This window comes from Ruegeria sp. AM7, from assembly GCF_056535965.1.
The window spans coordinates 3,424,243-3,539,585 of the sequence record NZ_JBQFJE010000003.1 but is presented as its reverse complement, the minus strand read 5'-3'; the positions used below and the strand labels follow the sequence as shown (position 1 = coordinate 3,539,585).

Sequence of the window (115,343 nt, the reverse complement as noted above, 5' to 3'; positions counted from 1 at the left end):
TACTCCGCTGTCCTCGGCTACGGTGATCCTGCAGGCGACGCCCTTGGTCGTCGTCGCCGGGGCCGCACTGGTTTTTGGCGAAACCGTCGGCTGGCGCCGGTGGAGCGCCATTCTGATCGGCCTTGTAGGCGTCGTGATCATCATCCAACCGACCGGGGACAGCTTTTCGGCCCTGTCCATCCTTGCGGTGCTGGGGATGCTGGGCTTTGCCGGGCGCGATCTGGCCAGCCGCGCCGCGCCCGCGTCACTGGGGACCGAGGTGCTGGGGTTCTACGGTTTCCTTTGCATCATAATCGCCGGTCTGGCCTATCGGTTCTGGGAAGGCACACCGATGCAGCCCCTAAGCCCGCAAGTCAGCCTGCATATGACCGGCGCAATCGTGATGGGCGTCATGGCCTATGCCGCGCTGATGAAGGCGATGCGTACGGGCGAGGTGTCGTCCGTCACCCCTTTCCGTTATTCGCGGCTGCTGTTCGGCATCGGGTTGGGTGTGGTCATGTTTGGTGAGCGGCTGGACCAGACCATGTGGATCGGGTCGGCGCTGATCGTGGCCTCGGGGCTGTACATCCTGTGGCGCGGGCGGCGGGCCTAGCCCTTGTCGTGGAAGAAATCATAGACCTTCTGCGCCAACCCGGCTGAGATTCCGTCCACCGCCTTGAGATCCGCCAGATTAGCCCTGCTAACCGCTTTGGCGCTGCCGAAATGGGTCAACAGGGCGCGTTTGCGCGCCGCGCCCACGCCGGGGATTTCATCCAGAGGCGTCGCCCCCACCGCCTTGGCCCGTTTGGCGCGATGGGTGCCGATGGCGAAGCGGTGCGCCTCATCCCGCAGGCGTTGAATGAAATACAGCACCGGATCGTTACGTTTCAGCGCAAAGGCGCGTTGGCCGATGCGGTGGAATTCCTCTTTGCCGTGGTCGCGATCCACGCCCTTGGCGACACCGACCATCGGGATGTCTTCGACGCCATGTTCGACCATGATCTCATGCACCGCGCTCACCTGCCCAGCGCCGCCGTCGATCAAAAGCAGGTCGGGCCAATGGCCCTTGTCCCGGTCTGGGTCTTCTTTCAACAGGCGAGTGAAACGGCGGGTCAGGACCTCTTTCATCATGCCAAAGTCGTCACCGGGGGTCAGATCATCGCCCCGGATGTTGAACTTGCGATAGGCGTTTTTCATGAACCCCTCGGGGCCCGCCACGATCATGCCGCCCACCGCGTTGGTGCCTTGGATATGGCTGTTGTCGTAGACCTCAATCCGCTCGGGTGGCGTGTCCAGATCAAACGCCTCGGCCACGCCACGCAACAACTTGGCCTGCGTGGCGCTTTCCGACATGCGCCGTGCCAGTGACTCGCGCGCGTTGCGCAGAGCCCCAGCGACCAGTTCCTGTTTCTCACCGCGCTGCGGCACAAGGATTTCGACCTTGCGACCGGCTTTTTCCGACAGCGCGTCCTGCATCAGATCAGCGTTCTCGACCCCGTCCGACAGGATCAACTGACGCGGCGGTTCCTTGTTGTCGTAGAACTGACCAAGGAAGGCTTCCATCACCTCGGCCGGCGACACATCCGCCCCGACCCGAGGGTAAAAGTCCTTGTTGCCCCAGTTCTGGTTGGCCCGGATAAAGAACACCTGCACACAGGCTTGCCCACTTTCCATATAGAGGCCGATCACATCCGCCTCGGCCACGCCGCGCGGGTTGATGCCTTGGGACGTCTGCACCTGCGTCAGCGCCCGGATACGGTCGCGCAGGCTGGCGGCGCGTTCGAACTCCATCGCTTCGGACGCGGCCATCATCTGTTCGGCCAGATCCTCCTGCACCTTGGTCGAGCGGCCCGACAGGAACCGTTCCGCATCCTTGACGCTTTCGCCGTAGTCGGCCTCGGAAATCAACCCCACACACGGCCCCGAACAGCGCTTGATCTGATACAGCAGACAGGGCCGCGTGCGGCTGTCGAACATGGAATCCGAGCAGTTGCGCAGCAGAAACGCCTTTTGCAGCTGGTTCAGCGTCCGGTTCACCGCGCCCGCATTGGCGAAGGGGCCGAAATAGGCGCCCTTTTCCTTCTTCGCCCCACGATGTTTCTTGATCTGCGGAAAGCCGTGATCCTTGGCGACCAGAATGTTCGGAAAACTTTTGTCGTCGCGCAGCAGCACATTGTATTTCGGCTTGAGCTGCTTGATCAGGTTCTGCTCCAGCAGCAGCGCCTCGGTCTCGGTCCGCGTGGTCAGGAACATCATCGAGGCGGTCTGCGCGATCATCTTCTCGATCCGCCCCGAATGGCCGGGCCGCGTATAATTCGATACCCGCGCCTTCAGGTTTCGCGCCTTGCCGACATAAAGAACCCGACTGTCCGCATCCAACATCCGGTACACACCGGGCGAGCTGTCCAGCGTTTTCACATATCGCTGTATACATTCGTATCCAACGCTTTGGGTTTCGGAGTTCGATTCGTTCTGGACGGTCATGTGTCTGAAATATGATTCCCTGACCATGGCTGCAATCTTGAGCGCCTCAGATCAAGAGAAAACAAATCCACGGTTTCTGTGGATAAGTATGAAGATAAGTTTCCGGGTATCGCGATTTTCCCTTAATTCATTAAGGATTCCTTGATTTGCACAAAAATTAGGCAATAACTTAACTATTTGTTTTTGTTAATTATTTTTTCCCACACAGGACAAGTGCATGAAAAACAATACATTTTTGTAACGTCTTGGTAACGGAAATGAGAGCGGTGCAAAACTTATCTGAGAATTACCTATTCAACGCCCAAAACATCCGGAGTTTGCCAGCCAAGATGCTGCCCGCCATCCACACATAAAAGCTGCCCAGTGACCGCCTGTGCATCCAGAAAATACCCCAGTGCGGCAGTGATGTCTGAAGGGTTCGCGCCGCGCTCCAATACCGTGCTCCGCCGTTGCGCATTGAAGTGATCGACGCTTTGGCGGTGCCCCTGCATCGTGGGACCGGGACCGATTGCGTTGACGCGGATCGCCGGGGTCAACGCTTGCGCAGCAGTGCGGGTCAGCGCCCACAGGCCCATCTTGGCGATTGTGTAGGACATGAACTCGGGGGTCAGCTTGCGTACCCGCATGTCGACCATATTGACGATAAGACCGGTTGCGACCGGTTCGCCTGCCGCATCGGTGTCGGGCTGCAACCCTTGTTCAGCCATCGCCTGGGTCAGCACAAAAGGCGCGCGCAGGTTGCTTTCGAGGTGCCGGTCCCAGCTTTGCCGCGTGGCCGTTTGGATATTGTCGTATTCAAAGATCGAGGCGTTGTTGACCAGACAGGTGATCGACCCACCCAATGCCTCGGCTGCGCGGGGCAACAGGGCGTTCACCTGCGCCTCGTCCAGCAGGTCGGCTTGCAGGGCAACAGCATTGCGACCCATTGATCGTATCTCGGCCACGACATCCGACGCCGGTTGTTCGGACGAAGCATAGTGGACAGCGACATCATATCCACGCTGCGCCAGATACAGGGCCATGGCCCGGCCAAGGCGAATACCTGCTCCGGTTACAAGGGCTCGGGTCATCGGGGACTCTCCGTCACATTACGCCAGCAATGTGACGATGTAGACCGCATAGAGCAGGGTCAACAGCAAGCCCCACACGCGCGTGATATCTTTCTTGAAAAACACGAACGGGATCAGCAGCAATGATGCGCCCAGCATGACCCACAGATCGAATTGCAGGAACTCGGGATCAACCGGAATTCGCCCGACCAATGTCGCGATACCGACAATGGCCAACAGGTTGAACATGTTTGACCCGATCACGTTACCAAGCGCAACATCCGCCTGACGCCGCAACGCCGCCATAACAGTCGTGGCCAATTCGGGCAGAGACGTACCGACCGCCACCAAAGTCAGACCGATAATCGTTTCACTGATCCCATAGGTGCGCGCGATTACGGTTGCGTTTTCGACCAGCAGATGCGCGCCCATCGGCAATCCGATCAGACCCAGCAGCAGATAGATCGCGATCTTCCAGTACGGCATATCCGGGTCGGCCTCTTCGAGACCATCCAGTTCTTCGTCATCGTTACAAGCCTCACCACAGGCTTTCCGATGGGCATGGGCCTCGCGGAAGGCATTCCACAGGATCAGAGCCAGTGCAGCCAGCAGGATACCTCCGCTGACCAGATTGAATTCGCCCAAGAAAGCCAACCCAATAAACAACACTGTGGCCATGATCATGAAGACATAGTTCTTGCGGCTGTCGCATTCGCTTGTGTGCAAAGTGGCAAGCAACGCTGGAAGGCCCAGTACCAGCAGGATGTTGGCCGTGTTCGACCCGACCACGTTCCCTAACGCAATTCCCGGCGCGTTTTCCTTGATCGCGCTGATGGCGATCAGCAATTCAGGCGCCGAAGTGCCAAAGGCCACAATCGTCAGACTGACGATCAACGCAGGTACGCCCAGACGCAGGCTCAGGTTTACCGCACCACGCACTAGCGCATCCCCTGCCAGCAACAGGATCAGCAATCCGAGGCCGGATAACAGCCATGCCGTCATGTACGGCCTCCTTTTTTGCAGGCGCAGGGGCCTTTACCGATCCTGAACCGCCCGCAGCGCGGACACCGTGCCGATTGCAACCTTTTCTGTCCGGGAAAACGCAGCTTTCCAAACATGGCCAACACGCCCATGGCGATCAGGAAGAGGGTGACAATCTTGATAATCACGTCACAACCCAAAACGCGCATAGGCCGCGCGTTCCTCAAGCCCTGCAATCGCATCCTGTGCCAAGGAAGCACCGAACCGGGACCACAAAGGTTTTCGCAACCCATAGCGCCGGAATTTCACCTTGTCGCCGAACCGCTCTTGCATCTTGGGTTTCAGATGAGCAATCCCGTCGATCAACCCCAGTTCCTGCGCGCGACGCGCCAACCAAATTTCGCCGGTGAACAGATCCTGACTCTCATCCAGTTTTCCATCACGCCGGGTTTTGACATGGGCGATGAAATTTTCGTGAATATCACCCAAAAGGCGCTCTAACCGGGCAACGTCCTCTTTCTTTTCGGGCGAGAACGGGTCGAGCATGGATTTCGACTCTCCGGCCGTATGCACGCGCCGCTCGATCCCCTGACGTTTCAAAAGTACATGCGCACCAAAGCCGGATGAGATCACTCCGATGGACCCCAGAACCGAACTGTCGTCGGCATAAATCTCATCAGCTGCAGCTGCCAGCCAATACCCGCCCGAGGCGGCGACATCTTCGACAAATGCTGTGACAGGAACGTTTAATTCCTCAGATAACCGCCGAATACGCGCACCGATCAAAGAACTTTGCACCGGTGAGCCACCGGGCGAGTTGACCTCGAGCGCGACGGCGGCGGGTTTGCCTTTGCGAAAGGCTTTCTCAAGAACCGGGGCCAGCGACGTGTCGGACATCGACCCTCGGCCGGCCATTCCGATGGCTCCGGACAGACGCACAATGGCCACGCATGGCTGCTTTTTGACAAATGGCAGGCTGAGTTTCATGGGAGCCGATGTAGAGTGCGCCATTGTGCTAAACAAGGGACCGTTTGAACGTTAGATGCAGCCGGATCACATTTCCCGGAGTTGATGGGCAAAAATGCAACGCCAAACGCACCCTAGCTGCGAATGCGCCAGCCGGTTTTGAAAACCCACCAGATGATGCCAAGACAAATGCCTGTAAAGGCCACGATTGCCAGCAGGCTGAAGCCTATCGGCACATCCGCCAGCCCATAAAACGACCATCTGAAACCTGAAATCAGATAGACTACCGGATTGAACAATGTGATCGTTTGCCAAACCGGCGGCAGCATCGAGATCGAATAGAATGTGCCGCCTAAAAAGATCAACGGCGTTACCACCAGTTGCGGCACCAGCGACATCTGCTCGAAGTTGCCTGCCCAGATGCCAATTATGAATCCAAGCAACGAGAAACTGAGGCAAGTCAGCACCAGAAACGCGACCATTGCCAACGGATGTTCGATCCGTAAATCCACAAAAAACGTCGCCGTGATCAGGATCACCACCCCAACGAACAGCGCCTTGGTCGCCGCCGCCCCCACATAGCCGATCACGATCTCGATAAAGTTCACAGGGGCCGAGAGCAGCTCGTAGATCGTGCCAAGGAATTTGGGGAAATAAATCCCGAATGACGCGTTCGATATCGACAACGTCACCACCGACAGCATGATCAAACCCGGCACGATGAACGCGCCATAGGATACGCCCTCAACTTCTTGGATACGACTGCCGATCGCGGTACCAAAGACGACGAAATACAAAGAGGTCGACAGAACCGGAGACAAAAAGCTCTGTGCCAGCGTCCGGAAGAACCGGGCCATTTCGAACCGGTAAATAGCGGCGATTGCGGACCAGTTCATGCGGGCTCTCCCGACACCAGATTGACAAATATTTCTTCCAGGCTCGACTGGCGGGTCTGCACGTCTCGCAGAATGAGCCCGGCTTGCGCCACATCGTTCAGCAACGTGGTGATGCCGGTGCGGTCGGCATGGGTATCGTAGGTATAGATCAGGGCATCGCCATTGCCATTCAACGTCAGGTTATGCGCTGCAAGACTGTCGGGGATCGACGTGATGGGATCGGTCAGCATGACTTCGATCTGCTTCTTGCCCATTTGCGCCATCAGCGTGTTCTTGTCCTGCACCAGCAGCAATTCGCCTTTGTCGATGACACCAACTCGGTCGGCAATTGCTTCGGCCTCTTCGATGTAATGAGTGGTCAGAATGATCGTGACGCCCGCCTGTTTCAGTTCGGCCACGATCTCCCACATGTCCTTGCGCAATTCGACATCAACACCGGCGGTGGGTTCATCCAGAAACAGCACGCGCGGCTCATGCGCCAACGCTTTTGCGATCAGCACCCTGCGCTTCATCCCGCCCGACAGCTCTTTGATGGCGTTGCGGCGCTTGTCCCACAGGGACAGCTTGCGCAGGATCTCTTCGATCCGCGCGTCATCTCGACCCAAGCCAAACAGCCCACGCGACAAACGTACCGTGTTCCAGACTTTTTCGAATGGCTCCAGCGCGATCTCCTGCGGGACAAGGCCGATCATCCGGCGCGCAGCGCGAAAGTCGGACTGGATGTCATGCCCTCCGACCGTAACTGTACCCGAGCTCGGCGTGGTAATTCCGCAGATGGTTGAAATCAGGGTTGTTTTGCCCGCGCCATTCGGACCCAGCAAGGCCAGAATCTCACCCTGCCGAATGTCCAAAGTCACGCCCTTAAGCGCCTCAAACCCGTCAGCATAGGATTTTCGCAAATCCCTGATCGAAAGAATGGTGGTCATGCTGTTTCCCTGTCCTGACGGAGACCCTACCCCGGTGGGCGAGCGCAGAACAGACCCATTCCGCACCGGCCGTTACGCGGATTTTGCCGAAGCCTGCTCGGGCTTGCAATTTGCCGGCATTCCCGAAACCCTGCGGCGATACTTACAGGAGCGGCAAAATGCTGAACGGTTTTCGGATCATCGAATTCGAAGGGCTGGGCCCCGCCCCCTTCGCCGCCATGTTGCTGGCAGATATGGGCGCAGATGTGATCACCATCCACCGCAAGGGAGGGGCAGGAACGCCCGGAATGCCCGAGCAATCGGTGCTGGATCGTGGCAAACGGTCGATTGCGTTGGATCTGAAAGACTCAGACGATCTGGACATCACCCGACGCCTGATCGCTTCTGGAGATGCACTTATCGAAGGATTCCGCCCCGGTGTCATGGAAAAGCTGGGCCTCGGCCCGGCTCCTTGCCACGCCCTGAACCCCAAACTGGTCTATGGCCGCATGACTGGTTGGGGCCAGAACAGCCCGCTGGCCAACACCGCGGGGCATGACCTGAACTACATCGCGCTGTCCGGCGCGCTCTGGTACGCGTCGCAAGCAGGTCAGCCGCCACAAACTCCCGCCACCTTGGTGGGCGACATCGGCGGTGGCGCCATGTATCTGGTGGCGGGCCTATTGGCCGGCCTGCTACATGCTCAAAAGACAGGAGAAGGCACCGTCGTCGATGCCGCCATCTACGACGGCTCGGCCCATATGATGAACCTGCTGATGAGCCTGCGGCAAACCGAAAATCTTGATGAAATCAGAGGTCAAAGCCTTCTCGACGGCCCCCATTGGAGCCGCACCTACAGCTCCGCCGACGGCGGCTTCATCACGGTGCAATGCCTGGAACCCAAATTCTACGCCAAATTCCTGCGCAAACTGAACCTGTCTGACGATCCGGATTTCCAACAGCAATACAACCGCGAACTCTGGCCAATGCTCACCAATCGCCTGACCGAGATCTTCGCCCAACACCCACGCGATCACTGGGCACACCTGTTCCATGGCACCGACGCCTGCGTCGCGCCGGTCCTCAGCCCCGAACAAGCGCTTGACCACCCCATGAACCAAAGCCGCCAAACATGGACGGCGCAAGACGGCACGCTGCAAGCCACCGCCGCCCCGCGCTTCTCAACCCATGACTGGCGCCTCAGACCCAGCCCCAAACGCGGCGAACACAGTGACGAAATCCGCGCCGAGATCGAAACACTCTCTGAATCCGCCCCTTCATCTGGCCAAAAATATCTCGGGGGATGAATTGGCCGCAGGCCAAGAAGGGGGCTGGCCCCCTTCCACCCAGCTTACCGCGCGCGCACCGTATCAATCATCAGCTGCACATTCTCAGGATCCGCATCCGGTGTGATTCCATGCCCCAGATTGAAAATATGCGGCCCCTTGGAAAACGCCTCAACAATCTGCCGTGTCTCATCCACCAAAGCCTGCCCGCCCGTCACCATATGGGACGAGGCCAAATTGCCCTGCACACAGCCATCCACCTGCACATTGGCCGCCGCCCAATCCAGCGCGACCGAATTGTCCAGCGCCACACAATCCACACCAGTCGCCTTGGCAAACCCAACATAGCCCTCACCAGCCTCGCGCGGGAATCCAATGACAGGAATTCCGGGATGACGTTCTTTGATGGCCTGAGTGATCACACGGCACGGCTCAACCGCATATTTCTGGAACGCCTCGCCCTTCAGAGACCCGGCCCAGCTGTCAAAAATCTTGACCACCTCGGCCCCGGCCTCGATCTGCGCCGAGAGGTATTCGATCGTCGCCAGCGTAATCCGATCCAGCAGGGCCTCGAACAAGGCCACATTCCCCTCGCGCAGCGCATGGGCCGGGCCTTGATCCGGCGTACCGCGTCCGGCAATCATATAAGTCGCCACCGTCCACGGTGCGCCTGCGAAACCAATCAGAGTCGTCTCGGACGGTAATTCCCGCGACAGGATGCGCACGGTTTCATAGACCGGCGACAAAGTCTCGTGAATCGCATCCACGGGTTTCAGCGCATCGAACTCGGCCTGCTGGGTGATGGTCGACAGGCGCGGGCCTTCACCGGTGACAAACCACAAATCCGCGCCCAGCGCCTGCGGCACCAACAAGATATCGGCAAACAGGATCGCCGCGTCGAACCCATAGCGACGGATCGGCTGCAACGTGACCTCAGCCGCCAGTTCGGGGTTATAACACAGCGACAAGAAATCCCCTGCCTGAGCCCGCGTCGCGCGGTATTCGGGCAGATACCGCCCGGCCTGACGCATCATCCAGATCGGCGGCACATCCTGCACTTCGCCTGCCAATGCGCGCAGTATCTTCTTTGTCTCGGCCATCTTTGCCCCCAATCATCTGGTTTGCGCCACGGGTCGGCCCTCAGTGGCAATTTGTCAAGCTCTGCCCCCATTGTCAGGGCAATGTGACGCGATTAAAGCTGTGGCCATGACATTGACCCTGCCCTCCCCCGCCCAACCTCTCAAGATCGGCACCCGAGGATCGCCTCTGGCGCTGGCACAAGCCTATGAAACCCGGCAGCGGCTGGCAGCGGCGTTCGATCTGCCCGAAGAGGCGTTCGAGATCGTGGTCATCAAGACCACCGGCGACAACCGCGCCATGATCGACGCAGACCGCCCGTTGAAAGAGATCGGCAACAAGGGTCTGTTCACCAAAGAGATCGAAGAGGCGATGCTGCGCGGCGATATCGACATCGCGGTGCATTCCACCAAGGATATGCCGGTGGAACAGCCCGCAGGCCTGGTGCTGGACACCTTCCTGCCGCGTGAAGATGTGCGCGACGCGTTCATCTCGCCCAGCCTGAAATCAATCCACGACCTTCCGCAGGGTGCCACCGTCGGCACCTCATCCCTGCGCCGCCGGGCGCAGCTGTTGAATCGTCGGCCCGACCTGAACGTAGTGGAATTCCGAGGCAACGTGCAGACGCGGCTGAAGAAACTGGCGGACGGCGTGGCCGATTGTACCTTTCTGGCCATGGCCGGTATCCGCCGCCTGAACATGGAAGACGTCCCCGCCACCGCCATTGCACCCGAGGACATGCTGCCCGCCATCGCACAAGGCACCATTGGCATCGAACGCCGCAGCGGCGATTCTCGTGCTGCGGGTATGCTGGAAGCGATTCACCACATTGAAACAGGGCAGCGTTTGGCCGCCGAACGCGCATTGCTGGCCGCGCTGGACGGTTCCTGCGAAACGCCAATAGCGGGTCTGGCTGAGATCAATGCGGATCAACTTCACCTGAGGGGCGAGGTTTTGCGCCCGGATGGGTCTGAGGCGATCACCGAAAACGTTGTAGGATCGATTGAAGACGGCGTCGAAATGGGACGCACTGTTGCTAAAACCCTGCTTGCACAGGCGGGTGCCGGATTCTTTGATTGGCGAAAATAAAAAAAATTCACGCAATGTGAACTACTTCACTGCCGTCGCCTGATGGATCAGGCATAACGCTTGCATACCGGTTGTGAAGTCGGCTCGGTCTCAAATAAGTCGAAAGTTTTGTAAGTCTGTACCGTTTTAAGTGGTGTTCGAGGGGGTGAGACCCGATCCTGAGATCCGACCAGTTAGGGCCGTTGTCATTGAATTGGCAGCGGCCCGTCCTTTTTTTGCGCAGCATGCGGTCATCTATTGGCAATCAACTCGACCGCCGTATTGACCGCTTCCCTTGTCATTTCAATATCCGTGTCAGTTACCGCCAGGGAAGGGTAGAGCTTTCCGGGCGATTTAAAGATGCCACTCGCCCGTAAGCTGTTGTTGTAATCCACGTTGCGTCGGGGGTCATCGTGCCGAGAGCTGCGATAATCGCGACACGGGGCATTGGTGAAATAGATATCAAACAGAGTTTCATCGCCACAAACCTGATGCGGGATACCGGCCGCTGTCAGCGCATCAACCTGCATCTGTTGCAACGCGGCCCCTATGGTCCTCAGACGCTCATAGGTACCTTCACGGCGTAGTATTTCCATCGTTTTCAAACCTGCGGCAGAGGCAACCGGATTGCCCGACAATGTGCCCAGTTGCATCAGCCAGCCGTCTTCGCCGACCTGTGCCTTGTCGAAATGCTTCATGATCTCGGTGCTTGCGCCCAGCGCGGCCAGAGGGAAGCCACCACCGGTAATCTTGCCCAGCGTGCAGATATCGGGCGTCACGCCGTATTTCTCTTGCGCGCCGCCATAAGCGAGGCGGAAACCGGTCACGATCTCGTCAAAGATCAGCAGGACATTGTGTTTGTCGCACAATGCGCGCAGACCTTGCAGATATCCGGGCATTGGCGGAATGATCCGTTGCAGCGGCTCGACCATAATCGCGGCGATATCGTCATGTTCATCCAGCAGAGCTGCGACGGCCTCAAGGTCATTGAACGGTGCGATCAGCATCTGCTCGGCCACGCCCGCCGGGATGCCGGCGCTGTCGGGCACCGCTTGCGGGAAGTTCACGTTGCGACTCGGGGCGAGGCTCATTTGCGCCTCGGCACTCATGCCGTGATAGCCGCCCTCGAACTTCAGGATCTTGTCGCGCCAGGTATAGGCGCGGGCCAGACGGATGGCGTACATGTCGGCCTCACCGCCCGAAGCGACAAAGCGCACCTGTTCGCAACACGGCACGGCGTCGATGATCGCCTCGGCCAGTTCGATACCTTTGGCGTTGTTGGCGAAAAAGGTCATGCCCTTGGGCAGTTGTTCCAGCACCGCCTCCATCACCTCGGGGTGGCCGTGGCCCAACAACATCGGTCCGGAGCCGATCAGATAGTCTATATATTCCGTCCCGTCCTCATCCCAGACGCGACTGCCTTCGCCACGGGCGATGATGATGCCCGGGTCGAAATTGCCAAATCCCCCGGCGGGCAATGCGGCGTTGGCGCGGGCGATCCATTCGGATTGAGTGTTGATCTTGAGCATCTCAGGCAATCTCCAATATCGGGGAACCAAGGGTTTCCAGGTCGGGCGTCACGCCCAGACCCGGGCCTTCGGGCGGGGCGATGCGACCGTCTTTGCGGCTGGGTGCATCCGGGCAGAGGCGCGGGCCCACGTATGAGGACAGATCGCAGGTGTTCATCAACGAGCCATGCGGAGTCGAAGCCGCGAAATGCAACGCGGCGGCGGTGACGATATCGGATCCCCATGTGCATTCGGCGCAGATTTCGGCCCCCAGATGCACTGTCAGATCGCGCGCGCGGCGCATGGCCGACAGACCGCCGAACTTGGACAATTTCAACGCCACCGCATCCATGCAGCCCAATTCATGTGCACGCAACAACGAGGCCAAATCATGGGCGTTTTCGTCGATCTTCATCGGCAGGCCGGTGGCTTGCCGGACGGCGGCGCAATCCTCCAGCGTTTTGCAGGGCTGTTCCAGCATCACATCCAGATGTGCCACGGCGCGGCCCGTGCGTGTGGCCTGCAGGCGCGATGCGCCGCAGTTCCAGTCCCCGTAGACGATGGGGCCCGGCCCCACTGCCTCACGCACTTTGGCCAGACGTTCGGCGTCGGCCTGCCAGTCGGCCTCAACCCCCAGCTTGACCTGAAACTGGCGAATACCGGTCTGATAGGCGGTCTGCGCGATACGGGCCATCTCATCAGGGTCTATGCAGGTGATCGAGTGATAGAGCGGCATGTCCTTACGCGTGCGCCCACCCAGCAATACATAGACCGGCTGGCCCGTGGCTTGGCCGAATAAATCCCACAGGGCAAGATCGACGGCGGATTTTGCGTAGCGATGGCCTTGTAGAAACCCGTCGAGTTTCCGCATGGGGGCATCGGCCCCGAAGGGCGACATACCCAGGATTTCCGGGGCCATTTCGGTGATCGCCGCCGGGACGCCATCGGCATAGGCGGGCAGATAGTTCGGTATCGGGCAAACCTCGCCCCAGCCTTTCAGCCCAGTATCAGTTTCAAAGCACAGGACATGGGTTTTGACAGTGGCGCAGGTTTTGCCCTCGGCCATGCGGTAGGTTTCATGGCTGGTGAGGTCGACGGACCAGAGAGTGATGGCGGTGATTTTCATTCAGGCCGTCCTTGGGGTGTTGATGTTGTGCAGTCAGAGGGGCCAGCCCCCATCTTGGCCTTCGGCCAATTCACACCCCGAGATATTTCTAGCCAGATGAAGGGGCGGATCATCACGGGGCCTCGTAGGTTGCGATTGGGAGGCCGAGGGTGTCTTCGTCGGGGTGGACGCCAAGGCCCGGGGTTTCGGGCAGGTGGAGGTGTCCGTTATTGTTGCGGGGACCGCGACCGTTGGCGATGTCGATGGTGATCATATCCTGGCAGGCCCAGACGGCATGGCAGTTCTGATCGGGGATGGTGGCGGCCAGATGCAAGGCCTCGGTATCGGCAAGAACGGTGCCTCCGGTGGCCATGACACACATGTCGATCCCGTGGGCCAGCGCAATATCGCGCATTCGGGCTGCCTTGGTCAGGCCGCCGACGCGGTTTAGCTTGATGCCAAAGACCTCGGCAAGACCGTCGCGCGCGATGCGGGTGGCGTCTTGCAGGGTGACGAGGCTTTCGTCCACTGAGACGGGTGAGGCGTGGCGACCCGAGATGGCGGCGATGTCGTCGAGGGATTCGCAGGGTTGTTCGAAGATCACCTGCAAAGGCTCGCAGGCCTTAATCACGCGCAGCGCCTGTTGGCGAGTCCAGCCCCGGTTCACGTCATAAAGAACAATCTCGCCGGGGCGGCGGAAGCTTTCAACATCTTGAACGCGGGCTATGTCGCGTTCGACGTCTCCGCCGATTTTGACCGAATGGGCGATGTAACCACGGTCGCGGTAGCGGGTCATCACCTCGCGCGTTTCTTCAGCGGTTTTGGCACCGACGGACGAGGCAATCGGGCGTGGTGTGCGGGAACCGCCACCCATCAGGTCGGCGATCGGCAGGCCCGCTGCTTGCCCGGCGATGTCCCAACAGGCCATGTCGATCGGACTTTTGGCATAGAGGTGGCCGGGCAGCGCCGTATCCATGGCGCGTTCCACATCAAGCACGCGGCGCGGATCCAGGCCCAGAATAAACGGGGCCATGGTCTCGATTCCCGCACGGATTCCAGGGCCATGGGCTGGCACATAGGTATGGCCCCAGGGCGTGCCCTCACCCCAGCCGATCAAGCCAGTATCGGTTTCAAGCTTCACCAGCGTAGCGTCCAACGTTTCGAATTTCAAACGCCCGCCAGACAGCCAATAGGGATGCTCGAGCGGCAGGTCGATTTGGTAGACGGTGATGGTTTTGATCTTCATAGCGCGTACTCTGCCACGGGCGCACCGAGGCTTTTGAAATCCGGGGTAACACCCAACCCTGGCGCATCTGGCGCGTAGAGCTTGCCGTTTCGCGACACAGCCCCGCCGCATCCGGTCGAGCGGGTGTTGTAGTTCATCAGGTCTGTGGTGTTTTGCAGGTATTCCTCGGGCGTCGAGGCGGCAAAATGGGCGACGGTGGCAGTGGTGATTTCGCCGCCCCATGTATCCTCGGACACCACGGGAATACGATTTTCAATCAGATAGTCACGCACCCGTCGTGCCTTGCTGAGCCCGCCGAGATTGGAAAGCTTCAGGCAGCAGATCTCGGCCCCCTGATCCGCGACGATCCGCTGCGCCATGTGCATTCCGGTCAGGCATTCGTCCAGCTTCATCGGCTGTTCGGCCACGCGGCGGACCTGTTGGCATTCCTCATACGTTCTGCAGGGTTGTTCGAGGATAAAGTCCAGGTCGCGCGTCGCCCGAGCCACCCGGATCGCGTCATCCACGCGCCAGCCCTGATTGGCGTCGGCCATGGCGGTCTCACCCGGTTGCAGCAAAGGGACCGTGGCCCTGATGCGGTCGATATCCGTGGCCCAATCTGCGCCTACCTTGATCTGGAACTGGCGGTAGCCCTGATCACGATAGGTGTTCATCTCGGCCACGGTCTCATCCACCGCCTTCTGCGGCGCGACCCGATACATCGGAGCACCATCGGTCAGTTTACCACCCAGCAACATCCAGACGGGCTGCGTGCAGGCTTGACCCAGAATATCCCAGCACGCCGCATCGAACGGCGCTTTGGCGTATCCGTGGCCCTGCACCAGATGATCCATCAGCTGTTCGATCCGCCCAACCTGCCGCGGGTCCTCACCCAGTAACTTGGGGGCGACGAGAGCGGCCAAGGCAGGAACGCCCTGAGAATGCGCAACCATGTAATTCTCGCCACAGGGCGTGAATTCTCCACAGCCCTGTAGCCCGGCATCGGTGTCGATCACCACAACCGAGGCGATGGCCGTCTCAATCGCGTTGCCCGCACCCCAAACATAGGCCCCGCCGACATAGGGCAGCCCGGTCTGATAGATACGGATTCGAGTGATTTTCACGGGATCACCACGATATTGCCAGTGTGTTGTTTCGCGATGAAAGCGGCCTGCGCCTCGCGCAGTTCCTCAAGCGGATAGGTCGCGGCGAGGGCGGGTTTGATCTCACCCGCCTCGATATATTTGACGAGGTTCTGCATCACCTGCGGGTCGATGACGGTCGAGCCGGTGAAGGTCAGGTCACGCAGATAGAAGGTGCGCAGGTCGAAATTCACCATGGGGCCCGCTATGGCTCCGGAACAGGTATAGCGTCCGCCGCGTTCGAGGATGTCGATCAGGGTCGGCCAATAGGGACCGCCGACCACATCTGCGACCACTGTGATCTTTTCGTTGCCCAACGCGGCGCGCAGATTGTCGGGCCCACGCGGCAGGATCATGTCAGGACCAAGCTCAGCAACATCGTCATGTTTCGCCTCGGACGCCATCGCGACTACCCGCGCGCCACGCCGTTTGGCCAGTTGCACCAAGGCGCCGCCGACACCGCCCGAGGCTCCGGGCACCAGAACCGTGTCTTTCTCGGTGACATTGGCGCGGGTCAGCATCCCTTCGGCGGTTGAGTAGGAACAGGAAAACGTCGCCAATTCCGCATCCGACAGATCGGAGATAATCGGCACCGCATTCACGGCCAGAGTGGTGGCGTATTCGGCAAACCCTCCGTCCCGTTCCGAGCCGTAGTATCCGGTTTTATCCTTGTTGCCGGGATCATCCGGGTCCCGCAACCAGCCGTCGGTGATTACGCGCTGACCGATGCGGGCGGGATCGACGCCCGCGCCCACGGCAACGATATGGCCACAGATATCCGCCCCCTGGATGCGCGGAAAGGTGATCGGGTTGCCGCCCCAGGTGGGGTCTTCCTCACCCACCTCATCAAACGCGCCGCCGGTTGTCGCGTCTGTGACTGTCTTAGAATACCAGCCCGACCGCGTGTTGACGTCCGTGTTGTTCAGACCGCAGGCGGCGACCTTGATCAACACTTCCTGAGCCGCAGGTTCGGGGCGAGGCCAGTCCGGGTGAAGCACCATCTGCTCCAACCCGCCATGGCCCATCGTGACCATGGCTCTCATTGTATCAGGCAGGGTCATTGCGCGGCTTCCAGCACAGCATCCGTGCGCGGCAGCAGGCTTTGCGGGTCATAGGCCGGCTCACCCAAAACGCGGGCCGTGCGGGGTTGACCGTGGATCACGACTTGCAGGGCCGTGCCGGGCGTGGCGGCCTCGGGCTTGATATAGGCAAAGGCGAGGATCTTGCCGACGGTATGCCCGTAGACCACCGAGGCGGTCGAGCCGACCACGCGACCATTCAGCATCACTGCCTCACCGCCATGGCCGTCAATCTCGCCATCCTGTTCGATTTCCAGATAAGCGCAAATCCACGGAAGGTCGGTGTTCAGGGTCTTGTCCTTGCCCAGATAGTCCTTATCGGTGCGGGCAAAACGCAGCACGTCCGCCTCGGCCAACGTGACCTCATTGGTCAACTCGCCCGCGCCTTTGAAGCCTTTCTCCATCCGCATCACGTTCATGGCGAAGCTGCCGTAGTCGGTGATGCCATGCGGCTCTCCGGCCGCCCAAAGCGCGGTGTAGACATCCAGACAGGCGGCATTGGGCATATGTAATTCCCAGCCCAGTTCACCGGCATAAGACATGCGAAAGGCCCAGATTTTATGGCCTGCGATTGTGATTTCCTGCGCGGACAACCAGCGGAACCCGGCATTGGTCAAATCGGCATCGGTGCAGCGCGCCAGTACGTCCCGCGACCGGGGTCCGTTCAGTGACAAGGCCGACCAGTCGGACGAGAGGGCGGCAATCTGAACATCCTCCTCTGCCCGCTGTTGCGTCAGGTGATCCAGCAGGCGTTGCTCGAAGAACGCCGCACAGACCAGATAGAACCGGTCTTCGGCCATACGAACGATGGTTGTCTCCAACTCGATCCGGCCCCGGCGGTTCAGCATATGGGTCAGGGTGATCGAGCCGACCTTTTGTGGCATCCGATTGGCGGTTAGCCGATCCAGCAGGGTGTAGGCATCCGGTCCCGAAACCTCGACCTTGGTAAAGGCCGTCACATCCATGATGCCCACGCGTTCGCGCACCGCCTTGACCTCGGCGGCCACCATGTCGTCGGCTGGGGTGCGGCGGAAGGAATAGTGGTCACGCTGTTCCACCCCATCGCGGGCGAACCAACGGGGGCGCTCGAACCCATAAACCTCCTCATGCACCGCGCCCTTGGATTTCAACAACTCATACAGGGGCGATGGCTTGATCGGGCGCCCCGCCAACCGGTTGAAATGCGGAAAGGGGATTTCGTGGCGCAGGCAGTAGTCTTCCTCGGCCTTGATCACCTGCCAGTCCTTGGTGGCATAGCTGCCGAACCGGCGCGGATCGAATTCGCGCATCGAGATATCGGCGGCCCCATGCACCATCCAGCGCGCCAGCTCACGCGTCAGGCCCGGCCCCCAGCCAATGCCGATCTGCGTGCCGCAGCAGCACCAATAATTCCGCACACCCGGCGCGGGTCCGATCAGGGGGTTGCCATCGGGCGGATGCGAGATCGCGCCATGCACGTCGCGTTGAATGCCCAGTTCGGCAAAGATCGGCATCCGGTTCAGGCTTTCCTCCAGCCACGGCATTACCCGGTCGTAATCCGCATCGAACAGCCAGTTTTCATATTCCCACGGGCAATGGTCATGCCAGACCGAGTTCGGGTTTTCCTTCTCGTAAATCCCGATCAGCCCGCGCTGTTGCTCCATCCGGATATAACCCGAGACCTTGCGGTCATCGCGGATCACCGGCAGTTCTTTGTCCAGATTCTGGAACTCAGGCACCGGCTCGGTCACGAAGTAATGGTGCGTCATCGAGGTCATGGGCAATTGCAGCCCCGACCATTCGCCCATCTGGCGCGCATAGGTGCCACCTGCGTTCACCACATGCTCGCAGGTTATAGTGCCCATCTCGGTTTCGACCACCCACTCGCCATTTTCGGCCTGCGTGATGTTCGTCGCGCGGCAGTTGCGGAAGATTTGCACCCCCTTCTGACGCGCGCCCGTTGCCATCGCCATGGTCACGTTGGTCGGGTCCACATGGCCGTCGTCGGGTGTATGCAGCGCGCCCAACACGCCTTCAAGATTATAGAACGGGTGCAGCGCGGCTACTTTTTCGGGGCCAACAAGCTCGATATTGAACCCCAGCGACCGCCCCACCGACAGGGTATGGCGCAGCCAGTCCATCTCATCCTCGGTATAGGCCAGACGGAACGAGCCGCAGCCATGCCATGTCACCGGCTGGCCGGTTTCGGCCTCCAACTGGCCGGAATAGAGACCAATATTGTAGTCCACGCATTTGCCCAGCCCAAAGCTTGAGGTCGAATGCGTGATCTGACCCGCCGCGTGCCACGTGCTGCCGCTGGTCAGTTCCGCCTTTTCCAGTAGGACGGTATCCTCGCCCCACCCTTCATGCGCCAGATGATAGGCCAGACCGACCCCCATGACGCCGCCTCCGACAATGACCACGCGGGCGTGGGTGGGCAATTTCTTCTCGGACATGACATTTCCTCTTCCCGAGTCGCTTTTCTGCTCGACAGGCTAATTCCACATTTGTACCATCGTCAATCATGAATGACACAAATGTATCATCAATCGTTCTCGACCGCCTTACGGAGGAATGGGAGGCCCTGACGCCCGAGGCGCAAAAGGCCGCACGCTATGTGCTGGAAAACCCCACGGATGTTGGGGTCTCGACCGTGCGCGAAATCGCCGAAGCCGCCAAGGTCAAGCCCAACACGTTTGTCCGCATGGCGCGGCAGGTGGGGTTCGAAGGGTACGAGGATTTCCGCGCCCCGTTCCGCGATGCGATTCGGCGCGGGAATGTCTCGTTTCCTGATCGGGCCAAGTGGCTGCAAGAAATCGGCAAGTCCGGAGAGCTGGGCGGCCTGTACGCGGATATGATCGGTGCAACAATACGCAATATCGAAGAGACCTTTGCCGGAATCGACGCGACACGCCTGAAAGCGGCGGCCGATGATATCTGGAATTGCCGTCAGATTTTCACGCTTGGCGTCGGCGTAAATAACGCCAATGCAAGGAATTTCACCTATCTCGCCTCGACGGGGATGAAGCAATTCCACGCCATACCGCGCCCGGGATCGACGCCAGTGGATGATCTGGCCTGGGCTGACGACCAAGACGTCCTGATCGCGATGACCTGCCACCCCTATCGCACTGAAGTCATCGAGGCCGTCAAACTAGCCCGCGAACAAGGGGTGACCGTGGTCAGTATATCCGACAGCCCCGCCAGCCCGGTGATCCTTAATGCGCATCATGGCTTTGTCATTGCTGCCGACACACCGCAATTTTTCCCGTCCTCTGTCTCGACCATCGCGCTGCTGGAGACGTTGCTGTCCTTCGTGATCGCCGTCTCCAGCGACGAAATCGTCGAGCGGGTGGAGCGGTTTCATCAACGCAGACACCAACTTGGCCTCTACGCGGAGGAGCCCGAATGAACGCACCCCTGACCCATTCACTGGACGCGCGATACTATACTGACCCCGCGATTTTCGCGCAGGAGATGCAGGGCCTTCTGGCCCGAACCTGGCAATTTGCCGGCCACGTGGCGCAGGTGCGCGAACCGGGTGACTACTTCGCGTTCGAAATCGCGGGCCAGAACCTCTTCTGCATTCGCGGTCGCGACGGGGAAATCCGCACATTCTACAATGTCTGCCAGCACCGCGCGCATGAAATGGTCAGTGGCGCGGGCAACACCCGCGTGGTCGTCTGCCCCTATCACTCCTGGACCTATGAATTGACGGGCCATTTGCGGGCCGGACCGAATATCAAATCCGTGCCAGGTTTCGACCGCAGCGCGATCTGCCTGACCTCGGTCCGGACAGAAGTGTTCAACGGCTTCATCTTCGTCAATCTCGACGATGATGCAGCCCCAATGGACGACTGGTATCCCGGCGTGCGCGAGGAAATCCGTGCGTTTGTGCCGCATATCGACGACCTGGAACCGCTGGAATGGGTGGAAATCCCAGAAAACTGCAACTGGAAGGTCAGTATCGAGAATTACTCGGAATGCTATCACTGCCCGACCAACCACCCGACTTTTGCCGAAGGCGTCGTCAAGCCCGAGACCTATGACATTCAGCCCGACGCCAGCGGCGGCTATGTCCTGCGCCATACGACGGAATGCCAGAGCCTCGACAAGATGACCTATCCGATCGACATGTCCGTGCCTCACGCGGGCGACTACCAGTCGTGGTTCCTGTGGCCGATGTTCTCGTTCCAGTGCTATCCGGGTAACGTACTGAACACTTATCACTGGCGCGCGAATGACGCCGATCACTGCACCGTCTGGCGCGGCTGGTACACCGAGGACGGATCGGAAAGCGCCGTCATCCGCCAACTGGCCGTGCAAGACCGCGAGACAACGGTCGAAGAGGATATCCGTCTGGTCGAATCCGTCCACCGCGGCCTGAAATCCCGCGGCTATCGCCCCGGACCGCTGGTGCTGGATCCCGGCTGTGGGGTTATGTCCGAACATTCAATCGCACGGTTGCAACAATGGATGCGCGACGCCATTGATGGCTGACCTGCCTAAAGGCTAGGAAAATACGTCGAATTTTCTTAGCCCGGCGCTTAGCGTACAAACAAAACTTCAGAGGTGAAAATGTCAGACCTATTCAACGAAGACCTGTTCCTGAAAGGCCTGGAACAACGCAAAAACGCTCTTGGCGCGGAATATGTCGAAAAGAACCTCGCGGCGGCTGACGACTTCACCCGCCCATTCCAAGAAGCAATGACAGCATGGTGCTGGGGCTTTGGGTGGGGTGATGATGTCATCGACGCCAAGACACGGTCGATGATGAACCTGTCGATGATCGGCGCCCTGGGTAAAATGCATGAGTGGGAAATTCACTGCAAAGGCGCGATCAACAACGGTGTTTCACCAGAAGAGATCCGCGCCATCATCCATGTCATCGGTATCTATTGCGGCGTTCCACAGGCTCTGGAATGTTTCCGCGTCGCCCGTAAAGTTTTGGGCTATTCCTGAACGACCCCATCCAGCGCCTCACGCTTCGAAATTCAGCACCGTACGCACGTACTGGATGTGCCGAATTCTGGTTTGCCTTGCGCCAGCTTTAAGCGCGCAGTGATTTGGGACTGCGACAAAGCCCCAACCGCCATACTGCTGGGCTAAAGCAAAAAAAATCGCCCGGCCCTTTCGGAACCGAGCGGTAGAGGGAAAACGAAAAGGAGCACATCACGTGTGCTCCTTTTGCATGGTTACTGGATCAGCCGCAGCTTCTGGATGGAACCGGCAATCGACACAAACGAGTCGATGATCTCTTCGCCGGTAACCTCGTAGTAGTGCGAAGGCGACGAGGCGCATGCCTTGACCTCGGCCGCCGCCTGATCTGAAGTTTCAAACGCAACCGCATAGATGATCACGTTGTTCGCCTTGGCCAGCTCACACTGCTGTTTGAACAGCTGCAAGTTGGTCACCTGTGACGATGTAATGGTCGTGTCTTCGGACGGGCGCGAGACCAGCTCGGTCAGACCGTTTTCTTCTTCCATTTCATCAGCGGGGCGAACCTGCGGGCTGGTCCGGCCATCGGTCATGATGACGATGTATTTCGACGTGTCCTCATGATCCCAGTTTAGGGGACGATTCGCGAATTCAGCCGGAACCTCACCCATGGTGCTGAGATAGGCAAAGGCATCGCGCGAGGACGGATCAAGCAGAGCCAGCGCATATTTCAGGCTGTAATTGGTGCCAGTGCCGTCGAACAGACGCAGGTTGTCAATAAAGCTGTGCAGAGTGACCTCGTCGTTCTGAGCGTATTTGATGCTCATCTCGTCATCCGGGCACCAACCCCAGTTCTGCGTGGTCTCGTCATAGTCCCAATTCACGAAATACGGCACCTGCTCGGTCGAGCCGGATGGCAGTTGTGATGTCATGAAATCGGAGTAAGACAATTCCAGGCAAGAGGATTCGTTGTTCGGAATGGTTCCTACATAGTTGTGGAAGTCCGAGTACTGAAGTTCGATATCCACCTGATTGAATTTTGTCGAACTGGTTTCTTCAGCGCCTGTGATGCTGAAATACGTAGTTTGCTGCCGCCCACCCTTGATCGAAGCGCCAACCAGTTCGGCAGTATCGGGCAACTCGTTCGAGTTCTTTACGATGAAGTCACGAACGTAGTGGTAATAGGTATCTACATCGTCCTTGTTGAACAGATCGGTTTCGTTGTCAGGAAAGCTGTCAATCTTGACCGAGAAATCCGGGTTATTGTTACCATCGGTATCGAACCAGAACACAACGTTGGAAATGTCCTGCTTCCATTCCGGGAAATAGTTTTCTTCGGTTGTCGTCCCAAAGCGTTCACCGCCAAGATATTCAAACATCGTTTCGCCAGGATTCGTTTGACCCGCGAAAGGAATGACGCTGATCGAAGTCTGTTTGTCCGCCTTGGTCCCCGTTGTGGGGTCTTCATTTCGGCTAAGACTTTTGGTGATGAACGCCTTGGCGGCAGCTTGCATCAAGTCGACACGGTTGTTGCTGCCCATACTGCCCGAAATATCCAGCACCAATGAGATCTCGGTATGGGGCGCAGCTTCATTGGCCGCGGCTCCGATACCCAAAGGAATAGAGTCGATACCACTCAGGCGCATGAATTTTGTATCGTATTCTGCCCCGATCGCTGCGGCGACCGTCCGGTCCTGAAACGCCTCTTGAACAGCTACTGAGCTTTGGTACTCCGACAGCCCCTGCGCCGCCAGATGCGCATTAACCACTTCCTCTGGTGGCAGTGTCTGCTCGAGGTTGGCGGCGGCAAGCACCGCATTGTCAAGAACCCACTGTAGCTTAACGCGGTCGCGCTCATAGTTGGCGACATCAACTGCGATTCCCGTAGCGGCCAGCAACATGAGAAAGACGAAAAGCGCAAAAATCGTCAAAGCGCCATCTTCGCCAGTGGCGAAACGTCCCTTTTTAGAAGGACCACTTAAAATTGAGTTCAGTTGTCTTCGAGTCCGAATTCTGGGCATTTGAATCTCCGGGGCAACGTAAATTTTTTTCACCATTGCCTGAGATTTTGTCCCCAATTTGCCACAAATCGGGTGTTTAGATTACAATAAATGAATGTGAAATGAACTGAAAATTAACGAAGATTTCCTGCAGAAAAAGGTTCTAAATAGTCGTTCAATAACAAGAATTTAAATGAATTCACACTGCATTGAGAATCCCCCTGATCGGTTCATTTTCAATTCACACTCTGGAAAAAAAGCTCGAAGATTGCGAACTTTGGGGCGGGCTGGAACAATTGGACTATTCCCGGGAGCCAAAGCCTATTTGCCAATGCTGGGAACGGCTGCGTCGATTCGGCGAATTATAGTGGAGTTGTTCTCATTTCAGCGACAACTTTAACAGAAGTTGAATAATGTATTCGCACTTCATTCAATCAGATTTTGGCACAATTCATATTAATTGAATCTGCACACCTTGATCACCCCGATATTCTGCAAAGGGAATAACATGACAAAGTCTGCCATATTGATTGCAACACCATGGTCTTCGGTCGAGCGATACACATTTAAGTCGGTCAGGTGCAACAGCAGCCCTGCGGTGGGAATGCGAGGTCGTGAACGTTTTCCTCCGATCAACATTACGCTTGCGGGCATCGTCAGAGAAATGCGGTTTCAGGAAGAAAATAAACCCGCCGCGCCCAAGTGATTTCGAACCAACATTCTGGCGCTGCTCGCCCCCAAAAAAGGGAAAAGCCCGCTCATAATAAGAGCGGGCTCTAATTCGCGCCTAGAGTGAGTACGGGTGCGCGATCCTTTTCGTCTTCAGTTCAAATCCATTAGTCGATTACCGGGCCAGCCAATGTTTTGTAGGTGGATGATAAAGGCTGGCCCGGCTCTCGTTGCCTCCGTGAGATTCAGGGCAATGAGATCATGTCTTATTCGAGCCCGAGCATGGCTCGCACCGTCGCCTCCACTTCGTCGGTTACAGGTTTGTTCGCTGCATCTTCAAGCGCCTCACGCTCCAGGTCTGGCTGCTGTTCAACCTGCTCAGTTAGATCTTCAACTTCTGCAACCGCATCGTTGTAGTCGACAGCATCCTGCAACTCATCCGCAATTTCCTGCTCCTCGTTTATGGCTTCCGCAAGCTCTGCTTCTGCAATGCCCAACGCCTCTTCGATTGCTTCATCCTCACCACCGGCATCCGCCAGGTCTTGTTCCAGACCGTCGACAACCTCTTGTTTCTCGTCGACATTTTGCTGCGCTTCATCAAGCGCATCTTCGATCTCATCGGTTGTACGATCGGGCTGTTCCAGGCCCGCAAGCGTTTCGATCGCTTCTTCCAGATCCTCTTCGAGGGCAAAACCGGCCAGCACGGTATCACGATAGATTGCGATCCGGCCGACACGGGAATTCGGAGAGGCATTCAACAACGCTGTCGGGCTGGCATTGGCCGCATTCAAGGCACCAAGTTCAGAAGGATGGGCCTGAAGAAGCTCGGACGCTTTGACCTTTTTGCTGCGGCCCTGTGGCCGAACAGATGTTGTCACTTCGGTCACCGCATCTTTCTGCCGAGAGCCAGAGGATACGGAACGGCTGGACTTGGACGATTTCTTGGACGACTTATTGCCTTGGAAAAAATCCTTCAAAGAGAAGCCTTTTCCCCCAAGCGACTTACTTCCCGACCCTGCGGTTTTCTTACCGCTACGGTTGAGTCCCCCTTTACCCTTTGCGCCATCATTTTTGCCTGCGCCTTGGCCGCCATTCCCTTTGCCGCTGTTACCTTTTTCTCCACCGTTACCGCCGCCATTGCCTTTACCGCCACCGTTGCCCCCGCCATTGCCTTGCCCCCCTTTGGCAAAGGCGGGTTCAGGCACCGCGACCGTCATAACAACAGCAGCAGAGCCAACTAAGGCCACGGCAACAGCAGAAGCTTTCAGGAGGTTTGTCGTCTTGATCTTCATGTTCATTTACTTTGGCCCTCGCGGATCGAAATATTCCGAACGACAGCCCCCACTTAGTCGCCAGAGGCAGAATCACCCCTTTGATTGCATTTGACATGATGCACACTGAACACACGAAAAACTGTTTGTTCATCACTAGTTCACATAGAATTAATTAATCTTTAGGGTGATCTACGCAAAGACAGTGACCGTGATGTTAAAGCTTGTAGCAGTAACGCTTTTTGCAACCCTTCTCATGACTGGTGAGGGGTTTGCTGACGCGCGCGAACTTAAGCAATCCGAGTTACGCCAGGCGACAAAGACTGGCAGTGCAATTCGGTTGAAAAGAGTAATTCGCGGTGTTGAAAAAGTGTTTGGCGGCACTCCTGTGGACGCACGCGCGTTTCAGACGGACAGGGTCTACTACCGGATTCTGGTCAAAAAACCTAACGGCAGCATTATAAGTGTTATTGTTGATGCCCAGACCGGCGTTGTCGTGTCGAATCGATCTAGTGTTGGTCGGCAAATACGCGAAGCGGCTCAGGCGAATACCGGCAAATCGGCCAATTCTAAAAGCCAAGCTGGAATCCGGGCCAACAGCGGGAACAACAATGCCGGTGGAAACGGCAAAGGCAACTCCGGTGGTAATGGTAATTCCGGTGGTAACGGCAACTCCGGCGGTGGCAACTCCGGTGGTAATGGTAATGGCAATTCCGGCGGCGGTAACTCCGGTGGTGGCAACAGCGGCGGTGGTAACTCCGGCGGCGGCAACAGCGGCGGTGGTAACTCCGGCGGCGGCAACAGCGGCGGTGGTAACTCCGGCGGCGGCAACAGCGGCGGTGGTAACTCCGGCGGCGGCAACAGCGGCGGTGGTAACTCCGGCGGCGGCAACAGCGGCGGTGGTAACTCCGGCGGCGGCAACAGCGGCGGTGGTAACTCCGGCGGCGGCAACAGCGGCGGTGGTAACTCCGGCGGCGGCAACAGCGGCGGTGGTAACTCCGGCGGCAACGGCAACGGAAATGGCGGACGCGAAAGATAACCGATGAACATTTCGCCGAAGCATTGTAGTTTTCACCTATGAGAGTATTGCTTGCAGAGGATGAGCCGCATCTTTGCGCTCAGGTCAAAAAACTTCTGAACGCCGAAGGCCGGGTTGTGGACGTAGCGCACAATGGGCTTGAGGCGCTTCATCTTGGATCAACTGAACCGTACGACGTGATCGTTTTGGACGTCGGTCTGCCGGAACGGGACGGTATCTCGGTTTTGCGGGAATGGCGCGCGAACGGCGTCAAGACCCCGGTGCTGATCCTTACTGCACGGGATGGCTGGAGCGAACGGGTCGACGGTCTGGATGCTGGCGCCGACGACTACATGACCAAACCCTTCCATATGCCCGAGCTGGCAGCCAGGGTGCGTGCGATCCTGCGGCGACAAAGCGGGCAGCTTAATCCCCTGATCGAGATGGGGGGTGTGTCACTGGATACCAAAAACGGACGAGTAACCGCGAAAGATGTTCCGGTTGATCTGACTGCACAGGAAATTGCTGTGCTGACCTATCTGGCGCATAACCGGGGCCGTCTGATCTCGCGCACCGAACTTTCCGAGCATATTTACGAATATGATGGTGATCGGGATTCGAATACGATCGCTGTCTTCATCACACGTCTTCGAAAAAAGCTGGGTCCCGAACTGATCAAAACCGTACGCGGGCGCGGCTATATGATCGACAGCGCCTGATGCTGTCACTACGGGAACGAGCCCTGCTGGGCGGCGTTGCCACGGGTGCCATCTCGGTTGCGGTGGGCACTTTGGCAGTTTTATCCTACATCAACTCAAGGGTCTCGGATCAATTTGACTCCAATCTGCGTGACCGCCACACGCAGCTCGTTGTCGGGCTAAGTGTAACGACAGACAACCCGGATGCATTGCAGGATCTGATGTTCGATCCGGCCTATGGCACACCTTATTCAGGACGGTATTGGCAGGTGACCAACAGAAGGGATGAGGTTTTCACCTCGGCTTCTCTGTTCGATGAAACCATCGCGGAACCTGTCGTTGCCACGGCGTCTGCAACCTTCTGGAACACAACCGGCCCTGAAGGTGAGGCTCTGCGCAGTATCTATCAGGAGATCTCGTACGAGGACGGAACCGTATGGGGCGTCAGTGTAGCCGAGAGTCGCGACGAGCTCATTGCCGAACGTCGGGCCGCACAGCGCAGCCTGCTGCCGGTGTTTACTCTGGTGGGCCTGATTGGGGTCGCCGGATCTTTGCTTTTGATGTCTGCGATCATGGGTCCTCTTCGCAAACTTCGCACAGATGTTGCACATCGCTGGGACACGGATGAGGGGCTCAAGCCTGACGACTATCCTGATGAGGTGTCGCCATTGGTCGACGACCTCAACAAACTTTCAAGGCGTAATCGGGATATTGTATCAGGGTCGCGTCGACAAACTGCCGACCTCGCGCATGCGCTCAAGACGCCGACAGCGATCCTTCGCAATGAATTGAGCAGCCTTGCTGAACATGGCGCCACGATCGACACCGCGCAGGAAGCACTGGACAGGATAGACGCTCAACTCAGTCGTTCATTGGCACGAATGAGGGCTATGAACACAGCCGAACTTAGCCATTCGCGCGCAGATCTGTCCAATTCAGTGGACCGGCTGTCACGCCTGTTTTCTCGCATGGCCGAACGTGACGGCAAAGAGCTCGAAGTCATCCGACAAAAAAACCTTTGGGTACGGATGGATCCCCAGGACATCGAGGAAGTCTTGGGTAATTTGATGGACAACGCTGTCAAATGGTGTCGTCAAACTGTGCGTGTTTCGGCGATGGCCAAAAGGAACAGTATTGAAATTCATATCGAAGACGACGGACCGGGTATCCCCGAGGATGACCGACGCGAAGCTCTTCGATCAGGCGGGCGACTAGACACCTCTGTCGCTGGAACGGGACTGGGGTTGGCGATTGCGGTCGATTTGCTCAATGCATACGGAGCCAAGCTGGATCTGGGCAGATCAAAGGTGCTGGGCGGGTTGGAATGTCGCGTTGTGATCAACTCGATCCACAAGAAACCATAAAAATAGGCAGAAGAGCACACACATTCTGTGTTGATGGCGGAGGCGAAGACAGCCATTTTGTCGACGCATCGGATGTCAATTAATGCCACAACCTATTGATAATAAATATATTTCATGAATTTTCCGCTACAACCCATTGCACCTTGTCGCAACTGCTATCAGTACGTTTGGCAGGTAAGTTGAGGGGTATGTATGCCAAAAGTAGCGAAAGAACTGTCTGCGCTTGATGTGAAGAGATTGAAGCATCTGGGCAGCGCCGGAAACTCCACTGTCGCAGTGGGAGGAGTGTCAGGCCTCTTGATGCAAATCACCCCCAATGGCGGACGTACATGGCTTCTACGTGTATCTGTAGCAGGTAAAAGACGAGAAATTGGCTTAGGCGGCCAGCTCAATCTTGTTCAGTCGACCTAGGGTCATGCACCTTGATACGCTGGCTAATCTGTAGAGGCGCAGAAGGAAGAAACTACCTGAGTGTCTTCAACCGGCCCAGAGCCGACATGTCACCGCCCCCACTCATGCAGCAGCGCAGCCAGTCAGACCGGACTTTCGCGGCAGCTCCGAAATCTGGGGTTCGTTAAAGTGGATGTCTGCAAAAAAATGAGATTTCGCGCGCCGTCGCGCCATGAACCGTAACGCGCCCGCATCCCGGGTCTCGACGAAGTCTCTCAGCCAGATGGCGTTATGCTTCAATCTCGAGACCAGCCTTGCGAAGGCTGTTCAGCAGCTTCTTCTGAAACGGTTGCTCCAATTGCCAGATTGACAAAATACTGGGCGCCTCAGACGCAAAATTTGGCTGCAGCGCGTACAGTGTTCTCAAAGAGACCTCGGCCGCTTCTTTGCGCCCCAACTCTCCATTCAGGGCGGCACTCCAGAGATGGGTCCAAAAGAAGTTCGGCATGTCAATCTGATCCAGAATGGTCAGGGCCTGCTGATAGTTTCCCTGATCAAACTCGTAAAAGACCCGCGGGAGGTAGTACCAGTGCGGATGTACGGGGTTTAACGCAATGGCGCGATCGACGATGGCCAGCCCTTCGTCCCATGCCCCGCTAAAGGCCAGTCTCATGCCGTAATGTGCCAGCACGGCAGCGTCATTTGGACTCAGTTCAACTGCGGCCTCGCCAGCTTGACGGAACCCTTGGATGTCGCCGAGCACAAAGCGCATATTAGCCAGCATCAAATGTCCCGCAGCCAGGTTCGGATCAATCTCCACCGCCCGGCGCGCGGCCGCATCTGCGGCTGCGATTACCTCCTCGCGCTGCCCCCCAAGGCCAAAGCGGATCTGCTGAAGATACAGGTTGGACAACACCGCCCAGGCTTCGGCGTAGTCAGGGCTTTGCTCTAGCGCACTTAAGATGCAGGCCTGAGTTGCGTTGTGACGTTCCAGGTCGATTGTGATTTGGTAATTGTAGTAGTTCAGCACACAGTCATAGGCATCACGGTTGCTGGGTGGGGTGCGCGCGGCGGTCTTCATCGCATCTAGGGTCAGCACCCCGTATTTGCCCGCGATTTTTCCGATCACATCCTGTATGACCATGTCTTGCGCGGCGTAGATTTCGCTGGGGGCGCTGCCAACAGTGTAATCATGGACCCAGATGTAGCGCTGGTTCTTGAGGTCGATGAGACGGGCAGACAACATCACTGTGTCGCCCTTGTCTACGACACTTCCTTCCAGCGCGAAATCCGCGTTGAACTCCTCGCGCAAAGCCTGTGAATCTGTATCGCCTTGCAAAAAGCGCTGGACGCTGTTCAGGGGGAGCACCCAGATGTCACGGAACCGGACAAGCTCGCTTGTCAGTTGATGTGTAATGCCGTCCGCGAAAAAGTCCGGGCCTTCGCCTAAAGTTTCAAATGGCAGCACGGCGATCACCGGCCCCTGCGGCAACGACTGGAGTGCGGGTTGAGGTGCTCTTGTGGGCAATCCGAACACAAAAGCCCAGACCAAGGCGCACATTGCCAAAGCCCCGGAAAACCCCAATCCAAGCTTGAGAAAGCGCTGAGGGCTGCGGGTGGGTACAACAGGCGTGACAGGGGCGGCTGAGGGCGCTTCTTGCGTCGGTGCGGCGCTCTCAAACCGTGGGGCATAGCCACCCTTGGGAATGGTCAGCCGAATGGGATCATCTCGGCCGGGCCCGGCATAGTAACCGGCAATATCCTGACGCAAACGCCGGGCTTCAGTGCGGACAACCGGATCGACCTGCTGATCGAAGGTTTCATCCCGGCCAAAAACAGACATGGCGATCGACACGCCTTTGATCTGGTCGGCGCGACCGGCCAGATACTCATCCACAATATAGGAAAGAAACGCGCGGCGCAGTGGCGTGGCGGTGAAATCCTGATGTGTCAGAAGCCGGCTCAGCTGCGCTCGGATATCATTTTCCGAAAAGTCCACCCAAAGAACCTCACCCTGCGAAAGTCTCTACAAACCAGACACCCAGACCACTTAGGCGGCGGTCATACATGGGATCAGCAACAGGTTGCAACATGTTCGCACTTCTCAACTCGGGTTTTACAGGTCACACGGGCGGGCAGTTTGCCAGAAAGGCAACTGACAAAGCGCCAAGAAAGCAGCTTTTTGAATGTTTAACACTGTGCCGTTCCAAACGAACAACCAGATTCTGCCTCGTGATCTGGTTTATTGGTGCTGCTCTCTTGGTGCTTTCGTCTTCTTATTTCATTTCGACAGGAGCCAGAAGAACATGCCACGACGACATAGTTTCGTACTCAGTGCCGCATTTGCAATATCGACAGTAGGTGCCGCTGCCGCACAGGAGCATTTTGACCCCAAGGGCAAGATGCCTTCTGATTTTACAGTTGAATTTCAGGAGCGGATGCGCGGCTCTCTTCCGTTTGAGGACAAGCGCGACTTTGAAGAAAGCCGCAAAGGACTGATCGCAACCCCGGACTTTACGCAGATTCTGACCGAGGACGGTACAGTTGCCTGGGATATCGGCAGCTATGGTTTCTTGCTGGAAGAAGGGCAAGAGTTTGACTCCATCCACCCGTCGCTTCAGCGTCAGGCGATTTTGAACATGAACTACGGCCTGTTTGAAATTCTCGAAGGCCAGATCTATCAAGTCCGCGGTTTTGACTTGGCCAACATCTCGTTCATCCGAGGCGAGACCGGCTGGATCGTCTTTGATCCGCTGGCGTCCAAGGAAACCGCAGCGGCTGCCTTGAAACTGGTCAATGACACAGTGGGCGAGCTGCCTGTCAAAGCGGTGATCTACTCGCATTCCCACGCAGATCACTACGGCGGTGTCCGTGGCGTCATCACCGATGAGGACGTCGCAAACGGGGTCGAGGTTATCGCGCCGGAAGGTTTCATGGAGCATGCGGTTTCCGAGAACGTTTATGCGGGCAACGTCATGAACCGTCGCCTGTTCTTCCAATACGGTGTCCTGCTGCCGCGCGATCCGCACGGGCATGTGGATCAGTCGATCGGCAAAAACATCTCGGCTGGCACCACCGGCCTGATCGAGCCGACACGCTATGTCTCGGACGATTACGAAGAGATCACCATCGACGGTGTCCGCATGGTCTTCCAGAACACGCCTGGCACCGAAGCACCTGCCGAGATGAACACCTATTTCCCCGACCTCAAGGCGTTTTGGGCGGCCGAGAATATCACCGGCACTATCCACAACATCTATACCCTGCGCGGCGCGCTGGTGCGGGATGCGCTGAGCTGGTCCAAGCACATCAACGATGCGCTCTATGAGTTTGGGCAAGATGCCGAACTGATGTTCTCCTCCCACTCCTGGCCGCGTTTTGGCAACGACCGCATTCAGGAAGTGATGCGGGCGCAACGCGACACCTATGCCAACCTCAACAACGGTGTCTTGAACTTGGCCAATAAAGGCGTGACCATCAACGAGGTCCACAACGTCTATGAAGTGCCGCAAAGCCTGCAAAACCAGTGGTCGGCGCGCAGCTATCACGGCTCGGTCGAGCACAACAGCCGCGCGGTGATCAACCGCTATCTGGGCTATTGGGATGCCAACCCGACCACGCTGATCCCGCTCTCACCAAAAGACAGCGCCCCGCTGTATGTCGAGATGATGGGCGGCGCCAGGCCGATCCTGACCAAGGGCCAAGAGCTGTTCGACGCAGGGAAATACCATCACGCGACTGAGATCCTGAACAAGCTGGTCTATGCAGAGCCCGACAACACCGCGGCCAAAGATCTGCTGGCGGATGCGTTCGAACAGATCGGGTATCAAAAGGAAAGCCCGTCGGTTCGCAACTCGTTCCTGGCTGCGGCCTATGAGCTGCGCAATGGTATTCCTCAAGGTGCAACCACCGAGACCACCGGCCCGGACACGATCCGCGCGATGCAAACCACAATGTGGCTGGATTTCCTGGGCATTCGCGTCAACAGCGCCAAGGCCGTCGATCTGAACTTTACCATCAATCTGGCGATCCCGGACCGCGACGAGAATATCGTCATCGAGATGAGCAACGCCACTCTGACCCATATTGTGGACCAAAAGGCGGAGAATGCGGATCTGTCCATCAGCCTGAACCGCGCGGATCTCGAAAAAGTGATGACGGGCGAGGCCCGACTGGTGGATCTGCTGGCCGATGGCACAGCCGCATCTGAGGGTGATATTGAGATCGTAGCCCAGCTGGCCGCGACACTCGACCAGTTTGATCTTGGGTTCGAATTGATGCCGGGCACTGGCGCAGTAGACTTGACGCCACCCGCCAACGATTTCGCCCAGCCTGCGCTGGCCAACTCGAACGGGGGCTAAGCTCTCCATCACTTGACGCTAAAACGACCCAGGTCGGCGACGGTTCCGTGTGATAGACTTGCTATGGCGCAGAGCTACTGTCGACCTGGGTCGCGTTTCTCAGAGCGATGTCAGCTGTATGGGAGATTCAGGCGTTTGTTCTCGGTGCGTTGCGTGCGGCTGTGGACACGGAAGTTATATAGAGACCTAAGTCCAACGGCCCCAGTGAGCTTTGAGGACGTCCCAAAACCGACCTCGGGTATGGCCTTAGGGTCAGGGTGCATTGAGTTTCGTTGCGCTGCGTGATTCACAGCTCCGAAAACGGGGCGTTGAAATGAGCGACCTTTATTGGCTTACAGATGAGCAGATGGCCAAGCTTTCCCCTTTCTTCCCGAAGTCGCATGGCAAGCCACGGGTCGATGATAAACGGGTGTTGAGCAGGGTTATCTTCATCAATCGCAATGGGTTGCGCTGGCGGGACGCCCCAAAGGAATACGGACCTCACAAAACGCTCTACAGCCGGTGGAAGCGTTGGAGCGAGAAAGACATCTTTGCGCGGATGATGGCCGGTCTGGCTGCTGAGCACGGTGAAAAGAAAACGGCTATGATCGACGCCACATATCTAAAGGCCCATCGTACAGCGTCCAGTTTGGGCGTCAAAAAGGGGGGGCGTGGCCGCCTGATTGGCAGAACCAAAGGCGGCATGAATACAAAATTGCACGCCATATGTGACAGCAAAGGGCGGCCATTGAACCTCTTTGTCGCCGCTGGCCAGGTTAGTGATTACATCGGTGCTCGGGCACTGCCCAGCAGCATACCAAATGTGGACTGGCTGCTCGGGGATCGCGGCTATGATGCCAACTGGTTCCGAGACGCGTTGAAAGACAAGGGAATACGCGCTTGCATCTCCGGTCGAAAGCAACGCAAGACGCCGGTCAAATACGACAAACGCCGATACAAACGGCGTAACCGGATTGAGATCATGTTCGGCAGGCTCAAGGATTGGAGGCGCGTGGCGACACGCTACGACCGTTGCCCAAAGGTCTTCCTATCAGCCATCACACTCGCGGAAACCGTCATATACTGGTTATGAATCCTTACCCTAGAGCGGTTCGGACATCTGCCGGTCTTTCTCAGGAAGAACTCGCGCATCGCGCAGGGGTTAGCATTCGATACATCTCGCTGTTGGAAAGTCGAAAGCATCAACCAAGTTTGGCCACGCTCAAGAGTCTAAGCGATGGTCTGCAAATTACTTTGGTTGCGTTTGTTACGGACGTTCAGGATCGGTATTCGTTGGCCACGTCCAGTGATCAAAAATGACCAATAATTTAACATAATTTAGCTTACCTCTGATTTCCGCCATGAGGCTCGTCCTCAACATATCTGCGAAGCGCGTCGATGTCCGAAATTTCAGCGTGGTTTCGATCGATCTGCACACCAACAGATTTCAACCTTGAAAACGCGCGGCTGAGGCTCTCGGGCTTCATTCCCAAACGACCGGCGATCAGCATCTTGTCATATGGCAGTGACACCTCGCAACCACCCTCATCGCTGTCGCAAAGATTCAACAAGAACTCAGCAACCCGCTGTGCGCCAGTTTGAGCCTTGAGCTGTTCGAGCTGAGCGACCAACGAATGCAGGTGCGTAAATGTGGACGCCAGGATGGAAATTCCGATTTCAGGGTCCTCTTTCATCAACGAGATCAGGACCGGGCTGGGAATATGCATCACTTCACAGTTTGACACGGCTTCGGCTGAAACAGGGTATGGTACGTTTCGCAAGGCCACCGCCTCGCCGAAACTGTCACCGCGTTTGAAAACGCTGACGACGGCCTCGGCACCGTTAGGCGTCATGCGGAAAAGCTTGACCCAACCGGCTATGACGACATGAACGGCTTTTGCGGTTTCTTCCTGCAAAAAGATTGTCTCGCCCCGATCGTACTGCCGCCATATCGCGTGGCTCAGCAGCGTTTCGACGTGCTGATCCGGAAAACTGCGCAGCAAAAGCGACTGACGCGCGATTGCCTTTTGTGCTTGATGTGGCACGAAAACTCCCCCGATATCATTTTCTGCAGCCTAAAACCCAAGACCTGCCGATACTGTTCTTAAGCTATGTCAATCTGAAGCGGCCGCGTCAAACCTATGATACCGGGTTAACTTGACAATAGTCATGTCGTGACACATGCGCCTGACCTATCTTCGGTCCAAAGCCAGTAATATCGGGAGCCCGTCAAATGGATTACGAGCGATTTTTCACTCAGAGCCTTGATGATCTTCGGAGCGAGGGAAACTACCGCGTTTTCATAGATTTGCAACGCCGCTGTGGGTCATTCCCGAACGCGCGCCAGACGGACGGGTCAACCCAGCGCAACGTGCGGATCTGGTGCTCGAACGATTATCTAGGCATGGGTCAGCACCCTGCGGTTATCAGCGCCATGCATGATGCGCTGGATCGCTGCGGCGCGGGCGCAGGTGGTACGCGCAATATCTCGGGTACCACCCATGACCACGTATTACTTGAGGCGGAACTAGCCGATCTGCATGGCAAAGAGGCGGCGCTTTTGTTCACCTCGGGTTATGTTTCGAACTGGGCGGCGTTGGGGACGCTGGCTGCGAAAATCCCTGGTCTGATTGTTTTCTCTGATGCGTTGAACCATGCCTCGATGATCGAAGGCATCCGCCACTCACGGGCGCAGAAGGTGATCTGGAAACATAACGACCTTGAAGATCTTGAGGCCAAGCTGGCCGCAGCCGATCCCCACGCCCCCAAGCTGATCGCCTTTGAATCGGTCTATTCGATGGATGGCGATATCGCTCCTATCAAGGAAGTCTGTGATCTGGCCGATAAATTCGGTGCGATGACTTATCTGGATGAGGTCCACGCCGTTGGCCTGTACGGCCCCCGCGGCGGCGGCATTGCCGAGCGCGAAGGGCTGATGGATCGCCTGACCGTGATCGAGGGCACCCTAGGCAAGGCGTTTGGCGTAGTGGGCGGCTATGTCGCGGCCTCGGCCAGCTTGTGCGATTTCGTACGCAGCTTTGCCAGCGGGTTCATCTTTACCACCGCCCTGCCCCCGTCGATTGCGGCAGGGGCTGCGGCCTCAATCCGGCATCTGAAACAGTCGAGTTTGGAACGCAACCTGCAAAAAGCCCGCGTCTCGCAGGTCCGAGCGCGGCTAGACGCCGAAGGTATCCCGCATCTGCCCAACCCCAGCCATATCATTCCGGTGTTGGTGGGTGACCCGGTGAAATGCAAGTTCATCTCGGACACGCTGTTGGAGGAGTTCGGCATCTATATCCAGCCGATCAACTATCCCACCGTCCCCAAAGGCACCGAACGTTTGCGGATCACGCCCTCGCCCGTGCATACGGATGAAGATATCGACCATCTGGTCGGCGCGCTGTCCGCCCTTTGGCAGCGTTGCCAAATCGCGCGGATGCCGATGGCGGCACAGTAATCCAAAGCGCCCCTCGCTTGGAAAGGGCCGTCCTGCGGGGCGGCTTTTTCTTGTGTCAGATCAGGGAAAGCGCAAAGATCAGAACCGAAAACGCGGTAAACACAGCGGTAAAGCCACGCAACCACGCTGGGCTATGCGTCAGGTCCAGATAGTGCGCCAGGATCACGCGGGCCTTGATCAGCGCCAGCAGCAGGATACCCGCGCCCAAAACCGCCGCAGGCAGATGCAGCACTGTCAGTGCTGCAGACCCAAGGCTGAGCGCCAGCAGGGCAAGCCATGCGCGCGTCAGGTGATATCCGTGCGCCCCCTTCATCCCAGCAGGTAGATGACCGGAAACAGCATGATCCAGACAAGATCGACCATATGCCAGAATTGCGCGCCCGCTTCGATGTTACGCGGGTCATCGCGCCATGCCACCAGCACCAGGATCAGCACGCCAGCCAGTACATGCGCCGCGTGAAAGCCGGTCAGCAGGTAGTAGAACAGGAAAAACGGATGGGTCTCGAAACTGATCCCCTGCGCGGCCTTGTCGGCATATTCGGCCCCTTTGATGATCAGGAACACAACGCCCAACATCGCCGCCGCGATCAGCGCCAATCGCGCAGCACCCTGGCGCGTTGTCTGTCGCCAATGCAACGCCATCGCCGCCAGATAGCCCGATGTTACCAGAACCCCCGTATTTAGCGCGGCACCCGTGCGGTGCAGATGCGACTGCGCCTCGGCAAAGCCCGCGGGATCGGTCAGGCGCACGCCCATGAAGGCGATCAGCCCCGCACCGAAGACCAGCAGTTCCGAGACGATCAGCACCCACATCAGCAATTCGCCCGGAAGGTCGTCGATCAACGCGCTGTCGCTCATGCTCCGACCAGTTGGCGGTAGATCTGCGGCAGCGCCATGGTCAGGCGATGCGGGTCGGGGATGACGGCAAAGCCCCCCTGCCCGAACATGCGCGGGAACCAGCCTTTGCCGGTTTTGTCGATGGTGACGCCAAAGACCGATTGCCCGGCACGGCGCGCCTCGTGCACGGCCTGGCGGGTGTCTTCGATCCCGTGGCGGCCTTCATAGTGGTCCAGATCGTTGGGCTTGCCATCGGTGATCACCAGCAGCAACCGCCGTTTGCGCGATTGCGCCGCCAGATCGGCCGAGCAATGGCGGACCGCTGCCCCCAACCGCGTATAGTGGCCGGGGCGCAGCGAGGCGACACGTTGTTCAACCAGCGTGCCCATCGGTTCATCAAACCGTTTGCACCTCTGTACATAAACGCGCTGGCGTTTTAGCGAACTGAAGGCGTGGATGGCGAAATCGTCACCGCAAGCGTTCAGCCCCCACGCCAGGGCGGTCAGCGCCTCGCGTTCGATGTCGATCACTGCGCGGCCCGTGACGGCGCTTTCGGTAGAGCGGCTGACATCCAGCAGGATCGAGACCGCCAGATCGCGTGCCTCGGGACGGGACTGCATCCAGATACGTTCATTGCCCTCGCCGTTGGCCATCCGGTCGACCTCAGCGCGCACGGCAGCTTCGATATCCAGTTGATCGCCATCCAGATGGCCGCGCGTCATAACGCGGCCCGGGCGCAGGGCCTCGAACTGGCGTTTGACAGCACGGATGCGGCGGGCGGTGGCGGGGTCTTTGCCAAATTCGGCGGCATCTTCGCGGATCTCGGCATCGGAGAGTAATACGTTCACGTGATCGGGCAGGTACTGACCGGTGCGCACATCCCATTCGGGATAGAGGATGCGGCCAGACAGACGCTCGCGGTTCACGTCTTCAGGTGCGAGGTCGAGATGCAGTTTCAGCTTGGTGGGTGGGGCTTTGGATATCTGGCCCAACCCGATCTCTTCCTGATCGTCGGCGGCTTTCTTGGCGTTGTCGGGGTCGTCATCGTCGATGCGGCGGTTGATATTCAGGAACTCGGCCCAGCTCAGGATCGCTTCGAACTTGTGCAGGATGAAACTGTCGCTGCGCTCGGCCTGATCCGATTTGCGACGGCGAGCGCGGTGGGTTTTTTCGCCGGATTCCTCGGGTTCACCTTCAGTATCGGGGTTTTCGACCTCGTTATGTTCGGAAAATCCAACCGCGCGCAGATCCGGCCACAGGGGAACGGGGCGGAAGGGTTGATAGCCGCGCGGGGCCTCAGCCTGAAGGACCAGATACGCGCGGGCCCGGTCGGACAGCGGATGGGGATCACCCAGCATGTTGCGGATGATGCTTTCAACCGCCGCCTCGGCGGGGGGCAGATCGGGGACGTTGCGTTGATGCAGCAGGCCCTTGCACAGTTCGGCATATAGCGGGCGCAGGCCGGGGGCGTCTTCAAGGGTGTTCCTGACCATCTGCCGGGCCGCAGCCAACGCGCGCAAATCAGCCCGTAGCGGGTCGGTTTCGTCCGTGCGGGTTCCGGCATGGGCCGCTGCGGCGGCCAGCCAGACATAAAGCGCGCCATTGGCCTCGCGCAGCGGATAGACCGCCAACCGGTCGGGCAGGCGCAGAACTTCACCGTCGAACGAGGCGCGCGGCATCAGCTCGGCCTCGGTCGCCAGTTTGCGACGCCAGCTTAGGCGGTGGCGTGAAATCTCGGGTGAGACCGGACGCAATTCAACGCCCGGGCTACCCCCAAGTCCTCGGAAGAGGACGGCCAGCCGCCCCGCGACCTCAGAAAGGTCGACCGCGGCTCCATCATGCACCAAAGGTGCATCGAGACGGCTGGCAAGGGTGTGCCACAGTTTCCCGATCGTTTCTTCGGGTTCCCATGGCTCAAAATCGATCTTGACCATCGGCCGGCCTCACCCAAAGACAGCCGTGACAAGATCGAGGAGCCCGCGTTTGATGTCCTCATCATCCGTCAGAGGTTCAACCATAGCGGCAAGGATGGCGCGGTCGGTGGGCATGCCCTGTGCGATCAGCGTCGCGGCATAGACAACCAGACGGGTGGAGACGCCTTCCTCAAGGTCCTGACCCTTGAGCCCGCGCAACTTGTTCGCCAGCCGGATCAGCGGCTTGCAGCGTTCCAGCGGCAGGCCACTTTCCCTTGCGACAACTTCGGCCTCCATTTCAGGCGACGGGAAGTCGAACTCCAGCGAAATAAACCGCTGCCGGGTCGAGGGTTTCAGGGTTTTCAGGATATTCTGGTATCCGGGGTTATAGGATGCGACCAACATGAAACCGGGTGCGGCCTCAAGCTCTTCGCCAGTGCGGTCGATCGGCAGGATGCGCCGGTCGTCGGTCAGCGGGTGCAGCACGACGGTCACGTCTTTGCGGGCTTCGACCACCTCATCAAGGTAGCAGATCGCCCCTTCGCGCACCGCGCGGGTCAGAGGGCCATCAACCCAGACGGTTTCGCCGCCCTTCAGCAGGTAGCGGCCGATCAGGTCGGCAGCCGCCAGATCGTCATGGCAGGCCACAGTATAAAGCGGGCGGCCAAGCTTGGCGGCCATATGAGCCACAAAGCGGGTTTTGCCGCAGCCTGTCGGGCCTTTCAGAAGAACCGGCAGGTCGTTGTTGTACGCAGCGCAGAAGACGTCGCATTCATCGCCTTGGGGCAGGTAGAAGGGGGCGTTTGCCGCCCCCTCGTTCAGTTTCATGGAGCCATCCATATCCATCACTCCGCAGGGGTTTCGGCTGCGCCGGGTTCAATGATCTCTTTCCGGGGAACCCAGACAGAGTAGATGAACAGCAGTGCTCCAAGCACAACCACCACACCAGAGCCCAGACGCATCCAGTAGAAGATTGCAATCTGGTCCTGTACGTCCATGAAGTAGTCGCCAATCACCCGCTGCATGTGTGTTTGCACGGTACCACCGAAGGTCAGGACGAAGGTCATGAAGACCATGCCTGAGGACATCAGCCAGAAAGAGGCCATGTTCATCACCTGATTATAAGGATCACGGTTTTTCAGGATCGGCATCGCATAGCTGAAGATCGCCAGATTGAGGCAGACATAGGCACCGTAGAAGGCCAGATGACCATGGGCCGCGGTGATTTGCGTGCCGTGGGTATAGTAGTTCACCCCGTGCAGCGTGTGCAGGAAGCCCCAGACACCGGCACCGAAAAAGGCCAATGTGGCACAGCCCAGCGACCACAGCAGCGCGGCCTTGTTGGGATGGTCCCGGCGGCCTTTCCAGACCATGACGAAGGCAAAGGCCATCATCGCGAAGAACGGGATTACTTCGAGGCTCGAGAAGATCGACCCTATCCACTGCCAGTAACCGGGTGTACCGATCCAGTAGTAGTGGTGCCCTGTTCCAAGGATGCCCGAGAACAGCGCGGCGGCGACGATGACATAGAGCCATTTCTCGACGATCTCACGGTCCACGCCTGTCAACTTGAGCATCAGATAGGCCAGGATCGAGGCCATGATCAGCTCCCACACGCCTTCAACCCACAGGTGGACGACGTACCACCAGTATTGCTTGTCCAGGGACAGGTTGCCGGGGTTGTAGAAGGCAAACAGGAACAGCAGCGCCAGACCCCACAGACCCAACAGAAGGATGTTGGTGATGGCGGTCTTCTTGCCCTTCAGTACGGTCATCGACACGTTGTAAAGGAAGATCAGCGCGGCCACGACGATGCCGGCCTTGACCCATTTGGGTTGCTCAAGGAACTCCCGCCCCTCTTTACCCAGTAGCCAGTTTCCTTCGAACAGGTTGAACGTATAGGTCAGCACTACGCCCAGCGTGCCGAGGATCAGTATCGCCAGTTGCGCGTAGGCCAGCGTGGGTGAATGAATTTCGCGCTCGGCCTCTTCGGGGATCAGAAAGTACGCCGCACCAAAAAAGCCGGTGATCAACCAGACGATCAGGGCGTTTGTGTGCAGCATCCGCACGATGTTGAACGGCAGCAGGTCGGATAGAAAGTTCGGGAACACATAGATCAGACCGGCCAGAAGGCCGCCGATCACCTGGATCGCGAACAGGCCCATCGCAAATGCGAAATACGCGTAGGCTACTTTTTGGGATTCATATTTCATTGTTCCGGTTCCCTTCTCAGCCCGCCTCGTTGGGCGGCCAGTCCTGAGCGTCGATATTATCCGTCCAGATCAGGAAGTTGGTCAGGTCGCGGATTTCTTCGTCGCTGAGGTTGAAATTGGGCATCTGTCGACGACCGGGAATGCCGGTCGGCTGCGCCTCCATCCAGCCCTTGAGGGACTCAAAGGCCGATTCCGGGTCGTCCAGCACGCCCCAACGGGTCATTACATTGCCCACTTCGGGGGCATAGTACGCGCCCTCGCCCAAGATCGTATGACAGTTGATACAGGCGTGTTTTTCCCAGACATGTTTGCCCCGGACCACGCTTTCATCCAGCTTGGCGGTGTTTTCCGACCGTAGGATATACAGGTGGGAATGGGCCGACAAAGCCAGAAAGATGAGGATAAAGAACAGGGACCCGCCATAGAATATATTGCGAGCCATGCTCTTGGTCATGACTTCTCGCATTGCGCTCTCCTTTGCGCAGATTAGCTAGTATGGGCAGAATGACGATTGGGCAGGCCCGGCTCCTTAACGAAAGTCAAGCCTGCGAGATTTTACGCGGATCGGGGCGCGCGGGGGCCTGTCAACGCGGGCCACATCGCCAACAAATACAGGGCAAAAGCCGCAACCCACAACCCGTCCGACAGCAGCATCGCCACCAGATAGCCCGCGTTCAGATCGGTGCCGACCCAGCGGGTCAGCGCGGCTACGGCCATCAGCCCATAAGCCACCACCATCGGCCCCGGCGCGACCAGCTCGCGCCCGCTGTGACCCAGTGCGGCGCGACTCATGACGGCCAAGGTCATACCCCCGACACAGCCGATCCCCAGCACGTGCAGCGCGGCGACCTCATTGCCCAGACCAAGCCCGGCCAGACCCCACAGAATCAGACCCAGCGCCAACATGCCCAGCCCCAGATGCAGCGCCAGAAGAATCGGTTGGCGCAGCGTCCAGCGGGTGCGCCACCGCGTCATGCGCAGCACCTGAACAGCGCCCAGCAACATGGCCACCACAGCCGGAACCGGACCGATACCAAAGACCAGCGCGCTGAGCGGCAGGGCCAGTGCCAACCCCATCCCCGCCTTGTCCAGCGCAGGGACCGAGACCGGCCAGTCGCTTTCGGGCTGGCCTGCACGTTTCATGGCATTGCGGGTAAAGGCCGGGGTGATCCGACCGCCCAGAATGGCAATCATGGCGCATAGGGTCAGCAGTCCGGCGCGCAGCCCAAGCCCAAGCGTGTCACCGGTCAGCCCGATCCATTCCAGATGGGTCAACAGGTCGGATACCCAGATCAGCACCAGAAGCAACAGAAAGATCATGTTCTGCGGTTTGGGCCGCCGCACCAGCTGAGTCGCAATCTTGGCGGCCAGAATCGGCACAAAAGCCAGATCCACCACTGCTACCAGAACCGGAGAGAGCAGCCCCGAAAACCACATCGCCATACGTCCGGCCAGCCACAGCCCAGCGGCCAGGGCAATAAACCGCGCGCGCGCATCAGGCGCGCCGGTCCAATTCGGCACGGCGGTCAGGAAGAACCCGCCAAGGGCTGCGGTGGCATAGCCGAAAATCATCTCATGCGCGTGCCACATGGGCGGCGTCATAGCGTAGTCAGGGGACAGGTACGGCACGCTGAGCCACAGCCCCCAGACAAGGCCCACAAACAGGCCGTAAATCCCGGCGGACAGAAAGAAAACACGAAACCCCTCACCAAAAACACGGGTGATGATTGCGGGCATGGCTGCTCTCCTTGGCAGTTTTCGCAATCCTACCAAGGGGCATTCCTGGGCGGCTTAACCAAAGTCAAAACACCGAAAACATGCACGTAAGGGTCAGATTTTATTGCAGGTTTTCTTGTGCTTCTTGGATGCTTCTGACAAATCGCCGCTCCCTGTTGACTTTCGTCAAGGATCGACAGGCGGCAATGTTTCACCCTCGGTCCTGCCTCACCAGCAAACGGAGAGTGATCATGTCACTTGGAATCAGCTACACTAAAACCGGTCGCGCCCTTGGAGTCGGTTTGGCAATGCTGCTGGGCAGCGTCGCTGCACCTGCCTTTGCAGAAGAGCCAACCCTAAGCAAAGAAGCCTTCGAATCTTCGAAACAACTCTACTTTGAACGCTGCGCCGGTTGCCACGGCGTGCTGCGCAAAGGGGCGACGGGCAAAAGCCTTGAGCCGTTGGTCGAAACGAAGAATGCCGATGGCACGGTAACCGAATCCGGCACCTTGAAACTGGGTCAGGACCGACTTGAAAAAATCATCGCCTGGGGGACCGAAGGTGGGATGAATAACTTCTCGGACGTGATGACCGAGGACGAGATCCGCGATATGGCGACCTATATCCAGATGGAGCCGCCCAAGCCCCCCGAGATGTCGCTTGAGCAGATGATGGCGACCCGCAAGGTCTATGTCGAACCTGAAGATTACCCGTCTGAGCCGCTGCATGGCCGCAACTGGGAAAACTTCTTCGTCGTCATCGAACGTGACGTGGGCAAAGTGGCTGTGATTGACGGCGACACCAAAGAGGTGCTGACCCATATCCCCACAGGTTATGCGGTACACGTTCTCAAAGCGTCCGAACATCACAAACTGGAAGAGCCGGAAAACCCGGGTCGCTTCTGGTACACTATGGGCCGCGACGGCAAGATGACCAAGATCGACCTGTGGCAAAAGCCTGAAAACATGTTGGTTGCCGAGGTGACCATTGGGTATGACGCCCGCGACGTGGCCGTGTCGGGTGACGGTAAATACGTCATCGGTGGGGCCTATTGGCCGCCGCATTTCGCCATCGTCGACGCCGAAACCATGGAGCCGAAAAAGGTCGTCTCGACCCGCGGTGTAAACGTGGACGGGGACTATGTGGAAGAAAGCCGCGTGGCCGCCATCTACACCACCCCGAACGAGCCGACATGGATCGTCGCCGTCAAGGAACTGGGTCAGTTGTGGCAGGTGGATTATACCGACCTGGACAATTTGCGGATCGACAAGATCGACAGCGCCAAGTTCCTGCATGACGGGTTCTTCGACCCCTCGGGCCGCTACTTCCAGATCGCCGCAAACGCGTCGAACAAAATGGTTGTGGTCGACACCGAGACCCACAAGCTGGAAGCCATGATCGACACCGCTCCGCTGCCGCACCCCGGCCCCGGCGCCAACTGGGATGACCCGAATTGCGGCCCGGTTGCAGGTACGACCCACTTGGGCGAAGGCACCGTAACCGTTTGGGGCAACGACCCCGAAGGTCACCCGGATCAGGCATGGCAGACCTGCTATGAGGTCGAAACCGACGGCCCCGGTCTGTTCATCCGGACCCACCCGGAATCGGATTACATCTGGGCTGACCAGACCAAGCACCCCGAGCCTGAAATTCAGCAATCGGTGCAGGTCATCGACAAGGCCACCGGTGAAATCGTGAAAACGATCCAGATCACCGAAGAGGAAGGCAACGTCGCCGTCCACTTCGAGTTCAACCAGGACGGCTCGGAGGTTTGGGTTTCCAAGTGGAACCGCTCGACCTCGAAAGAGCCCAACGGTGAGATCGTGATCTTTGACGCCAAGACGCTGGAAGAGATCGGCCGCGTGAAAGGTCTGTTCGCGCCGACCGGCAAGTTCAACGTCTACAACCGGTCGAACCACGTCACCTGACGCGGTTGCCACCAACACCGGAAAGGGCGGGCCCCTCGCCCGCCCTTTTCCTGTTTCCCCCCCTTAGCCAACGCTCGGGCCTGACACGCCGGGCCAGTCAAGCAAACGGAGCCCGATATGACCTCGGAACCGGATAAGAAACCACCAATCTGGCGCCGGTATTTCCTATGGGGAATGCCCGTGGCCGGCATCGCCGCGGCCTTTGCCGGCGGCATCATCTTCTGGGGCGGGTTCAACACCGCCATGGAAGCCACCAACACCAAGGAATTTTGCGTTTCGTGCCACGAAATGCGCGATTTCGTCTATGAGGAATACACCGGCACGATCCACGACGTGAACCGCTCGGGCGTGGGTGCCGTCTGTTCCGATTGCCACGTCCCTAAAGACTGGACGCATAAGATAATCCGCAAGATCAAGGCGTCCAAAGAGCTGTATGGCAAGATGGTCGGCACCATCAACACGCGCGAGAAATTCGAAGCCAAGCGCGTGCATCTGGCAATGAACGAGTGGGAGCGGATGAAGGCCACCGACTCGCGCGAGTGTCGCAACTGCCATGATTTCGAATCCATGATGCCCGAGTTCCAGAAACCCCGCGCACGGCAGCAGCACCTGAATGCGATGACTGTTGGTCAGACCTGTATCGACTGCCACAAGGGGATTGCGCACTCGGATGCCCGTGAGCGGGCGGATGAGGAGTATCTTGAAGAACTCGAAGCGCCGAACCTGGCCTTTATCCGCGAAATTCCGGCCGAATATCTGGCCAGCCTAGAACGGATCGAGGCCAAAGAGGCCGCAGAGGCTGAGGCTGAAAAAGCTGCACGTGTTGCGCAGCAAGAGGCAGTGCAGGCCCAGATCGCAGCAGCTGTAGATGCGGCTGTGGCCGAGGAACGGGCCAAAGCCGCTGGTGAAGAGGCCGCAGCGCCCGCCGGTGGTGGCAGCGATGTCGGCACGAATATCGACTGGAACGCCGTCGCCAGCGCCGACATGAAGCTGTTCTACCCCGGTCAGGCTTCGTTCGAATGGGTTCAGAATGGTCGGTCACATGGCGGTGCGCGGCCCTTGACCAAGGGTGGCGACAAATGCACCACCTGTCACGCAGCCGAGCTGGATGCGATCGGCAACAAGATTGTCGCAGGCGGTGAGCTTGAGCCAACCCCGATCCCCGGCAAACGCGGTGTGATCGACGCGACCGTACAGGCGGCCCATGATGACGAGAACCTCTTTATCCGTCTGCAATGGCCGGATGCGGGCCACAACCCTGCGCCTTTTGTGGATGGCGGCAAGATGGACCCGGACAACCAGATCAAGGTGGCGATGATGATCACCGGCACGGGTATCGAAATGGGCGATCAGGTGGGATGCTGGGCCTCGTGCCACGCCGACAACACATACATGCCCTTTGATCCGGGTGCAGATGCGATTGCGGCCAATGGTGACTTCTCCAATCGCATGACCGCGCAGGATACGGTGACCAAGTACCTCAGTGAAAGCCGCACCGAGGTCGACACCAAAGGCCGCCGGGGCAAGCCTCTGGGTGGTTGGGACAAGTTGCACGCTGCCGAACAGATTGAACAGTATCTGGCCGATGGCACCTATCTGGACCTGATGCGCGTCTATGCCGACGGCAGCGCCACCAACGGCTACCTGTTGGAACAGCGCGTGGTGAATGATGGCGAGATTGCCGCCTCGGCCAGCCTGGACGGCGGAATGTGGACGGTGGTCTTTACCCGCCCGCTGAACTCGGGTGCGGCTGGCGACGTGCCGCTGGAAGCAGGCAAAACCTATACGGTCGGCTTTGCCATCCACGATGACTTTGCCGCCGCCCGGTTCCACCACGTGACGCTGGATACCAGCCTGGCGCTGGACGACGACAGCGCGTTCATCAACGTGGTCAAACAGTAAACGGCAGGGGCCGGGCGATCCGGCCCCTTTCCCCAAGAAGAGGAGATTTGGACGATGAAACCCCAACACCTTCTTCCCGCGCTGCTGGTTCTGGCAGGGCCTGCATGGGCCGACGACACCGCAGACCTGTGCGCCGAGGCCGAGGACCGCTATGTCGAGCTGTTCGGCCAGCCCTCATCCACGGTCGAGGATGCCGAGGTGGTGTTGATGTATAAATACACCTTCTGCCCGGTCGAACTGAGCGTCAAACCCGGTACCACGGTGCGCTGGGTGAACGTGGACAAACGCACCAGCCATTCGGTCTTGCTGAAGGATGGCAGCGAACCGGAAAGCGACCGGCTTTTCCCCGGGGAATCGGTTGATCTGACCTTCCTTGCCCCCGGCCCGCAGGACTACCTGTGCGGACCGCATTGGGAGACACAGAACATGATCGGAATGATCACCGTCGAACCCTGAGCCGAGGCAAACACACAGGCAAGATGAAGGAGCGCGGGCGCGAATCCCGCGCTCCTTAACTTTAGTCAAGGCAAGGCGGATCAGAATGCGGGAAGTTTGGCGCATGACACGCCCGGCCTGCCCAGCAACGTCCCAGACACGCAGTGCAAATCCGGGTTCCGACCACATTCAGACCAAGCGAGTTTGCACATGAGCGGTAAGGTTTTTCTGATAGGTGCTGGCCCCGGTGACCCCGAACTGATGACGCTGCGCGCACTGCGGATGCTGCAAGAGGCGGATGTGGTTGTGTACGACCGTCTTGTCTCGGCCGATATTCTGAACCTGCACGCGGATGGCGCGCGGCTGATCCCCGTGGGCAAGGCCCCCAAATGCCATACGGTGCCACAAGATCGGATCAATGAAATCCTTGTCAACGAAGCCCGCGCCGGTCACACGGTTGCGCGCCTAAAGGGCGGCGATCCGATGATCTTTGGGCGAGGCTCGGAAGAGGCCGCCTACCTTATCGCCCATGGCATCTCGGTCGAATACGCGCCGGGAATCACAGCGGCACAGGGCGCGTCCAGTTCCACCGGCGTGCCGCTGACCCATCGCGGGCTGGCGACCTCGGTGCAATATGTCACCGGGCACCGGCAGGCCGACATGGTGCTGGATCTGGACTGGAAACGTCTTGCCGACCCGGACTCGACGCTTGTGGTCTATATGGGCGTTGCCAATATCGGCCAGATTGCCATGGGGCTGATGACCGAGAACCTGCTCGGGTCAACGCCAGTTCTGGCCGTGGGCAAAGCCACTACGCCGGATGAACGCCGATTGGTTTCGCGGTTGGACCGGTTGGCCGCCGACGTGCGTGACGCTGATCTGAAAGCGCCAACGCTGTTCATCATTGGCAAGGTGGTGTCGCTCTATGCGGAACGGCCTGTGGCTGAACTGTTGGAGCAAGTACATGGCTAGCTTGGCTCCGTCCCGCCGAGGCCCAATCAAGGGTTGGACCGCGCGCACTTTCCTAACAAGCGCCGTGCTTGTGGCGACCACAGCCTTTGCCGCCGACACGCTGGACCCTGCCGCCTTGAAACGCCTTGTCCACCAAGACTGCGGATCATGCCACGGATTGACTCTGAAAGGCGGGCTTGGTTCCGACCTCCGTCCGGAAACCCTTGAACACTACGATTTAGACGTTCTGACCAGCGTCATCCTCGACGGCATTCCCGATACCGCAATGCCCCCGTGGCGAGCCCTGATCACCGATGAAGAGGCCGAATGGATCGCCCGCTACCTGCTGCAACAGGAGGACCAATGAAACACCTCATCCTTACCCTTGCCGCAACCCTGTTGATGACCACCGCACAGGCCGAACCGACCGCGACTGGCGATCTGGGCCTTGTGATCGAACGGGCCAAGGGCTCGGTCCTGCTGGTGGATCAGTCCGACCGCGCCGCGCTGGCGCGGATTGTAGGGCTGGGTGACCTGTCCCATGCCTCGCTGGTCTATTCGCCTGACGAACGCTTTGCTTTTGTCTTTGGCCGTGACGGAGGGCTGACCAAAGTCGACATCGTCACCCGCCAGATCGTGAACCGCGTGGTGCAGGCGGGCAATGCCATCGGCGGCGCGATCTCGGATGACGGTAAACTGGTCGCCGTGTCGAACTATGAACCCGGCGGCGTACGGGTCTTTGACGCGGACACGCTGGACATGGTCGCGGATATCCCCACCGACAGCAAAACCATTGGTCTGGTCGACGCGCCGGGCCGCCGGTTCGTCTTCACCATGTGGGACACGGGCGAGACCTGGATTGCCGATTTCTCAAAGAGTGACCCCGAGATCACCAAAATCCCCGACATGGGCAAGAACCCCTATGACGCGCTGATCACCGCCAATGGCCGCACATATATCACCGGCCTCTTTGGCGAGGACGGCTTAACCGCGCTGGACCTGTGGTCTGAGACACCGGAACCGATCCGTGTGCTGCCCAACTACGGACGCGGGCAAGAGGAGATGCCAGTCTACAAGATGCCCCATCTGGAAGGCTGGGCGCTGACGGGACGCGAGTTCGTTCTGCCCGCCGTTGGACACCACGAGGTTCTGTGGATCGACGCGGACACCCTGACCGAAACCGGGCGCACCCAGACCCACGGCCAGCCGGTCTTTGCCATGGCGCGTCCTGACGGGCGGCAGGTTTGGGTGAACTTTGCCCACCCGCTGAATGACACGATTCAGGTGATCGACAGCGTCAGCAAAGAGATCACCCACGAATTCAAACCGGGGCCCGCCGTGCTGCATATGGAATTCACCCCACGCGGGCATGAGGTCTGGATCAGCGTGCGCGATGCCAACAAGGTCATGGTCTACGACACGCAGAGCTTCGAAAAACTGCGTGAGATCGAGGCCGACAGCCCCTCGGGCATCTTCTTTACCGCCCGCGCGCATCGGACGGGGCTTTGACAGATGGACCATATAACCGACCCCATCGATCGCCGCCTGCTGGATGAGTTTCAGCGCGATTTCCCTGTCACAGAACGACCGTTTCAGGTGCTGGGCTTCCTGTTGGGACTTGATGAGGCCGAAGTGCTCGACCGTCTGGCGCGCATGCGCAAGACCGGACGTATCACGCGGGTCGGCGCAACCATCGCACCCGGCGCGGTATCTGCCAGTACCCTGGCTGCCGTTGCCGCTCCTGAGCCGCGTCTGGAAGAGGTCGCCGCCCTGATCGACGCGGAACCCGGCGTGAATCACAATTACCAGCGCGAGGATGACTGGAACCTTTGGTTCGTGGCCACCGGTCCGGACCGCGCGCATGTGAACGAAACCCTTGCTCGGATCAGCCGCCGCACCGGATTGCGCGTGCTGGACCTGCGGCTGGTCCGCCCGTTCAACGTTGATTTGGGCTTTCGGATGTCCGGGGAGGCGCGCAACGTCCCCGGCCCCCGCAAAGTGGATTGTTCAGCCATGCAGGACGGCGACCGACCCTTATTGCAGGCGCTCAGTTCCGGGCTGTCGCTGGTTGCGGAGCCCTATGCCGCGCTGGCCCGGTCCCTGAGTCGCAGCACAGTCGATGTGATGGAGCGGATCGAAGCATTGCACCAGGCCGGGATCATCTCGCGCCTGGGTGTCATCGTGCGCCACCGCGCTTTGGGCTGGTCCGCCAATGCGATGGTGGTCTGGGACATGCCCGCCGATCAGGTCGGCACCGCCGGTCCGGCGCTGGCTGCCCATCCCGGCGTAACACTGTGTTATGAGCGCAACCCGGTCGAAGGTGTCTGGCCCTATCGTCTTTATTCCATGATCCACGCCCGTTCGCGCCCCGAGGCGATGGAGGTCCTGGCCGGGGCTACCGCCCTGCCCGAGCTGGCAGGAGCCCAACACAAGGTGCTGTTCTCGATACGGTGTTTCAAACAGACCGGCGCGCTGATCCAACCGAAAGAGGTGGCCGCATGAATCTGGACGACACCGACCGCGCGATCCTGAACCGGATGCAGGACGACCTGCCCTTGGTATCGCACCCCTACGCAGCGATAGCCGAGGAGTTGGGGATCGCGGAATCCGACCTTCTGGGCCGTCTGACCCGCATGAAAGAGGACCGCGTGATCACCCGCTTCGGCCCCTTCTTCGACGCCGCCGCAATGGGCGGGGCCTTTTGCCTGTGCGCAATGGCCGTCCCTCCGCAGGATTTCGAAACCGTCCTGACCAAAGTCAATGCACATCCCGAAGTTGCCCATAATTATGAGCGCACGCACCAGCTGAACATGTGGTTCGTGCTGGCCACCGAAACGCCCGAGGGGATCGAGGCCAGTGCTGATGCGATAGAACGGGAAACGGGGATCAAGGTTCTCCGTTTCCCCAAATTGCAGGAATTCTTCATCGGCTTCCGGGTAGCAGCATGATCGACGCAAAAGACCGAGAGATTATCGAGGCGCTGCAAGGCGGCCTGCCTCTTGTGCCCGCGCCTTACCGGCAGGTGGCCGAGGGGCTGGGTCTGGATGAAGACGCCTTGCTGTTCCGGCTGGCCGAACTGAAAGCACGCGGCGTGATCCGACGGATTGCGGCGGCCCCCAACCACTACAAACTGGGTATGACCTCGAACGGGATGACCGTCTGGGATGTGGAAGATGACCAAGTGACCGAGATAGGCACCCAGATCGGTCTGCTGCCCTTTGTGACCCATTGCTATGAACGCCCCCGCGCCCTGCCCGAATGGCCCTATAACCTGTTCGCCATGGTCCACGGCATCGACCGCGCCGAGGTCGAGGAAAAACGCGCCAAAATCGCGGCCATCCTTGGCGATGCCTGTCGGGCGAAAGATATCCTCTATTCCACGCGCATCCTGAAAAAGACCGGGTTGCGCCTGAAACAGAAAGGCTGAGATATGTTCCGCCTGACCGAATACATGCACCAACTGGTCAAGCCGACCCCGGTGCGCAAACGCCGCTCCGGCCCGGTGAAACCTGTGGTGATCTGGAACCTGACCCGGCGCTGCAATCTGAAATGCCGCCATTGCTACACCGTCTCGGCGGATGTGGCCTTCCCCGGTGAGCTCAGCCACGAGCAAGCCATGGTAACCCTTGAGGATCTGGGCCAGTTTCGCGTCCCGGCCCTGATCCTCTCGGGCGGGGAGCCGCTGGACAGGTTCGATTTCTTCGACATCGCCAAACGCGCCCGCGATCTTGTGCCGATGCTGGCGCTGTCGACCAACGGCACACGGATTCACGACGAAACCGCCGACATGATCGCCGATGTGGGGTTCAACTATGTGGGCATCTCGCTGGATGGGATCGGGGCCACAAATGACTGGTTCCGGGGCGTCGAAGGTGCCTTTGCAGACGCCCTGCGCGGCGTGCGTGAATGCAAGAAACGCGGCATCAAGGTGGGCCTGCGGTTCTGCCTGACCGAAGGCACCCAGCATCATCTGCCCGACCTGTTGAAGCTGTGTGATGATGAGGGTGTCGACAAGTTCTACTTGTCCCACCTTGTCTATGCCGGGCGCGGCGACAAGAATCGGGGCGAGGATGCCGAGCATCTACGCACCCGCACCGGTCTGGATTTGCTATTGGAACGCGCGTGGGAGGCCGCTTCGGGCGGCCGCCCTCTGGACATCGTCACCGGCAATAACGATGCCGATGCGGGCTATTTCCTGAACTGGGTCCGCGCCCATTTCGACGCAGAAAAGGCGGCGCATGTGCGCGATCATCTGGCGGCCTGGGGCGGAAACTCCAGCGGGTTGGGCGTGGCCAATATCGACAATCTGGGCCGCGTGCATCCTGATACCTATTGGTCCGATTACACGGTTGGCAATGTGAAGACCAAACCGTTTTCCGAGCTGTGGACCAGCGATGATCCGATGCTGGCGATGCTGCGCACCCGCCCGCGCCCCCTGAAAGGGCGTTGCGGGGCGTGCCAATTGAAGGATGTCTGTGGCGGTAACACCCGCATCCGCGCACTGCAGTTGACGGGCGATCCATGGGCCGAGGACCCGGCCTGCTATCTGTCAAATCAAGAAATCGGCGTCAAAGACGCAGGCGAGCGCCTGCAGGTCACGCCGTTCCGGGGGAAAAGTCATGATCCGGCGCATCAATTCTTCTGACACTCTGAAAATAAGCGCGGTGTGCGCACTGCTGCTTGCGGGCACCTCATGGGCGGATGCGCCCTCGGATTACGCAGAATTCTGTGCCTCGTGCCATGGTGAAAACCGGTTGGGCGGCGTTGGCCCCGCGCTGATCCCCGAGACGCTGAAACGGATGCGCGGCCCCCGCGTCGCCGCCGTGATTGCCGAAGGGCGCACCGCCACGCAGATGCCCGCTTTTGCGCATGAGTTGGACACCCTGCAGATCGAAGAACTGGCCGGATGGCTGAAATCGCCGCTGGAAACCAATCCCGAATGGGGTGAGACCGATATCATGGCCAGTCGCACATTGGACGAGGACTATGTGCCCGTCGATGCCCCGGTCTGGGACAGTGACCCAATGAACATCACACTGGCGGTTGAAACCGGGGATCATCATGTCAGTGTTCTGGATGGGGATACGTTCGAGGTTCTGGACCGGTTCGAAACGCCTTTTGCAGTGCATGGCGGCCCGAAGTTCAGCCCAGATGGGCGCTACGTGTTTATTATGTCTCGTGATGGCTGGGTGCAGAAATACGACATCTGGGCACTGAAACAGGTGGGCCGGGTGCGCGCGGGTTTGAACAGCCGCAATATCGCCATGTCGGGTGATGGCAATTGGGTGGCGGTGGCGAACTATCTGCCGAACTCGCTGACTTTGCTGTCAACAGAGGATATGTCGGTGGCCAAAGTCATTGAAGTTAAGAGTAAAAAAGGCGTTCCCAGCCGCGTCTCTGCCGTCTATCAGGCGCCGCCCCGCGAGAGCTTTGTGCTGGCGCTGAAAGATGTGCCCGAGATTTGGGAGGTGTTTTACGGCGCCAACCCGCCGCAATTCGGGCTGGGCCATGATTTCCGCATCGAAGGGCAATTCAAGAACCCCGATCCCTTCCCGGTGCGCAAGATCACCACGCCCGACTATCTGGACGATTTCTTTTTCGACCAGAGTTACGAATACGTCATGGGGGCCTCGCGCGATGGAAAGGGCGGTCAGGTGATTGATTTGGTGATTGGGCATAAGGTGGCCGATCTGGACCTGCCGGGAATGCCGCATCTGGGATCGGGCATCACGTGGAAACATGACGACACCACAGTGATGGCGACGCCGCATCTGACCGATGGCACGGTGTCAGTGATCGACATGGAAAGCTGGGAAACCGTCAAACGGATCAAGACCGAAGGGCCGGGATTCTTCATGCGCAGCCATGAAAATTCACCGTATGTCTGGGCCGATGTCTTCTTTGGCCCCAACAAGGACGCCATGCATGTGATCGACAAGCAGAGCCTTGAGATCGTCAAGACCTTGCGCCCTGCGCCGGGGAAAACCGTGGCCCACGTGGAGTTCACCAAGGACGGCAGCCACGCGCTGGTGTCGATCTGGGAGGATGACGGCGCGGTGATCGTCTATGACGCGCAGACGCTGGAAGAGGTCCGCCGCCTGCCGATGCGCAAACCGTCTGGGAAGTACAATGTCTGGAACAAAATCACCTTCTCGGAAGGCACCAGCCACTGAAGGCAAATGGCCGGTCTGGAAACTGGCCATCCTGCTCTATCCGGCCACGGCGCTGACCGTGGCCATAAACCTGTTTCTGGCCGGGTTGATCGCCCATACCCTTGGTTTTGCGATTATTCCCCCGGTGACAGCGCTGATCTGGTCGGTGCCGTTGGGCGTGCCCGCAAGTTGGCTGGCGGGTCGTTGGGTGCGTGGCCTGATGGATGAGGCCGACGGCTAAGGCGCGAAACCCTTCGCACCTAACAGAAGTCAAGTATCGGTCCGAGAGAATCCCCTAGAACGCAGGAAAAGAATACCGAGTTGGATTCTCCATGCCCGTCTCAAACCCTCTGCACAACCTCCCTGTTCGCGCGTCCCGCGTGGCTTGTGCATGGGCGGGCATCCTTCTTCTGCTGTTGCAAACGCTTGGCCCGGTTCTGGCGAGTCCCGGTCAAAGCATGTGGGTGGAGATCTGCTCGGAGGCCGGGGCGGTTTGGGTTCAGGTCGACCTTGAAGAAGGCACCAAAGGCCCGACCGCACCCTGCCCGAAATGCGCCGATTGCGCCCTGTGCGCCGTCACTACGCTGGCGCCGCTGCCCGACTTGCCGCATCTGGTCCTGTCTCAGAAGACCAATCTTGCCCAGTGCCAGTTTGCAGATCAGTTCCAGCCCCATGATCAAACCCGTTTGTGGCCTGAATCCCGAGGGCCCCCGCGCGCAACCCTGGAAACAACTGAACGCGCCCTGCGCGCGTCCGTGGCGTCCACCCTAAAGATCGGAGGTGCGCCGTGGTCGTAAGTCGCGCATTCCACATTTTGCTGGCCTTTGCCCTGTCCTGCCTGATGGCGATCAGTGCCCATGCCGACAGCCTTGCCAGCTTCCTGCCCGAGATTGACCCCGCTGAACTGGCCCCCGGCGCCGACGCCTTTGGCCCGGTGCGTGAGGACGTGCCCGTCGCCCCTCTTCTGAAAGGGGGCGAGACCGTGGCCTGGGCCTTCCTGACCTCGGATTTTGTGGGCACCACCGGCTATTCCGGCAAACCCATCCACGTGGTCGCGGCCATCGACGATGACGCGGTGCTGACCGGGGTGAAACTGGCCAAACACTCGGAACCCATCGTTCTGATCGGCATTCCCAATGCGCGCATGGTGGAACTGACCGAAGGCTATGCCGGGCTTGATCTGAAGGTTGAGGCCGAAACCGGGGGTGAGGGGCATGACCTCGATATCATTTCGGGCGCGACGGTCACGATCATGGTGATCGACGACAGCCTTGTGCGCGGCGGCATCAAGGTGGCGCGCGCATTGGGCTTGGGCGGCTTGGCTCCGGCGCAGGCCGATGGGCCCAAGCGCGAGGTCGATCTGGCGCAGGACGCCATCTATGACTGGACGACATTGTCGGGCGACGGCTCAATCCGGCGGCTGACGCTGGATATCGGTCAGGTCAACGCGGCGTTCGAGGCCACGGGCGATCAGCGGGCGATCAAGCGCCCCGAGCCCGGCGAACCCGATGACACCTATATCGACATGCATATGGCGCTGGTCTCGGTGCCGTCGATCGGTAAATCGCTGTTGGGCGAGGCCGAATATCAAAATATGGTCGACTGGCTGGATGAAGGCGAACAGGCCATTTTGGTGCTGGGGCGCGGGGCCTACAGCTTCAAGGGCTCGGGTTATGTCCGGGGCGGGATTTTCGACCGGATTCAGCTGATCCAGGGCGACAATTCGGTGCGGTTCTTCGACAAGCAGCAACGCCGTCTGGGCGAGGTTGCAGCCCCCGATGCCCCAAGCTTTACGGAACTGGACATCTTCAAGATCCCCGCTGAGGCCGAGTTCGACCCCGCCGAGCCCTTCCGCCTGCAACTGCTGGCGCAACGGGCCGTGGGCGCGGTCGAGAAAGCATTCCTGACCTTCGATCTGGGATACAAACTGCCCGAGCAGTATCTGCTGCCCGTTGCGGCCCCTGTGGTTGTCGATGATGCCACCGGCGAAGCTGCGGCAAAGGCCGCGCTGTGGAAACGCATCTGGAAGGACCGCACGGTTGAAATCGGGGTGCTGGGCGCGATGCTGCTGGTGCTGACGGCGACCTTCTTCTTCCAGTTCCACGCCACCATGAACGCGCGGGTCTTCTACTGGTTCCGCATCGGATATCTGACCATGACCCTGTTCTTCATCGGCTGGTACGCCAATGCGCAGTTGAGCGTGGTGAACCTGATGGCGCTGGCAGGCAGCTTGCGCACGGGCTTCTCGTGGGATGCTTTCCTGCTGGACCCGCTGGTGTTCATCCAATGGTTCGCCGTGGCCGCCGCGCTGCTGTTCTGGGGGCGCGGGGCCTATTGCGGCTGGCTGTGCCCGTTTGGCGCGCTGCAGGAGCTGACCAACAAGATCGCGCGCGCGCTGAAAGTGCCGCAATGGACCCTGCCATGGGGTTTGAACGAACGCCTCTGGCCAGCGAAATACATGATCTTTCTGGTGCTGTTCGGGATCAGTTTTGTCTCGATCCCGCTGGCAGAAACCTATGCCGAGGTCGAGCCGTTCAAGACCGCGATCATCCTGAAATTCATGCGCGACTGGCCGTTTGTGGTCTTTGCGCTGACCCTGCTGGGGATCGGCCTGTTCGTGGAACGGTTCTACTGCCGCTACCTGTGTCCGTTGGGCGGAGCGCTGGCGATCCCTGCCCGTATTCGCATGTTCGACTGGCTACGCCGCTACAAGGATTGCGGCACCCCCTGTCAGACCTGCGCCAATGAATGCCCCGTTCAGGCCATTCACCCCACAGGTGAGATCAACCCGAATGAGTGCGTCACCTGCCTGCATTGTCAGGTGCTCTATCAGTCCGAGGACAAATGTCCCGTCGTTATCCGCCAGCTAAAGCGGCGGGCCAAGACAGGGTCGGTCCAGATGAAGACCCCGCTCGGACAACCACCGGCGAACCATCCGAACGCCAAACCACAAACCGTTTCTTGATTGGAGGGACGATCATGTCAGACCAAGAAAACAAACTGAACATCACACGCCGCGGAATGCTGGGGGCCACCGCCACCGGCGCTGTGATTGCCGGGACGGGCCTCGGCTCAACCCTGATGACCGCACGCGAAGCCAGCGCCGCCGCCAAAGCCCATCTGGAACCGGGTGAGCTGGACGAATATTACGGCTTCTGGTCCTCGGGCCAGACGGGTGAGTTGCGCATTCTGGGCGTGCCTTCGATGCGCGAGCTTATGCGGGTGCCCGTGTTCAACCGCTGCTCGGCCACTGGGTGGGGTCAGACCAATGAATCGCTGAAAATTCTGACCGAAGGCCTGCTGCCGGAAACCAAGGAATTCCTGGCCGCAAACGGCAAGGTCACCTATGACAATGGCGACCTTCACCACCCGCACATGTCCTTCACCGATGGCACCTATGACGGCCGCTATCTGTTCATGAATGACAAGGCCAACACCCGCGTGGCCCGCGTGCGCTGTGACGTGATGAAATGCGACAAGATCATCGAGATTCCGAACGCGCATGACATCCACGGATTGCGGCCACAGAAATACCCGCGCACCGGCTATGTCTTTGCCAACGGTGAGCACGAGGCCCCGCTGGTCAATGACGGCCAGATCCTCGACGATCCGTCCAAATACGTGAACATCTTCACCGCCATCGACGGTGACACGATGGAGATCGCATGGCAGGTGATGGTGTCGGGCAACCTCGACAACACCGACTGCGACTATCAGGGCAAATACGCCTTCTCGACCTCGTACAATTCGGAAATGGGTATGAACCTGGCCGAGATGACCGAGAGCGAACTGGACCATGTGGTCGTGTTCAATCTGGCCGAGATCGAGGCCGGTATCGAGGCGGGCAACTATCAGGAGATGAACGGCGTCAAAGTTGTGGACGGCCGCAAGGACGCGGGCAACAAGTTCACCCGCTACATCCCGATCCCGAACTCGCCCCACGGTGTGAACGCAGCACCCGACAAGAAACACATCATGATCAACGGGAAACTGTCGCCGACCGTGTCCGTGATCGATGTGGAAAAAGTCGACGCGCTGTTTTCCGAAGATGCCGATCCGCGCTCGGCCATCGTTGCCGAACCGCAGCTGGGTCTTGGCCCGCTTCACACCGCGTTCGACGGCAAGGGCAACGCCTACACCACGCTGTTCCTGGATAGCCAGGTGGTGAAATGGGACATCGCCAAAGCCATCGAAGCCTTTGGCGGTGCCGACGTTGATCCGATCCTTGATAAGGTGGACGTGCAGTATCAGCCGGGCCACAACTCGACCTCGATGGGTGAAACCGCCGAAGCTGACGGCAAGTGGCTGATTTCGATGAATAAATTCTCGAAAGACCGCTTCCTGAACGTCGGTCCGCTGAAGCCTGAAAACGAGCAGCTGATCGACATCTCGGGCGACAAGATGAAGGTGGTTCATGACGGCCCGACCTTCGCCGAGCCGCACGATTCGATCCTTGTGCACCGCTCCAAGGTGAACCCGGTCAACGTCTGGGATCGCAACGACCCGATGTGGGAAGACGCGCGCAAACAGGCCGAGGCCGATGGCGTCGATCTGGACTATGGTGCGGATGAGCCGATCCGGGATGGCAACAAGGTACGCGTCTACATGACCTCGGTCGCACCTGTGTTCAGCATGGAGAAGTTCACCGTCAAGCAGGGCGATGAAGTCACTGTTTACGTCACCAACCTGGATGACGTGGATGATGTGACCCACGGCTTCTGCCTGTCGAACTTCGGCGTCGCAATGGAGGTTGCACCGCAGGCCACCGCCTCGGTCACGTTCATTGCCGACCGTCCGGGCGTGCACTGGTTCTATTGCCAGTGGTTCTGCCACGCGCTGCACATGGAAATGCGCGGCCGGATGTTCGTTGAGCCGCGGAGCGCATAACATGCGTTGGTCCCTGCTCATACCGCTCCTGCTCGGCTCGCCCCTTTGGGCGGCGGACTGGGATGTGCCCAACCGGGCGGGGGCCATCAACGAGATACTGGCGCAGGCGGCGGATGGGGACACCCTCCGCCTGAGCCCCGGTGTTTACTCTGAGACACTTGTTCTGGACCGGCCCGTCACAATCGACGGGCTGGGGCAGGCCACGATTGACGGACAGGGTGAAGGCAGCGTCATCACCGTGACCGGGCCGGGCGTGACGATACGCGGGCTGACGGTGATCGGATCAGGCGACAGCCATGACGGGATCGACAGCGGTATCCAACTGACCAAGACGGCCACCGCGCCGTTGATCGAGGATAATGTGCTGCTGGGCAATCTTTACGGCATCGATATCCACGGGGCCAAGGACAGTATCGTCCGGGGCAACCGGATCGAAGGGCGGCAGGATCGTCACATGAACGCGCGCGGCAACGGGGTCTATGTCTGGAACGCTCCCGGAGCCGTTGTTGCCGACAATGACATTCAGTTTGGCCGCGATGGGATTTTCGTGAATTCTTCGAAGAAGAATTTGTTCACCGGCAACCTGTTTCGCGATCTGCGTTTTGCGGTGCACTATATGTATGCCGACAATTCCGAGGTCAGCAACAATGTCTCGATCGGCAACGATCTGGGCTATGCGGTGATGTTCACCTCGAATGTCAAAGTCACCGACAATGTGTCGATTGATGACCGCGAACATGGCGTGATGCTGAATTATGCCAACAAAAGCGTCATCACCGGCAATGTGGTGAAAGGTGCGAAAGAGAAATGCACCTTCCTGTATAACTCGAACAAGAACGAATTCACCGACAACTGGTTCCAGGGCTGCGGCATCGGCATCCACTTTACCGCTGGCAGTGAACGAAACCGGATCGTCGGCAACGCCTTTGTCGGCAACCGGACGCAGGTGAAATATGTCTCGACCAAATGGGTCGAGTGGTCAGAAGACGGGCGCGGAAACTATTGGTCCGATTTCGCCGCCTATGATGTGGATGGCAACGGTGTGGCCGATGCCCCCTATCGCCCCAACGATTCAATGGACCATGTGCTGTGGACCCAACCCGCAGCCAAATTGCTGCTCGGCTCGCCTGCTGTGCAGCTGGTGCGCTGGTCGCAATCGGCCTTCCCGGCACTGTTGCCGGGCGGTGTGATGGACAGCAATCCCTTGATGCAAGCCCCTGAACCCCCAGCTATGAAAAAGGTGCCTCATGACGGATAAGGCCCTGACGATTAACCAAGTCTGCAAGGACCGTGGCAAGACCCGCGTTCTTGACGATATCACCCTGTCTCTTGCCCCCGGTCAGCGCGTTGCGCTGCTGGGCCATAACGGCGCCGGCAAATCGACCCTGATCAAATCCATCCTCGGCCTGATCCCGATTGAGGGTGGCACCATTCGGATCGGAGACGCCACCCCCGGCAGCGCGCAGGCGCGGCGCGAGACGGCCTACCTGCCCGAGGCGGTATCCTTCCACCCGGCTTTGACGGGCCGCGAGCAACTGACCCTGTTCGCGCAGCTTTCAGGCGCAAAAGCCGATGTGCCCGGCCTGTTGGAACGTGTCGGCCTTAGCGACGCGCTGGACCGCCGGATCGGAGCCTATTCCAAGGGGATGCGGCAACGTCTGGGTCTGGCGCAGGTGCTGCTGGGTCAGCCGAAGGTCGCGTTGCTGGATGAACCCACATCGGGCTTGGACCCAATCTCGCGGCAGGATTTGTATGCCATCATTGACGAACTGGCCGGGCAAGGCACAGCCGTTCTGATCGCATCCCACGCGCTGACCGAGGTCGAGGCCCGTACTGATCGCATCGCCATCATGCGGAAAGGCCGGATGGTGGCTGATGACACGCTGACCAACCTGTCTGCGCTGGCTGGTCTGCCGATCCGCCTGAAGGTGCGCGCCAGTGCCAACCCTGACGCCTTGGCCGCCGCACTGGGTGGGAACCGGATCAACGGAGCGTCGGTGGAACTGCTGTGTTCGCCCGAGGACAAGATGGAGGCCCTGCGCCGCATCGCCGGGTTGGGCGACGCGGTGGCGGATGTGGAAATGACCCCGCCCAAGCTGGAAGATCTCTATCGCCATTACGCACAGGAGGAGAGGCTATGACCCGCTTCCTCGCCATCACCCGCACCGAAATGCTGATCCTGCGCCGCAACCGTTGGCTGCTGGTCGCCACTTTGATCATGGTGCTGTTTGCCTTGGCGCTGACCTTTGCAGGCAGCGCCCCCACCGGCACGCTGGGCGTGGACATGCTGACCGTCTCAGTCGCGTCGATGACCACGCTGTCGGTCTACCTTGCGCCCTTGCTGGCGCTGATGATTTCTTTTGATGCCATCGCCGGCGACGTGGACCGGGGCAGCTTGTCGCTGCTGCTGTCCTACCCCGCGGGGCGCGGAGAAATCCTGTTGGGCAAGTTCACCGCTCATCTGGCGGCGCTGGCTTTCGCCATGACCGTGGGGTTTGGCACCGCAGGCGCTGTGGCCACCTTCTTTGGTGGCGCGGGGCCTGAAAGCCTAATGGCCTTGGCGCGCCTGATACTCACATCCATCCTTCTGGGCGCTGTCTTTTTGGCGCTGGGATACCTGCTGTCCGCCCTGGCAAAGGGGGCCACGGCGGCGGCGGGTCTGTCGGCCGGGCTCTGGCTGGTATTTGTCGTCCTCTATGATCTGGGCTTGTTGGGAGCCGTCGTCATGGACAAGGGCGGCGTCTTCACCCAATCCGTCTTTCCCTGGGTGATGGTGGCCAACCCGGCCGACGCATTCCGTCTGTGGAACATTGCCGCAACCGAGGGCGTCGCCATGGCCTCCGGCATGACCGGGGCCGCGCAGGCGTTGCCGATCTGGGCTGCGCCCGTATCACTGTTGATCTGGCCGGTGATTGGCTTTGCCCTTGCGCGGGCCGCGTTTCGGAGGGTTGAGCCATGAAGCGCCTGTGCCTGATTGCCCTGATTGCGCTGGCTGCCTGCAAGGAAGAGGTGGCCGAGGCCCCCGACCCGGTGGACCTGACGCCCGATGCGCTCAGCTTTTTCTGCCAGATGAACATCGCCGAACATGGCGGGCCCAAGGGGCAGATTCATCTGGAGGGCTACCCCGCGCCGCTGTTCTTTGCACAGGTGCGCGACATGGTGGCTTACCTGAAAAGCCCCGAACGCGACGCCAAGATCACCGCCGTTTATGTCAGCGACATGAGCGTCGCGCCCAGTTGGCGGCAGCCGGGTCTCTCGAACTGGATCGCCGCCGCTGACACGACCTTTGTGGTCGGGGCCAACGTCGCGGGCGGCATGGGCGCGCGCGAAGTGGTGCCCTTTGGGGATGTCACCGCTGCACAGACCTTCATCGACACCTACGGCGGCACTGCGGTGCCCCTTGCAGAGATCCCCGATACCGAGGTTCTGGGTCCCGTCGATTTGGACCTGAAGCTGGAGACCCCGTCATGATCGCCCTCACCCGTCGCCGCTTTTTGACTATCTCAGCCGCCTGTGCCTGCACCCCGATAGCCGCCGCCAGTTCTGCTATGTGGCAGGGCACGGCCATGGGCGCTAAAGCCAGCCTGCGCCTTGAGGGCCTGAACGCCGCCGAGGCGGCCCCCATCTTTGCCGCAATCACGGCAGAACTAGACAGGCTAGAGAACATATTCAGTCTGTATCGCCCCTATTCTGAGCTAAGTCGGCTAAATACAAATGGGCACCTGACCGCGCCATCGCCTGAACTGCTACAGGTTCTCAGCTTGTGCTCGGCATTGCACGACGCCTCGGACGGTGCATTTGATCCGACGATTCAACCGCTCTGGATGGCTTCGGCAACAAGGGCTGATGCAGGGGAATTGGATCGCGCCCGTCAAGCAGTAGGGTTGCACAAGATATCGGTGGACACTGATGCAATCCGCCTGCCGCACGCCGGACTTGCCGGGTTGACCCTGAACGGGATTGCGCAAGGCGAAATCACCGACCGCATAACCACCCTGCTGAACCAGTTCGGTCTGCGAAATGTTCTGGTCAATATGGGCGAGATATCGGCGCGAGGCACCCGCAACGACGGGCGCGCATGGCAAGTCGGCTTGGCTGGACCGAAGGAAAATGTGCACGGTAAGCTTGAATTGCGCGACAGAGCTGTTGCGACTTCAGTACCGGGAATGATGAGACTTGCGGGTGGCATGCACCATATCTTTGACCCCAACAACCGGTTAGTACCTCAAAGCGCAGTATCGGTTTCCGCCCCCAATGCTGCCTTGGCGGACGGGTTATCAACGGCTCTGTGCTTGACACCAACCAACCAAATCGGTTCGGTTTTGTTACGTTTCCCGGATGCAAAGCTCGAGAGTTTGATACAGTAAACCTTCGTATCCGTTGTCAGAGACTGTCGGAGTCCGTGGAGGGGCAGAAGGGACCCTCGGTTTCAGTTTCTTTTCGAATTCAAGCGACAACAGGCCCGTGCTGCAAGCACCGGATTCGGACTGTCTGTTTTTTGATCTACTCTTTAACAGAATTGCTATTTTACACTGCTCTGAGGCTATAGCGACGTCAGCCCTGCTGGGACCCTTGATGACCAGTACCCGATCACAGCACCGACGCTGAAGCCCGCTATGAAGGTCTGCGTGCCAAGGCAGCTATTTTTCGTCGCTCCGAGGTCTCGCATCTGACATCACTTAGCCCTCTGACATTGCGGAGTGTCATGCCAAAATCGGTGCTTTCGGGCTCTGGGACAGTTGCGCTTTCGACTCAATCATCTGAAAGCCATAGACCAGATCACAACCGGTCGAGTGTAAACAAGTTGGCAGAACTTCCTACAATGTTTTGATAGCTTGTAAATAAGCTACATTTTGGACTTTTATTCAAAAATATTTTTACACAATTTGTTCCCTAACACGTGTTTGAAATGCGACCATAAGTTGAACTATGCCCGGTTCACAAAATTTTCTCCGACGATAGCTTCGACGCACAAATCGAGGAGAAAGTGAATGGCTAAAAAACCTAAGTTAACCACCGCATTCGGGGCCCCGGTCCCTGACAACCAAAACATCATGACAGCAGGTCGTCGCGGCCCTGCACTGCTGCAGGATGTATGGTTTCTTGAGAAAATGGCACATTTTGACCGCGAAGTGATTCCGGAGCGCCGGATGCACGCCAAAGGTTCCGGAGCTTACGGGACGTTCAAAGTAACCCATGACATCACTAAATTCACTCGCGCCAACATCTTTTCCAAAATCGGAAAAGAGACTGAGATGTTCGTTCGATTTTCAACCGTAGCGGGTGAACGAGGGGCGGCAGATGCTGAGCGAGACATTCGTGGCTTTGCCATGAAATTCTATACTGACGAAGGCAATTGGGATCTCGTCGGCAACAACACCCCGGTCTTCTTTTTGCGCGATCCGCTGAAATTTCCCGACCTTAACCACGCGGTCAAACGAGACCCGCGCACAAACATGCGTAGTGCAGACAACAACTGGGATTTTTGGACTAACCTACCTGAAGCCCTGCATCAGGTCACCATTGTGATGTCGGATCGTGGCCTACCCGCAACCTATCGGCACATGGACGGTTTTGGTAGCCACACATTCAGCCTGATCAATGCGGACAACGAACGCTTTTGGGTCAAATTCCACTTCAAAAGCGCGCAAGGGATTAAGAACCTGACCGATGCCGATGCCGCTGAAATCGTCGCTGCAGACCGTGAAAGCCACCAGCGTGACTTGTATGACAACATCGAGCAGGGCAATTTTCCGAAGTGGACGATGTTTGTGCAAATCATGCCCGAAAAAGAAGCAGGCAGCTATCACATCAACCCGTTCGATCTGACCAAAATCTGGCCCAAGGCGGACTATCCTCTGATCGAAGTTGGTGAGTTCGAGCTGAACCGGAACCCCGAAAACTATTATGCGGAGGTTGAGCAGGCCTCGTTCGCGCCCTCCAGCGTAGTACCAGGCATCGGTTTCTCACCGGATAAAATGTTGCAGGGGAGGCTGTTTTCCTATGGTGACGCAGCTCGCTACCGGCTGGGCGTGAACCATTCGCAAATTCCGGTCAACGCGCCGCGCTGTCCTTTCCATTCCTATCACCGCGATGGCGCGATGCGGGTCGACGGCAACTATGGGTCTACTCTGGGTTATGAACCGAACATGTTCGAAGAGTGGCAAGAACAGCCCGATTTTTCCGAACCGCCCTTGTCGCTTGAGGGTCAGGCCGATCACTGGAACCATCGCGAGGACGAAGACTACTACTCGCAACCCCGTGCCCTTTTCCAACTGATGACTGATGATCAGAAACAGCAGCTGTTTGACAACACTGCGCGAGCCATCGCTCCGGCTCGTATCGAGATCAAGCACCGTCACATCCGTAACTGTCATAGGGCCGATCCGGCTTATGCGCAGGGCATCGCGGACGCGTTGGGTATCAATCTCGGCGATGTTGCGGACCTGTAACGACGCCCGGCCCGGCGTGCGCTACGCAGTCGGGCTTTTTCACAATTTTCAGGACTTTCTCTATGACAAACTCTCACGACCGTCTTTCAATAAACCGCCGCGCCCTTTTGGCAGTGGGGTCCGGAATGACCGTAACCGCAGCTGTCCCGGCAGCCGCGCTAGCGTTTGATACGCCGCAGGATGACTTGCACCATCAAGTTGCAACTCTGATTGAGGAGCTTGAAAGCGATCATGGCTCGGGACTTGCTGCCGTCAACTGGTCGCGGCGCCATATTGCCAACAAATTGCGCGTGGCTTTGAATCTACCAGTTGAGAAACCCGTGTTCGATGCTGACTACACTGAATTCTATAAGAAAACCTTGTAGGTGCGACTGGAGGGCAGAGCTAATTGTGTCCGTCAGCTAGTCTTTCTAGTTGCTGCGGACCGCTCTGCCGACAAGCTCCTCGGGCTTTCGTCCGAGACTTGATTGATGTAGTGCGCATAGATGCCTGTGCAATGCATCTCGGAACTGCTCTTGACCTATGTTCAGGAAACAGTGGGCTAGATGTGGCGAACAACCAACCAACGCCTGAAAAAAGATACCTTCGGACCTACGGGTGATAAAAGTGTTGGTGGGAGCGTAATGCCCGGTCTCGGTATGATGCGTAATGCAAAGGTTATTGAATAGGTGTATCGCACAGTTGACAGCAATATGGTGAAATGTTCGCAATCCAGTTGAAAGCACGGAAACGGCTTTGTGGACCTGTCGCGGTTTAATGCCGCTCCTTTGATAGCATTTATTGAAGCAAAGGAGACGAGCTATGGGACTGAAACGTACAGACGAATTCCGGGCTGATGCGGTGCGGATCGCGCTGACGAGCGGGCTTAGCAGGAAGCAGGTTGCGTCAGATTTGGGCGTTGGGCTTTCGACACTGAACAAGTGGGTCACGGCGCACCGCGATACCGAGGTTGTGTCAGACAAGGACTTGGACCTTGCCCGTGAGAACGAACGCCTTCGACGGGAGAACCGTATTCTCAAGGAGGAGAGGGACATTCTAAAAAAGGCCACAGCCTTCTTCGCGAGCCAAAAGCCATGAGGTTTCCTGAACCCATGGTCAGAAGCCATTTCAATTTCATTGATCTCTGGGTTCGGCAAATCAGAGATGGCATCACGAAGTGTGACCCAAGGCTTGAGGGCGAGGCATTGTTGATGATCAGCAGCGCCAAGTAGTTTGGCTCTTTGCACGTCACTTTTTATTTGGTGGCGTTCAAAATACTCTCCTGTTGCTTTTGATAACTCTAGTGCTTTTGCAGAATGAGTTCGCAGAGGAAAATTCCAGCAATTGCTGACATCTTCACGAATTCCCACCATAAAAACTCGCTGGCGGTTTTGCGGAACGCCATAGTCGGCTGCATTCACCGATTGAACTAAAACCCTGTAGCCATCCCCAGATCTCTTGTTGCTCGTATGATGTTGCTCCAATTTAGCAAGCTTAGTTTCCCAACTTTCCTCATTAGATTGATCAATCTCGGGGTACGTTAAGGATAAACGAAGAAACTCAAAATAATTTCGAAATTTAGGCCCCATGATCCCAGGTACATTCTCGAACACGAATGCCTTGGGTTTCACCTCTCGAACCGCACGAATACCCGTTTCGTCGATTGCCTGAATGGCCAAAATCCCTACCCCACATTTTGCCCCACAACCGTTGCAACCGCATTGAATCGTGATTGAGGCAAAAATGTAGCAATTTCAGGGGAAAAACGCACTTTTCAGCTCACCACGGCGGCGAAAAAAGTGAAATGGCGGAGACGAAGGGATTCGAACCCTCGAGACGGTTTCCCGCCTACTCCCTTAGCAGGGGAGCGCCTTCGACCACTCGGCCACGTCTCCGTTGGCCGGTATATCCCTGCCCGGCGACCAGTTACAAGGCGATTTTCCCAGCTGCTGTTATTTTTCTAACTTACGACCCAAAGGTGGCACCAGAATTCGTGAAAGACACACCTAGTTGGCGTAAGTGCGCGCCGAGAAGACGTTCCAACGCACGGCGCCGAGTGGGGTGTGGAAGCAGGGCGAGTCAGAAAACTTGCCAAAAGGACATGGTTTAAGGCATATTTGCTTATACATATTTAAGAAACCGATAATATTAAATTTCATGGGGGCAAAACCGGGCAGTGGGCGTTCAGCCCATTTCTAAGCTATTGGGGGTATATAAGCTTGGCCTGGTTAAAAGTGTTTTGTTTTGTGTTGTCTACATTGCTTGTACCTGTGCAAGTCTGGGCCAACATAGGAAAAGTCGTCGGTGTCAAACAAGGCGCACAAATCGTCAGAAGCGGAGAATCACAGCCCTTACGGTCCGGTATGGAGGTCGAGTCTGGCGACGCCATAACAACCGACCAAAATGGATTGGTTCAATTGATATTTGTCGATGAAACCAAAATAGCGATCGGACCGAACGCCAGCATGGTACTTGATGTGACCATGTTGCGCGGCAAGCAAAAAGCAAAGTCCTTTGCGGTTCAGGCATTGGGCGGAAGTTTTCGCTTCATCTCGGGGAAAAGTAAGAAAAGGGCATATTCTATCCAAACCCCGACAGCCACCATGGCCGTTCGGGGCACAACGTTCGACATGTGGGTTGTTCCCGGAACGCAAAGCGCAATGCTGGTTTTGGATGGCACTGTTCGAATGTGTGGCCTCGGCGGGACATGCCGCTCCACTGGGCGACAGTGCAGTCTGTTCGCGACCACTCAGCGCGGCAATGTTGGTCGACCTATAGATCAGGAACAATACGAGTTGGCGCTGAAGACCGGGTTTCCTTTCGTACAGTCTCAAGACGAACTACTAAGCCCGCTGAAAGTCGGGATTGGTGGCTGCGCAGCTGAATCCGTTCCATTGCCACCCATTAAGTCCGACGCACCGACACCGCGACGTATCCGGCAGCAAGCAAAAATCACTGCTGCCCCACCGGCAGCTGACCCTCCCGCCGCCCCTGAGCCACGTGCGCCGGAACCACCGGCACCCGAACCACCGGCACCCGAACCGCCGGCACCCGAACCGCCAGCACCGGAGCCGCCTGCACCGGAGCCTTCGGATCCAAAAAGCAGGTCGGGTCAGGCTGATGGTTCTAACCCAGCGGGTCGGGGCGGGCCATCTGGCGGGGTTAACAACCCCGGACAGGGCAAGGGGCCAGGGCACGGGAAAGGTCAAGGGCGCGGCAAAGGTAAGCGAGACAGGGGCGACGCTTGAGTACATGCGCCCTTTCTACGGCACAGTGACGTGCCCGCGCACGCAGACGCGTCAGCGAGCTGATAACCCAAACCGGGCAACCCTCGCCCGATGTTATCGGAGGCACACTTGACCGGGAAATCCAGAGAAAAAACGGGACGGCGGCGCGGTTTTCGCCTGGTCGGGCTGGGTTTGATACTGATCGGTTGCTTTATCAGGGTCATTGACCCTTATCCCATTCGCATGAGCCGTTTGATTTACTTCGACCTGCTGCAACGTGTTTCACCGCGCGAATACAACCCGGACTTGCCGATCCGCGTTCTGGACATTGACGAAGAAACCCTGGCCGTCTGGGGCCAATGGCCTTGGCCCCGAACGCTATTGGCCCAGATGGTGCAAAACCTGGGCGAAAGCGGCGCTGCGGCAATCGCTTTTGATATGTTGTTTGTCGAGCCCGACAGATACTCGCCTGCACGGTTGCTGAACGACCCTGCCTTGGCGGGTGTTCTGACGGTTGAACACCATGCACAGAAGATGGACTACGACGTCCTGTTTGGACTGGAAGTAGCGAATTGGCCCGTTGTCTTGGGAACTGCTGCCCGGGTCTCGCAGGAAGGTGCCAAAATTACACCGAAGGCGGGCATTATTGAAGTCGGTGAACAACCGGCATCCGGGCTGGTCTCTGTCCCGTTCTGGACGCCAATTGCGCCGCCTCTGGGGCGCAGCGCTGCTGGCATTGGCGGTGTGAATGTCTCACCCCTGGGGGGAACGGGCGTTGTAAGGCGCGTTCCGGTTCTTTGGAACGGCCCCAGCGGTCCACTTCCCGGCCTTGGCATCGAAGCACTCAGGGTGGCAATCGGCGCGCCCTTTGTGCTGGCCGAGGGATCATCCGATGAAGAGGGCATCATGCTTGCGGTCGAGCTTGGTGATTTTCGGTTGCCGACCACTGAAAACGGCGAGGTCTGGATCAGATACAGGCGCGACCAACCCGAGCTCTACCTGTCGGCCAATGACGTAATGACAAGTCCTGATGACCCAGCGCTGCAAGCTGAAATCGAAGGCCGGATCATTTTGATTGGCACATCTGCAGCAGGTTTGTTCGACATGCACCAGACGCCACTTGGCGAGTCCGTCCCCGGCGTATCCATCCACGCACAACTGCTGGAACAGATCCTGACCGGCGAAATGCTGAGCCGGTCAGATGTAACCGCTGCGCTGGAGTTGCTGTCTTTCGTGTTGCTCGGCCTGATCGTGATCGCTGTCATGTCCAGCTTTGGGGCAGTTGCATCATTTGTTGCTGGGGGTTTAGCCGCTGCTGTGGTCATCGGCACAAGTTGGCTTGCTTTTCAAAATCAGCTGATCTTGTTTGATGTGACGTTCCCTCTGGCTGGGGGAATGGCCAACTTCGGCTTGTTAGCCGGGTATCTCTTTGTCTCAACCGAGCGTGAGAAGCACGAAATCCGCAAGGTTTTTTCACATTACGTAGCACCGGAAATCCTCGACGAAATGGAGCAGTCCGGCCACCGTTTGAAACTAGGCGGCGAGACGCAGGAGATCACGGTCATGTTCTCGGACATACGGGGATTTACCCCACTCTCTGAATCCGTGTCCGCAACCGAACTGGTGACCTTGCTGAACGAGCTTTTCTCGCAGGTGGGCGACCAGATCTTGCATGAAAGAGGTACAATCGACAAATTCATAGGCGATGCAGTTATGGCGTTTTGGAATGCGCCTTTGCCGGTGGAAGACCACCCCTGTCGCGCTGCGCACGCGGCATTGTTGATGCGCAAAGCTCTGATTGCGTTCAACGCGTCGAAGGTGATGCAGGACCGACCGCCGATTGCCCTTGCCACGGGATGCGCCACGGGACACGCCTGCGTCGGCAATATCGGATCACGCAGCCGGTTCAACTATACGGTCATCGGTGATGTAGTGAATGTGGCGGCCCGCATTGAACAAAGCTGTCGCCATGTCGATTACGACATCCTTGTCTCACAATCAGTCTACAACGCAGCGCATCAGGATATGGCAATGCTTGAAGCCGGATTTGTCGATCTGAAAGGCAAAACGGATCTCGAAGCGGTGTTCGTTCTTATCGGAGACAACACCGTGCTGAACAGCGCGTCGTTTCAACGGCTTTCAGAGGCACATAACGAACTTATTTCCGCTATCCGAGACCGGCAGCCTTTCGACAGGATCGAGCAGTTGTGCGGGCACTGTCTGGCGATCGCGATCGAAATCGAGCCCGGCTTGCGTCAGTTCTATCGCTCGCTTCCCGGTCGTGTGGCGGATTTCCGGACAGACGTTCAATCGGGTCAGGCAATGTTCAGTCATCGTGCCCGTGAGGTCAGGGCCTGAACGATCTTCGATTGGCGACCTTAGCGTACTGGCTCGGCAAGAACTGTCGACCACTAAAAGAATAGGCCAGGCCAAATTTCTGGACGTGCGTCGGGTCTTTCGACCCCGCTGCGGATCGCCTACGGAGCGCGCGACCCTACATCAGATCGTTTTCGACGTCTTCAGCCGAAATGCCCAAGGCGTCCAAACCGTTTTCTAAATGGTCAGACAGGTGCGGTGTACCAATCAAGTAGTCCGCGCAAGGAGTCGACGCCTCGGACTTGGCGGTCGCGATCGCTTCCGCCAGATCATCCGCGAAAAAGCTTTCACGTCCGATCCACATGACGGCAACCAGTTCGGCCTGCTCGTCTTCGCTCATCCGGCCAATAAAAGCGCGCAATTCGCCCTCGGCCCGGTCCAGTTCACGCCCCATCATGGCGACCTGAGCTATTTTTCTTGCCGAGATTTCCAACATGTCCCAACTCCTCGTGTTCGCGGCTTACTTACTACCAGAACCATTCTCAAAGGGTTGAGTCTTTGATCTTACGCAAACAGCGGCGGGTTATGGCTTGCGTATCCGAGAAATCGGATGATCCGGAACGGGTGCGGTACGGAAAGGACGGAACTGGGCCTTTTTTAATTTCAGTTTCAGCGCTTGCCACACGATCAAAGTGAAGGCACGCCGCGCCCCAAACGGACGTCGCACCAAAGACCAGAGGATCGCGCGATCGGTCAAGGGCGCCCTTGGGCCGGTAAGAGTGGCAATCAGCCCCCCCGACTTGCGCCCATAGTCAATCCAAACACCGATCCGATCGGCGCGGCAGTCAAATCGAAACGTGTAAGAGCCTTCGATCTTTTGAAATGGCGATACATGCATCAGTTTGTCTGCCACGATGCGATCAGTGGGTTGGATGGGCGCGAAGTTGGCATTGTGGCACAGGTAGCTGTGCCGCGTGCCATAAGTGTTCGTTACCTCAGCCACCACTGAGTAAAGGTTGTCGCAATCGTCAAAACAGAACCAGAAGCTGACCGGATTAAACACATGGCCCAGAACACGGGGTTGCGTCAGCAGCATGATGTGCGCCGGTTGCACAACGCCCAGCGCATCGAACTGTTCGCGCAACCAAACCGCGCCGCGCCCCTTACCTGGCGCACCACCGTGGTCCCTATCTCTCCAGTTCGTAATGTTTGCGTCGTTCAAGGAAAACAGACGCGGCGTTGCGGCCTTTTTCTCGGGGTCAAACAGGATGTAATCGACCGAATAGCGAAACGCGTTTTCGATGGCCCCTTTACGCCCATGATAGGTTTGCCCTGCAATATGGTCTATCCGGTTCATTCCACATTTTCCATTCTGCCCGCGATTTGATCAAACAGCGCTTATTTTTTGCGGCCAATTCATAGGGATACTACGACAAGACAGCCCGTTTGGATTAAAATTTTCGTGCTTAGTGATCCAAGTTGGGACAGCCCGCGTAAAAAGAGTATGTTTACCGAGATCGATACCGCGAGCTTGGGTGAACCGGTGGCTGAAAAGCCCGTTGTGATGCCCCCGCGCGGGAAACAACGAGTAAAAGGACGACCGGTGAACCACGCAAACGGCAATTGCGAGACCAGAACGGAATGGGTCAGCCATGTTGCCCGTATCCGCGATGCGCAGGATCAGGCGGCTTTCGCCGAGCTGTTCCAGCATTTTGCGCCTCGGGTCAAAGCGTTCCTGATCAAGTCGGGGTCCGATGTGGCCCTTGCTGAGGAATGTGCGCAGGAGGTGATGGCGACCTTGTGGCACAAGGCGCATCTGTTCGATCCCGCTCGAGCGACCGTGGCCACTTGGGTGTTTACGATCGCTCGGAACAAGCGCATTGACGTGCTGCGCAAGCAACGCCGACCCGAGCCCGAAGATCTGGGATGGGGACCCGAGTCCGAGCCGGATCAGCACGACGTCATGGCGCTGCAACAGGAAACCGCGCAGCTGCGCGACGCGTTGACCGCGTTGCCAGAGGCGCAAAGAGAATTGATCGAAAAGGCCTATTTCGGGGACCTGAGTCACCGAGAAATTGCGTCGCAAACCGGATTACCACTGGGCACGATCAAATCGCGAATTAGATTGGCGCTAGACCGCTTGCGCCATGCGATGAATTGAGATGATGAAGATGAGCAACAAGATCAAACATCACCTGACGGACGACCTGCTGATGGCGTATTCGTCGGGTACTCTGCCCGAAGCGTTTGACCTCATGGTCGCGACGCACGTGTCTCTGTGCGACCACTGCCGTGCACGGGCTGAAAGCTTTGATGCCGTCGGTGGCTGCGTTCTGGAAGATCAGGAAAACGCCTCTCGGATGAGCGACGGATCGCTTGCGGCAACCATGGCGTTGATTGCGCAAGGTGCACCGATTGCAAAACCAGCCCAACCGGGATGTTCGGTTCTGCCTGCTCCGTTGCAGGATTACGTGGGCGGAAATGTTGAGTCGATCAAGTGGCGCTCTATCGGCATGGGTGTGAAGCAGGCTATCCTGCCGACGACAAGTGAAGCAACAGCGCGATTGTTGTTTATCCCCGCTGGGGCCGCCGTACCGGACCACAGCCACAACGGGATGGAGCTGACAATGGTCTTGCAAGGGGCGTTTTCGGATGAGGTTGACCATTTCGCCCGCGGCGATGTGGAAATCGCGGACGAGGACCTGCATCACACGCCCACGGCCGACATGTCCGAGGATTGCATCTGTTTGGCCGTGACCGATGCACCGCTGAAGTTCAACAAATTGATGCCGCGGCTGTTCCAACCCTTTCTACGCATCTGACAGCAGGCGCGCATCGTGATAAGATGGCCTCATTGAATGGAGGTTGTTTGAATGATGAAACACTTGTTCAGTGTGGCAGTGGTATTGGGGTGCGCCACATCGGTCTTGGCCCAAAATGTGGCCGAGGTGAAATTCGAGCCCGGCAACTTTGGCACGATGGTCAGCGGCACCATCATCGGGGACGAGTACTTCGACTACAAGTTGGGCGCAAAGGCCGGTCAAGAGATTTTCGCCGATCTGCAAGTCCGCGACACTAACGGCAACGGTGTGATCTATTTCAACATCCTGCCACCGGGCAGTGACGGAGAGGCGATCTATATCGGCTCGATCGACGGCAACACCGCCCGCGTCGACCTGCCCCAAAACGGGGCTTACACAATCCGCGTTTATCTGATGGGTAATGACCGCGACACCGGCAAGATGGTTGGCTACACTCTGGACCTGTCGATCCAGTAGCGGCTAGCCTTCAGTCTTGCCCAGCGGCACCACATTGGTGTGATCGTCTGGGGCCAGTTCCTCGAAATCGAAATTGTCCAGCCGCTGCGCCCGGCGGCCAGCCTTTTCGGCGCTGATCTTGATTTCCGAGATGTCCTTGGCCGCCTGTCCAAAGTGGCGATCCAGATTGGACACGCGGTCGCCCAGACGTTCCACATCCTTGTGCAGCAGACCCAATTCCTTGCGGATCGCCCCCGCCTGTTCGCGCATCCGCGCATCCTTAAGAATCGCGCGCATGGTGTTCAACGTCGCCATGCAGGTGGTGGGCGAGACGATCCAGACGCGTTTACTGAAACTCTCCTGCACCAGCTCGGGAAATTTGGCGTGCAGCTCGGCATAGACCGCCTCGGACGGCAGGAACATCAGCGCGCCATCGGCGGTTTCACCGTCCAGAATGTATTTCTCGGCAATGTCGTTGATATGTTTGCGCACTGTGCTGCGGAACATCTGCACGGCCGCTTTCAACTCGGCATCGTTGGTCGATCCGATCAGCGCCTCATAGGCCTCCAGCGGGAATTTACTGTCGATCACGATGGGGCCCGGCGGGTTCGGCAGGTGGATCAAACAATCCGCCCGCCGTCCGTTCGACAGGGTTGCTTGCAGCTGGAAGCTGTCCGAAGGCAGCGCCTTGGACACGATGTCGTTCAGCTGAATTTCCCCAAACGCGCCCCGTGTCTGCTTGTTGGACAGGATATCCTGCAGCGACAGCACATCGCCCGACAGTTTGGTGATATTGTCCTGCGCCTTGTCGATGGCGGCCAGCCGTTCCTGCAACTGCGTCAGCGAGGTCGCGGTCTGTTTCGACGAGCCATGCAGCGATTCCTTCATCCGCTCCTGCATCTCGGCCAAAGCCCGCGCCGATTTCATCGCATTATCCGCCAGCCGGTCATTCATCTGCTGCTGGACCGAGGACAAGCGGGATTCGACCGTCTGGATCACCTGAACCTGCGCGTTGGCCTGCGTGTCTGACACATGCTGCAACCCGCCGCGCAGTTGTTCCTGCCCCTGCCCCAAAACCTGCACGTGCTGACCCAGATGCGCCATCTGCCGCGCCAGAGGCTCAGCCATACGGGCGGACTGCTGCGACGCGCGCAGCGACAAAAACAGCAGCAGCAGGATCAGCGTCACAACCCCGCCTCCGATCAGAATCGCGGGGTCGTTCAGCGCGTATTGGGTGCCTGCAATCTCGATCATGTCGCCTCGAATGTTCTTGCTTTATTCTTCTTAGCGCGCAGCGCGCGCGGGATCAACTGCGCCCGAACAGACGTTCGATATCGGCCAGTTTCAATTCCACATAAGTTGGCCGCCCGTGGTTGCATTGGCCGGAATGGGGCGTCGCCTCCATCTCGCGCAGCAGGGCGTTCATTTCCTCGGCCCGCATCCGGCGACCCGAGCGGACCGAGCCATGACAGGCGACGCGGCTGAGGATCGCCTCGATCCGCGCCTGCACCGTCTGGCTTTCGCCCTGATCGGCCATTTCATCGAGGATATCCAGGATCATCGCGCGGGCGTCGACCTCACCCAGAATAGCGGGGGTTTCGCGCACGGCGATGGCGCCGCCGCCGAAGGGTTCCAGCGTCAGGCCAAGGCGGGTCAGGTCATCAGCGACGGCCAGCAACCGTGAGCAGTCGCTTTCGGACAGTTCCACGATCTCGGGAATCAACAACGCCTGCGCGGCGACGCCGTTTTCCGCCATCTGGCGTTTGAGTTTCTCATAGACCAGCCGCTCATGCGCTGCGTGCTGATCGACGATCACCATGCCGTCGGCGGTTTGGGCGATGATGTAGTTCTGATGCACCTGCCCACGCGCTGCGCCCAGCGGCAGATCCTGCGCCGGGGGTTCTTCCGCGACGACGGGTGCGGGCTCCACGATGCTACCGCTGTAATCCTGCGACAGTTCCGCAAAGCCCGGCGCCTGCGCCTGGTAGGATGCCTGCCGGGCTGCCAGCGACGGCCGGTCCATCTGATAGACCCGCGCGGGCGCAGGCTGTGTCGGTTCCGGTCGCATCGCGCCCAAGGTCGCGTTTGCCACGGTCGAAGATGCCCGATGCCCGGCCTCGGCCAACGCGTGTCGCAGGGCCGAGACGATCAGCCCGCGCGCCACGCCGGGATCGCGGAACCGGACCTCGGATTTCGCAGGATGCACGTTCACATCGACCAGCGTCGGATCACAGTCGATGAACAGCGCGGCTGCCGGGTGGCGATCGCGGCTGAGGAAATCGAAATACGCCGCCCGCAACGCCCCGGTCAGCATCTTGTCCCGCACCGGGCGGCCATTGACGAACAGGTACTGCGCCACCGCCGCGCCGCGCGAATAGGTCGGCAGGGCGGCGTATCCGTACAGCCTGATCCCCTCACGCGTGGCGTCGATCTGCAGGGCGTTCTCGGCAAACTCGCGCCCGATCACGCGGGCCAGACGGGCGTGCAACGCGTCGAACAGATCGCCATTCTCCCGGTCGGCGCGGAAGGTCACGCGCCCCTCGCCCCCGCCCGAGACATCGCGCAGGGTGAAGGTGATCGCGGGCTCGGCCATGGCCAGACGTTTGACCGTGTCGCTGATCGCCTGCGCCTCGGCCCGGTCGGTACGCATGAATTTCAGCCTTGCGGGCGTGGCAAAGAACAGATCGCGCAGCTCAACCACCGTGCCCGCGCGCAAGGCGGCGGGCTTGACCGCCTCCATCCTGCCGCCCGAGACGTTGATCTGCGCTGCCTCAGCCCCGGCCACGCGACTGGTGATGGTCAACCGACCCACCGCGCCCAATGAGGGCAGCGCCTCGCCCCGGAAGCCAAAGGTGTGGATGTTCAGCAGGTCTGACCCGTCGATTTTCGAGGTCGCATGGCGCGACAGCGCCAGTGGCAGATCATCGGCCGCGATCCCGCAACCATCATCGGTGACGCGAATCAGCGTCTTACCCCCATCGGCAATATCGATGGCGATCCGGCTGGCCCCTGCATCAATGGCGTTTTCCACCAGTTCCTTGACCGCTGAGGCCGGACGTTCGACCACTTCGCCTGCCGCGATACGGTTGATCGCAGCATCGTCCAACTGTCGTATTACGGGACGGATATCGCTGATATTGGGGTGTGCCTGCGCCATACCACCAGACCTAGCATAAGCACACACGATTCTGCCACTGGTTTGAACGCACAATTTTTCCAAGAGGGGGCGTTCGAACAATCGCGCCGGGGTCGGGTTTTGCAGCCAGCAAACAAGGTCGCGATTGTCCGAACGATCGATAGTGAGTGGTGGTCATTCAGAAAGTAATTAAGTGCACTTAGCACGAATGAACTATGGGCCCTCATTAACTCTGGATGGCGTGCAATCTGAGCAGAATTCAGCCGACTGCACGCGGGCAGAAGTGGCAAGAACATGCCGTGTCAAGAGACTTTCGGTGCTCCGGCGCGGGTCTTGCATGGCCCCCAAAGCGCAGCGCAGGCTAGGATCAGGCCCGACACGGTGGCGATCATGCCTGCCGCACTGACCGCATCCGCGCCGCCCAGCCACAACGGGCCATACCCAGCTAGAACATAACCCAAAACCGCAGATACCACGGCAAAGACAACGCTCCAGCCGATCTGGGTTTCCAGCCGGTTGGTCATCATCCGCGCGGCGGCGGGGGGGCAGATGAACATGGCGATCACGATGATCGACCCTACCGCGTCAAAGGCAGCGACAGCTGCAATGGCGGCGACAATCACCAGCGCAAAGCCCAACGAACCAGTGCGAATGCCGATGGTGCGGGCGAACCCTTCGTCGAAGGTGGAGATCTTCAACGGTCGCCAGAACAACCAGATGAATAGCGTTACACCCAGCAAAGTCGCGGCAATGCGCGGCAGCTCAGGTGGCAGCCCAGCCAACGCGGTCAGATCCAGCAGCGAAGACCACCCCACCGCGTCCAGCCAGATCAGGCTTTCCAGATTGCCATAGAGCGCATGTTCTACGTCCAAGTGCACGGTCGAGGTATCAGTCTGCTCCAGCAACAGCACCCCGGCGGCAAACATGGCGGTAAAGACCACACCCATCGCGGCACCGGGTTCGATCTGACCCAGCCGACGGATCGCTTCGATCGTCACCACGGCGACCACTGCGGCCCCCGCCGCACCCAGCATCATGGGCCATGTGGATATTGCTCCGGTCAGGATAAAGGCCACGACGATCCCCGGTAGCACCACATGGCTGATCGCATCGCCGATCAACGCCTGCTTACGCAGCACCAGAAAATTACCCGGCAACGCGCAGGCAATCGCCGCAAAGGTGCCTATCAGCAAGGGTGTCAGGGACAGGGGGACAAACTCTTCACCGCTCATGCCAAAACCCCCTGTGGGCCACCGATCTGGCGGTCTATCTCGGCGATCTGGTCGCGGGTCAGGACGGTCTCGATATCGCGCAACCCGTCATAGAGCGCGGCTGTTGCCTCATGCGCCTGATCGGCGCGGACGATTTCCCAGCGTTTCTCATCCCGCAAGGCCTTGGCCGCGCGGGCCTTTCCAGCCTCGGTGGCGACTCCATCGGCGCGGGCCAGACCTGCGCGTTTCAACAAGCGCAGGGTCAGGGGTTCGTAGATCTTTTGACCTTGCGCTAACGCCAGCAGGCCCTGACGAATATGAACCCGGCGCTGAAAGCGCAGATGACGCAGCACGGCGGCCAGAACGCCGCGCACCGGGGCCAGCAACAGCGACAGTGCAAAAAGCGCAAAGCTGACCAGCACGATGATCGGACCCGTCGGCAGGTTCGGGGCCGAGGCCGACAGCGCCGCGCCGACATAGCCCGAGACCCCTCCGGCAATCCCGGCAAGCAGCACCACGCGGTCGGACCGATCGGTCCAGAACCGTGCCGTGACGGCAGGGATGATCAACAATGCCACGATCAGGATCAGTCCGACGATTTTCAGGCCGACCACGGTGACGGCCATCACCAGCCCCATCATCGCAAGGTCGATGCGATGCACCGGCAGCCCCCGGGCGGCGGCATATTCGGGATCAAAGGCCACCATAGTCATGGGCCGGCGCAGGATCATTACCAGCACCAGCGTGGCCGCCCCGCCCAGCGCGATGACCAGCGCATCGGCCCACAGCATCCCGGCGGTCGAGCCCAGCAGGAACCCTTCAAGCCCCGCCTGACGGCCCACGCCCATGGTCTGAATGACGGTCAGCAGCACGATGCCAAACCCAAAGAACACCGACAGAACCGCACCAATCGCGGCATCCTCGGCCAGTCGCGTGTGGCGGGTCAGCCAGTTCATGCATAGCAAGCCGACCCAAGCCGACAGGGCCGAACCAGCCAGCAGTCCCAGCAGATTACGCCCGTCGCCGCCAAAGGCAACCAGCACCATGAAGGCCAGACACACACCGGGCAGCGTGGCATGGCTGATCGCGTCGCTGACCAGCGCGCGTTTGCGCAGAAACAGGAACGTGCCCGTTACACCTGCCGACACGCCCAGCAGCGCAGCCCCGATGGCGACCAGCGAAGCGTTATAGCCCAGCTGCAGGGTCAGAGCGTCCCAAAGCATGGATTACCCCAACGCGCGCGAAATCTGGTCGATCTGAGCGGTGGCCAGACGGCCCCCATAGGCGGCTTGCAGGGTCTCGGCTGTGAAGGCCTGATCCACCGGGCCCTCGGCCACTTTGCTGGTGTTGATCAGGAAGACATGATCAAAATAATCGGTGACGGTGGCCAGATCGTGATGCACGACAACCACGGTCTTCCCGGCCTCTTTCAGCGCTTTCAGCACCGCGATGATGGCCTTTTCGGTGGCCGCATCGACCCCGGCAAAGGGTTCGTCCAGCAGATACAGATCAGCCCCCTGCGCCAAGGCGCGGGCCAGAAACACCCGTTGTTGCTGGCCGCCCGAAAGCTGACCGATCTGACGGTCTGCGAAATCACGCATACCAACACGGTTCAAGCAATCCATCGCACAAGCCATATGTCGGGCACGTACACGACCCAATAGACCCAACTGACGCGACAGGCCCATCAGGACGACGTCGATCACGCGGGTCGGGAAATCCCAATCCACACTGGCGCGCTGCGGGACATAGGCGATGCGGGCACGCTGAGATTCAAGCGGCTGACCGTTGACCGTTACCTGACCCGACAGCGGCGACACAATCCCCAGCGCGGCCTTCAACAGAGTCGACTTGCCCGCGCCGTTTGGCCCGATAATGGCCGTCATCGCGCCGGGCTGCACCGTCATATCGACCGAGAAAACAGCGGGTTTCTGACCATAGGACACAGTCAGTCCACGGATGGCCAGCGGGCTGCGTTCAATCCCGTTGTCCTGAACGGATACGCCCTGATGTGCGGCCAGTTCCAGCATCGTTCAAAACCCCGCAGACAGTTTGCCGTTCATGCCGCGCGCAGGCACATCCGCACCCAGCGCACCGGCAATAACGGTAATATTGTGATCCAGCATCCCGATATAGGTGCCCTCATAAGTGCCCGGCTCGCCCATAGCATCGGAATACAACTCTCCGCCGACACCGATCTTATGGCCTTTGGCCGCAGCACCCTCGATCAGCGCGCGCATGGACCGGTCAGAGACCGAGCTTTCCACGAACACCGCTGTCAATTGCTGATCAACCAGCGTATCGACCAGCTCGCCGATCCGGTTCAGACCGGCCTCGGACTGGGTCGAGATGCCCTGAATACCCATCACCTCATAGCCGTATTCCGCACCGAAATAGCCAAATGCGTCGTGGGCCGTCACCAGAATGCGATTGTCCTTTGGGACGGCGGCCAGCATCTGTTTCCCATAGGCTTCCAACTGGTCGATTTCGGCCAGATGGGCCTGCGCATTGGCGGCGAAAATCTCGGCCGCTTCGGGGCGGGTGTCGGTCAGCGCATTTTGCACCTGAACCACCACGTCGCGCCACAGGGCCGGGCTCATCCACACATGCGGGTCGTATTTGTCGGCGTAATCGTCATGGGCGCGCAGCTTGGACGTGTCGATCCCTTCGGCCACGGCTATCACGTTGCGCTTGCGAGACAGGTCGTGGAAGAAATCCTCCATCTGCGCCTCAAGATACAGGCCGTGCCACAGGGTCAGGTCCGCGCGGGTCACGGCGACGATGTCGCTGCGGGTCTGGCGATAGGCGTGCGGATCGACGCCGGGGCCCATCAGGCCCTTGACCTCGACCTGATCGCCACCGACCTGGCGCACGGCGTCGGCAATCATACCGGTTGTCGCCACCACTTTGAGCGGCGCTTCGGCCAGCGCCGAGATAGGCAGAGCGACGGCAAAAGCCAGCGCTGCAAGAAAGCTACGACGAATCATGTCAGACCCCGATCTGATATCCCCATGACTGTTAATATGCGAACCATTCGCAACTTAGTCAATGCTATTGCGAATTATTCGCAAAAAAGACAACCATATTTGTCCATTTGGTCAAAAAAATAGCTGAAACGCACCCGCTTGCCCTTTTCTTTAGACGCAACCCATGCGATTTTGGCTCAAATCTCCCAAAGGACGCGATGATGGAAACGCAGAGCCCCGTGCGCACCGCGCATCTGCCGCAAGTGACCGAACCCCGCAATCCGGGCATGGATCTGGATCTGGACTGGGTGCGCGCCGTTCAGGCCAACACCTCGGCCATTGAACGCCGTGCCGCCACCCTGCCCGGTCGTCGTTCGGTAAAGAAAGACTATCAGGCCGCATGGCTGCTGAAGGCGATCACAATGATCGACCTGACCACGTTGTCGGGCGATGACACAGTGGGCCGCGTGCGCCGCTTGTGCGCCAAGGCGCGCCAACCTGTTTCGCCCGCATTGCTGCAAGCGATGGATATGCCGCCGATCACCACTGGCGCGATCTGTGTCTATCACGACATGATCGAACCCGCTGTTGCAGCGCTAAAAGGCACTGGCATTCCGGTGGCTGCTGTCTCGACCGGGTTCCCTGCGGGTTTGTCGCCTTTCCATCTGCGCGTAGCCGAGATTGAAGAAAGCGTGAAGGCCGGGGCCGAAGAGATCGACATCGTGATCTCGCGCCGCCACGTGCTGTCGGGTGACTGGCAGGCGTTGTATGACGAGATGAAGGCCTTCCGCGCTGCCTGTGGGGATGCCCATGTGAAGGCCATCCTGGCGACCGGAGAGCTGGGCAGCCTGCGCAATGTAGCGCGTGCGTCGGTCGTGTGCATGATGGCAGGGGCGGACTTCATCAAGACCTCGACCGGCAAGGAAAGCGTTAACGCCACCCTGCCCGTGTCGCTGGTGATGATCCGCGCGATCCGGGACTACTATGACCGCACTGGGTATCGGGTGGGCTACAAGCCTGCGGGCGGGATTTCCAAGGCCAAGGACGCACTGGTTTATCTGTCGCTGATCAAGGATGAGCTGGGCGATCGCTGGCTGCAACCGGACCTGTTCCGCTTTGGGGCGTCCTCGCTGCTGGGCGATATTGAGCGGCAGTTGGAACATTATGTCACCGGGGCGTACTCGGCTGGCTATCGGCATTCTATGGGGTGAGGCACGCCCGGAAATCGCTCGGGCAGAGCGATTTCAGTGCCGAACGGGCGAAGTCCCGGGAGAAGGACAAGAACAATGACAGTCAAAGAGATTTTCGAAACCATGGATTACGGCCCAGCCCCCGAAAGCGCAGCCGAGGCGCTGGCTTGGCTGGTCGATCAGGGTGACAAGTTCGGCCACTATATCGACGGGGCCTTCACCAAACCCGGTAAAGGGTTTGAAAGCCGCAACCCGGCGACCGGAGAAGTGCTGGCCAAGCTGACCCAAGCCAAACAAGGCGACGTGGACGCCGCCGTGGACGCCGCCCGCAAGGCGCAGCCCAAGTGGGAGAAGCTGGGCGGCGCGGGCCGGGCGCGGTATCTCTATGCCATTGCGCGCCTGCTTCAGAAACATGCGCGTTTGTTTGCGGTGCTAGAAAGCCTCGACAACGGCAAACCGATCCGTGAATCGCGCGACATCGACATCCCTCTGGCCCAGCGGCATTTCTATTACCACGCTGGCATGGCGCAGCTGATGGAAAGCGAGTTGCCCGACGCGCAGGCTTTGGGTGTTTGCGGGCAGATCATCCCGTGGAACTTCCCCCTGCTGATGCTGGCGTGGAAAATCGCGCCCGCGCTGGCGATGGGGAATACGGTGGTTCTGAAACCCGCTGAATATACCTCGCTGACGGCGCTGCTGTTTGCTGACATCTGCGGCCAAGCCGGGCTGCCCAAGGGCGTGGTCAATATCGTCACCGGCGACGGCGCGGTGGGTGAGATGATCGTCAACGCCGACGTGGAAAAGATTGCCTTCACCGGCTCAACCGCCGTGGGGCGACGCATCCGCGAGACGACCGCTGGATCCCGCAAGGAACTGACGTTGGAGCTGGGCGGTAAATCCGCCTATATCGTGTTCGACGATGCCGATCTCGACAGCGCCATCGAAGGGCTAGTCGATGCGATCTGGTTCAATCAGGGGCAGGTCTGCTGCGCGGGCTCGCGCCTGTTGGTGCAGGAAGGCATTGCCGACCGGTTCCACGCCAAACTGCGCGCGCGGATGGATGGCCTGCGTATCGGCGACCCGCTGGACAAATGCATCGACGTGGGTGCGGTGGTGGACCCGATCCAGTTGCAGACGATCAAAGCCATGGTCGACAGCAACACTGCAGGTGAGGTTTATCAGGCGGCCTGCGCGCTGCCCGAGAACGGCTGCTATTATCCGCCCACGCTGATCTCGGGTCTGGAGACATCCGATCCGCTGATGCAAGAAGAGATATTCGGCCCGGTTCTGGTCTCCTCGACCTTCCGCACGCCTACTGAGGCGGTCGAACTGGCCAACAACACCCGCTATGGGCTGGCCGCGACGGTCTGGACCGAGAATGTGAACCTCGCGCTGGATATCGCACCCAAGCTGGTTGCGGGCGTGGTCTGGGTGAATGCCACCAACCTGTTCGACGCCGCCGCCGGGTTCGGCGGAGTACGCGAAAGCGGCTTTGGCCGTGAGGGCGGCTGGGAAGGGCTGGCTGCCTATACCAAACCCAAAGGCAAGACCAAACCGCTGGCAAAGGTCGAGGCTGCAATGGGCCAAGGCGCACCGGTCGATCCTATTGATCGCACCGCCAAGATGTATGTGGGTGGAAAGCAGGCGCGGCCCGACGGCGGCTATTCGAAACCCGTCTGGGGTAAATCCGGCCTGCTGGGCCATGTGGGGCTGGCCAACCGCAAAGACGTGCGCAACGCGGTTGAGGCCGCAGCAAGCGCCAAAGGTTGGTCCAGGACCACCGGCCATCTGCGGGCGCAGATCCTCTATTACATCGGCGAAAACCTCTCGGCCCGCGCGGATGAGTTCGCCACCCGGATCGACGCCATGACCGGCGGCAAAACCGGCGCGGCTGAGGTTGAGGCCTCGATCCAGCGCCTGTTCACCGCCGCTGCCTGGGCCGACAAATATGACGGTCAGGTCCATGGCGTCCCGATCCGGGGCGTTGCCCTTGCGATGAAGGAACCCGTCGGTGTGATCGGCGCACTCTGCGCGGATGAAGCCCCGCTGCTGGGCCTGATCTCGGTACTGGCCCCCGCAATTGCGATGGGCAACCGGGTGGTGCTGGCGGCCTCCGAACCCTATCCACTGGCTGCAACGGATTTCTATCAGATCCTTGAAACCTCGGACGTGCCCGCAGGGGTTGTCAACATTCTGACCGGCAGTCACGCGGAACTGGCGAAACCGCTGGCCTCCCACATGAACGTGGATGCGGTCTGGTCGTTCTCGTCCACTGACCTGTCCAAAGATCTTGAGGTTGTATCTGCTGGGAACCTGAAACGCACATGGGTTAATAACGGCGCGGCAACCGATTGGAGCACCGACCACACCCGCCGCTTTTTGCGGGCCGCGACCGAGGTCAAGAACATCTGGGTGCCCTACGGTGAGTAGGGCAACATAGGACGCAGGCGAAAGCCCGCTCATGTGCAGACATTTTGTGAATGGGGTCACAGACAAAGCTGCTTACCTGACCCAACGTAAGGTCCATTCTAATCCAGAATGGGCCTTTTTTCATGCTGAGTTTACCGATTGATTTCTCAACCTCTTTGCAGCTTGTCACGTTGGTTGGCGTCTGCGGTGCCGGACTGTATATTCTAAACTACTTTATGCTGCAGATGGGTGTCATCAGGGGAACAGGAATCCTTTACCCCGTCTTGGTCATTGTCGCCGCCAGTTGCGTCCTGATCAGCATGTTAGAAGAATTCAATCTGGCGGGTTCGATCATCCAGATGGCGTATATTCTGATCTCGGTCCTTGGTTTGTTGCGCGGCTACCTGTCCCGGCACTTGGTGCGCTTCTCGGGAGACGAGCGCCAATTCATCGCACTACATTTGGAATCGTTAAAACCCCATCAAGCCCGCAGATTGCTGAACACGGCCACCGTGAAAGAGTTCCCAACCGGGGATATCCTGATCGAAGAAGGCAAGACCACCGATTTTCTGGGATTTGTATTGACCGGTCGAACCACGATCCTGAAAGACGGTCAGGTGATCAACTGCTGCGGGTTGGATGAAATACTCGGAGAGCTGACCTTCGGCCTTGGCCTTCCCGCAACGGCCACCGTCATCGCAACCGAACCGACCAGATGCCTGGTCTTCGACAACATCAAGCTGACGCGCTTGCTCAAACGAAACAGACATATTGATGATGCGCTAAAGGCCGCGCATTTCAGACATGCGCGGCAAAAGCTGCTAAGCAGCAACAAGTATACGTTATTGGCCCAGAAAAGACCCGCCGCTGCCTAACCGGATCAACCGTCCAGATCTTCGGGTTTGCCGACAATGGTGAAATGCAACCCTTCTGGATCCAACAGCTCGGATGCAACGCGGTTCACATCCTCCAACGTAACGGCGTTCACCTGATCGTTGCGTGTCGCGATATAGTCGATCGGCAGGTCTTCCATCTGCATCCCGACCATGATCGACGCGATCTGGCTGTTTCCGTCAAAGCGCAACGGGTAGGCACCGGTCAGATAGGTCTTTGCATCATCCAATTCCGTCTGCGTCACGCCTTCGTCTGCCGCGCGGGCCCATTCGTCACGAATGACTTTGACGGCCTCGGCAATACGATCATTGGCCGAAGATACGGATCCCAGATAAACCGAGGCCAGATCCTTGGGCACCAGATAGGTGCTGACACCATAGGTAAGGCCCCGTTTTTCACGCACCTCATGCATCAGGCGGCTTTCAAAACCACCCCCGCCCAGAATGTGGTTCAGCACAAAGGCCGCAAAAAAGTCGGGATCATCACGGTCGATCCCCTCATGGCCAAACAATGCCACCGATTGCGGAGTGTCGAATTCGACCACGCTTACACCACCGGGAATAGTCACCTGGGCTCGGCCCGGTATCTGTTTGCCGCTTGCGGGCAGGTCGGCCAGCAGCTTGTCCAGCAATACACCCAGTTCCTCGGCCGTGATGTCCCCAACTGCGCCAACATACATGCGGTCCTTGGCGAACACGTTTTCGTAGGCCGATACAATATCGTCCCGCGTCAGGGCGGTGACGCTGTCGATGGTCCCTTTGCCCTCGGACCCATAGGGATGGTCACCATAGGCCATGCGGGCAAAGTTGCGACCGGCAATGTCGTTGGGATCGGTTTGATCCGAGCGCAGTCCAGACAGAACCTGCGCCCGCACGCGGTCCACAGCGTCCTGATCAAAGCGCGGCTCATGCAAAGTAACGCGCAGCAGATCGACGACCTCATCGCGGTTTTCGGTCAGAAACTGCGCCGACACCGATACCTGATCGTCAGTTGCATTGTAGCGGAATGAGGCGGCCAGAGACTCCAACTCGCGGGCATAGGTGCGCGAGTCCATATCCCCCGCGCCTTCTTCGATCAGGCCCGCCATTAGGTATACTGCGCCGCGTTTGTCCGGATCATCCAGTGAAGTGCCGCCGCGAAACCGCAACTCGATCGCGGTGAAGGGAATCGAATGATCCTCGACCAGCCACGCGGCAATACCCCCGGGCGACGTGACTTCCTGAATTTCGATCTCGGCCCAGGCGGGCAAAGCGATAATGAAAGCGATCAGAGTGGCAAAGATCCGTTTCATTGTGTCACCTCATCGTCGCGCATCAGCCACCCGGTGACTGATGTTTCGAGTTGAAAGACTTCGCGTGCGGCCGCGATGATCTCATCGCCGGTAACGGCCTGAAGAATATCGGGCCAGGCCTGCACGTCTTCGACTGTCAAACCGGTGGTCAAAGCACGGCCATAGCGGTTGCCGATTCCGTCCACGTTGTCACGCGCATAGGTCTGCGATGCCCGCAACTGCATCTTGATACGATCCAGGTCGTCCTCGTTGACACCTTCGGCAATAAAGTCAGCGACAGCCTGATCCATCGCATCTTCGGCTTCTTGCAAGGACACGCCCTGCGCCGGGACGACCAGAAGATCAAAGGTTGTATTATCCAGCGACATCCCGCGATAAAACGCACCGCTGAAGACGGCCTTTTGCTGGTCGAACTGCAGTTTTTCGGACAGGTATGACGTATTGCCCCCGCCCAAAAGCTCAGCCAGCAGGAACAACGCCGCGGCCTTTTCCTGCGCGCCCGCGTCGCGCTCTTGCGCCAGATAGCTGCGCTGAACATAAGGTTGCGAGACGCGCGGGTCCTTATAGGTCAGCCTCCGCGCTGCGGTTTGAGGCGGTTCTTGCGACCTGATGCGTTCGGGCAGATCCGGGTTGGCAGGAATGACGCCGTAGTATTTCTCGGCCAAGGTTCTTACGTCATCGGGATCAACGTCGCCTGTAACGACCAGAATGGCGTTATTGGGGGCGTAGTGGGTCTGGTAGAAGGATAGCGCATCCTGCATGTCCAGTGTCTCCATCTCATGCCGCCAGCCGATGATCGGCGCACCATAGCGATGGTTGAGGTACTGCGCCGCGCTCATCTGTTCGCCAAACAGGGCGCGCGGGTTGTTTTCTGTGCGCTGATTACGCTCTTCAAGGATCACGTCGCGTTCGGTTAGGATATCTTCCTCACTCAGGCGAATATTGCGCATCCTGTCGGATTCCATCCGCATCATAAGCTCTAGCCGGTCCGAGGCCACGCGTTGGAAATACGCTGTATAGTCGTAGGAGGTGAAAGCGTTGTCATTACCGCCATTGGCTGCAACCGTGGCCGAGAACTCACCCGGAGCCAAAGTATCCGTGCCCTTGAACAACAGATGTTCCAGAAAATGCGCCACACCGGACGACCCGATCGGCTCATCCGCAGACCCTGCTCGATACCAGACCATATGCTGCACCACAGGGGCGCGGTGATCTTCAACCACCACGACATCCATGCCGTTATCAAGCGTGAAGGTAGTGACCGCCTCCTGCCCATCCTCGGCGAAGACCGAGGTGGCGGCGATCAGGGCAGCCGACAATGCCAAGGCCCGAACCATGGGGCATCCTCCGTATAATTTGCTGTGGTTCAAACTACGGTGGTGCGGCGCAGGTTCAAGGCCGATGACGAAAAGTTAAGGATTATTCATCCAAAGGAGGGGCCGAAGGCGTTTCGATACCTACACGACGGGCCGCCTGGTTCTGTTGTTCCGCGTTCAGCGCCTCTTTCCGGTAGACCTGCTCATAGCGGTCGATCTTGAACAAACGCAAACGGGTCAGTCGGCCTTGCTTCCTACGGAACTCGGCATCCTCAGTATCAACCACCTGACGGGTATTGGACGGGACACCGTAGCGGCTTGAGGCTGTCACCAACGCGGCATCCGTCGATGGAATCGCCGTATTCGGATTCAGAGCTGCCGGATTGCCACCAAGCGCCGCAACCGCATCGGCTGTTGGCGTTGGGTCGGTCAGGTTACCACCGCCCGGGGTTGGAGCAGGCAGAAACTGATAATCTTCAGGCTGCGTCAGAGGTTTCACCGGCAGCACGGAAAACTCGTCCGGCCCTGGCCCCGGCGCTTCAAGGTGGCGCAGGCCGATATCGGAACATCCCGCAACCGCAAAAGCCAATGTCACAGCAAATATGGAACGCGGCAACCGCATCAGAGTCTCCAGCCTGTTTCGGGCGTTTTAACGCATATCGACGAGCGCGTCACGAGGGCTTTTTGCTGTCGAACAGCACCAGCCCTAAGGCCCCCGCAAAAATGAACACGTCGGCAAGGTTGAAAACAAATGGGTTGTTGATACCGCAACATGACATGTTCAGGAAATCGAGAACAAAGCCATAAAGCACACGGTCAACAACATTGCCCAGCGCTCCGCCGATCAGCAAACCGCCGCAGAACAGCATCAGCTTTGATGGTGCAGAGCGCATCAGCCAGATCAACACAGCAACCGAGATCGCAACGGACACGCCGATCAGCACCCAGCGTGCCGCGTCGCTGTTGCCCTGAAACAGGCCGAAATTGATGCCCCGATTCTCGCCGTATTTGAACACCAGTAAGGGCGGCAGTACGTCGATATCGCCCTCAGCCACGCGCATGACGTGGACGACCAGATATTTGCTGATCTGGTCGATCGCAAACGCCGCAAGCGCAGCCCAAAGCAGAAGGCGGTACCGCATCAGTGACGGAAGTGCCGCATACCGGTGAAGACCATGGCCAGACCGGCCTCGTCCGCCGCTGCGATCACTTCGTCGTCTCGCATGGAGCCACCCGGCTGGATCACACAGGTGGCGCCGGCCTCAGCGGCCTCCATCAGACCGTCGGGGAAGGGGAAGAACGCGTCCGAGGCCACAGCCGAGCCGATGGTCAGCGGTTGCGGCAGCCCCAGCACATCGGCCATACGTTCGGCTTTCTTGGCGGCGATCAGCGCCGAGTCCACGCGGCTCATCTGCCCGGCACCTACCCCCACAGTCGCGCCATCCTTGACGTAGACGATGGCGTTGGATTTGACGTGTTTCGCCACTTTCCAAGCAAACAGCAAATCGCGCATTTGTTCATCAGTTGGCGCTTTCTTGGTGACAACCTTCAGGTCATCCATGCCGACAAAGCCATTGTCCTTGTCCTGCACAAGCAGGCCACCGGCCACTTGACGGACGGTCTTGCCACCTGCGGTCACATCCGGCAGCCCTTCGGTCGTCAGCAGGCGCAGGTTCTTCTTGGCGGCGAAAATCGCCTTGGCCTCATCCGACGCACCCGGAGCAATCACGACCTCAGTGAAAATCCCGGTGATTTCCTGCGCGGTTTCCGCATCCAACGGCTGGTTCAGCGCCACGATCCCACCAAAGGCCGAGGTGCGGTCGCAGTCGAACGCCGCCTTATATGCGTCGATCAGCGTGGCACCTGTCGCCACACCGCAGGGGTTAGCGTGTTTGATGATGGCACAGGCCGCACCTTTCGCCGGGTCGAATTCAGCCGCCAGTTCAAAGGCTGCATCGGTGTCGTTGATGTTGTTGTAGCTGAGTTCCTTGCCCTGATGCTGCACCGCCGTGGCAACGCCGGGCCGGTTGGTGCCGTCGGTGTAGAAAGCCGCCTTTTGGTGGCTGTTCTCGCCATAGCGCAGGGTCTGTTTCAGCTCACCCGCAAAGGCGCGGCGTTTGGGGGCATCAAGCTCCAGCGCGTCGGCCAGCCAGTTCGACACAGCCGTGTCATAAGCGGCGGTGCGGGCATAGGCTTTTTGCGCCAGTTTGCGGCGGAATTTCGGGCAGGTCGACCCATTGTGCTGATCCATGTCGCCCAGCAGTTTGGTGTAATCCTCGACATCCACGACCACATTCACAAAGGCATGGTTCTTTGCTGCCGCGCGGATCATCGCAGGGCCGCCAATGTCGATATTCTCGACACATTCGTCATATCCAGCCCCCTTCGCCACGGTCGCCTCGAACGGGTAGAGGTTCACCACCAGCAGGTCGATCGCGCTAATCCCGTGCTCGGTCATCGCGGCCACATGGGTGTCGTTATCACGCAGCGCCAGCAGCCCGCCATGCACCATCGGGTGCAGGGTCTTGACCCGGCCGTCCATCATTTCGGGAAAACCGGTGATCTCGCTGACGTCTTTCACGTCCAGCCCCGCCTCGCGCAGCGCCTTTGCGGTGCCGCCGGTTGACAACAACTCAACTCCGCGCTCGGCCAGCGCCTTGCCCAGATCGATCAATCCGGTCTTATCGGATACGGAAAGCAGCGCGCGGCGCACGGGGTGAAGGTCGGTCATGGGTCCAAAGGTCCTTTTGGCGTCAGTCGAAATCGGGCTCGTCCCGGTGCACATCGCGCACGGCATAGGCTGTATCCTGTGCCTTGCTCAACGTCCACCGAATGCGCGTCGCATACTCCATTGCGCGGCCAGATAGAACGATCTGTTTTGTCGCGCGCGGCTTTAGACGCCCTTTTTCAAGATAAACGCTTGGTTCGACATCCAGTTTTGCCAACCCATCATGACGAAACACCCAGATCTCACCGCTTTTGAGCGCCATCGACACCGCCGCACCGCCCAAATCCAGCGCCGCATCAACGTCGGGATGCAGGTGGAATCTGATATCGAATCCGATGCCCTGCAGGCTCGAGGCGTTCATCGCCTTGTCGAATTGCCGTTTTGCCCGGTCATCCGACGTCAGCAGAATATCCTCGCAAACCAGTTCGCGCCCGTCAAAGCGCAGTTCGAACGTACGGGCGTGGGTGAGGCCGAACACTTTCGAATAGCCATCATGCCCGGCCATGAACTTCGCACCTTCAAAGGATTCTTCGAATTCGTTCGGAACATCAGTCGGTGCATCGACCAGGGCTTCGGCTCCTCGGTGGTCAGGGCTGGTCAGGCGGGCGCTGGAATAGCCATCAAGGCACAACGTTGAATGCGACGGGGTTGCCCGTCCTGCCCGGCGCCATTCCGCGCCGAAGGTTTCCCCTGATCCGCAATTCACGATCAGGGGGCGTCGGCCCGAGGTCAGTTCGAAAGCCAAGGTTGAGGCATGCGCGTTATACGACGCTGGCCCCTTGGGCGGCGCGCTGGCATCTACGATTACACTGGTTCGCGCCGCATAAAGGCGCGCGTAGCCCATCGACAGGCCAGTGGCGTGATGTGGCCGCACGCCACTTTGTGCCAGAGCCTGATCCAGACGTCCTTCCAGCCCGCGCCCACCCCCATGAAACCGCGCAAGTCCCCCGTCCGAGTGCCGCAGGCAGCGCAGTGTGGGGGCCATCCGCTTGATCGCTCCCGCCTGTGCGCCGGGCGTCCCCCTGCCCAGCTCGCTGAGTGCTGCGGATGTCCAAGCCAGCAACGTGAAAACCTCAAGCAATTCTTCTGGATTGCGGGTCAGCAAACCACCCTTGGGGTCAATCTGACTGTCACATTCCCGCGCCAAAGCGCGCAGGGCCGGGTCTGCCATATGTTCAAGACCATCCAGCGCCAGACCGGCCTGAACCAAACCCGCCAAAGCTTCGAACCGCGGCAATCCCGGCGTGGCGGCTTTCCAGCGCTTGGACAGAAACCAAGTCTGCTGCGACAAAGCCCGAAAAAACTGCTGGCGCTGTTTTTCATCCGTACCACGTAACAGAAAGGCAGAGTGGTTGACCCAGCGCATCACACGACGCCCGGTCAGATCAGGCGCCCAGCCGGGACCATGACCGCGCCCATGTGCCGCAATCCAACCCCAGACCCAGCGCTGCGCCTTCTCGCGCGCACGCATGTCGCCAACAGCCGCCAGATCATCAAGCCATGCAAACCCGTGCCGTTCATTGTCGAAACCGGTACTTGGGGCAGTGACATCCCATAGCTCGGTATCCTGCGCCTCGACCAGAAAACCTGCAAACAGAAGGTTTCCGGCGACCAGCTGTCGACCCCGGGCAAACGCGCCAATCGTCCGGGGTTCGGGCTCGCCCACAAAACCACTGACGGGTTTGCGCCGCTGACTGAGCCGCGCGTAGAGGCGGTTTTGAAACCGCGTCCACCGGTTTGCCATGGTATCCTTGTTTGACATGCCGCCCGCTAATCTGCCCTGTGCGCTCTGCTGGCGCCTAAGCGCAACGATAAACCGCGTCGCGCGTCATGTCATCGAAAAGCGTCGCATCAGGCAGATTTGTTCAGGCACGCGATATAGAAACCATCCATACCACCCCGATCCGCCCAATAGTCAGGCCGCAGGCGCAGGCCACCTTCTTCGGTGATCCAATCCTTGTCGACCCCAGCAATGTCCAGCGCCTCGCGCTCGACCTTCATGTCCGGGAAAAGACCCATCGCTTCTTCGATCTGAACCTCACCCTCGTCCGGCAGCAGGGAGCAGGTGCAGTAAACCAGCCGCCCGCCGGGTCTAAGCAGGCCCCAAGCATGGGCCAGCATCTGCGCCTGCAATTCGATCAATCCGCCAAATTCGGAGCCGTCCTTGGCAAAGGGCAGGTCCGGGTGGCGGCGGATGGTACCGGTTGCCGAACAGGGCGCGTCCAACAGGATCGCATCGTATTGGCCCTGATGCTCTAGCGCGTCACCAGCGATGACCTTGGCTTTCAGCCCCGTTCGTTGGAGATTCTCGCGCACACGTTCTAATCGAGAATCCGACACATCAAGCGCTGTCACCTTCGCTCCGGCCGCGGCAATCTGCATGGTTTTCCCACCGGGGGCCGCGCAGAGGTCCAGTATGTTCTCTCCGGCCTTCGGTGCAAGCACCTGAACGGGGATAGCTGCAGCAGCATCCTGTACCCACCAATCGCCATTGTCGAACCCCGGCAAGGTCGAGACCTGCCCCGCATCCTGCACCCGTCGCGAGCCCGTAGGCAGCGCCTCACCGGGACCATCGGCGCCGGGTTTGACGGTGATATCCAGCGGCGCGCCTGCGAAATGCGCCTGTTCCATTCCGGTGATGGCATCAGGGCCCCAAGCCATGGTCAGCGGGTCGCGCAGCCATTCGGGCAGTCGAGGAACGCGCATCTTGGGCCATGCCTCGGGCCCTTCAGCGGCCACCTTGCGCAGCACCGCGTTCACCAGACCCTTGAGGCGGCCATGTTTGCGCGACCGACCGACAATCTCGACCATCGAATTCACCACACCATGCGCGGCCTCTCCGTGGCACAACTCAACCGCGCCAAGACGCAGAGCATTGTGGACGGTCAGCGCGGGCGTGCGATTCAGGTGGTTGTCCAGCAGACGGTCGGCGCGTTCCAGCCCGCGCAGGGTTTCCAGCGTCAGGCGCTGTGCGCGGGCGCGGTCTTCGCGGTCCAGCCGGTCCAAGGCACCTGCGGCCAGACATTCGGACAGCAGACGCCCCTCGCCCAATATCTGATCCAGCAGATAGATCGCGCTGCGCCGCGCGGCTGTTGCGTTGTCGGACATGGAACCGCCTCTGATTTGACCCGCGCCCGCATTGCCAAACGCGGACGGGGGCGTATATCAAGCCATGGAACGGAAAGGAACCCGATCTCATGAGCGACGACCGCACAGACCTGCCGCCCGCCGCCCAACGCGCTCTGGCCGAGGCCGAGGACCGCCGCCGCAAGGCCGCAGCCGAGGCGAAAGAGCAGCCCAAGGAACTGGGTGGCCGCGACGGCCCCGACCCCGCCCGCTATGGTGATTGGGAAAAGAAGGGCATCGCAATCGACTTCTGATCACTCAACCCCGCAGCGCGGCCAGGAAATCGGCAATCAACGCGCGTTGTTTTTTGGATTTCGCCCGATCCTCGGGCCATGTCAGCCAATAGCCGTCTTTCGTGTTCAGCGCGGGCAGGTCCAGACGCCGCAAGCGCCCGGCCTGCAGATCGGCCTGCGCCAGAGGTTCGGACCCCAGCGCCACCCCCAGCCCCTGCCGCGCCGCCGACAAGGCGTGTTCCATCGAATCAAAGCTGATCCCCGAGGGCGGCAGATCGTCATGGCCAGTCTTGCGCGCCCAATCACGCCAGGCGGGCCGCTCCCCCCGCAGGTCGATCAGGGGGGCTCCCCACTCCACGCCCGGCGCGGCCATGGGCACCAGCACCTCGGGCGCGATCCGCTTCGCCTCACGCCCCGGCCACGTGCCGCGCCCGTAACGGATCTGCAGCCATGTGCGTTCTTCGTCCAGCGACAAGCGCCGAGCGATTGAATCCGTCATCACCCGCACTTTGGGACGCAGTTGCTGAAACCGGGGGATCGCCGGCACCACAAGCGCATGGATACCGGAGGACAGCCCCGCCACGCGCAGCTCACGCGGGGCTTTGCCGAACAAATCCTCGGTGTTGCGCTCCAGCGCCTGCAAACTGTCCTGCACCAGCGGCAAATAGCTTTCGCCTTCGACGGTCAGCGACACGCCGCGCGCCTCACGCACAAACAGGGTCCGGCCCAGCCACGATTCCAGATTTGCGATCCGCTGGCTCACCGCCGCCTGTGTCAGCCCGAATTCCCGGGCCGCCGCAGAGAACCCGCCCAGCCGACCGGCAGCTTCGAACACGCGCAACCAGTCCAGAGGCGGCAATCCGATCTTTTTCCGAGCCATAAGATTTTCCTGCTCTCAGTCGCAATAAGGTTTAATTGTGTTAATGCCACGAGGGGCGTATCTCCTCAACCATAGCCCGCGCCGAACAGGAGAGACCCCATGCTGCGCACCGCCACTCACACCACCCAGATCGTGACTGTTGAATTTGCCGATGGCACACAAGCGCGTTTTCACGCCATCTGGCTGCGCGACAATGCGCTGGACCCCGACACCCGCGCGCCGGGCAATGGTCAGCGCCTGATCACCATCGGGGACATTCCCGCCGATCTTTCGGTCAGCGCGGCCGAAATCGTGAACGGAGACCTGAGCGTCACCTTCCAGCCCGAAGGCAAGACGGTGACCTTCCCCGCCCCCTGGCTGGCCGATCACATCTATGACCGCGATCCGGCACAACAGATGGGCCGCATCGCCCCCGGCCTCACCACTTGGGACAGCACTCTGACCCCGCCCAGCGCGGATTGGAGCGCAGTCCACGCCGACCCCGCCGCCAAGCGCGACTGGCTGGCCGCCGTGACAGAGTTCGGCTTTGCCAAGCTGACCGGTGGCCCGACCGAACCGGAATCGCTGCTGCAGGTGGCCGATCTATTCGGCTATGTGCGCGAAACCAACTACGGCCCCTATTTCGAGGTCCGGACCGAGGTGAACCCGACCAACCTTGCCTATACCGGGCTGGGGCTGCAGGCCCATACCGACAACCCCTATCGCGATCCGGTGCCGACGCTGCAGATTCTGTATTGTCTGGAAAACAGCGCTGCGGGCGGCGATTCCATCGTGGTGGACGGCTTCCGCGCCGCCGAAAAGCTGCGCGATCAGAACCCCGACGGCTTTGCCCTGCTGGCCGGATACCCGGCGCGGTTCGAATACAAGGGCGAAGACGGCGTCTGCCTGCGGTCCCGTCGCCCGATGGTCGAACTGTCACCGGATGGCGAATTGGTCAGCATCCGGTTCAACAACCGCTCCTCTGCGCCCTTCGTAGACATCCCGTTTGACCGGATGGAGGCGTACTATGCCGCCTATCGTCAACTGGGTGACATCATCGACGACCCGGCCATGGGTGTGTCCTTCAAACTGGAACCGGGTGAGAGCTTCATCGTCGACAACACCCGTGTCCTGCACGCGCGGCTCGGCTATTCCGGTACGGGGTCGCGCTGGCTGCAGGGGTGCTATGCCGACAAGGATGGGCTGCTGTCCACACTGGCCGCGATGGAGATGGCGCAACCGGAGGCGGCGGAATGAAACCCGATTTCTCGACCCTGACCCGCGACAATATCGTGGCGTTCATCGGTGATATCTTCGACCGCCGCGGTGGCGAAGAATATCTCGGCGAACCCGTCACCATGGCCGAGCACATGCTGCAAGGCGCAACCATCGCGGAACAAAATGGCCAGCCTGAAGAAATCATCATCGGCGCCCTGCTGCACGATATCGGGCATTTCACATCCGAGTTTGGCACCTATCATCCCGACGACACCGAAGATCGCCATCATGAGGACGCTGGCGCAGAGGTGTTGGAGCAGTTCTTCCCCTCGGTCATCACCGATTGCTGCCGCTATCACGTGGCGGCCAAACGATATCTGTGTGCCACCAAGCCCGAATATTTCGACCGGCTGTCGGCAGCCTCAGTTCATACGCTGGAATTGCAGGGTGGCCCCATGAGCGCCGAGGAGGTGGCCGCATTCGAAGCAAACCCCAACCTGAAAGAGATCATTCAGGTCCGCTACCTGGACGAGGCCGGTAAGCGCGCCGACATGGAAACCCCTGATTTCGCGCATTTCGCCCCGATGATACAGCGGATGGTCGATCGCCATTTGGGCTAGGTCCAAGTGTCAAGCGACTGAGGGCAAACGTCCTGCATGGTTTGCGCGCCGCGCGTTGATCCAAACCTGCACAGCCAGTAAGTAAGGCAAGAAAAAAGCAAAATTCTGGATCAGATCGAACGGGCCCGAGAAATCGGGCTCGGACCCTGCCCCTCCGGTCAGCAGATACCATAGCGTGTAGTGCACACGGTAGAGCCACGACCCCAAGGCCAGCCAGAACAGCCGCAGGCCCCAGGTCCAGTGGCCCGCACGGTTACGGGTCAGCGCCATGCGGGCCACCATCAGCCCAGCAGTGAACAGGCACAGACCATAGAGGAAAAAGGCTGCCGACATGACCGGGCCTCCGATCGTGCCGCGCAGGGGGATATAGGTCATCCCGGCCAAACCCGTGATCAGAGCAAGCGTGACTAGCACTCGGCCCAGAATGCGATGGAAACGAGTGTATTTCTGTCGCAAGCCCGGCAGCACTTGCAACGGAACAAGCGCAACCAATACGGTCCCGGCGAATATGTGCACCAGCATGGCCGTATTGCCGACGCCCTGCCCGTCTGCAAACAAATAGCTTTGCTGCGCCGCGTCTTCAGACAGCCCGACACGGATCATGCTAAAACCATGTACCACGAAAGGCAGCAGCGTCAGATAGAACACCACCAGCAGCAGGCCCAGAACTGCGCGAGATTTCACGGTTCGCATAAGCTGACCATAGCGCCACTGGTCTCTGCGTCTATGGCTCAGAGGCCCAGCACATCCACCATGTCATACTGACCCGGCGTTTTTCCCTGCCCCCACAGTGCCGCTTTCAGCGCGCCACGGGCGAATATCGCGCGGTCAGTGGCCAGATGGCGCAGCACGATACGCTCTCCCGGCGCGGCGAATAAGACATCGTGCTCGCCCACGATGTCTCCACCGCGAACGGCGTGAAAACCGATATCACCCCGTTTGCGCGCCCCGGTGATGCCATCGCGGCCCCGGTCGGATACGTCAGCCAAGTTGACCCCGCGCCCCTCGGCGGCGGCCTCACCCAGCATCAGCGCCGTGCCCGAGGGCGCATCGACCTTGTGGTGGTGGTGGCCCTCGATGACCTCGATATCGAAATCCTCGTCCAGTGCGGCGGCGACCTTTTTGGTCAGCTGCACCAGCAGGTTGACCCCAAGGCTCATATTGCCGGCCCGCACGATCACCGCGTGGCGCGACGCAGGCTCCAGCGCCGCAATCTGTTCATCCGTCATGCCCGTAGTGCCGATTACGTGCACGCAACGTGCCTGCGCAGCCAGCGCGGCGAACTCCAGCGTTGCCTCGGGCGCGGTGAAGTCGATCACCGCCTGCGCCTGCGCAAATGCCTCAAGCGGATCATCGGTAACTGTGACGCCCAGCGCGGGGCCACCCATGGCGGTTCCCACGTCCTCGCCGATCCAGTCATGGCCCGCGCGCTCGACCACACCGACCAGACGCGCCTGATCACTGTCCGTCACTGTCTTGATCAGCATCTGCCCCATACGGCCCGAAGCCCCTGTGATGACGATCCCCGGAATATGGGTCATGGCTTGCTTCCCTCATTGCAATCGGCTCAAAGCCTCCTACCCGGTTCGCGCCCGCTTGGCAAAGGTGGGATTTGGGCTTAGATCGAAGTCATGGCAAAGAACAAATTCCACGATGGCCCCGGCCCGTCCCAACGACAGCTGCGTGTCGGCGAACTGATCCGCCGCACCCTGTCCGAGGTTCTGGCGCGCGGAGATGTCCACGATCCCGACCTGAACCGCATGTCAATCACTGTGGGTGAGGTGCGCACCTCACCTGATCTGAAGATCGCCACCGCCTATGTTCTGCCCTTGGGCGGTAAAGGCCAAGAGGACGTGATCGAGCTGCTGGCCCGCAATAAGGGCGAATTGCGGCGTATGATCGGCAAGAAGCTGAACCTGAAGTTTTCACCCGATCTGCGGTTCCGTCTGGATGACACGTTCGACCGTCTGGACGACACCCGCCGCATGTTCGAACAGGACGCGGTGCGCCGCGATCTGGACGAGTGATCCGCACGCTGGCCACATTGGGCGCGTTCCTGTGGGCCGCGCAGGCTGGCGCGGTGAGCTGTGAGAAAGTCACCCACGACGACAAGCGCTATACTGTTTGCGAAGTGGACGCCGGCAATGAAGACCTGCGCTTATTTCTGAACGACGACAATGGCGACCTTTTGGGGCATTTCTCCTCGGTAAATGAGGCGTTGGCTCCCGGCGGTGAACGTCTGGCCTTTGCGATGAATGCGGGCATGTATCACGACGATCGTTCGCCCGTGGGTCATTATGTCGAGGACGGGCAGGAACAGATGCGCGTCATTTCAAACCCCGGCCCCGGCAATTTCGGCCTTCTACCCAATGGGGTATTCTGCATCCGCGAGGGCCGCGCTGATGTGTTCGAAACGCTGGACTATGTCGATCAAGCGCCCAACTGCCGCTTTGCCACCCAATCCGGCCCCATGCTGGTGATCGACGGAGAGCTGCACCCGCGCTTCCTGCCCGACTCGACCTCTCTGTTTGTGCGCAACGGGGTGGGCACCAGCGAGGATGGCACCCGCGCGGTATTTGTGATCTCGGACGACTACGTCACCTTCTACGAGTTTGGCAGCCTGTTTCGGGACGTGCTGAAAACGCCCAACGCGCTGTTCTTCGACGGCAATATCTCGCGCATGTATGACCGGGCCGAGGGCCGCTCGGATATCGGGTTCTCGCTGGGGCCGATCGTGGGTGTGGTCGAAAGCGCACCCGTAAATTGACAGCGCCCATGTGATCCGCTACCCCGCGCGCCTTAGCATGAATCAAGGTGTGATATGGGACGCAAACGCAAGGGCCGCGACATTTCCGGTTGGCTGGTGGTGGACAAGCCTGCGGGCATGACCTCAACCGCTGTGGTCAACAAGGTGCGGTGGGCGATGGACGCGAAAAAGGCAGGCCATGCGGGCACGCTGGATCCCGAGGCAACCGGCGTTCTGGCCGTGGCTTTGGGTGAGGCGACCAAGACCGTTCCCTACATCACCGACGCGTTGAAAGCCTACACCTTCACCGTGCGTCTGGGTCAGGCCACCAACACCGACGATGCCGAGGGCGAGGTGATTGCGCAAAGCGATGCGCGCCCTTCGGATGACGATATCAAACAGGCGCTGGCCCCGTTTCTGGGCGACATCATGCAGGTGCCGCCCAAGTTCTCCGCCGTGAAAATCGACGGCCAGCGCGCCTATAAACTGGCCCGCGATGGCGAGGATGTGGAACTGTCTGCCCGGCCCCTGTGGGTTGAGGAACTGATCCTTGTGGACCGTCCCGACGCCGATCACGTGATGCTTGAGATGACCTGCGGCAAAGGCGGCTATGTCCGCTCCATCGCCCGCGATCTGGGTGCCGCTTTGGGATGCCACGGCCATGTCAAAGAGCTGCGTCGCATCTGGTCCGGCCCGTTTGAGGTCGAAGATGGCTTGTCCATCGACCAGATCGACGAGATGGCCAAGACCGAGGCGCTGGACGCGTATCTGCACCCGCTGGAAACCGGCCTCGCCGACCTGCCCGAGCTGAAATGCACGCCCGAGGGCGCCACCCGCCTGCGCAATGGCAATCCGGGCATGGTGCTGGCTAGCGACGTGGAATATGGCGACGAGGCTTGGGCCTCGCTCGAAGGCAAAGCCGTAGCAGTGGGCATTTATAAATCCGGCGAATTGCACCCCAGCCGGGTGTTCGTCGTCTGAAACCCGTGTTAGGCGGGGGCATGATCACCCGAACGCATACCAAGGGCGATGCGCCCTCGACCGCCGTCTATTCCGATTGCGAGATGTATCGCTATAGCTTGACCCGCGTCTGGGATGCAGGCGGGCGCAAGGCGCTGTTTGTGATGCTGAACCCCTCCACCGCGACCGAGGTACAGAACGACCCCACGGTTGAGCGCTGCGAACGCCGCGCGCGGGCGCTGGGGTTTGGCGCGTTTCAGGTGACGAATATCTTTGCCTGGCGCGACACCGACCCCCGCAAGATGCGCGCCGCCGCCGATCCGGTGGGCCCTGCAAATGACGCCGCCATTCTGGACGGTGTCGAATGGGCCGATCAGGTCATCGCCGCATGGGGCACCCATGGCGCACATCTGGATCGCGGCCCGGCGGTCGAAGCGCTGCTGCGCGGCACCGGCCAGCCGCTGTTCCATCTGGGGCTGACCAAGGCGGGGCATCCAAAGCACCCTCTGTACATCGCCTATACCCAGCAGCCCGAACCGTGGTGACAAACAGTTAACCACGAGTCCAACCTGCCTTTGACCAAAGCCTTACGAAAATAGGATAAATCATCCTCGGAGAACTGCGTTCACGGAGGGTTGCCATGTTCTTGATCGGACTACTCGGTCTGGCCGCCATGGGCGGTGCGGCCTATGCAATCAGCGATGTGTTTGAGCCCGAGGAAGAGGTCGAAGAGGACGACATCCAAGAAGACGAACCCACCGATCTGTCCGAGGGCAACCTGCTGGACGTGGATGAGAATGCTGACGCCCCTGAAACCTCGGAAATCTCGACCGGAACGGTGCTTTCGGAGCAGGACGGCAATCTGATCATTGCCGGGTCCGAAGATACCGACCTTCTGACCGGGCAGGACGGCGACGATCAGATCAACGGGTATGAAGGCGACGACACCATCATCGGCGGCGCGGGCGAAGATGTGCTGCACGGCGGCAAAGGGGATGACATTATCACGGGCGGCCTTGATGACGACGTGCTGCATGGTGAGGACGGCGACGACCAGCTTTCTGGTGATCAGGGCGACGACACGCTGTTTGGTCATTTCGGTGATGACACCCTGACAGGCGGCGATGGCGAGGACGAGCTTTACGGCGGGCAGGACGATGACACTCTGACCGGGGATGCGGGCGATGATGCGCTGCATGGGGGATATGGGGACGATCATCTTGACGGTGGCGCAGGTGAGGACGTTCTGTTTGGTGGCGATGGCGATGACGTGCTGACCGGGCAGGATGGCGCGGATGAGGATGCGGTTGATTTCCTCAATGGCGGCGCAGGAGATGACACGATTCTGGCCGAAAGCGGGGATATCGTCACCGGCGGCGAAGGCGAGGATGACATCGTGATCACGCCCGAAGAAGATGACGCCGCCGTCACTGTCATGGACTTCCAACCGGGTGAGGACAAGCTGCTGATCTCGTGGGAGGGTGAGGAAGACCCCGACATTCAGATCAAACCGGATACCGAGGATGACAGTCTGACCAACGTCACGATCAACGGCCAGACCATTGCTCAGCTGCTAAAGGCCGAGGGGCTGACCCCCGATGATATCCAGCTGATCGCCGAAGGAGATCTGGCGCAGCTGAACGCACTGGGTCAAATGACACAGGGCTGAGCGTCACAGAATCTCTTTGCCATTTCCCCCAATACCGCCTATACGCGCGCATCCGCATCGGAATCGGTGCGGTTTTCTCCATGGGCCTGTGCTGGACGACATCCCGGCCTGCGCCATCAACTTTAACCTTTTACAAGGAGACCCCGATGTCGATTACTGCCGCTGAAAAAGCACGCGTCATGAAAGAATTCGCAACCAAAGAAGGCGACACCGGTTCGCCTGAAGTCCAGGTTGCTATCCTGACCTCGCGCATCACCACCCTGACCGAGCACTTCAAGACCCACAAAAAAGACAACCACGGTCGTCGTGGTCTGCTGAAAATGGTCGCCCAGCGCCGTAAACTGCTGGACTACCTGAAAGGCAAGGAAGAGGCCCGTTATCAGGACCTGATCAAAAAGCTGGGCATCCGCCGCTAAGCGCTTTTTGTGCCAGATTTGAAACCGGTTGCCCGGTTTAACGCTCGCCAGCTTGGCGGGCGTTTTTTTTGCTTCTTGTCTTGGGCAACTACTGAATCGGATACGAGTGACACCCGTTCAAAATTACTAACCATTGATTAACCATTTTCATGTGACGATACAGGTTTATAGACTGAGACTAAAAAAAATTTACCAAATTTAAAGCCGATGTTTTTTCAGGATTAAATCTTATGAAAAATTTTAAATTTCTTTGCTCTGTCGTTTTGGCAAGCGCAATGGCTCAGAGTGTTGCCGCCCAATCAGAAGAGCCAAAAGTTTCGCAATTGGATCTGACACAAAAGACCATTGATCAGATCACTCGAGATCCAAGAGGTTTTACCGAACAGACAATTCGACAACTGTTCCAATATGCGCCCAGTGGCGAGCTGACCCGCGAAGCCATAGAAGTTCACGCTGCTATGAATGAGGCTGGACGCCGCGCAAATCTTTTGCGAAACGTTCTGGCCTTTGATTTGGATGCCGATATGGCGATTTCTGCCGCCGAAATCGAACGACAAACGCCTTTTCTGAACGCCAACCAATCGGTATTGCTCCAGACTGTCCTTGCAACATCGGACCGGGACCGCGACGGAAGCCTGTCGCTGACCGAGCTTTGGCAAAATGCGATGTCATCGTCACTGCCGTCTCCGAAGACGCAGCACCGGATCGAAGCTGTACTGCAGTTCGATGCGAACAAAGACGGCAAAGTCACACCGGATGAAATCGCAATTGTCGTGGAACAAATCGCCAACGCCGAAGTTTCCCCAAACCTCATCCCGCCAGCAAACATTCGCGGGCAACAGGCACAACCGGCACAATTGTGCGAATTTCCCAAACCAACTGCCAACGCAGAGATCATTCTGCTCGGTGGGTATGAAGGTTATGCCATATCAAACGTCGCGGTCGCCGGGTTGGACCGGGAAACTTCGGCTGCAGAAATTCATATCGAGGACGGCGAAACACCGCTTTACATTCTGGCCACCACGTTCGACCCGATCGTTTGGAAAGTCACCGGCGACACGGACCGGGTAGAACGGTTTGTCGCGCCACGGGGTGCACGCGGCGTAGGTGTCGCCGGTCTGAAAAAGGACGTTTTGCATTTTGAGCCCGGCAAAAGATGTTTGCCCAAATATTTCAGAGACAGCGCTTCAGGCGACGCCATCGCTGCCAAAGGGATGGTGTCATCAAAACTGAAACGAAATATTGACCATGTGTTCGGCTTTGGAAAACTTGGCGAAATTCGGTTGCCATCCGGTCAGCATACAGGCGTCAAGTCGGGCTCAGGCAGTTCTAATGGGCTGACGATTGTGAAGAACAGCAGGCGCTATTTGGTGACGGATGAAGGCGTTCAGGTGCTGGACCCGCCGGACACGAAACAGGCTGGCAGTTTAGAACGCAAACTGCAGAAGATGTTACTGCGTTATTATCCGGGTGGCATTGTGGAATTTGACCCGGATGGGGTTTTGGCTTCGACCGAAGCAATACCGTATGACGTGTTGCCGCAACAAGCCGGACTGCTGCAATTGGCAAAGCAGGGCGCACTGACTCAGACGCCCGACGGCTATTTCAAGATCGTCGAGCCAATCCCAAGATTTCCTGCGGGACTCAACGGAGGGCACAGCGTTCGCTTCATAATTTCGACTGGCGTGCCAATGCCTGGCGGTTCTCCTGGGCACTCCACCGTGATCATGGAGGAGGATGGAACTTGCGTTGCTGGCCACCGATGCCCGTGACATCTCAGGTTCAATAAAACGCCCGCCTTTTGGCGGGCGTTTCACTTGCAAAAGGTCTGATACCTACATCTTCGCCCTTTCCGACTTCAGTGCCAGCCACAAGCAGTAGCACATCATCAGAACGACCAGCGTGAACGGGATACCGGTTGACACCGCCGCGCCCTGCAGGGCCGACAGTCCACCGCCCAGCAACAGAGCAATCGCAACCAGACCTTCAAGCGTACACCAGAATACGCGCTGGATCACTGGCGCATCCATCTTGCCGCCCGCCGTGATCGTGTCGATCACCAGCGAGCCAGAGTCCGACGAGGTGACAAAGAACACCACGATCAGAACCAGTGCGATGGGGGCCACGATCGAATACAACGGCAACTCTTTCAGGAAACCGAACAGTGCGCCTTCGGGGGCATAGCTGTCGATCACCGTGGCGCGGACGCCTTCTGCGCCGCCTGCGTTCAGCATGTCGATAGCCGCTCCGCCAAAGGTCGACATCCAAAGCGCGCAGACTGCAGTAGGTGCCAGCAGCGCACACAGGATGAACTCGCGCACCGTGCGACCCTTGGAGATGCGGGCGATGAACATGCCCACGAACGGAGACCACGCAATCCACCACGCCCAGTAGAAGGTCGTCCAACCGTGGAAGTAACTGGTATCTTCACGCCCGAACGGGTTGGACAAGGCCGGTAGGTGCGTCACGTAATCCACCATGACGTTGAAATACCGCGCAATGGCGGTTCCGACACCGGTGACAACGATCACAAACAGGAACAGGCCAACGGCCATGATCATATTGATCTCACTCAGCCGTTTGACACCCGCATCCATGCCCATCAGGACCGAGCCCAGAGCGATCAGCGTGATGCCGATGATCAGCAGGACCGTGACGGTCGGACTGGGTTCGATGCCGAACACCTCATTCAACCCGGCTGCAACCTGCTGCGCACCCAGACCCAGGGATGTGGTCAGGCCGAACAGCGTGGCAAACACCGCCAAAGTATCGATGATGTGACCCCACCAGCCCCAGACGCGTTCGCCGAGGATCGGGTAGAAGGCCGACCGTAGGGTCAACGGCAGGTCCAGATTATAGGCAAAGATCGCAAGGCTCAGGCCCACAGCAGCGTAAACTGCCCAGCCTTCCAGACCCCAGTGGTGGATCGTACCCACAACGCCCGCGTATTCATTGCCCGGCACAGCGATATCAATGCCCAGCGGTACGGCGTTGCCGCCCTCGGCGAAGTTGTAATAAACCGGCTCCATCACGCCAAAAAACAGCAGGCCGATACCAATACCGGCCGCGAACATCATCGCGATCCATCCGGCATAGGAATAGTCTGGCTTGGCGTCCTTGCCGCCGATCCGCACACTGCCCACAGGCAGAACGATCAACACCAGACAGAACAAGGTTATGGCGTCTACCGACAAGACAAGGAACCAGTCAAACGTGCTGGTTAGCCATGGCCTGAGCCACCCAAAAAACGTTGCGGCTGCCTCTTGGTTGGCCAGAGCGATCAGGACGAACGCAAAGATCAGGATGCTTGAGATCAAAAAGACCGGATTGTGTATATCCAGACCGAACGGGCGAACGTTGTCCTGCCCCAATTCGTATTCTGTTTCAAAGTCATAGATCCTTGGATCGGGATCCAGCATTTTCTTGGTTTGAGCCATTCGAAGCCCCTCTGTCCGCTAGGTGCAAACGCCAAGGTAGTCGGTCGGCTGACGGACAAGAATATTGTACCCCCTTGGCGTCGTTCCGTCTTTTCGACCGCGGGTTCAGTGCTAACAGCCTACACTGCAATCACTTTTTCGCAAAACGCATTCGTATTTAAGAATGTTATTGATGCCAGAGCGACCTTGCAAAACGCTCTCCCTCTAGTAGATTTCTACCCATATAGTTTTTTGATTTTAATAGGTTTTACCCCATGACGCTGATCTTTAAGTCTTTGCTGCTGTCGGTCCCCTTAACGTTGCGCATGATCTTTCCGGTGTTAATAGTGTTCGTTTTGTCCGTTCCCGTTTGGTTTGGTCTTGGCATCATGACCCTCGGACTTTCCCAGTATATCAGCGAAGGCATCACAACCGCTTTCATCAGTATGATTGGCATTCGCGCCGCTCTGGCTTTGACCGGCGATCGGCACCGTACAGATTTCAAGAACCTAATCGCTTTTGCAATCTTGTATGGTTTGTTTTTCATCGCCGTTTTGGCCGTGATGAATGTGATCACAAGCTACGCGGCGGTCGGATTTTCCCTATGGAAAATTGGCGAGCCCTTGTCATTGTCAGCGCTTAAGTCTTTCACCGAAGACGAACTGTTCGCCTTTGGTATCTACACGCTGCTTGGCAAGATTGTTGTGTCTACGATTACCGTATCAGCGGTCTACGCTCTGATGGCCGTTCCATTGGCAAACGCGGCCCGAGCTGCCGGGCATGGTTTTGCCAGCCCCGGATTCTTCAGTGGTTTCGGACGCAGTTTCATCCCCCTGTTTTGCGTCTTCTTCTTGTCTATCTTTCCGATCTTCTACTTTGAACTGTTGTCCTTGCTTTACGCGCTGCTTCCCCTGATCTTGTCCGTGATCTCTTTGATTTTCACCCTAACCCTGCCGCCATTTGAGCTTGAGCTCATTCTTAAGGGGGTTGCGTCACTGGCAGCACTGCTCTGGCTTAACGCCTGGATCTGGTCGATCACGGCTTTGGCTCTTTTGAAGTTCGACGACAAAAATGCCCAGCGTTCGCGCCAAGAAGACAGATCGACGGATCTGCAAGCTTTGCGGAAATCCCGCCAGAGGTATTAAACGGGCTTAGCTTAGTTGCGGCAAGGCAATGCCTTTGTGCGGTTTCCCTTCCCTTCGTGCGCAATCTCATGTATGCGCGCGGGTATCTGAGACGTTGTGCCCTGACCCTGGCACTCGAATGGAAGATAAATGGGGTCGGCGGCAATGGGGCCGCCATGCAAACCGGAGACCCGCAGGGGCGGGAGTGCTCCGTTCTAGGATACGCATATGTTTGATGTAACGAAGAAATCAATGCAGTGGGGCGAAGAGACGCTGACACTGGAAACCGGCAAGGTTGCCCGTCAGGCCGACGGCAGCGTGATTGCCACGCTGGGCGAAACCAGCGTCATGGCAAACGTGACCTTTGCACGGGCGCAAAAACCCGGTCAGGACTTTTTCCCGCTGACCGTCCACTATCAGGAAAAATACTATGCCGCCGGTAAGGTTCCGGGCGGCTTCTTCAAGCGCGAGGCGCGCCCGACCGAGAAAGAGACGCTGACCGCGCGTCTGATCGACCGTCCGATCCGCCCGCTGTTTGTTGACGGCTTCAAAAACGAAGTGCTGGTGATGTGCACCGTGCTGAGCCACGATCTGGTCAACGATCCCGACATCGTCGCGATGATCGCGGCTTCGGCTGCTCTGACCATTTCCGGCGCGCCCTTCATGGGCCCGATAGCCGGTGCCCGTGTTGGTTTCGAAGACGGTGAATACGTGCTGAACCCGACCGTCGACGACATGCAGGACCTGCGCCTGAACCCTGAACAGCGTCTGGATCTGGTTGTTGCCGGCACCAAAGACGCCGTGATGATGGTGGAATCGGAAGCTTACGAGCTGTCCGAGGCCGAAATGCTGGGCGCGGTGAACTTCGCGCACGCGCAGATTCAGCCGGTCATCGACTTGATCATCTCGCTGGCCGAAGACGCCGCGAAAGAGCCGTTTGACTTCCAGGCCCCCGACTATTCGGAGCTGTACGCCGCAGTCAAAGCCGCTGGTGAAGAGCAGATGCGCGCCGCCTTCGCGATCACCGACAAGCAAGAGCGTACCGCCGCTGTTGCCGCTGCCCGTGAAGCGATCAAGGAAGCGCTGACCGAAGAACAGCTGGAAGACGGCAACCTCGGTTCTGCGATGAAAAAGCTGGAAGCTGGCATTCTGCGAGGCGACGTCGTCAAAGGCGGCAAGCGGATCGACGGTCGTTCGACCACCGATATCCGTTCGATCGTTGCAGAAACCTCGATGCTGCCGCGGACCCATGGTTCGGCCCTGTTCACCCGTGGTGAAACGCAGGCGCTGGCCGTGACCACGCTGGGCACCGGTGATGATGAGCAGTTCATCGACGCGCTGCATGGCAATTTCAAATCGAACTTCCTGCTGCACTACAACTTCCCTCCGTATTCGGTTGGTGAAGTTGGCCGCGTTGGTGGCCCCGGCCGTCGTGAGATCGGCCACGGAAAGCTGGCATGGCGCGCCCTGCAGGCGGTTCTGCCTGCGGCGACCGACTTCCCCTACACGATCCGTATCGTGTCCGAGATCACCGAATCCAATGGATCGTCTTCGATGGCGTCGGTCTGCGGCGGTTCGCTGTCGATGATGGATGCGGGCGTTCCGCTGAAAGCACCGGTTGCCGGTGTGGCCATGGGTCTGATCCTGGAAGATGACGGCGATTATGCCATCCTGTCCGACATTCTGGGTGACGAAGACCACCTGGGCGACATGGACTTCAAAGTGGCAGGTACCGAAAACGGCATCACCTCGCTGCAGATGGACATCAAGGTTGCGGGCATCACGCCCGAGATCATGGAGAAAGCCCTGGCGCAAGCCAAGGACGGCCGGATGCATATCCTGGGTGAGATGGGCAAAGCCCTGTCCGAGACCAACGAATTCTCGGTCCACGCGCCGCGCATCGAGACCATGAACATCCCCACCGACAAGATCCGCGAAGTGATCGGCTCGGGCGGTAAGGTCATCCGCGAAATCGTCGAGGTTTCGGGTGCCAAGGTCGACATCAACGACGACGGCGTGATCAAGATCGCCTCGCCGGACGGAGAGTCGATCCAGAAGGCCTATGACATGATCTATTCGATCGTGGCCGAGCCGGAAGAAGGTCAGGTCTACACCGGTAAAGTGGTCAAGATCGTCGACTTTGGCGCCTTCGTGAACTTCTTTGGCAAGCGCGACGGTCTGGTCCACGTGTCCCAGATCGAAAACCGCCGCCTGAACCATCCCTCGGATGTTCTGAAGGAAGGTCAGGAAGTAAAGGTCAAGCTGCTGGGCTTTGACGACCGCGGCAAGGTGCGCCTGTCGATGAAAGTGGTCGATCAGGAAACCGGTGAAGAGATCGTTCCCGAAAAGAAAGAAAAGAAAGAAGACGCGGAATAATCCATCGCTCTTTCCCATGATGAAGGCCCCGGTGGAAACGCCGGGGCCTTTTTCGGTATGGGCAACAACGTTTCTCCCCTACCGTTTCCAGGACGCATGTCTGAAACCCCGCAGTCGCGAAGGTCGTGCACTTGCTTATTGAATGAAATACTTGATGCCAAAATATGGCCCATGCTGGTCGACGTCATAGGCAAATTCTCCGGAACTCAGCGTGTCACTGTAGTCGACGCTAAAATACCGATATCCAAAAGTAAGCGCCGTGTTTTCCCACGGCTGATAGTCGAATCCAACATTCGCGCCAATTTGGAGGTCGTTACCCCCTGTACCGAAGCCGCCAAGCTCAACCGATGCAATTCCGGTCCATTTTTGGTTCAGCCGCCACATGCCACGTGCGCCAAAGACAGGTTCGATCCAATTCTGATCCCCGCCTAACACAGGTGGGCTTACCGGACCTGGGTTTGTCAGCTCAATTTCCTGGCGAATAGAGTTGTATCGCAGCCCGCCCTGCAGGTCGATTGCATAGCGTTTCTTGCTGTCACCATATGTGCCGTCCATGACCCGGAACGCGCCAAGAACACTAAACCACTTTTGGCGTACATCGACATCAAGGCGCGCGCCCAAAGGGCTGGGCAATGTGGTATCCTGCTCTATGCCGACATAGTTGGCGTCAACTATAATCCCAAAGTTCCCATTCCATGCCTCATACCGGCCCGAAGCCGCGAACTCGAGCACGTCCAGCACGTCTCCGATATCCAGATCAAGCTCTACTGATTGCCCCGCAACAGTGGATGTCCCGGTGGTACGCAGGGGTGCAAACAGGAAGACCGAAGCCGCGTGTCGCCACCCCCTCTCATCCTGCCCCAGTCGGGGCAAAGATTGAGCGCGAGCAGGCGCAGGTGTTGAGACTAGGGCCGTCGCAAGCGCCACGGCAACGAGTAATTGCAGATGTTGCATGGAAGTTTCCTTGGAATTTAGCCGCTTTTAGCTTTCAAACCGCTGTTCGACTCTGGTGCCCAGATTGTCGGGCAATCAGAAGCGCACCCGATCATTGCCGCTTCGCAAACGGCAACACCGGGGCCGTTAGTTTTGCCACCCTGAGGATGATAACCAACCGACCAAGTGCCCGCTTTCCAGAAGCTGAGTGCCTTGAGCTCTATTCTGGCCGAGCTCCTGCCACCAAGCGGCGAGCAATCATCTAAACCACACGGTTGTGGGCGATCGAGACGGCGGCGGCCAGTGTGCCACCGCCCTGCGTTTGTCACTGCCAGCTGGCGAAAATCTCTCGGGTCAATTCGCTCTCGGGACGCAGGTTCTCGATCCCTTCATAGGGGATACCTTTTCCAAGCGGCAGATGCGGATATTCGGCAATGGTTTTCTGATGACGCTTTACCATGTCCTGGAAAGACGCCCCCGACCACAACGAATACCCGACAAGCGGATGCTCTTCCCGTGGATCGCGGTAAACGTTGAACACAGGCGCTGCAGCGCCGGGTTGACCGGGGGCAGCCAGATGCATCTTGAACTCTTGCTTGACCACCGAGCGCAATACCGGCCCTTCGTAAACATAAACATAGTCGCGGCGGGAATTGCCTTCGCCTTCAAGCAACAGCGCGGTCTGGTCGATCCCGTCAATCACACGGTCGCGCGGAATTTGGTCAGTCGCACCTGCAATACGCGCGAAGGTTGTGAACAGATCCGAGACATGCACGATGTCGCCCGCCGCGCTGCCCGGCTTAATTGCACCGGGCCACCGGATGAACGCATCCGTGCGCACACCACCTTCGAGGTGTTGGGTCTTGCCCCCGCGATAGATCAACTGGTTCAGTCCCGAAGTACCCTCGTAATGATACATCAAGCCATTGTCAGCCATGATCATGACAACGGTGTTGTCCGCCTCACCCGTTTCATCCAGTTTGTCCAAAACTTCGCCGATCCAGCCATCCAGAACCTGCAACTTGTCAGCATGGAACCCACCATTTCTTGAAACGGCTTGGTCAGGATAAGCAAAATTCAGCGGGTAAAGCGGCCAGTATTGCATAAAGAACGGGGAATCCTGCGCGGCCAACTGCTCTAACTGCTCCAATGCCTGACGCTGGTAGCGCAGGTTCATTTCTTCATATTTCGCCTGTGTCCATTCCTCGCCGGGCGCCATGTCGACTTCCCGAGCAATCCCACCGACCTGGCCTTCAACCCCAGTTACAAGCCCGTACGGCTTGAAACGCTGATCCAACTGGAACTGGTTGGACTGCCCCGACGGATGAAAACCAAGCATATTGTTGGCCACCATTGCGTCCCGTGTCATCAGGCTAAGCTGGACCTGCTGATGCAACGGAAATGCCGCCCAGTCAAAACCCTGATTATGCGGATAAGCTTCCTCGATGTCGCCCTGATGCCACTTCCCGACATGCGACGTGTTGTATCCTTTTTCTTTCAGAATTTCAGCGATGGTAACTTCTTCAGCCGCAAGCCCTTCGCCGACCAGCGCGACTTTGACCTCTTCCACGCCCGCGCGCACGGGATGACGACCGGTCAACATGGCCGTTCGTGTCGGAGTGCAGGATGGCTCGGTATACATTCTCATCAAGGACATACCTTCCGTGGCAAAGTCGTTGATGTTGGGCGTATCGAAACCGGTAACGTAGTTCATCGTCCGGTTGCCCATCTGACCAAAGCTTACATCGTCAATCAAAATATACAGAAAATTGGGGGGCTGCCCGCCTTTGGCTTCGCGGATCTCGGCAAGTTTTTCTTCAATTTCCGCATCCTGAGCGTCCCATTCTTCGCCGAACTGAGCACGAAGAAACTGAAACTCTCCATCATGAACGATGGGCGGCGTGTCCTGAGCCAAACTGGCGCCAGCCATCAGCACCATGACCGAAGCATATTGCAACAGTGATTTCATCGGTATCCCTTCCCCATTTTTGAATTACATCTTTCCTGCGCGCCGAAGCGCCTGAGCGATTTCACCCCGAAGACCGCTTAGGGTTTCGCGGATATCGCAAGTAATCTGATATGACCGACTTCCAGGTTCAGAATTCATTGACAGATGCTCCGCACACAAAAGCTGGTAGTCACGGCAGATCTCATCGAACACCGCATCCACGCGCCGAAGATCCGCAATGGCGGATCGGTGGTCGGGAAATTCTGTATCAAGAGAACAGCCTTTCAATTCTGACGCTCGTTTGTTGGATCGACATGTTTCCCAAACTGTTGGCGGAATTTTCTTCTCACAAAAGGTTTATCGGGGCATAATACGGTTTAATCATAGGTCTAACCGTCTGTAATCATGAAGATATCTGGGAATACATCACCGGCTGTGAATAAGGGCCAGACGCCGGACGCCAAAGATGTGCGGGCGGCGCTGCAGCGACTCGTCAAATCTTCCACCTTTGCAGGTTCGCAGCGACTACAGGACTTCCTGATCTATGTGGTCGAAGAGTCTCTGAGGGGCAGAGCCGATGATATCCGGGCGAAGACCATCGCTATGGATGTGTATGGGGGAACGATGTCCGAGATGGCGCGCCGTGAAAACGTTGTACGCGTGGACGCCGGTCGCCTGAGGCGCAAGCTGTCAGAGTACTACGCCGACGCTGGCCGGAATGAGAACACACTGTTCGACTTACCCAAGGGGGGGTATGCACCTCAGATAACAGTAAGGGTACCCAGCGGGGGCATGCCTGAAAGTCCAGTGGCGCCGCATATCAAGGCCCGCGCATGGCATCGTCCGGCCATTGGCGCAGCAGGGATTGTCGCTCTAGTCGGGTTCGCAACGGTACTTATGCTGACATCGCCCAAAAGGGACGCACCGGGTCAATCAATGGTGGATGGCCTTAGCCCAGATGAGCGCAGCGCCATTTTCGATGCATCCCCAATGCGGCTTGAAGCTGTAAACCTCGCCAATTCAGGTCGGGATCTGATTTTTCCTGCCCTGGAGCCCGCACGGCTGAACGCAGCTTTGATCATGTTCGAAGGTGCAATCAAGAACGACCCCAGTTATTTCGGCGGATATGCCGGAGCTGCCCAGGTCGCCGCGACAATGGCAGTGGTTACACCGGATCCGGACCTGACCCGCGACATGCTTGCCTACGCAGACGATCAGGCCCTAATGGCGCTCGAGCAGGCACCTGAAACAGGTTGGAGCCAAGCTGCCAAGGCGTGGGTTGAATTCGCCAAAGGCAATTGGCCAGAAGCCAAGGACTTTGCGGAGAGAGCCCGCCGCTTGGCCCCGAATGATGTGCACGTGCTGGAATTCGTCTCGCTGATCCTTCTCTATTCGGGCTCATTTGAGCAAGTTGTTTCCATCAGCAAAGAGGCGCTCTCGAAAATCGATCTAGAGAGGGGATACGTGTTTCAAAATGCGATGGGGTCTGCAAAGTTCCACCTCAAGGATTACAAAGGCA

101 protein-coding genes, 1 tRNA gene and 2 pseudogenes (2 of these 104 only partly in view) are annotated in these 115,343 nt (G+C 58.7%); 57 read left to right on the top strand and 47 right to left on the bottom strand.

What is annotated here, in order from left to right; all coding sequences use genetic code 11:
- A protein-coding gene (locus ACR3EG_RS21550; protein WP_480496622.1) for a DMT family transporter crosses the window boundary here: on the top strand, nt 1–592 show its 3' portion. It extends 293 nt beyond the left edge of the window; only the last 592 of its 885 coding nucleotides appear in the window; its start codon lies beyond the left edge, outside the window; the stop codon is at nt 590–592.
- Here ACR3EG_RS21550 and uvrC read toward each other — a convergent pair.
- The 6 genes from uvrC to ACR3EG_RS21520 form a co-directional block, all read right to left on the bottom strand.
- The gene (gene uvrC / locus ACR3EG_RS21545; RefSeq protein WP_480496620.1) at nt 589–2,463 is read right to left on the bottom strand and encodes an excinuclease ABC subunit UvrC; all 1,875 of its coding nucleotides are present in this window, start codon (nt 2,461–2,463) and stop codon (nt 589–591) included. The genes ACR3EG_RS21550 and uvrC overlap by 4 nt on opposite strands.
- A 290-nt stretch (nt 2,464–2,753) precedes the next feature.
- Entirely contained in the window at nt 2,754–3,533 is a 780-nt protein-coding gene (locus ACR3EG_RS21540; RefSeq protein WP_480496618.1) for an SDR family oxidoreductase, read from the bottom strand.
- Nucleotides 3,534–3,551: 18 nt separating this feature from the next.
- Nucleotides 3,552–4,514 carry a calcium/sodium antiporter gene (locus ACR3EG_RS21535; RefSeq protein WP_480496616.1) on the bottom strand — a complete coding sequence of 321 codons (963 nt, stop codon included), beginning with the start codon at nt 4,512–4,514 and terminating at the stop codon, nt 3,552–3,554.
- Between the two features lie 168 nt (nt 4,515–4,682).
- Complete coding sequence (locus tag ACR3EG_RS21530; protein WP_480496614.1) at nt 4,683–5,480, bottom strand: S49 family peptidase; 798 nt, start codon at nt 5,478–5,480, stop codon at nt 4,683–4,685.
- Nucleotides 5,481–5,593: 113 nt separating this feature from the next.
- On the bottom strand, nt 5,594–6,355 hold the full coding sequence (locus ACR3EG_RS21525) for an ABC transporter permease (protein WP_480496613.1): 762 nt from the start codon (nt 6,353–6,355) through the stop codon (nt 5,594–5,596).
- Nucleotides 6,352–7,281: an ABC transporter ATP-binding protein gene (locus tag ACR3EG_RS21520; RefSeq protein WP_353391125.1), complete on the bottom strand. Its 930-nt coding sequence runs from the start codon at nt 7,279–7,281 to the stop codon at nt 6,352–6,354. Before ACR3EG_RS21520 ends, ACR3EG_RS21525 begins: the two co-directional genes overlap by 4 nt.
- Nucleotides 7,282–7,439: 158 nt before the next feature.
- Here ACR3EG_RS21520 and ACR3EG_RS21515 point away from each other — a divergent pair, with 158 nt between their 5' ends.
- Nucleotides 7,440–8,567, top strand: coding sequence for a CaiB/BaiF CoA transferase family protein (locus ACR3EG_RS21515; protein ID WP_480496611.1), 1,128 nt, complete (start codon nt 7,440–7,442; stop codon nt 8,565–8,567).
- Between the two features lie 44 nt (nt 8,568–8,611).
- Here ACR3EG_RS21515 and hemE read toward each other — a convergent pair whose 3' ends face one another.
- Nucleotides 8,612–9,646 (bottom strand): uroporphyrinogen decarboxylase, encoded by a 1,035-nt coding sequence (hemE, locus tag ACR3EG_RS21510; RefSeq protein WP_480496610.1) that lies wholly within the window; start codon nt 9,644–9,646, stop codon nt 8,612–8,614.
- 106 nt (nt 9,647–9,752) lie between these two features.
- Here hemE and hemC point away from each other — a divergent pair, with 106 nt between their 5' ends.
- Complete coding sequence (gene hemC / locus ACR3EG_RS21505) at nt 9,753–10,712, top strand: hydroxymethylbilane synthase (protein WP_480496608.1); 960 nt, start codon at nt 9,753–9,755, stop codon at nt 10,710–10,712.
- A gap of 230 nt (nt 10,713–10,942) precedes the next feature.
- On the opposite strand, the gene ACR3EG_RS21500 is transcribed toward hemC, so the two are convergent.
- The 6 genes from ACR3EG_RS21500 to ACR3EG_RS21475 form a co-directional block, all read right to left on the bottom strand.
- Nucleotides 10,943–12,220, bottom strand: coding sequence for an aspartate aminotransferase family protein (locus ACR3EG_RS21500; RefSeq protein WP_480496606.1), 1,278 nt, complete (start codon nt 12,218–12,220; stop codon nt 10,943–10,945).
- A gap of 1 nt (nt 12,221) precedes the next feature.
- Nucleotides 12,222–13,325, bottom strand: a complete 1,104-nt coding sequence (locus ACR3EG_RS21495; protein WP_480496604.1) for a mandelate racemase/muconate lactonizing enzyme family protein — start codon at nt 13,323–13,325, stop codon at nt 12,222–12,224.
- Nucleotides 13,326–13,437: 112 nt separating this feature from the next.
- Entirely contained in the window at nt 13,438–14,550 is a 1,113-nt protein-coding gene (locus ACR3EG_RS21490) for a mandelate racemase/muconate lactonizing enzyme family protein (protein ID WP_480496602.1), read from the bottom strand.
- Entirely contained in the window at nt 14,547–15,653 is a 1,107-nt protein-coding gene (locus tag ACR3EG_RS21485; protein ID WP_480496600.1) for a mandelate racemase/muconate lactonizing enzyme family protein, read from the bottom strand. Before ACR3EG_RS21485 ends, ACR3EG_RS21490 begins: the two co-directional genes overlap by 4 nt.
- Nucleotides 15,650–16,732 carry an alcohol dehydrogenase family protein gene (locus ACR3EG_RS21480; RefSeq protein WP_480496598.1) on the bottom strand — a complete coding sequence of 361 codons (1,083 nt, stop codon included), beginning with the start codon at nt 16,730–16,732 and terminating at the stop codon, nt 15,650–15,652. The genes ACR3EG_RS21485 and ACR3EG_RS21480 overlap by 4 nt, the downstream gene beginning before the upstream one ends.
- Nucleotides 16,729–19,185, bottom strand: coding sequence for an FAD-dependent oxidoreductase (locus ACR3EG_RS21475; protein WP_480496596.1), 2,457 nt, complete (start codon nt 19,183–19,185; stop codon nt 16,729–16,731). Before ACR3EG_RS21475 ends, ACR3EG_RS21480 begins: the two co-directional genes overlap by 4 nt.
- Before the next feature lie 68 nt (nt 19,186–19,253).
- Between ACR3EG_RS21475 and ACR3EG_RS21470 the strand changes: the two genes are divergently transcribed.
- From ACR3EG_RS21470 to ACR3EG_RS21460, 3 genes are all read left to right on the top strand, one after another.
- A complete protein-coding gene (locus ACR3EG_RS21470; RefSeq protein WP_480496594.1) occupies nt 19,254–20,141 on the top strand; it encodes a MurR/RpiR family transcriptional regulator in 888 nt (295 codons plus the stop codon).
- Nucleotides 20,138–21,229 (top strand): aromatic ring-hydroxylating oxygenase subunit alpha, encoded by a 1,092-nt coding sequence (locus ACR3EG_RS21465; RefSeq protein WP_480496592.1) that lies wholly within the window; start codon nt 20,138–20,140, stop codon nt 21,227–21,229. Before ACR3EG_RS21470 ends, ACR3EG_RS21465 begins: the two co-directional genes overlap by 4 nt.
- Nucleotides 21,230–21,307: 78 nt before the next feature.
- A complete protein-coding gene (locus ACR3EG_RS21460; RefSeq protein WP_480496590.1) occupies nt 21,308–21,691 on the top strand; it encodes a carboxymuconolactone decarboxylase family protein in 384 nt (127 codons plus the stop codon).
- 233 nt (nt 21,692–21,924) lie between these two features.
- On the opposite strand, the gene ACR3EG_RS21455 is transcribed toward ACR3EG_RS21460, so the two are convergent.
- A complete protein-coding gene (locus ACR3EG_RS21455) occupies nt 21,925–23,688 on the bottom strand; it encodes a pilus assembly protein TadG-related protein (protein ID WP_480545822.1) in 1,764 nt (587 codons plus the stop codon).
- A gap of 914 nt (nt 23,689–24,602) precedes the next feature.
- Nucleotides 24,603–25,634, bottom strand: coding sequence for a hypothetical protein (locus ACR3EG_RS21450; protein WP_480496587.1), 1,032 nt, complete (start codon nt 25,632–25,634; stop codon nt 24,603–24,605).
- Nucleotides 25,635–25,821: 187 nt separating this feature from the next.
- On the opposite strand from ACR3EG_RS21450, the gene ACR3EG_RS21445 reads away from it, so the two are divergent.
- The 3 genes from ACR3EG_RS21445 to ACR3EG_RS21435 are packed head-to-tail and all read left to right on the top strand — an operon-like array spanning nt 25,822 to nt 28,687.
- Nucleotides 25,822–26,646 (top strand): PepSY domain-containing protein, encoded by an 825-nt coding sequence (locus ACR3EG_RS21445; protein ID WP_480947589.1) that lies wholly within the window; start codon nt 25,822–25,824, stop codon nt 26,644–26,646.
- Nucleotides 26,647–26,684: 38 nt separating this feature from the next.
- Nucleotides 26,685–27,344 carry a response regulator transcription factor gene (locus ACR3EG_RS21440; RefSeq protein ID WP_209195433.1) on the top strand — a complete coding sequence of 220 codons (660 nt, stop codon included), beginning with the start codon at nt 26,685–26,687 and terminating at the stop codon, nt 27,342–27,344.
- A complete protein-coding gene (locus ACR3EG_RS21435) occupies nt 27,344–28,687 on the top strand; it encodes a sensor histidine kinase (protein WP_480498654.1) in 1,344 nt (447 codons plus the stop codon). Before ACR3EG_RS21440 ends, ACR3EG_RS21435 begins: the two co-directional genes overlap by 1 nt.
- A 679-nt stretch (nt 28,688–29,366) precedes the next feature.
- Here ACR3EG_RS21435 and ACR3EG_RS21430 read toward each other — a convergent pair.
- Complete coding sequence (locus ACR3EG_RS21430) at nt 29,367–31,076, bottom strand: tetratricopeptide repeat protein (protein WP_480498652.1); 1,710 nt, start codon at nt 31,074–31,076, stop codon at nt 29,367–29,369.
- Nucleotides 31,077–31,383: 307 nt separating this feature from the next.
- Between ACR3EG_RS21430 and ACR3EG_RS21425 the strand changes: the two genes are divergently transcribed.
- From ACR3EG_RS21425 to ACR3EG_RS21415, 3 genes are all read left to right on the top strand, one after another.
- Entirely contained in the window at nt 31,384–33,438 is a 2,055-nt protein-coding gene (locus tag ACR3EG_RS21425; protein ID WP_480498650.1) for an alkyl/aryl-sulfatase, read from the top strand.
- A gap of 313 nt (nt 33,439–33,751) precedes the next feature.
- A complete protein-coding gene (locus ACR3EG_RS21420) occupies nt 33,752–34,510 on the top strand; it encodes an IS5 family transposase (RefSeq protein WP_480947586.1) in 759 nt (252 codons plus the stop codon).
- Complete coding sequence (locus ACR3EG_RS21415) at nt 34,507–34,737, top strand: helix-turn-helix domain-containing protein (RefSeq protein ID WP_480498398.1); 231 nt, start codon at nt 34,507–34,509, stop codon at nt 34,735–34,737. The genes ACR3EG_RS21420 and ACR3EG_RS21415 overlap by 4 nt, the downstream gene beginning before the upstream one ends.
- Before the next feature lie 23 nt (nt 34,738–34,760).
- Here the strand turns inward: ACR3EG_RS21415 and ACR3EG_RS21410 are convergent, their stop codons facing one another.
- Nucleotides 34,761–35,462: a Crp/Fnr family transcriptional regulator gene (locus ACR3EG_RS21410; RefSeq protein WP_480498223.1), complete on the bottom strand. Its 702-nt coding sequence runs from the start codon at nt 35,460–35,462 to the stop codon at nt 34,761–34,763.
- A gap of 188 nt (nt 35,463–35,650) precedes the next feature.
- Here ACR3EG_RS21410 and hemA point away from each other — a divergent pair, with 188 nt between their 5' ends.
- Nucleotides 35,651–36,874, top strand: a complete 1,224-nt coding sequence (hemA, locus tag ACR3EG_RS21405) for a 5-aminolevulinate synthase (RefSeq protein ID WP_480498225.1) — start codon at nt 35,651–35,653, stop codon at nt 36,872–36,874.
- A 55-nt stretch (nt 36,875–36,929) separates the two neighbouring features.
- On the opposite strand, the gene ACR3EG_RS21400 is transcribed toward hemA, so the two are convergent.
- From ACR3EG_RS21400 to ACR3EG_RS21370, 7 genes are all read right to left on the bottom strand, one after another.
- The gene (locus tag ACR3EG_RS21400; RefSeq protein WP_480498227.1) at nt 36,930–37,187 is read right to left on the bottom strand and encodes a cytochrome C oxidase subunit IV family protein; all 258 of its coding nucleotides are present in this window, start codon (nt 37,185–37,187) and stop codon (nt 36,930–36,932) included.
- Nucleotides 37,184–37,732: a cytochrome c oxidase subunit 3 gene (locus ACR3EG_RS21395; protein WP_480498229.1), complete on the bottom strand. Its 549-nt coding sequence runs from the start codon at nt 37,730–37,732 to the stop codon at nt 37,184–37,186. Before ACR3EG_RS21395 ends, ACR3EG_RS21400 begins: the two co-directional genes overlap by 4 nt.
- On the bottom strand, nt 37,729–39,645 hold the full coding sequence (locus tag ACR3EG_RS21390; RefSeq protein WP_480498231.1) for a nitric oxide reductase activation protein NorD: 1,917 nt from the start codon (nt 39,643–39,645) through the stop codon (nt 37,729–37,731). The genes ACR3EG_RS21395 and ACR3EG_RS21390 overlap by 4 nt, the downstream gene beginning before the upstream one ends.
- 9 nt (nt 39,646–39,654) lie before the next feature.
- Nucleotides 39,655–40,464: an AAA family ATPase gene (locus tag ACR3EG_RS21385; RefSeq protein ID WP_480498233.1), complete on the bottom strand. Its 810-nt coding sequence runs from the start codon at nt 40,462–40,464 to the stop codon at nt 39,655–39,657.
- Between the two features lie 5 nt (nt 40,465–40,469).
- Nucleotides 40,470–41,837 carry a cbb3-type cytochrome c oxidase subunit I gene (locus ACR3EG_RS21380; protein ID WP_209195442.1) on the bottom strand — a complete coding sequence of 456 codons (1,368 nt, stop codon included), beginning with the start codon at nt 41,835–41,837 and terminating at the stop codon, nt 40,470–40,472.
- Between the two features lie 16 nt (nt 41,838–41,853).
- Nucleotides 41,854–42,303, bottom strand: a complete 450-nt coding sequence (locus ACR3EG_RS21375; protein WP_209195443.1) for a c-type cytochrome — start codon at nt 42,301–42,303, stop codon at nt 41,854–41,856.
- Between the two features lie 89 nt (nt 42,304–42,392).
- Nucleotides 42,393–43,574: an NnrS family protein gene (locus ACR3EG_RS21370; RefSeq protein WP_480498235.1), complete on the bottom strand. Its 1,182-nt coding sequence runs from the start codon at nt 43,572–43,574 to the stop codon at nt 42,393–42,395.
- 230 nt (nt 43,575–43,804) lie between these two features.
- On the opposite strand from ACR3EG_RS21370, the gene ACR3EG_RS21365 reads away from it, so the two are divergent.
- From ACR3EG_RS21365 to ACR3EG_RS21255, 23 genes and pseudogenes are all read left to right on the top strand, one after another.
- Nucleotides 43,805–45,481 carry a cytochrome D1 domain-containing protein gene (locus ACR3EG_RS21365; protein ID WP_480498237.1) on the top strand — a complete coding sequence of 559 codons (1,677 nt, stop codon included), beginning with the start codon at nt 43,805–43,807 and terminating at the stop codon, nt 45,479–45,481.
- 117 nt (nt 45,482–45,598) lie between these two features.
- Nucleotides 45,599–47,383: a NapC/NirT family cytochrome c gene (locus tag ACR3EG_RS21360; protein ID WP_480498239.1), complete on the top strand. Its 1,785-nt coding sequence runs from the start codon at nt 45,599–45,601 to the stop codon at nt 47,381–47,383.
- Nucleotides 47,384–47,437: 54 nt separating this feature from the next.
- Nucleotides 47,438–47,839, top strand: coding sequence for a cupredoxin domain-containing protein (locus tag ACR3EG_RS21355; RefSeq protein ID WP_480498241.1), 402 nt, complete (start codon nt 47,438–47,440; stop codon nt 47,837–47,839).
- 189 nt (nt 47,840–48,028) lie between these two features.
- Nucleotides 48,029–48,790 carry a uroporphyrinogen-III C-methyltransferase gene (cobA, locus tag ACR3EG_RS21350; RefSeq protein ID WP_480498243.1) on the top strand — a complete coding sequence of 254 codons (762 nt, stop codon included), beginning with the start codon at nt 48,029–48,031 and terminating at the stop codon, nt 48,788–48,790.
- Nucleotides 48,783–49,136 carry a c-type cytochrome gene (locus ACR3EG_RS21345; protein WP_209195449.1) on the top strand — a complete coding sequence of 118 codons (354 nt, stop codon included), beginning with the start codon at nt 48,783–48,785 and terminating at the stop codon, nt 49,134–49,136. The genes cobA and ACR3EG_RS21345 overlap by 8 nt, the downstream gene beginning before the upstream one ends.
- A complete protein-coding gene (locus ACR3EG_RS21340; protein WP_480498245.1) occupies nt 49,133–50,278 on the top strand; it encodes a cytochrome D1 domain-containing protein in 1,146 nt (381 codons plus the stop codon). The genes ACR3EG_RS21345 and ACR3EG_RS21340 overlap by 4 nt, the downstream gene beginning before the upstream one ends.
- A 3-nt stretch (nt 50,279–50,281) precedes the next feature.
- A complete protein-coding gene (gene ahbB, locus ACR3EG_RS21335) occupies nt 50,282–51,271 on the top strand; it encodes a siroheme decarboxylase subunit beta (protein ID WP_480498247.1) in 990 nt (329 codons plus the stop codon).
- Entirely contained in the window at nt 51,268–51,717 is a 450-nt protein-coding gene (locus ACR3EG_RS21330; protein ID WP_209195452.1) for an Lrp/AsnC family transcriptional regulator, read from the top strand. Before ahbB (ACR3EG_RS21335) ends, ACR3EG_RS21330 begins: the two co-directional genes overlap by 4 nt.
- Entirely contained in the window at nt 51,714–52,196 is a 483-nt protein-coding gene (ahbB, locus tag ACR3EG_RS21325) for a siroheme decarboxylase subunit beta (protein ID WP_480498249.1), read from the top strand. The genes ACR3EG_RS21330 and ahbB (ACR3EG_RS21325) overlap by 4 nt, the downstream gene beginning before the upstream one ends.
- A gap of 3 nt (nt 52,197–52,199) precedes the next feature.
- Nucleotides 52,200–53,414, top strand: a complete 1,215-nt coding sequence (gene nirJ / locus ACR3EG_RS21320) for a heme d1 biosynthesis radical SAM protein NirJ (RefSeq protein ID WP_480498251.1) — start codon at nt 52,200–52,202, stop codon at nt 53,412–53,414.
- A complete protein-coding gene (locus tag ACR3EG_RS21315) occupies nt 53,389–54,942 on the top strand; it encodes a cytochrome D1 domain-containing protein (RefSeq protein WP_480498252.1) in 1,554 nt (517 codons plus the stop codon). Before nirJ ends, ACR3EG_RS21315 begins: the two co-directional genes overlap by 26 nt.
- Nucleotides 54,899–55,162, top strand: a complete 264-nt coding sequence (locus ACR3EG_RS21310; RefSeq protein ID WP_480498254.1) for a hypothetical protein — start codon at nt 54,899–54,901, stop codon at nt 55,160–55,162. Before ACR3EG_RS21315 ends, ACR3EG_RS21310 begins: the two co-directional genes overlap by 44 nt.
- A 91-nt stretch (nt 55,163–55,253) precedes the next feature.
- Nucleotides 55,254–55,718, top strand: a complete 465-nt coding sequence (locus ACR3EG_RS21305; protein ID WP_480498256.1) for a DUF2946 family protein — start codon at nt 55,254–55,256, stop codon at nt 55,716–55,718.
- Between the two features lie 44 nt (nt 55,719–55,762).
- Nucleotides 55,763–57,886, top strand: a complete 2,124-nt coding sequence (locus ACR3EG_RS21300; protein ID WP_480498400.1) for a 4Fe-4S binding protein — start codon at nt 55,763–55,765, stop codon at nt 57,884–57,886.
- 14 nt (nt 57,887–57,900) lie between these two features.
- The gene (gene nosZ / locus ACR3EG_RS21295) at nt 57,901–59,808 is read left to right on the top strand and encodes a TAT-dependent nitrous-oxide reductase (RefSeq protein ID WP_480498257.1); all 1,908 of its coding nucleotides are present in this window, start codon (nt 57,901–57,903) and stop codon (nt 59,806–59,808) included.
- 1 nt (nt 59,809) lies between these two features.
- Complete coding sequence (locus ACR3EG_RS21290) at nt 59,810–61,066, top strand: nitrous oxide reductase family maturation protein NosD (protein ID WP_480498259.1); 1,257 nt, start codon at nt 59,810–59,812, stop codon at nt 61,064–61,066.
- Nucleotides 61,056–61,949, top strand: a complete 894-nt coding sequence (locus ACR3EG_RS21285) for an ABC transporter ATP-binding protein (RefSeq protein ID WP_480498260.1) — start codon at nt 61,056–61,058, stop codon at nt 61,947–61,949. The genes ACR3EG_RS21290 and ACR3EG_RS21285 overlap by 11 nt, the downstream gene beginning before the upstream one ends.
- Nucleotides 61,946–62,767, top strand: a complete 822-nt coding sequence (locus tag ACR3EG_RS21280; RefSeq protein ID WP_480498262.1) for an ABC transporter permease — start codon at nt 61,946–61,948, stop codon at nt 62,765–62,767. Before ACR3EG_RS21285 ends, ACR3EG_RS21280 begins: the two co-directional genes overlap by 4 nt.
- Entirely contained in the window at nt 62,764–63,279 is a 516-nt protein-coding gene (locus ACR3EG_RS21275) for a nitrous oxide reductase accessory protein NosL (RefSeq protein WP_480498264.1), read from the top strand. Before ACR3EG_RS21280 ends, ACR3EG_RS21275 begins: the two co-directional genes overlap by 4 nt.
- A complete protein-coding gene (locus ACR3EG_RS21270; RefSeq protein WP_480498266.1) occupies nt 63,276–64,175 on the top strand; it encodes an FAD:protein FMN transferase in 900 nt (299 codons plus the stop codon). The genes ACR3EG_RS21275 and ACR3EG_RS21270 overlap by 4 nt, the downstream gene beginning before the upstream one ends.
- Before the next feature lie 624 nt (nt 64,176–64,799).
- A complete protein-coding gene (locus ACR3EG_RS21265) occupies nt 64,800–66,260 on the top strand; it encodes a catalase (RefSeq protein WP_209195464.1) in 1,461 nt (486 codons plus the stop codon).
- Between the two features lie 125 nt (nt 66,261–66,385).
- The gene (locus ACR3EG_RS21260; protein ID WP_480498268.1) at nt 66,386–66,625 is read left to right on the top strand and encodes a hypothetical protein; all 240 of its coding nucleotides are present in this window, start codon (nt 66,386–66,388) and stop codon (nt 66,623–66,625) included.
- A gap of 436 nt (nt 66,626–67,061) precedes the next feature.
- Nucleotides 67,062–67,342 (top strand): annotated as a pseudogene (locus ACR3EG_RS21255) (transposase); the annotation flags it as partial.
- Between the two features lie 171 nt (nt 67,343–67,513).
- Here the strand turns inward: ACR3EG_RS21255 and ACR3EG_RS21250 are convergent.
- Nucleotides 67,514–67,828, bottom strand: a pseudogene (locus ACR3EG_RS21250) (DNA cytosine methyltransferase); the annotation flags it as partial.
- A gap of 216 nt (nt 67,829–68,044) precedes the next feature.
- A tRNA-Ser gene (locus ACR3EG_RS21245) sits at nt 68,045–68,134 on the bottom strand.
- Nucleotides 68,135–68,602: 468 nt separating this feature from the next.
- Between ACR3EG_RS21245 and ACR3EG_RS21240 the strand changes: the two genes are divergently transcribed.
- Together ACR3EG_RS21240 and ACR3EG_RS21235 are read left to right on the top strand one after the other, a co-directional pair.
- On the top strand, nt 68,603–69,487 hold the full coding sequence (locus tag ACR3EG_RS21240; protein ID WP_480498270.1) for a FecR family protein: 885 nt from the start codon (nt 68,603–68,605) through the stop codon (nt 69,485–69,487).
- Between the two features lie 222 nt (nt 69,488–69,709).
- On the top strand, nt 69,710–71,824 hold the full coding sequence (locus ACR3EG_RS21235) for a CHASE2 domain-containing protein (protein WP_480498272.1): 2,115 nt from the start codon (nt 69,710–69,712) through the stop codon (nt 71,822–71,824).
- Between the two features lie 136 nt (nt 71,825–71,960).
- Here ACR3EG_RS21235 and ACR3EG_RS21230 read toward each other — a convergent pair whose 3' ends face one another.
- The gene (locus ACR3EG_RS21230; RefSeq protein WP_170756006.1) at nt 71,961–72,278 is read right to left on the bottom strand and encodes a DUF3775 domain-containing protein; all 318 of its coding nucleotides are present in this window, start codon (nt 72,276–72,278) and stop codon (nt 71,961–71,963) included.
- Nucleotides 72,279–72,365: 87 nt separating this feature from the next.
- A complete protein-coding gene (locus tag ACR3EG_RS21225; RefSeq protein WP_480498274.1) occupies nt 72,366–73,139 on the bottom strand; it encodes a DUF1365 domain-containing protein in 774 nt (257 codons plus the stop codon).
- Between the two features lie 147 nt (nt 73,140–73,286).
- Here ACR3EG_RS21225 and ACR3EG_RS21220 point away from each other — a divergent pair, with 147 nt between their 5' ends.
- From ACR3EG_RS21220 to ACR3EG_RS21210, 3 genes are read left to right on the top strand one after another with little or no spacing between them, the layout of a single operon-like run.
- On the top strand, nt 73,287–73,943 hold the full coding sequence (locus tag ACR3EG_RS21220; protein ID WP_209195469.1) for a sigma-70 family RNA polymerase sigma factor: 657 nt from the start codon (nt 73,287–73,289) through the stop codon (nt 73,941–73,943).
- 10 nt (nt 73,944–73,953) lie between these two features.
- Nucleotides 73,954–74,604, top strand: a complete 651-nt coding sequence (locus tag ACR3EG_RS21215; protein WP_480498276.1) for a ChrR family anti-sigma-E factor — start codon at nt 73,954–73,956, stop codon at nt 74,602–74,604.
- Between the two features lie 51 nt (nt 74,605–74,655).
- Nucleotides 74,656–75,060 carry a hypothetical protein gene (locus ACR3EG_RS21210; RefSeq protein ID WP_480498278.1) on the top strand — a complete coding sequence of 135 codons (405 nt, stop codon included), beginning with the start codon at nt 74,656–74,658 and terminating at the stop codon, nt 75,058–75,060.
- Nucleotides 75,061–75,063: 3 nt separating this feature from the next.
- Here ACR3EG_RS21210 and ACR3EG_RS21205 read toward each other — a convergent pair whose 3' ends face one another.
- The 6 genes from ACR3EG_RS21205 to ACR3EG_RS21180 form a co-directional block, all read right to left on the bottom strand.
- On the bottom strand, nt 75,064–76,293 hold the full coding sequence (locus ACR3EG_RS21205; RefSeq protein WP_480498280.1) for a DNA recombination protein RmuC: 1,230 nt from the start codon (nt 76,291–76,293) through the stop codon (nt 75,064–75,066).
- Nucleotides 76,294–76,345: 52 nt separating this feature from the next.
- Nucleotides 76,346–78,196 (bottom strand): DNA mismatch repair endonuclease MutL, encoded by a 1,851-nt coding sequence (mutL, locus tag ACR3EG_RS21200; RefSeq protein WP_480498282.1) that lies wholly within the window; start codon nt 78,194–78,196, stop codon nt 76,346–76,348.
- A 281-nt stretch (nt 78,197–78,477) separates the two neighbouring features.
- On the bottom strand, nt 78,478–79,407 hold the full coding sequence (locus tag ACR3EG_RS21195) for a metal ABC transporter permease (protein ID WP_480498284.1): 930 nt from the start codon (nt 79,405–79,407) through the stop codon (nt 78,478–78,480).
- Complete coding sequence (locus ACR3EG_RS21190; protein WP_480498286.1) at nt 79,404–80,609, bottom strand: metal ABC transporter permease; 1,206 nt, start codon at nt 80,607–80,609, stop codon at nt 79,404–79,406. The genes ACR3EG_RS21195 and ACR3EG_RS21190 overlap by 4 nt, the downstream gene beginning before the upstream one ends.
- Nucleotides 80,610–80,612: 3 nt before the next feature.
- Nucleotides 80,613–81,416, bottom strand: coding sequence for a metal ABC transporter ATP-binding protein (locus ACR3EG_RS21185; protein ID WP_209195475.1), 804 nt, complete (start codon nt 81,414–81,416; stop codon nt 80,613–80,615).
- Nucleotides 81,417–81,419: 3 nt separating this feature from the next.
- Nucleotides 81,420–82,373 carry a metal ABC transporter solute-binding protein, Zn/Mn family gene (locus ACR3EG_RS21180; RefSeq protein ID WP_480498289.1) on the bottom strand — a complete coding sequence of 318 codons (954 nt, stop codon included), beginning with the start codon at nt 82,371–82,373 and terminating at the stop codon, nt 81,420–81,422.
- A 200-nt stretch (nt 82,374–82,573) separates the two neighbouring features.
- Between ACR3EG_RS21180 and deoC the strand changes: the two genes are divergently transcribed.
- From deoC to ACR3EG_RS21165, 3 genes are all read left to right on the top strand, one after another.
- The gene (gene deoC / locus ACR3EG_RS21175) at nt 82,574–83,563 is read left to right on the top strand and encodes a deoxyribose-phosphate aldolase (protein ID WP_480498291.1); all 990 of its coding nucleotides are present in this window, start codon (nt 82,574–82,576) and stop codon (nt 83,561–83,563) included.
- 75 nt (nt 83,564–83,638) lie between these two features.
- Nucleotides 83,639–85,972 carry an aldehyde dehydrogenase family protein gene (locus tag ACR3EG_RS21170; protein WP_480498293.1) on the top strand — a complete coding sequence of 778 codons (2,334 nt, stop codon included), beginning with the start codon at nt 83,639–83,641 and terminating at the stop codon, nt 85,970–85,972.
- 122 nt (nt 85,973–86,094) lie between these two features.
- Entirely contained in the window at nt 86,095–86,826 is a 732-nt protein-coding gene (locus ACR3EG_RS21165; RefSeq protein WP_480498295.1) for a Crp/Fnr family transcriptional regulator, read from the top strand.
- 5 nt (nt 86,827–86,831) lie between these two features.
- On the opposite strand, the gene ACR3EG_RS21160 is transcribed toward ACR3EG_RS21165, so the two are convergent.
- The 7 genes from ACR3EG_RS21160 to ACR3EG_RS21130 all read right to left on the bottom strand — a co-directional run bounded on the left by ACR3EG_RS21160 (nt 86,832) and on the right by ACR3EG_RS21130 (nt 95,288).
- Nucleotides 86,832–88,136: a M16 family metallopeptidase gene (locus ACR3EG_RS21160; RefSeq protein ID WP_480498297.1), complete on the bottom strand. Its 1,305-nt coding sequence runs from the start codon at nt 88,134–88,136 to the stop codon at nt 86,832–86,834.
- Nucleotides 88,133–89,473 carry a M16 family metallopeptidase gene (locus ACR3EG_RS21155; RefSeq protein WP_480498299.1) on the bottom strand — a complete coding sequence of 447 codons (1,341 nt, stop codon included), beginning with the start codon at nt 89,471–89,473 and terminating at the stop codon, nt 88,133–88,135. The genes ACR3EG_RS21160 and ACR3EG_RS21155 overlap by 4 nt, the downstream gene beginning before the upstream one ends.
- Nucleotides 89,474–89,555: 82 nt before the next feature.
- The gene (locus tag ACR3EG_RS21150) at nt 89,556–90,074 is read right to left on the bottom strand and encodes a DUF3035 domain-containing protein (protein WP_480498300.1); all 519 of its coding nucleotides are present in this window, start codon (nt 90,072–90,074) and stop codon (nt 89,556–89,558) included.
- 49 nt (nt 90,075–90,123) lie between these two features.
- Nucleotides 90,124–90,594 carry a signal peptidase II gene (lspA, locus tag ACR3EG_RS21145; protein WP_480498302.1) on the bottom strand — a complete coding sequence of 157 codons (471 nt, stop codon included), beginning with the start codon at nt 90,592–90,594 and terminating at the stop codon, nt 90,124–90,126.
- A complete protein-coding gene (gene purH, locus ACR3EG_RS21140; RefSeq protein WP_480498304.1) occupies nt 90,594–92,183 on the bottom strand; it encodes a bifunctional phosphoribosylaminoimidazolecarboxamide formyltransferase/IMP cyclohydrolase in 1,590 nt (529 codons plus the stop codon). The genes lspA and purH overlap by 1 nt, the downstream gene beginning before the upstream one ends.
- 22 nt (nt 92,184–92,205) lie before the next feature.
- Nucleotides 92,206–93,942 carry a heparinase II/III family protein gene (locus tag ACR3EG_RS21135; RefSeq protein WP_480498306.1) on the bottom strand — a complete coding sequence of 579 codons (1,737 nt, stop codon included), beginning with the start codon at nt 93,940–93,942 and terminating at the stop codon, nt 92,206–92,208.
- An 89-nt stretch (nt 93,943–94,031) separates the two neighbouring features.
- A complete protein-coding gene (locus ACR3EG_RS21130; protein ID WP_480498308.1) occupies nt 94,032–95,288 on the bottom strand; it encodes an RsmB/NOP family class I SAM-dependent RNA methyltransferase in 1,257 nt (418 codons plus the stop codon).
- An 89-nt stretch (nt 95,289–95,377) separates the two neighbouring features.
- Between ACR3EG_RS21130 and ACR3EG_RS21125 the strand changes: the two genes are divergently transcribed.
- On the top strand, nt 95,378–95,560 hold the full coding sequence (locus ACR3EG_RS21125) for a DUF1674 domain-containing protein (RefSeq protein WP_480498310.1): 183 nt from the start codon (nt 95,378–95,380) through the stop codon (nt 95,558–95,560).
- A gap of 4 nt (nt 95,561–95,564) precedes the next feature.
- Here ACR3EG_RS21125 and ACR3EG_RS21120 read toward each other — a convergent pair whose 3' ends face one another.
- The gene (locus tag ACR3EG_RS21120) at nt 95,565–96,419 is read right to left on the bottom strand and encodes a LysR family transcriptional regulator (protein WP_480498312.1); all 855 of its coding nucleotides are present in this window, start codon (nt 96,417–96,419) and stop codon (nt 95,565–95,567) included.
- A gap of 99 nt (nt 96,420–96,518) precedes the next feature.
- Here ACR3EG_RS21120 and tmpA point away from each other — a divergent pair, with 99 nt between their 5' ends.
- Nucleotides 96,519–97,655, top strand: coding sequence for a 2-trimethylaminoethylphosphonate dioxygenase (gene tmpA, locus ACR3EG_RS21115; protein WP_480498313.1), 1,137 nt, complete (start codon nt 96,519–96,521; stop codon nt 97,653–97,655).
- Entirely contained in the window at nt 97,652–98,236 is a 585-nt protein-coding gene (gene tmpB, locus ACR3EG_RS21110; RefSeq protein WP_480498315.1) for a (R)-1-hydroxy-2-trimethylaminoethylphosphonate oxygenase, read from the top strand. The genes tmpA and tmpB overlap by 4 nt, the downstream gene beginning before the upstream one ends.
- A 9-nt stretch (nt 98,237–98,245) precedes the next feature.
- Here the strand turns inward: tmpB and ACR3EG_RS21105 are convergent, their stop codons facing one another.
- Together ACR3EG_RS21105 and dapB are read right to left on the bottom strand one after the other, a co-directional pair.
- A complete protein-coding gene (locus tag ACR3EG_RS21105; RefSeq protein ID WP_480498317.1) occupies nt 98,246–98,920 on the bottom strand; it encodes a DUF2306 domain-containing protein in 675 nt (224 codons plus the stop codon).
- Between the two features lie 47 nt (nt 98,921–98,967).
- Nucleotides 98,968–99,777: a 4-hydroxy-tetrahydrodipicolinate reductase gene (gene dapB, locus ACR3EG_RS21100; RefSeq protein ID WP_480498319.1), complete on the bottom strand. Its 810-nt coding sequence runs from the start codon at nt 99,775–99,777 to the stop codon at nt 98,968–98,970.
- A gap of 90 nt (nt 99,778–99,867) precedes the next feature.
- Here dapB and rbfA point away from each other — a divergent pair, with 90 nt between their 5' ends.
- From rbfA to ACR3EG_RS21065, 7 genes are all read left to right on the top strand, one after another.
- Nucleotides 99,868–100,263 carry a 30S ribosome-binding factor RbfA gene (gene rbfA / locus ACR3EG_RS21095; RefSeq protein WP_170353683.1) on the top strand — a complete coding sequence of 132 codons (396 nt, stop codon included), beginning with the start codon at nt 99,868–99,870 and terminating at the stop codon, nt 100,261–100,263.
- The gene (locus ACR3EG_RS21090) at nt 100,260–101,003 is read left to right on the top strand and encodes a phosphodiester glycosidase family protein (RefSeq protein ID WP_480498321.1); all 744 of its coding nucleotides are present in this window, start codon (nt 100,260–100,262) and stop codon (nt 101,001–101,003) included. Before rbfA ends, ACR3EG_RS21090 begins: the two co-directional genes overlap by 4 nt.
- A gap of 54 nt (nt 101,004–101,057) precedes the next feature.
- Nucleotides 101,058–101,963: a tRNA pseudouridine(55) synthase TruB gene (gene truB / locus ACR3EG_RS21085; RefSeq protein ID WP_480498323.1), complete on the top strand. Its 906-nt coding sequence runs from the start codon at nt 101,058–101,060 to the stop codon at nt 101,961–101,963.
- A 20-nt stretch (nt 101,964–101,983) separates the two neighbouring features.
- The gene (locus ACR3EG_RS21080; protein WP_480498325.1) at nt 101,984–102,487 is read left to right on the top strand and encodes a DUF1643 domain-containing protein; all 504 of its coding nucleotides are present in this window, start codon (nt 101,984–101,986) and stop codon (nt 102,485–102,487) included.
- A 95-nt stretch (nt 102,488–102,582) separates the two neighbouring features.
- Complete coding sequence (locus ACR3EG_RS21075) at nt 102,583–103,611, top strand: calcium-binding protein (protein WP_480498327.1); 1,029 nt, start codon at nt 102,583–102,585, stop codon at nt 103,609–103,611.
- A gap of 146 nt (nt 103,612–103,757) precedes the next feature.
- Nucleotides 103,758–104,027, top strand: a complete 270-nt coding sequence (gene rpsO, locus ACR3EG_RS21070; protein ID WP_039528663.1) for a 30S ribosomal protein S15 — start codon at nt 103,758–103,760, stop codon at nt 104,025–104,027.
- Between the two features lie 275 nt (nt 104,028–104,302).
- On the top strand, nt 104,303–105,799 hold the full coding sequence (locus ACR3EG_RS21065; RefSeq protein WP_480498329.1) for an EF-hand domain-containing protein: 1,497 nt from the start codon (nt 104,303–104,305) through the stop codon (nt 105,797–105,799).
- A 63-nt stretch (nt 105,800–105,862) separates the two neighbouring features.
- Here ACR3EG_RS21065 and ACR3EG_RS21060 read toward each other — a convergent pair whose 3' ends face one another.
- Nucleotides 105,863–107,464 carry a BCCT family transporter gene (locus ACR3EG_RS21060; RefSeq protein WP_480498331.1) on the bottom strand — a complete coding sequence of 534 codons (1,602 nt, stop codon included), beginning with the start codon at nt 107,462–107,464 and terminating at the stop codon, nt 105,863–105,865.
- Between the two features lie 254 nt (nt 107,465–107,718).
- Here ACR3EG_RS21060 and ACR3EG_RS21055 point away from each other — a divergent pair, with 254 nt between their 5' ends.
- Both ACR3EG_RS21055 and pnp read left to right on the top strand, forming a co-directional pair.
- Complete coding sequence (locus tag ACR3EG_RS21055; protein WP_480498333.1) at nt 107,719–108,588, top strand: hypothetical protein; 870 nt, start codon at nt 107,719–107,721, stop codon at nt 108,586–108,588.
- A gap of 207 nt (nt 108,589–108,795) precedes the next feature.
- Complete coding sequence (pnp, locus tag ACR3EG_RS21050) at nt 108,796–110,943, top strand: polyribonucleotide nucleotidyltransferase (RefSeq protein WP_480498335.1); 2,148 nt, start codon at nt 108,796–108,798, stop codon at nt 110,941–110,943.
- Nucleotides 110,944–111,078: 135 nt separating this feature from the next.
- Here pnp and ACR3EG_RS21045 read toward each other — a convergent pair whose 3' ends face one another.
- Both ACR3EG_RS21045 and ACR3EG_RS21040 read right to left on the bottom strand, forming a co-directional pair.
- Entirely contained in the window at nt 111,079–111,897 is an 819-nt protein-coding gene (locus tag ACR3EG_RS21045; protein ID WP_480498337.1) for an outer membrane protein, read from the bottom strand.
- Nucleotides 111,898–112,201: 304 nt separating this feature from the next.
- Nucleotides 112,202–113,845 (bottom strand): sulfatase-like hydrolase/transferase, encoded by a 1,644-nt coding sequence (locus ACR3EG_RS21040; protein ID WP_480498339.1) that lies wholly within the window; start codon nt 113,843–113,845, stop codon nt 112,202–112,204.
- A 414-nt stretch (nt 113,846–114,259) separates the two neighbouring features.
- On the opposite strand from ACR3EG_RS21040, the gene ACR3EG_RS21035 reads away from it, so the two are divergent.
- Nucleotides 114,260–115,343: the 5' portion of a tetratricopeptide repeat protein gene (locus ACR3EG_RS21035; RefSeq protein WP_480498343.1), read on the top strand. The gene runs 248 nt beyond the window's last position; only the first 1,084 of its 1,332 coding nucleotides appear in the window; its start codon is at nt 114,260–114,262; its stop codon lies beyond the right edge, outside the window.

Excerpts from the sequence above, each read along its gene's own strand:
- tmpB (WP_480498315.1), top strand. The coding sequence starts at position 97,652 with ATGAAACCCGATTTCTCGACCCTGACCCGCGACAATATCGTGGCGTTC.
- ACR3EG_RS21360 (WP_480498239.1), top strand. The coding sequence starts at position 45,599 with ATGACCTCGGAACCGGATAAGAAACCACCAATCTGGCGCCGGTATTTC.
- ACR3EG_RS21055 (WP_480498333.1), top strand. The coding sequence starts at position 107,719 with ATGACGCTGATCTTTAAGTCTTTGCTGCTGTCGGTCCCCTTAACGTTG.
- ACR3EG_RS21240 (WP_480498270.1), top strand. The coding sequence starts at position 68,603 with ATGGAGGTCGAGTCTGGCGACGCCATAACAACCGACCAAAATGGATTG.
- truB (WP_480498323.1), top strand. The coding sequence starts at position 101,058 with ATGGGACGCAAACGCAAGGGCCGCGACATTTCCGGTTGGCTGGTGGTG.
- ACR3EG_RS21235 (WP_480498272.1), top strand. The coding sequence starts at position 69,710 with ATGAGCCGTTTGATTTACTTCGACCTGCTGCAACGTGTTTCACCGCGC.
- ACR3EG_RS21080 (WP_480498325.1), top strand. The coding sequence starts at position 101,984 with ATGATCACCCGAACGCATACCAAGGGCGATGCGCCCTCGACCGCCGTC.
- ACR3EG_RS21195 (WP_480498284.1), bottom strand. The coding sequence starts at position 79,407 with ATGAGCGGTGAAGAGTTTGTCCCCCTGTCCCTGACACCCTTGCTGATA.
- ACR3EG_RS21395 (WP_480498229.1), bottom strand. The coding sequence starts at position 37,732 with ATGAGCGACAGCGCGTTGATCGACGACCTTCCGGGCGAATTGCTGATG.
- ACR3EG_RS21470 (WP_480496594.1), top strand. The coding sequence starts at position 19,254 with ATGAATGACACAAATGTATCATCAATCGTTCTCGACCGCCTTACGGAG.
- ACR3EG_RS21440 (WP_209195433.1), top strand. The coding sequence starts at position 26,685 with ATGAGAGTATTGCTTGCAGAGGATGAGCCGCATCTTTGCGCTCAGGTC.
- ACR3EG_RS21155 (WP_480498299.1), bottom strand. The coding sequence starts at position 89,473 with ATGGTTCGGGCCTTGGCATTGTCGGCTGCCCTGATCGCCGCCACCTCG.
- ACR3EG_RS21270 (WP_480498266.1), top strand. The coding sequence starts at position 63,276 with ATGATCGCCCTCACCCGTCGCCGCTTTTTGACTATCTCAGCCGCCTGT.
- ACR3EG_RS21165 (WP_480498295.1), top strand. The coding sequence starts at position 86,095 with ATGCTGAGTTTACCGATTGATTTCTCAACCTCTTTGCAGCTTGTCACG.
- ACR3EG_RS21210 (WP_480498278.1), top strand. The coding sequence starts at position 74,656 with ATGATGAAACACTTGTTCAGTGTGGCAGTGGTATTGGGGTGCGCCACA.
- ACR3EG_RS21180 (WP_480498289.1), bottom strand. The coding sequence starts at position 82,373 with ATGATTCGTCGTAGCTTTCTTGCAGCGCTGGCTTTTGCCGTCGCTCTG.
- nirJ (WP_480498251.1), top strand. The coding sequence starts at position 52,200 with ATGTTCCGCCTGACCGAATACATGCACCAACTGGTCAAGCCGACCCCG.
- ACR3EG_RS21455 (WP_480545822.1), bottom strand. The coding sequence starts at position 23,688 with ATGCCCAGAATTCGGACTCGAAGACAACTGAACTCAATTTTAAGTGGT.
- ACR3EG_RS21400 (WP_480498227.1), bottom strand. The coding sequence starts at position 37,187 with ATGAAGGGGGCGCACGGATATCACCTGACGCGCGCATGGCTTGCCCTG.
- ACR3EG_RS21480 (WP_480496598.1), bottom strand. The coding sequence starts at position 16,732 with ATGACCCTGCCTGATACAATGAGAGCCATGGTCACGATGGGCCATGGC.
- ACR3EG_RS21230 (WP_170756006.1), bottom strand. The coding sequence starts at position 72,278 with ATGTTGGAAATCTCGGCAAGAAAAATAGCTCAGGTCGCCATGATGGGG.
- ACR3EG_RS21475 (WP_480496596.1), bottom strand. The coding sequence starts at position 19,185 with ATGTCCGAGAAGAAATTGCCCACCCACGCCCGCGTGGTCATTGTCGGA.
- ACR3EG_RS21260 (WP_480498268.1), top strand. The coding sequence starts at position 66,386 with ATGACCGTAACCGCAGCTGTCCCGGCAGCCGCGCTAGCGTTTGATACG.
- ACR3EG_RS21120 (WP_480498312.1), bottom strand. The coding sequence starts at position 96,419 with ATGGCTCGGAAAAAGATCGGATTGCCGCCTCTGGACTGGTTGCGCGTG.
- rbfA (WP_170353683.1), top strand. The coding sequence starts at position 99,868 with ATGGCAAAGAACAAATTCCACGATGGCCCCGGCCCGTCCCAACGACAG.
- pnp (WP_480498335.1), top strand. The coding sequence starts at position 108,796 with ATGTTTGATGTAACGAAGAAATCAATGCAGTGGGGCGAAGAGACGCTG.
- tmpA (WP_480498313.1), top strand. The coding sequence starts at position 96,519 with ATGCTGCGCACCGCCACTCACACCACCCAGATCGTGACTGTTGAATTT.
- ACR3EG_RS21220 (WP_209195469.1), top strand. The coding sequence starts at position 73,287 with ATGTTTACCGAGATCGATACCGCGAGCTTGGGTGAACCGGTGGCTGAA.
- rpsO (WP_039528663.1), top strand. The coding sequence starts at position 103,758 with ATGTCGATTACTGCCGCTGAAAAAGCACGCGTCATGAAAGAATTCGCA.
- ACR3EG_RS21490 (WP_480496602.1), bottom strand. The coding sequence starts at position 14,550 with ATGAAGATCAAAACCATCACCGTCTACCAAATCGACCTGCCGCTCGAG.
- ACR3EG_RS21345 (WP_209195449.1), top strand. The coding sequence starts at position 48,783 with ATGGCTAGCTTGGCTCCGTCCCGCCGAGGCCCAATCAAGGGTTGGACC.
- ACR3EG_RS21205 (WP_480498280.1), bottom strand. The coding sequence starts at position 76,293 with ATGATCGAGATTGCAGGCACCCAATACGCGCTGAACGACCCCGCGATT.
- ACR3EG_RS21450 (WP_480496587.1), bottom strand. The coding sequence starts at position 25,634 with ATGAACATGAAGATCAAGACGACAAACCTCCTGAAAGCTTCTGCTGTT.
- ACR3EG_RS21065 (WP_480498329.1), top strand. The coding sequence starts at position 104,303 with ATGGCTCAGAGTGTTGCCGCCCAATCAGAAGAGCCAAAAGTTTCGCAA.
- ACR3EG_RS21045 (WP_480498337.1), bottom strand. The coding sequence starts at position 111,897 with ATGCAACATCTGCAATTACTCGTTGCCGTGGCGCTTGCGACGGCCCTA.
- ACR3EG_RS21500 (WP_480496606.1), bottom strand. The coding sequence starts at position 12,220 with ATGCTCAAGATCAACACTCAATCCGAATGGATCGCCCGCGCCAACGCC.
- ACR3EG_RS21540 (WP_480496618.1), bottom strand. The coding sequence starts at position 3,533 with ATGACCCGAGCCCTTGTAACCGGAGCAGGTATTCGCCTTGGCCGGGCC.
- ACR3EG_RS21280 (WP_480498262.1), top strand. The coding sequence starts at position 61,946 with ATGACCCGCTTCCTCGCCATCACCCGCACCGAAATGCTGATCCTGCGC.
- mutL (WP_480498282.1), bottom strand. The coding sequence starts at position 78,196 with ATGGCGCAGGCACACCCCAATATCAGCGATATCCGTCCCGTAATACGA.
- purH (WP_480498304.1), bottom strand. The coding sequence starts at position 92,183 with ATGACCGACCTTCACCCCGTGCGCCGCGCGCTGCTTTCCGTATCCGAT.
- ACR3EG_RS21125 (WP_480498310.1), top strand. The coding sequence starts at position 95,378 with ATGAGCGACGACCGCACAGACCTGCCGCCCGCCGCCCAACGCGCTCTG.
- ACR3EG_RS21445 (WP_480947589.1), top strand. The coding sequence starts at position 25,822 with ATGTTAAAGCTTGTAGCAGTAACGCTTTTTGCAACCCTTCTCATGACT.
- hemE (WP_480496610.1), bottom strand. The coding sequence starts at position 9,646 with ATGGCCGAGACAAAGAAGATACTGCGCGCATTGGCAGGCGAAGTGCAG.
- lspA (WP_480498302.1), bottom strand. The coding sequence starts at position 90,594 with ATGCGGTACCGCCTTCTGCTTTGGGCTGCGCTTGCGGCGTTTGCGATC.
- ACR3EG_RS21185 (WP_209195475.1), bottom strand. The coding sequence starts at position 81,416 with ATGCTGGAACTGGCCGCACATCAGGGCGTATCCGTTCAGGACAACGGG.
- ACR3EG_RS21285 (WP_480498260.1), top strand. The coding sequence starts at position 61,056 with ATGACGGATAAGGCCCTGACGATTAACCAAGTCTGCAAGGACCGTGGC.
- ACR3EG_RS21380 (WP_209195442.1), bottom strand. The coding sequence starts at position 41,837 with ATGAAATATGAATCCCAAAAAGTAGCCTACGCGTATTTCGCATTTGCG.
- hemA (WP_480498225.1), top strand. The coding sequence starts at position 35,651 with ATGGATTACGAGCGATTTTTCACTCAGAGCCTTGATGATCTTCGGAGC.
- ACR3EG_RS21390 (WP_480498231.1), bottom strand. The coding sequence starts at position 39,645 with ATGGTCAAGATCGATTTTGAGCCATGGGAACCCGAAGAAACGATCGGG.
- ACR3EG_RS21340 (WP_480498245.1), top strand. The coding sequence starts at position 49,133 with ATGAAACACCTCATCCTTACCCTTGCCGCAACCCTGTTGATGACCACC.
- ACR3EG_RS21190 (WP_480498286.1), bottom strand. The coding sequence starts at position 80,609 with ATGCTTTGGGACGCTCTGACCCTGCAGCTGGGCTATAACGCTTCGCTG.
- ACR3EG_RS21060 (WP_480498331.1), bottom strand. The coding sequence starts at position 107,464 with ATGGCTCAAACCAAGAAAATGCTGGATCCCGATCCAAGGATCTATGAC.
- ACR3EG_RS21515 (WP_480496611.1), top strand. The coding sequence starts at position 7,440 with ATGCTGAACGGTTTTCGGATCATCGAATTCGAAGGGCTGGGCCCCGCC.
- uvrC (WP_480496620.1), bottom strand. The coding sequence starts at position 2,463 with ATGACCGTCCAGAACGAATCGAACTCCGAAACCCAAAGCGTTGGATAC.
- ACR3EG_RS21465 (WP_480496592.1), top strand. The coding sequence starts at position 20,138 with ATGAACGCACCCCTGACCCATTCACTGGACGCGCGATACTATACTGAC.
- ACR3EG_RS21315 (WP_480498252.1), top strand. The coding sequence starts at position 53,389 with ATGATCCGGCGCATCAATTCTTCTGACACTCTGAAAATAAGCGCGGTG.
- ahbB (WP_480498247.1), top strand. The coding sequence starts at position 50,282 with ATGGACCATATAACCGACCCCATCGATCGCCGCCTGCTGGATGAGTTT.
- ACR3EG_RS21265 (WP_209195464.1), top strand. The coding sequence starts at position 64,800 with ATGGCTAAAAAACCTAAGTTAACCACCGCATTCGGGGCCCCGGTCCCT.
- ACR3EG_RS21530 (WP_480496614.1), bottom strand. The coding sequence starts at position 5,480 with ATGAAACTCAGCCTGCCATTTGTCAAAAAGCAGCCATGCGTGGCCATT.
- ACR3EG_RS21355 (WP_480498241.1), top strand. The coding sequence starts at position 47,438 with ATGAAACCCCAACACCTTCTTCCCGCGCTGCTGGTTCTGGCAGGGCCT.
- deoC (WP_480498291.1), top strand. The coding sequence starts at position 82,574 with ATGGAAACGCAGAGCCCCGTGCGCACCGCGCATCTGCCGCAAGTGACC.
- ahbB (WP_480498249.1), top strand. The coding sequence starts at position 51,714 with ATGATCGACGCAAAAGACCGAGAGATTATCGAGGCGCTGCAAGGCGGC.
- ACR3EG_RS21435 (WP_480498654.1), top strand. The coding sequence starts at position 27,344 with ATGCTGTCACTACGGGAACGAGCCCTGCTGGGCGGCGTTGCCACGGGT.
- ACR3EG_RS21415 (WP_480498398.1), top strand. The coding sequence starts at position 34,507 with ATGAATCCTTACCCTAGAGCGGTTCGGACATCTGCCGGTCTTTCTCAG.
- ACR3EG_RS21290 (WP_480498259.1), top strand. The coding sequence starts at position 59,810 with ATGCGTTGGTCCCTGCTCATACCGCTCCTGCTCGGCTCGCCCCTTTGG.
- cobA (WP_480498243.1), top strand. The coding sequence starts at position 48,029 with ATGAGCGGTAAGGTTTTTCTGATAGGTGCTGGCCCCGGTGACCCCGAA.
- ACR3EG_RS21535 (WP_480496616.1), bottom strand. The coding sequence starts at position 4,514 with ATGACGGCATGGCTGTTATCCGGCCTCGGATTGCTGATCCTGTTGCTG.
- ACR3EG_RS21170 (WP_480498293.1), top strand. The coding sequence starts at position 83,639 with ATGACAGTCAAAGAGATTTTCGAAACCATGGATTACGGCCCAGCCCCC.
- ACR3EG_RS21225 (WP_480498274.1), bottom strand. The coding sequence starts at position 73,139 with ATGAACCGGATAGACCATATTGCAGGGCAAACCTATCATGGGCGTAAA.
- nosZ (WP_480498257.1), top strand. The coding sequence starts at position 57,901 with ATGTCAGACCAAGAAAACAAACTGAACATCACACGCCGCGGAATGCTG.
- ACR3EG_RS21150 (WP_480498300.1), bottom strand. The coding sequence starts at position 90,074 with ATGCGGTTGCCGCGTTCCATATTTGCTGTGACATTGGCTTTTGCGGTT.
- ACR3EG_RS21300 (WP_480498400.1), top strand. The coding sequence starts at position 55,763 with ATGGCGATCAGTGCCCATGCCGACAGCCTTGCCAGCTTCCTGCCCGAG.
- dapB (WP_480498319.1), bottom strand. The coding sequence starts at position 99,777 with ATGACCCATATTCCGGGGATCGTCATCACAGGGGCTTCGGGCCGTATG.
- ACR3EG_RS21460 (WP_480496590.1), top strand. The coding sequence starts at position 21,308 with ATGTCAGACCTATTCAACGAAGACCTGTTCCTGAAAGGCCTGGAACAA.
- ACR3EG_RS21420 (WP_480947586.1), top strand. The coding sequence starts at position 33,752 with ATGAGCGACCTTTATTGGCTTACAGATGAGCAGATGGCCAAGCTTTCC.
- ACR3EG_RS21365 (WP_480498237.1), top strand. The coding sequence starts at position 43,805 with ATGTCACTTGGAATCAGCTACACTAAAACCGGTCGCGCCCTTGGAGTC.
- ACR3EG_RS21215 (WP_480498276.1), top strand. The coding sequence starts at position 73,954 with ATGAGCAACAAGATCAAACATCACCTGACGGACGACCTGCTGATGGCG.
- ACR3EG_RS21425 (WP_480498650.1), top strand. The coding sequence starts at position 31,384 with ATGCCACGACGACATAGTTTCGTACTCAGTGCCGCATTTGCAATATCG.
- ACR3EG_RS21305 (WP_480498256.1), top strand. The coding sequence starts at position 55,254 with ATGCCCGTCTCAAACCCTCTGCACAACCTCCCTGTTCGCGCGTCCCGC.
- ACR3EG_RS21330 (WP_209195452.1), top strand. The coding sequence starts at position 51,268 with ATGAATCTGGACGACACCGACCGCGCGATCCTGAACCGGATGCAGGAC.
- ACR3EG_RS21520 (WP_353391125.1), bottom strand. The coding sequence starts at position 7,281 with ATGACCACCATTCTTTCGATCAGGGATTTGCGAAAATCCTATGCTGAC.
- ACR3EG_RS21495 (WP_480496604.1), bottom strand. The coding sequence starts at position 13,325 with ATGAAAATCACCGCCATCACTCTCTGGTCCGTCGACCTCACCAGCCAT.
- ACR3EG_RS21275 (WP_480498264.1), top strand. The coding sequence starts at position 62,764 with ATGAAGCGCCTGTGCCTGATTGCCCTGATTGCGCTGGCTGCCTGCAAG.
- ACR3EG_RS21135 (WP_480498306.1), bottom strand. The coding sequence starts at position 93,942 with ATGTCAAACAAGGATACCATGGCAAACCGGTGGACGCGGTTTCAAAAC.
- hemC (WP_480496608.1), top strand. The coding sequence starts at position 9,753 with ATGACATTGACCCTGCCCTCCCCCGCCCAACCTCTCAAGATCGGCACC.
- ACR3EG_RS21040 (WP_480498339.1), bottom strand. The coding sequence starts at position 113,845 with ATGAAATCACTGTTGCAATATGCTTCGGTCATGGTGCTGATGGCTGGC.
- ACR3EG_RS21310 (WP_480498254.1), top strand. The coding sequence starts at position 54,899 with ATGTCTGGAACAAAATCACCTTCTCGGAAGGCACCAGCCACTGAAGGC.
- ACR3EG_RS21385 (WP_480498233.1), bottom strand. The coding sequence starts at position 40,464 with ATGGATGGCTCCATGAAACTGAACGAGGGGGCGGCAAACGCCCCCTTC.
- ACR3EG_RS21130 (WP_480498308.1), bottom strand. The coding sequence starts at position 95,288 with ATGTCCGACAACGCAACAGCCGCGCGGCGCAGCGCGATCTATCTGCTG.
- ACR3EG_RS21075 (WP_480498327.1), top strand. The coding sequence starts at position 102,583 with ATGTTCTTGATCGGACTACTCGGTCTGGCCGCCATGGGCGGTGCGGCC.
- ACR3EG_RS21525 (WP_480496613.1), bottom strand. The coding sequence starts at position 6,355 with ATGAACTGGTCCGCAATCGCCGCTATTTACCGGTTCGAAATGGCCCGG.
- ACR3EG_RS21370 (WP_480498235.1), bottom strand. The coding sequence starts at position 43,574 with ATGCCCGCAATCATCACCCGTGTTTTTGGTGAGGGGTTTCGTGTTTTC.
- ACR3EG_RS21375 (WP_209195443.1), bottom strand. The coding sequence starts at position 42,303 with ATGCGAGAAGTCATGACCAAGAGCATGGCTCGCAATATATTCTATGGC.
- ACR3EG_RS21160 (WP_480498297.1), bottom strand. The coding sequence starts at position 88,136 with ATGAAACGGATCTTTGCCACTCTGATCGCTTTCATTATCGCTTTGCCC.